The 112,609-nt window shown below is 73.6% G+C and carries 102 protein-coding genes, 1 tRNA gene and 2 pseudogenes (2 of these 105 running past the window's edge); 40 read left to right on the forward strand and 65 right to left on the reverse strand.

Annotated features, from left to right (window positions below; genetic code table 11):
• Positions 1-26: the 5' end (the start) of a TadA family conjugal transfer-associated ATPase gene (locus tag ACF1AL_RS22400; RefSeq protein WP_391827068.1), read on the reverse strand. It extends 1,309 nt beyond the left edge of the window; 26 of the gene's 1,335 nt are visible here — the first part of the coding sequence; it begins with the start codon at positions 24-26; the stop codon falls past the left edge of the window.
• On the reverse strand, positions 23-1,126 hold the full coding sequence (gene ssd / locus ACF1AL_RS22405; RefSeq protein ID WP_391827070.1) for a septum site-determining protein Ssd: 1,104 nt from the start codon (positions 1,124-1,126) through the stop codon (positions 23-25). Before ssd ends, ACF1AL_RS22400 begins: the two co-directional genes overlap by 4 nt.
• A 579-nt stretch (positions 1,127-1,705) precedes the next feature.
• Between ssd and ACF1AL_RS22410 the strand changes: the two genes are divergently transcribed.
• Complete coding sequence (locus tag ACF1AL_RS22410) at positions 1,706-2,539, forward strand: HAD family hydrolase (RefSeq protein ID WP_384202028.1); 834 nt, start codon at positions 1,706-1,708, stop codon at positions 2,537-2,539.
• A gap of 405 nt (positions 2,540-2,944) precedes the next feature.
• Here ACF1AL_RS22410 and ACF1AL_RS22415 read toward each other — a convergent pair whose 3' ends face one another.
• A complete protein-coding gene (locus tag ACF1AL_RS22415; RefSeq protein ID WP_391827073.1) occupies positions 2,945-3,769 on the reverse strand; it encodes an oxidoreductase in 825 nt (274 codons plus the stop codon).
• Between the two features lie 101 nt (positions 3,770-3,870).
• On the opposite strand from ACF1AL_RS22415, the gene ACF1AL_RS22420 reads away from it, so the two are divergent.
• Positions 3,871-4,851 (forward strand): ATP-binding protein, encoded by a 981-nt coding sequence (locus ACF1AL_RS22420; protein ID WP_391827075.1) that lies wholly within the window; start codon positions 3,871-3,873, stop codon positions 4,849-4,851.
• Positions 4,852-5,050: 199 nt separating this feature from the next.
• Here ACF1AL_RS22420 and ACF1AL_RS22425 read toward each other — a convergent pair whose 3' ends face one another.
• Positions 5,051-6,331, reverse strand: a complete 1,281-nt coding sequence (locus ACF1AL_RS22425; protein WP_384202019.1) for a hypothetical protein — start codon at positions 6,329-6,331, stop codon at positions 5,051-5,053.
• Between the two features lie 374 nt (positions 6,332-6,705).
• Here ACF1AL_RS22425 and ACF1AL_RS22430 point away from each other — a divergent pair, with 374 nt between their 5' ends.
• The 6 genes from ACF1AL_RS22430 to ACF1AL_RS22455 all read left to right on the forward strand — a co-directional run bounded on the left by ACF1AL_RS22430 (position 6,706) and on the right by ACF1AL_RS22455 (position 15,357).
• On the forward strand, positions 6,706-9,276 hold the full coding sequence (locus ACF1AL_RS22430) for a SulP family inorganic anion transporter (RefSeq protein ID WP_391827077.1): 2,571 nt from the start codon (positions 6,706-6,708) through the stop codon (positions 9,274-9,276).
• Between the two features lie 175 nt (positions 9,277-9,451).
• The gene (acs, locus tag ACF1AL_RS22435) at positions 9,452-11,407 is read left to right on the forward strand and encodes an acetate--CoA ligase (RefSeq protein WP_391827079.1); all 1,956 of its coding nucleotides are present in this window, start codon (positions 9,452-9,454) and stop codon (positions 11,405-11,407) included.
• Positions 11,408-11,700: 293 nt separating this feature from the next.
• Entirely contained in the window at positions 11,701-13,170 is a 1,470-nt protein-coding gene (nhaA, locus tag ACF1AL_RS22440; RefSeq protein ID WP_391827081.1) for a Na+/H+ antiporter NhaA, read from the forward strand.
• Positions 13,171-13,497: 327 nt separating this feature from the next.
• On the forward strand, positions 13,498-14,013 hold the full coding sequence (locus ACF1AL_RS22445; protein ID WP_366836884.1) for a phage holin family protein: 516 nt from the start codon (positions 13,498-13,500) through the stop codon (positions 14,011-14,013).
• On the forward strand, positions 14,010-14,966 hold the full coding sequence (locus ACF1AL_RS22450; protein ID WP_391820768.1) for an alpha/beta fold hydrolase: 957 nt from the start codon (positions 14,010-14,012) through the stop codon (positions 14,964-14,966). The genes ACF1AL_RS22445 and ACF1AL_RS22450 overlap by 4 nt, the downstream gene beginning before the upstream one ends.
• A 208-nt stretch (positions 14,967-15,174) precedes the next feature.
• Positions 15,175-15,357 carry a hypothetical protein gene (locus ACF1AL_RS22455; RefSeq protein WP_366836886.1) on the forward strand — a complete coding sequence of 61 codons (183 nt, stop codon included), beginning with the start codon at positions 15,175-15,177 and terminating at the stop codon, positions 15,355-15,357.
• A 37-nt stretch (positions 15,358-15,394) separates the two neighbouring features.
• On the opposite strand, the gene ACF1AL_RS22460 is transcribed toward ACF1AL_RS22455, so the two are convergent.
• The 3 genes from ACF1AL_RS22460 to nth all read right to left on the reverse strand — a co-directional run bounded on the left by ACF1AL_RS22460 (position 15,395) and on the right by nth (position 18,524).
• Positions 15,395-16,594, reverse strand: coding sequence for a MarP family serine protease (locus ACF1AL_RS22460; RefSeq protein ID WP_391778024.1), 1,200 nt, complete (start codon positions 16,592-16,594; stop codon positions 15,395-15,397).
• A gap of 13 nt (positions 16,595-16,607) precedes the next feature.
• Positions 16,608-17,303 carry a CoA pyrophosphatase gene (locus ACF1AL_RS22465; RefSeq protein ID WP_366836888.1) on the reverse strand — a complete coding sequence of 232 codons (696 nt, stop codon included), beginning with the start codon at positions 17,301-17,303 and terminating at the stop codon, positions 16,608-16,610.
• A gap of 66 nt (positions 17,304-17,369) precedes the next feature.
• Positions 17,370-18,524, reverse strand: coding sequence for an endonuclease III (gene nth / locus ACF1AL_RS22470; RefSeq protein ID WP_391827084.1), 1,155 nt, complete (start codon positions 18,522-18,524; stop codon positions 17,370-17,372).
• A 363-nt stretch (positions 18,525-18,887) separates the two neighbouring features.
• Between nth and ACF1AL_RS22475 the strand changes: the two genes are divergently transcribed.
• The gene (locus ACF1AL_RS22475; protein ID WP_366836890.1) at positions 18,888-19,562 is read left to right on the forward strand and encodes a Crp/Fnr family transcriptional regulator; all 675 of its coding nucleotides are present in this window, start codon (positions 18,888-18,890) and stop codon (positions 19,560-19,562) included.
• Positions 19,563-19,730: 168 nt separating this feature from the next.
• Here ACF1AL_RS22475 and ACF1AL_RS22480 read toward each other — a convergent pair whose 3' ends face one another.
• The 4 genes from ACF1AL_RS22480 to ACF1AL_RS22495 form a co-directional block, all read right to left on the reverse strand.
• Positions 19,731-20,561 (reverse strand): MBL fold metallo-hydrolase, encoded by an 831-nt coding sequence (locus tag ACF1AL_RS22480; RefSeq protein WP_391827086.1) that lies wholly within the window; start codon positions 20,559-20,561, stop codon positions 19,731-19,733.
• Positions 20,558-21,436: an NUDIX hydrolase gene (locus ACF1AL_RS22485; RefSeq protein ID WP_366836894.1), complete on the reverse strand. Its 879-nt coding sequence runs from the start codon at positions 21,434-21,436 to the stop codon at positions 20,558-20,560. Before ACF1AL_RS22485 ends, ACF1AL_RS22480 begins: the two co-directional genes overlap by 4 nt.
• Positions 21,437-22,175: 739 nt before the next feature.
• A complete protein-coding gene (locus ACF1AL_RS22490) occupies positions 22,176-22,640 on the reverse strand; it encodes a RidA family protein (protein WP_366836895.1) in 465 nt (154 codons plus the stop codon).
• Positions 22,637-22,798 (reverse strand): DUF4177 domain-containing protein, encoded by a 162-nt coding sequence (locus tag ACF1AL_RS22495; RefSeq protein WP_003975360.1) that lies wholly within the window; start codon positions 22,796-22,798, stop codon positions 22,637-22,639. The genes ACF1AL_RS22490 and ACF1AL_RS22495 overlap by 4 nt, the downstream gene beginning before the upstream one ends.
• Before the next feature lie 153 nt (positions 22,799-22,951).
• On the opposite strand from ACF1AL_RS22495, the gene ACF1AL_RS22500 reads away from it, so the two are divergent.
• Together ACF1AL_RS22500 and ACF1AL_RS22505 are read left to right on the forward strand one after the other, a co-directional pair.
• Positions 22,952-23,929, forward strand: coding sequence for an ArsA-related P-loop ATPase (locus ACF1AL_RS22500; protein WP_366836896.1), 978 nt, complete (start codon positions 22,952-22,954; stop codon positions 23,927-23,929).
• Entirely contained in the window at positions 23,926-25,401 is a 1,476-nt protein-coding gene (locus tag ACF1AL_RS22505; protein ID WP_391827088.1) for an ArsA family ATPase, read from the forward strand. The genes ACF1AL_RS22500 and ACF1AL_RS22505 overlap by 4 nt, the downstream gene beginning before the upstream one ends.
• 263 nt (positions 25,402-25,664) lie before the next feature.
• Here the strand turns inward: ACF1AL_RS22505 and wblA are convergent, their stop codons facing one another.
• On the reverse strand, positions 25,665-25,994 hold the full coding sequence (wblA, locus tag ACF1AL_RS22510; RefSeq protein ID WP_391658972.1) for a transcriptional regulator WblA: 330 nt from the start codon (positions 25,992-25,994) through the stop codon (positions 25,665-25,667).
• 540 nt (positions 25,995-26,534) lie between these two features.
• Here wblA and ACF1AL_RS22515 point away from each other — a divergent pair.
• Positions 26,535-28,793, forward strand: a complete 2,259-nt coding sequence (locus tag ACF1AL_RS22515; protein WP_366836898.1) for a transglycosylase domain-containing protein — start codon at positions 26,535-26,537, stop codon at positions 28,791-28,793.
• A gap of 105 nt (positions 28,794-28,898) precedes the next feature.
• Here the strand turns inward: ACF1AL_RS22515 and ACF1AL_RS22520 are convergent, their stop codons facing one another.
• Positions 28,899-29,363: a GatB/YqeY domain-containing protein gene (locus tag ACF1AL_RS22520; RefSeq protein WP_366836899.1), complete on the reverse strand. Its 465-nt coding sequence runs from the start codon at positions 29,361-29,363 to the stop codon at positions 28,899-28,901.
• Positions 29,364-29,535: 172 nt separating this feature from the next.
• On the opposite strand from ACF1AL_RS22520, the gene ACF1AL_RS22525 reads away from it, so the two are divergent.
• The 5 genes from ACF1AL_RS22525 (at position 29,536) to ACF1AL_RS22545 (ending at position 32,857) form a co-directional block, all read left to right on the forward strand.
• Complete coding sequence (locus tag ACF1AL_RS22525; protein ID WP_366836900.1) at positions 29,536-30,462, forward strand: metallophosphoesterase; 927 nt, start codon at positions 29,536-29,538, stop codon at positions 30,460-30,462.
• A gap of 78 nt (positions 30,463-30,540) precedes the next feature.
• Positions 30,541-31,338: a Pr6Pr family membrane protein gene (locus ACF1AL_RS22530; RefSeq protein ID WP_391827090.1), complete on the forward strand. Its 798-nt coding sequence runs from the start codon at positions 30,541-30,543 to the stop codon at positions 31,336-31,338.
• A 33-nt stretch (positions 31,339-31,371) separates the two neighbouring features.
• Positions 31,372-31,445, forward strand: a tRNA-Pro gene (locus tag ACF1AL_RS22535).
• 374 nt (positions 31,446-31,819) lie between these two features.
• The gene (locus tag ACF1AL_RS22540) at positions 31,820-32,032 is read left to right on the forward strand and encodes a hypothetical protein (protein ID WP_391827092.1); all 213 of its coding nucleotides are present in this window, start codon (positions 31,820-31,822) and stop codon (positions 32,030-32,032) included.
• A 15-nt stretch (positions 32,033-32,047) separates the two neighbouring features.
• On the forward strand, positions 32,048-32,857 hold the full coding sequence (locus ACF1AL_RS22545; RefSeq protein ID WP_391827094.1) for a DUF2637 domain-containing protein: 810 nt from the start codon (positions 32,048-32,050) through the stop codon (positions 32,855-32,857).
• Positions 32,858-32,892: 35 nt separating this feature from the next.
• Here ACF1AL_RS22545 and tatA read toward each other — a convergent pair.
• The 4 genes and pseudogenes from tatA to ACF1AL_RS22565 form a co-directional block, all read right to left on the reverse strand.
• Positions 32,893-33,045 (reverse strand): annotated as a pseudogene (gene tatA / locus ACF1AL_RS22550) (Sec-independent protein translocase subunit TatA); the annotation flags it as partial.
• 63 nt (positions 33,046-33,108) lie between these two features.
• A complete protein-coding gene (locus ACF1AL_RS22555; RefSeq protein WP_391778031.1) occupies positions 33,109-34,860 on the reverse strand; it encodes an LCP family protein in 1,752 nt (583 codons plus the stop codon).
• A gap of 144 nt (positions 34,861-35,004) precedes the next feature.
• Positions 35,005-37,725, reverse strand: coding sequence for an HAD-IC family P-type ATPase (locus ACF1AL_RS22560; protein WP_391827096.1), 2,721 nt, complete (start codon positions 37,723-37,725; stop codon positions 35,005-35,007).
• Positions 37,718-38,080 carry a metalloregulator ArsR/SmtB family transcription factor gene (locus tag ACF1AL_RS22565; protein ID WP_366836948.1) on the reverse strand — a complete coding sequence of 121 codons (363 nt, stop codon included), beginning with the start codon at positions 38,078-38,080 and terminating at the stop codon, positions 37,718-37,720. Before ACF1AL_RS22565 ends, ACF1AL_RS22560 begins: the two co-directional genes overlap by 8 nt.
• 507 nt (positions 38,081-38,587) lie before the next feature.
• Between ACF1AL_RS22565 and ACF1AL_RS22570 the strand changes: the two genes are divergently transcribed.
• The 5 genes from ACF1AL_RS22570 to ACF1AL_RS22590 all read left to right on the forward strand — a co-directional run bounded on the left by ACF1AL_RS22570 (position 38,588) and on the right by ACF1AL_RS22590 (position 46,001).
• On the forward strand, positions 38,588-38,926 hold the full coding sequence (locus ACF1AL_RS22570) for a BlaI/MecI/CopY family transcriptional regulator (RefSeq protein ID WP_384201881.1): 339 nt from the start codon (positions 38,588-38,590) through the stop codon (positions 38,924-38,926).
• A gap of 7 nt (positions 38,927-38,933) precedes the next feature.
• Positions 38,934-39,866 (forward strand): M56 family metallopeptidase, encoded by a 933-nt coding sequence (locus tag ACF1AL_RS22575; protein WP_391827098.1) that lies wholly within the window; start codon positions 38,934-38,936, stop codon positions 39,864-39,866.
• Positions 39,867-40,003: 137 nt separating this feature from the next.
• Positions 40,004-40,216 carry a DUF4287 domain-containing protein gene (locus ACF1AL_RS22580; RefSeq protein WP_366836951.1) on the forward strand — a complete coding sequence of 71 codons (213 nt, stop codon included), beginning with the start codon at positions 40,004-40,006 and terminating at the stop codon, positions 40,214-40,216.
• A gap of 257 nt (positions 40,217-40,473) precedes the next feature.
• Positions 40,474-44,730, forward strand: coding sequence for a hypothetical protein (locus ACF1AL_RS22585; RefSeq protein WP_391827100.1), 4,257 nt, complete (start codon positions 40,474-40,476; stop codon positions 44,728-44,730).
• A 524-nt stretch (positions 44,731-45,254) separates the two neighbouring features.
• Positions 45,255-46,001, forward strand: coding sequence for a glycosyltransferase family 2 protein (locus ACF1AL_RS22590; protein WP_391658920.1), 747 nt, complete (start codon positions 45,255-45,257; stop codon positions 45,999-46,001).
• Positions 46,002-46,003: 2 nt separating this feature from the next.
• Here the strand turns inward: ACF1AL_RS22590 and ACF1AL_RS22595 are convergent, their stop codons facing one another.
• Both ACF1AL_RS22595 and ACF1AL_RS22600 read right to left on the reverse strand, forming a co-directional pair.
• Positions 46,004-48,004: an NAD-binding protein gene (locus ACF1AL_RS22595; protein WP_391820760.1), complete on the reverse strand. Its 2,001-nt coding sequence runs from the start codon at positions 48,002-48,004 to the stop codon at positions 46,004-46,006.
• Positions 48,005-48,060: 56 nt separating this feature from the next.
• The gene (locus ACF1AL_RS22600) at positions 48,061-49,887 is read right to left on the reverse strand and encodes a prolyl oligopeptidase family serine peptidase (RefSeq protein WP_391820759.1); all 1,827 of its coding nucleotides are present in this window, start codon (positions 49,885-49,887) and stop codon (positions 48,061-48,063) included.
• Positions 49,888-50,265: 378 nt separating this feature from the next.
• On the opposite strand from ACF1AL_RS22600, the gene ACF1AL_RS22605 reads away from it, so the two are divergent.
• Entirely contained in the window at positions 50,266-51,210 is a 945-nt protein-coding gene (locus ACF1AL_RS22605; protein ID WP_391827103.1) for an SURF1 family cytochrome oxidase biogenesis protein, read from the forward strand.
• On the opposite strand, the gene ACF1AL_RS22610 is transcribed toward ACF1AL_RS22605, so the two are convergent.
• The 12 genes from ACF1AL_RS22610 to ACF1AL_RS22665 form a co-directional block, all read right to left on the reverse strand.
• Entirely contained in the window at positions 51,180-52,235 is a 1,056-nt protein-coding gene (locus ACF1AL_RS22610; protein ID WP_391827105.1) for a hypothetical protein, read from the reverse strand. The two genes, ACF1AL_RS22605 and ACF1AL_RS22610, sit on opposite strands and share 31 nt — an antisense overlap.
• Positions 52,236-52,369: 134 nt before the next feature.
• The gene (locus ACF1AL_RS22615) at positions 52,370-52,969 is read right to left on the reverse strand and encodes a SigE family RNA polymerase sigma factor (RefSeq protein ID WP_366836958.1); all 600 of its coding nucleotides are present in this window, start codon (positions 52,967-52,969) and stop codon (positions 52,370-52,372) included.
• 525 nt (positions 52,970-53,494) lie between these two features.
• Positions 53,495-54,547: an aspartate-semialdehyde dehydrogenase gene (locus ACF1AL_RS22620; RefSeq protein ID WP_391827107.1), complete on the reverse strand. Its 1,053-nt coding sequence runs from the start codon at positions 54,545-54,547 to the stop codon at positions 53,495-53,497.
• 28 nt (positions 54,548-54,575) lie between these two features.
• Positions 54,576-55,847 (reverse strand): aspartate kinase, encoded by a 1,272-nt coding sequence (locus tag ACF1AL_RS22625; protein ID WP_361634095.1) that lies wholly within the window; start codon positions 55,845-55,847, stop codon positions 54,576-54,578.
• A gap of 194 nt (positions 55,848-56,041) precedes the next feature.
• A complete protein-coding gene (locus ACF1AL_RS22630) occupies positions 56,042-58,216 on the reverse strand; it encodes a tetratricopeptide repeat protein (protein ID WP_391827109.1) in 2,175 nt (724 codons plus the stop codon).
• Positions 58,213-58,635, reverse strand: coding sequence for a hypothetical protein (locus ACF1AL_RS22635; RefSeq protein WP_391827111.1), 423 nt, complete (start codon positions 58,633-58,635; stop codon positions 58,213-58,215). Before ACF1AL_RS22635 ends, ACF1AL_RS22630 begins: the two co-directional genes overlap by 4 nt.
• 103 nt (positions 58,636-58,738) lie before the next feature.
• On the reverse strand, positions 58,739-59,041 hold the full coding sequence (locus tag ACF1AL_RS22640; RefSeq protein ID WP_391827113.1) for a DUF397 domain-containing protein: 303 nt from the start codon (positions 59,039-59,041) through the stop codon (positions 58,739-58,741).
• A 270-nt stretch (positions 59,042-59,311) separates the two neighbouring features.
• Positions 59,312-59,644, reverse strand: coding sequence for a helix-turn-helix domain-containing protein (locus tag ACF1AL_RS22645; RefSeq protein WP_391701414.1), 333 nt, complete (start codon positions 59,642-59,644; stop codon positions 59,312-59,314).
• Complete coding sequence (locus ACF1AL_RS22650) at positions 59,641-60,039, reverse strand: type II toxin-antitoxin system RelE/ParE family toxin (protein WP_384201836.1); 399 nt, start codon at positions 60,037-60,039, stop codon at positions 59,641-59,643. The genes ACF1AL_RS22645 and ACF1AL_RS22650 overlap by 4 nt, the downstream gene beginning before the upstream one ends.
• 84 nt (positions 60,040-60,123) lie before the next feature.
• Positions 60,124-60,786, reverse strand: a complete 663-nt coding sequence (locus ACF1AL_RS22655; RefSeq protein ID WP_391827115.1) for a DUF5063 domain-containing protein — start codon at positions 60,784-60,786, stop codon at positions 60,124-60,126.
• On the reverse strand, positions 60,779-61,378 hold the full coding sequence (gene recR / locus ACF1AL_RS22660; protein WP_366836967.1) for a recombination mediator RecR: 600 nt from the start codon (positions 61,376-61,378) through the stop codon (positions 60,779-60,781). The genes ACF1AL_RS22655 and recR overlap by 8 nt, the downstream gene beginning before the upstream one ends.
• Positions 61,379-61,525: 147 nt before the next feature.
• Complete coding sequence (locus ACF1AL_RS22665) at positions 61,526-61,870, reverse strand: YbaB/EbfC family nucleoid-associated protein (protein WP_366837007.1); 345 nt, start codon at positions 61,868-61,870, stop codon at positions 61,526-61,528.
• A 380-nt stretch (positions 61,871-62,250) separates the two neighbouring features.
• Between ACF1AL_RS22665 and ACF1AL_RS22670 the strand changes: the two genes are divergently transcribed.
• Complete coding sequence (locus ACF1AL_RS22670; protein ID WP_366836968.1) at positions 62,251-63,003, forward strand: SLATT domain-containing protein; 753 nt, start codon at positions 62,251-62,253, stop codon at positions 63,001-63,003.
• 451 nt (positions 63,004-63,454) lie between these two features.
• Here the strand turns inward: ACF1AL_RS22670 and ACF1AL_RS22675 are convergent, their stop codons facing one another.
• From ACF1AL_RS22675 to ACF1AL_RS22685, 3 genes are all read right to left on the reverse strand, one after another.
• Complete coding sequence (locus tag ACF1AL_RS22675; protein WP_391827117.1) at positions 63,455-65,713, reverse strand: protein kinase; 2,259 nt, start codon at positions 65,711-65,713, stop codon at positions 63,455-63,457.
• 69 nt (positions 65,714-65,782) lie between these two features.
• Complete coding sequence (locus ACF1AL_RS22680) at positions 65,783-66,241, reverse strand: MarR family winged helix-turn-helix transcriptional regulator (RefSeq protein WP_391658909.1); 459 nt, start codon at positions 66,239-66,241, stop codon at positions 65,783-65,785.
• A complete protein-coding gene (locus tag ACF1AL_RS22685; protein ID WP_366836972.1) occupies positions 66,238-66,867 on the reverse strand; it encodes a DJ-1/PfpI family protein in 630 nt (209 codons plus the stop codon). Before ACF1AL_RS22685 ends, ACF1AL_RS22680 begins: the two co-directional genes overlap by 4 nt.
• A gap of 249 nt (positions 66,868-67,116) precedes the next feature.
• Between ACF1AL_RS22685 and ACF1AL_RS22690 the strand changes: the two genes are divergently transcribed.
• The 3 genes from ACF1AL_RS22690 (at position 67,117) to ACF1AL_RS22700 (ending at position 70,089) form a co-directional block, all read left to right on the forward strand.
• The gene (locus ACF1AL_RS22690; RefSeq protein WP_391827119.1) at positions 67,117-68,475 is read left to right on the forward strand and encodes an aspartate aminotransferase family protein; all 1,359 of its coding nucleotides are present in this window, start codon (positions 67,117-67,119) and stop codon (positions 68,473-68,475) included.
• A 110-nt stretch (positions 68,476-68,585) separates the two neighbouring features.
• The gene (locus ACF1AL_RS22695; protein ID WP_391778044.1) at positions 68,586-69,323 is read left to right on the forward strand and encodes a GntR family transcriptional regulator; all 738 of its coding nucleotides are present in this window, start codon (positions 68,586-68,588) and stop codon (positions 69,321-69,323) included.
• A gap of 115 nt (positions 69,324-69,438) precedes the next feature.
• A complete protein-coding gene (locus ACF1AL_RS22700) occupies positions 69,439-70,089 on the forward strand; it encodes a hypothetical protein (protein WP_366836975.1) in 651 nt (216 codons plus the stop codon).
• A gap of 56 nt (positions 70,090-70,145) precedes the next feature.
• On the opposite strand, the gene ACF1AL_RS22705 is transcribed toward ACF1AL_RS22700, so the two are convergent.
• From ACF1AL_RS22705 to ACF1AL_RS22715, 3 genes are all read right to left on the reverse strand, one after another.
• On the reverse strand, positions 70,146-70,436 hold the full coding sequence (locus ACF1AL_RS22705) for a hypothetical protein (RefSeq protein ID WP_391658906.1): 291 nt from the start codon (positions 70,434-70,436) through the stop codon (positions 70,146-70,148).
• A 180-nt stretch (positions 70,437-70,616) separates the two neighbouring features.
• Positions 70,617-70,811, reverse strand: a complete 195-nt coding sequence (locus ACF1AL_RS22710; protein ID WP_391827121.1) for a hypothetical protein — start codon at positions 70,809-70,811, stop codon at positions 70,617-70,619.
• Positions 70,812-70,880: 69 nt separating this feature from the next.
• The gene (locus tag ACF1AL_RS22715; protein ID WP_366836978.1) at positions 70,881-72,164 is read right to left on the reverse strand and encodes an adenylosuccinate synthase; all 1,284 of its coding nucleotides are present in this window, start codon (positions 72,162-72,164) and stop codon (positions 70,881-70,883) included.
• Between the two features lie 209 nt (positions 72,165-72,373).
• Between ACF1AL_RS22715 and ACF1AL_RS22720 the strand changes: the two genes are divergently transcribed.
• Positions 72,374-73,237, forward strand: coding sequence for a diacylglycerol kinase (locus tag ACF1AL_RS22720; protein WP_391658904.1), 864 nt, complete (start codon positions 72,374-72,376; stop codon positions 73,235-73,237).
• A gap of 169 nt (positions 73,238-73,406) precedes the next feature.
• On the opposite strand, the gene ACF1AL_RS22725 is transcribed toward ACF1AL_RS22720, so the two are convergent.
• On the reverse strand, positions 73,407-73,925 hold the full coding sequence (locus ACF1AL_RS22725; RefSeq protein ID WP_391827123.1) for a GbsR/MarR family transcriptional regulator: 519 nt from the start codon (positions 73,923-73,925) through the stop codon (positions 73,407-73,409).
• Between the two features lie 73 nt (positions 73,926-73,998).
• Between ACF1AL_RS22725 and ACF1AL_RS22730 the strand changes: the two genes are divergently transcribed.
• On the forward strand, positions 73,999-74,922 hold the full coding sequence (locus tag ACF1AL_RS22730; RefSeq protein WP_391827125.1) for an ATP-binding cassette domain-containing protein: 924 nt from the start codon (positions 73,999-74,001) through the stop codon (positions 74,920-74,922).
• Positions 74,919-76,493 (forward strand): ABC transporter permease, encoded by a 1,575-nt coding sequence (locus ACF1AL_RS22735; RefSeq protein ID WP_391827127.1) that lies wholly within the window; start codon positions 74,919-74,921, stop codon positions 76,491-76,493. The genes ACF1AL_RS22730 and ACF1AL_RS22735 overlap by 4 nt, the downstream gene beginning before the upstream one ends.
• A gap of 1 nt (position 76,494) precedes the next feature.
• Here ACF1AL_RS22735 and ACF1AL_RS22740 read toward each other — a convergent pair whose 3' ends face one another.
• Complete coding sequence (locus ACF1AL_RS22740) at positions 76,495-77,088, reverse strand: Uma2 family endonuclease (RefSeq protein WP_391827129.1); 594 nt, start codon at positions 77,086-77,088, stop codon at positions 76,495-76,497.
• 87 nt (positions 77,089-77,175) lie between these two features.
• Entirely contained in the window at positions 77,176-78,396 is a 1,221-nt protein-coding gene (locus ACF1AL_RS22745; RefSeq protein WP_386915677.1) for a cytochrome P450, read from the reverse strand.
• Between the two features lie 329 nt (positions 78,397-78,725).
• On the opposite strand from ACF1AL_RS22745, the gene ACF1AL_RS22750 reads away from it, so the two are divergent.
• Entirely contained in the window at positions 78,726-79,259 is a 534-nt protein-coding gene (locus ACF1AL_RS22750) for a hypothetical protein (RefSeq protein WP_366836986.1), read from the forward strand.
• Between the two features lie 14 nt (positions 79,260-79,273).
• Complete coding sequence (locus tag ACF1AL_RS22755) at positions 79,274-79,795, forward strand: hypothetical protein (protein WP_391827131.1); 522 nt, start codon at positions 79,274-79,276, stop codon at positions 79,793-79,795.
• A gap of 35 nt (positions 79,796-79,830) precedes the next feature.
• Here the strand turns inward: ACF1AL_RS22755 and ACF1AL_RS22760 are convergent, their stop codons facing one another.
• The 7 genes from ACF1AL_RS22760 to ACF1AL_RS22790 all read right to left on the reverse strand — a co-directional run bounded on the left by ACF1AL_RS22760 (position 79,831) and on the right by ACF1AL_RS22790 (position 87,707).
• Positions 79,831-80,505 carry a response regulator transcription factor gene (locus ACF1AL_RS22760; protein ID WP_366836988.1) on the reverse strand — a complete coding sequence of 225 codons (675 nt, stop codon included), beginning with the start codon at positions 80,503-80,505 and terminating at the stop codon, positions 79,831-79,833.
• Complete coding sequence (locus ACF1AL_RS22765) at positions 80,502-81,878, reverse strand: sensor histidine kinase (protein WP_391701381.1); 1,377 nt, start codon at positions 81,876-81,878, stop codon at positions 80,502-80,504. Before ACF1AL_RS22765 ends, ACF1AL_RS22760 begins: the two co-directional genes overlap by 4 nt.
• Before the next feature lie 168 nt (positions 81,879-82,046).
• Entirely contained in the window at positions 82,047-82,721 is a 675-nt protein-coding gene (locus tag ACF1AL_RS22770) for a response regulator (protein WP_384201781.1), read from the reverse strand.
• Positions 82,721-84,118, reverse strand: a complete 1,398-nt coding sequence (locus tag ACF1AL_RS22775) for a sensor histidine kinase (protein ID WP_391701377.1) — start codon at positions 84,116-84,118, stop codon at positions 82,721-82,723. The genes ACF1AL_RS22770 and ACF1AL_RS22775 overlap by 1 nt, the downstream gene beginning before the upstream one ends.
• Positions 84,111-85,370 carry an acyltransferase gene (locus ACF1AL_RS22780; protein ID WP_391827133.1) on the reverse strand — a complete coding sequence of 420 codons (1,260 nt, stop codon included), beginning with the start codon at positions 85,368-85,370 and terminating at the stop codon, positions 84,111-84,113. The genes ACF1AL_RS22775 and ACF1AL_RS22780 overlap by 8 nt, the downstream gene beginning before the upstream one ends.
• A 94-nt stretch (positions 85,371-85,464) precedes the next feature.
• Positions 85,465-86,457 carry an alpha/beta hydrolase gene (locus tag ACF1AL_RS22785; RefSeq protein WP_391658969.1) on the reverse strand — a complete coding sequence of 331 codons (993 nt, stop codon included), beginning with the start codon at positions 86,455-86,457 and terminating at the stop codon, positions 85,465-85,467.
• Positions 86,458-86,834: 377 nt separating this feature from the next.
• A complete protein-coding gene (locus ACF1AL_RS22790) occupies positions 86,835-87,707 on the reverse strand; it encodes an alpha/beta hydrolase family protein (protein ID WP_391658896.1) in 873 nt (290 codons plus the stop codon).
• 199 nt (positions 87,708-87,906) lie between these two features.
• Between ACF1AL_RS22790 and ACF1AL_RS22795 the strand changes: the two genes are divergently transcribed.
• A complete protein-coding gene (locus ACF1AL_RS22795; protein ID WP_366836993.1) occupies positions 87,907-88,509 on the forward strand; it encodes a TetR/AcrR family transcriptional regulator in 603 nt (200 codons plus the stop codon).
• 190 nt (positions 88,510-88,699) lie between these two features.
• On the opposite strand, the gene ACF1AL_RS22800 is transcribed toward ACF1AL_RS22795, so the two are convergent.
• The 7 genes and pseudogenes from ACF1AL_RS22800 to ACF1AL_RS22830 form a co-directional block, all read right to left on the reverse strand.
• Positions 88,700-89,923: a DUF6895 family protein gene (locus tag ACF1AL_RS22800; protein ID WP_391827135.1), complete on the reverse strand. Its 1,224-nt coding sequence runs from the start codon at positions 89,921-89,923 to the stop codon at positions 88,700-88,702.
• A complete protein-coding gene (locus tag ACF1AL_RS22805; protein WP_391827137.1) occupies positions 89,920-90,720 on the reverse strand; it encodes an ABC transporter permease in 801 nt (266 codons plus the stop codon). The genes ACF1AL_RS22800 and ACF1AL_RS22805 overlap by 4 nt, the downstream gene beginning before the upstream one ends.
• Positions 90,717-91,898: an ABC transporter ATP-binding protein gene (locus tag ACF1AL_RS22810; RefSeq protein ID WP_391827273.1), complete on the reverse strand. Its 1,182-nt coding sequence runs from the start codon at positions 91,896-91,898 to the stop codon at positions 90,717-90,719. Before ACF1AL_RS22810 ends, ACF1AL_RS22805 begins: the two co-directional genes overlap by 4 nt.
• The gene (locus tag ACF1AL_RS22815; RefSeq protein ID WP_391827275.1) at positions 91,895-92,641 is read right to left on the reverse strand and encodes a lanthionine synthetase C family protein; all 747 of its coding nucleotides are present in this window, start codon (positions 92,639-92,641) and stop codon (positions 91,895-91,897) included. The genes ACF1AL_RS22810 and ACF1AL_RS22815 overlap by 4 nt, the downstream gene beginning before the upstream one ends.
• Before the next feature lie 172 nt (positions 92,642-92,813).
• Positions 92,814-93,278 (reverse strand): annotated as a pseudogene (locus tag ACF1AL_RS22820) (lanthionine synthetase LanC family protein); the annotation flags it as partial.
• Entirely contained in the window at positions 93,275-96,595 is a 3,321-nt protein-coding gene (locus ACF1AL_RS22825; RefSeq protein WP_391827139.1) for a lantibiotic dehydratase, read from the reverse strand. The pseudogene ACF1AL_RS22820 and the gene ACF1AL_RS22825, both read right to left, overlap by 4 nt.
• A gap of 129 nt (positions 96,596-96,724) precedes the next feature.
• Entirely contained in the window at positions 96,725-96,889 is a 165-nt protein-coding gene (locus ACF1AL_RS22830) for a gallidermin/nisin family lantibiotic (protein WP_366836999.1), read from the reverse strand.
• A 242-nt stretch (positions 96,890-97,131) separates the two neighbouring features.
• Between ACF1AL_RS22830 and ACF1AL_RS22835 the strand changes: the two genes are divergently transcribed.
• From ACF1AL_RS22835 to ACF1AL_RS22865, 7 genes are all read left to right on the forward strand, one after another.
• Complete coding sequence (locus ACF1AL_RS22835; protein WP_366837000.1) at positions 97,132-97,689, forward strand: sigma-70 family RNA polymerase sigma factor; 558 nt, start codon at positions 97,132-97,134, stop codon at positions 97,687-97,689.
• Complete coding sequence (locus tag ACF1AL_RS22840) at positions 97,686-98,618, forward strand: hypothetical protein (protein ID WP_391778060.1); 933 nt, start codon at positions 97,686-97,688, stop codon at positions 98,616-98,618. Before ACF1AL_RS22835 ends, ACF1AL_RS22840 begins: the two co-directional genes overlap by 4 nt.
• A gap of 376 nt (positions 98,619-98,994) precedes the next feature.
• On the forward strand, positions 98,995-99,603 hold the full coding sequence (locus tag ACF1AL_RS22845; protein ID WP_391827141.1) for a hypothetical protein: 609 nt from the start codon (positions 98,995-98,997) through the stop codon (positions 99,601-99,603).
• Between the two features lie 233 nt (positions 99,604-99,836).
• Entirely contained in the window at positions 99,837-100,637 is an 801-nt protein-coding gene (locus ACF1AL_RS22850) for a hypothetical protein (protein ID WP_391658887.1), read from the forward strand.
• Entirely contained in the window at positions 100,634-101,548 is a 915-nt protein-coding gene (locus ACF1AL_RS22855; protein ID WP_366835420.1) for an ATP-binding cassette domain-containing protein, read from the forward strand. The genes ACF1AL_RS22850 and ACF1AL_RS22855 overlap by 4 nt, the downstream gene beginning before the upstream one ends.
• Positions 101,545-101,994, forward strand: a complete 450-nt coding sequence (locus ACF1AL_RS22860) for a DUF2511 domain-containing protein (RefSeq protein WP_384201744.1) — start codon at positions 101,545-101,547, stop codon at positions 101,992-101,994. Before ACF1AL_RS22855 ends, ACF1AL_RS22860 begins: the two co-directional genes overlap by 4 nt.
• 92 nt (positions 101,995-102,086) lie before the next feature.
• Complete coding sequence (locus tag ACF1AL_RS22865; protein ID WP_386415104.1) at positions 102,087-102,842, forward strand: DNA-binding response regulator; 756 nt, start codon at positions 102,087-102,089, stop codon at positions 102,840-102,842.
• Positions 102,843-102,900: 58 nt separating this feature from the next.
• On the opposite strand, the gene ACF1AL_RS22870 is transcribed toward ACF1AL_RS22865, so the two are convergent.
• From ACF1AL_RS22870 to ACF1AL_RS22920, 11 genes are all read right to left on the reverse strand, one after another.
• Positions 102,901-103,614 (reverse strand): ABC transporter ATP-binding protein, encoded by a 714-nt coding sequence (locus ACF1AL_RS22870; RefSeq protein ID WP_384201738.1) that lies wholly within the window; start codon positions 103,612-103,614, stop codon positions 102,901-102,903.
• A gap of 1 nt (position 103,615) precedes the next feature.
• The gene (locus ACF1AL_RS22875; protein ID WP_366835416.1) at positions 103,616-104,425 is read right to left on the reverse strand and encodes an ABC transporter permease; all 810 of its coding nucleotides are present in this window, start codon (positions 104,423-104,425) and stop codon (positions 103,616-103,618) included.
• A 53-nt stretch (positions 104,426-104,478) separates the two neighbouring features.
• Entirely contained in the window at positions 104,479-104,811 is a 333-nt protein-coding gene (locus tag ACF1AL_RS22880) for a DUF4288 domain-containing protein (protein WP_366835415.1), read from the reverse strand.
• A 9-nt stretch (positions 104,812-104,820) separates the two neighbouring features.
• A complete protein-coding gene (locus ACF1AL_RS22885) occupies positions 104,821-105,165 on the reverse strand; it encodes a hypothetical protein (RefSeq protein WP_391827143.1) in 345 nt (114 codons plus the stop codon).
• Positions 105,166-105,312: 147 nt separating this feature from the next.
• Positions 105,313-106,497, reverse strand: coding sequence for a kynureninase (gene kynU / locus ACF1AL_RS22890; RefSeq protein WP_391827145.1), 1,185 nt, complete (start codon positions 106,495-106,497; stop codon positions 105,313-105,315).
• Positions 106,490-107,329, reverse strand: coding sequence for a tryptophan 2,3-dioxygenase family protein (locus tag ACF1AL_RS22895; protein WP_391778064.1), 840 nt, complete (start codon positions 107,327-107,329; stop codon positions 106,490-106,492). The genes kynU and ACF1AL_RS22895 overlap by 8 nt, the downstream gene beginning before the upstream one ends.
• Before the next feature lie 169 nt (positions 107,330-107,498).
• Positions 107,499-107,912 carry a DUF3151 domain-containing protein gene (locus ACF1AL_RS22900; RefSeq protein WP_366835411.1) on the reverse strand — a complete coding sequence of 138 codons (414 nt, stop codon included), beginning with the start codon at positions 107,910-107,912 and terminating at the stop codon, positions 107,499-107,501.
• A 614-nt stretch (positions 107,913-108,526) separates the two neighbouring features.
• Positions 108,527-110,035 (reverse strand): MFS transporter, encoded by a 1,509-nt coding sequence (locus ACF1AL_RS22905; protein WP_391827277.1) that lies wholly within the window; start codon positions 110,033-110,035, stop codon positions 108,527-108,529.
• A 51-nt stretch (positions 110,036-110,086) separates the two neighbouring features.
• Positions 110,087-111,109 (reverse strand): class II fructose-bisphosphate aldolase, encoded by a 1,023-nt coding sequence (fbaA, locus tag ACF1AL_RS22910; RefSeq protein WP_366835409.1) that lies wholly within the window; start codon positions 111,107-111,109, stop codon positions 110,087-110,089.
• A 157-nt stretch (positions 111,110-111,266) separates the two neighbouring features.
• Positions 111,267-111,815: an orotate phosphoribosyltransferase gene (pyrE, locus tag ACF1AL_RS22915; RefSeq protein ID WP_391820734.1), complete on the reverse strand. Its 549-nt coding sequence runs from the start codon at positions 111,813-111,815 to the stop codon at positions 111,267-111,269.
• Positions 111,816-111,835: 20 nt separating this feature from the next.
• Positions 111,836-112,609, reverse strand: the 3' portion of a protein-coding gene (locus tag ACF1AL_RS22920; protein WP_391827147.1) for an aldose 1-epimerase. 24 nt of this gene lie beyond the right edge of the window; only the last 774 of its 798 coding nucleotides appear in the window; its start codon lies off the right edge, out of view; its stop codon occupies positions 111,836-111,838.

A 112,609-nucleotide genomic window follows, 5' to 3' on the forward strand; every position in this document is an offset into this window, starting at 1 on the left:
CCGGTCGCGGTGTCCGGGCCGGTCATGCGGCACCCGCCTCGATCAGGGCGCGCTCCCAGAACTGGGAGCAGAACCGGGCCAACGGTCCGCGTGCCGCCGAGCCCGGCGGTGCCTTGCCCTCACCGGGGCGCTGCAGGGCCGGCTCGACGGGCACCTCTCCGGCGAGCGGGAGGGCGAGCAGCCGCGCCACCTCGCGGTCGTCGAGTCCGGGGGCGTAGGGGCCGCGGACGGCGACCCTGAGGTCCTTCAGGACCATGCCGACGGCGGACGCCACGCGCCCGGCGGCGGCGACGGCGCGCAGTTCGCCGGGGACGACGAGGAGCCCGATGTCGAGCTGGGCGAGCACCTCGGCGACGCCGTCGTCGAGGCGGCGGGGCAGGTCGACGACGACGGTGCCGCCCCGGCGCCGGGCGGCGGCGAGCACCGCGCGGACGGCCTGCGGGGGCACGGCCACGCAGTCGCCGCGGTCCCAGCTGAGCACGCGCAGCGCGTGCAGTTCGGGCAGCGACTCCTCCAGGGCTCCGCCGCCGACCCGGCCGCGGGAGGCGGCGAAGGCGGGCCAGCGCAGCCCTTCGGCGCTTTCCCCGCCGAGGAGGACGTCGAGGCCGCCGCCGAGCGGGTCGGCGTCGACGAGGAGGGTGCGCAGGCCTTCGCGTGCGGAGGTGACGGCGAGGGCGCACGCGAGCGTGGAGGCTCCGGCGCCGCCGCTTCCGCCGATGACGCCGACGGTGAGGGCGGGGCGGCCGACGCCTTCGGCGACGTCGGCGATCCGGTCGACCAGCCACTGTTCGCCGTCGGGCAGCATCAGGACGTGGTCGGCGCCGATCTCGACGGCGCGTTTCCACACCCCGGAGTCGTCCTGGTCGCGGCCGACGAGGACCACGCCGCGGCGGCGGGTGGCGCCGCGTACGCGGTGGGCGGCGTCGTCGCCCACGAGGACGAGTGGTGCCGTGTCCCAGCCGGCGCGTGGTTCGGGCAGGCCGTGGTGGACCTCGGGTGTGGCGCCGGCGGCCGCGCACAGGCGCAGCAGGTCGTCGAGGAGCGCGGTGTCCTCGGTGACGATGAGCGGGCGGCCCTGTCGTCCCGATGCGGCCGGCGGTGGATCGTGTGTGACGGTTCCGGACACGGTTTTCTTCCCCCTTCGCTGCATGGCGCGCGGCCCCAGGGGCCCCGCGATTCCCAAACGTGTGAAGAACCGGCAAGCGGCCTCCGCTTTTGCGGCCGACGGAAACCGGCCATACGCGTCCGCCAAAGGGAACCGGCCACGAACTCGCCGTCGGCCGGACGCGCTGGAATCACGGTGCAGCGATCCCGGAAATCGTGGGGATCTTGGTCGATAACTGTGGACGAGTCAGGGCTTGTGAATATCGCCGTCACCCATACCGGTGACTCTTGTCCGGCTCGTGTACGACTTTCCACAGAGCAGCACAGATGCTACCCACAGTAACGGGGCGTGCTCATGACGAGCCGGTCCGCAGCTGCGGCCTCGCGGCGGGACAGTCGTACAGAAAAGGGAAAAACCCACCCGGACATGCGACGACCCCCGCCGGGGGGGAGAGCGGGGGTCGTCTCCACGGCCGACTCGGGGGGGGAGGAGTCGGACCGGGTTAGCACGGTCGCGAACGATCCGTGACTTCCATGGTGTACCCGAGAGGCCTCTCAGGCAAACCCACGCGCCCCACCTTACGCCGAATGGGCTGCGCCTATGCTCTGGGGCGTGGAAAACCACTCCTTGCACCGCACAGCGGCCTTCTTTGACCTGGACAAGACGGTCATTGCGAAGTCGAGCACGCTCACCTTCAGCAAGTCCTTCTACCAGGGCGGGCTGATCAACCGCCGCGCTGTCTTGCGGACCGCATATGCCCAGTTCGTGTTCCTGGCCGGCGGCGCCGACCACGACCAGATGGAGCGCATGCGCAAGTACCTCTCCGCGCTGTGCCGAGGCTGGAACGTGCGGCTGGTCAAGGAGCTCGTGGCCGAGACCCTGCACGACCTGATCGACCCGATCATCTACGACGAGGCCGCCTCGCTCATCGAGGAGCACCACACCGCAGGACGCGACGTCGTGATCGTCTCCACCTCCGGCGCCGAGGTCGTCGAGCCGATCGGGGAACTGCTCGGTGCGGACCGGGTGGTCGCCACCCGCATGGTCGTGGGCGACGACGGCTGCTTCACCGGCGAGGTGGAGTACTACGCCTACGGCCCGACGAAGGCGGAGGCCATCCGGGAGCTCGCCGCGTCCGAGGGGTACGACCTGTCGCGCTGCTACGCCTACAGCGACTCGGTGACCGACCTGCCGATGCTGGAGGCCGTGGGCCACCCGCACGCGGTCAACCCGGACCGCGCGCTGCGCCGGGAAGCCGTCACGCGCGGGTGGCCGGTTCTCGACTTCCACCGTCCGGTACGGCTCAAGCAGCGCATCCCGCGGTTCTCCGTGCCGCCCCGGCCGGCCCTGGTGGCGGCCGCCGCCATAGGCGCCGCGGCGGCCACGGCCGGACTGGTCTGGTACGCCAGCCGGCGCCGCACCGACGTGGCCTGACCTGCGCTGTCCCGGGATCGGCGGCGAATACGTCCGGTTTCATACTCTTTGAGAGCAAAAGTAAAGAAGTGCAGGCAGGGGTTCCGCTTACTCCCGGTCTGGAGTACAAAGGACTCAACGGCCCGCGAGACCGAAGGACATCCGCGAGGATCACCTTTATGACGCATTTGGCCCCACGGACCGAGCATGGACATCTGGCACCCACGCGACGTCGACCCGTCGATTACGGGCCAGCCACACCAGGTGACGGGCAAAGTCCCCGGCCTGATGGGCACATATCGAGGACGCATGGTAACCGGATGAACATGCCAGCGGCGGTACGAATCATTCGTACCGCCGCAACCCTGTCCAGGCCCTGAAAAACCCTTTTCCCCGGCCGTTTCAGGCCTTCCGTCCGGCGTCCGTTCAGGCCGCGCCGCGCTGCAGCGCCTCACACACCGCCGTCGATTCACGGGCGCCGAGTTCGACCGCCCGGCCGCAGTGCGCGATCCACGCCGCCATGCCCTCGGGCGTGCCGGAGACATACCCGTCCAGGGCGGCCAGATAGGCGGCGCGGCCCAGTTCGGCGTGTCCCACCTCGGCCGGGCAGATCGCCTTGGGGTCGAGACCGCTGCCGATCAGGACGATCCGTTCTGCGGTCCGCGCGACCAGGCCGTTGTGCGAGGTGAAGGGGCGCAACGCGAGCAGCTCGCCGTGCACCACGGCGGCCGTCACCAGGGCGGGCGCCGAGCTGCCCTGGATGATCAGGTCGGCGAGGCCCTCGAGGCGGCCGGAGACCTCGGCGGCACCGGGCAGCGGCAGCTCCACCAGCGGCTCGTCGACGTCCTCGCCGGCCTGCCGCGGCTGTCCGACCCGGTCGTCGTCACTGGCGGCCGCCACCAGGTGCAGCCGGGCCAGCACGCGCAGCGGGGACTGCCGCCAGATGGACAGCAGCTGCCCCGCCTCGGCGGTCAGCCGCAGCGCCGCGCCCATGACGCGGGCCTCGTCGTCGCCGCCGAAGTCGGTCCGCCGGCGCACCTCCTCCAGCGCCCAGTCGGCGCCGGAGAGGGCCGCCGAGCCGCGGGCGCCGCGCAGTGCGGCCTCGGAGGTGATCTCCGGGCTGCGGCGGCGCATGATCCGGTGACCGTAGACCCGGTCCACAGCCTTGCGCACGGACTCCACGGACTCGGCCACACCGGGCAGACCGCCCAGGGCCGCGAGGGGGTCGGCGGTCGCGCCTGTCGTACTCATGGGTACGACCCTACGCACCCGGCGCCCGCACCCCACGAAGGAGTGGTCTTCTTCACGTCGGCTGGCCACTCACCGCTACACACACACTACGCTTCGTGAACATGAAAATTGCTTTCGTCGGGAAGGGCGGCAGCGGCAAGACCACCCTCTCCTCCCTGTTCATCCGCCATCTCGCGGCCACGGGCGCACCGGTCGTCGCCATCGACGCCGACATCAACCAGCACCTGGGGGCCGCCCTCGGCCTCGACGAGTCGGAGGCCGCCGCCCTGCCGGCGATGGGCGAGCACCTGCCGCTCATCAAGGACTGCCTGCGCGGCGGCAACCCGCGGATCACCTCGGCCGAGACGATGATCAAGACCACACCGCCCGGAGCGGGGTCCCGCCTGCTGCGGGTACGGGAGGACAACCCCGTCTACGACGCCTGCGCCCGGCCGGTGGAACTCGACGGGGGCGCCGTCCGTTTGATGGTCACCGGCCCCTTCACGGACGCCGACCTGGGGGTCGCCTGCTACCACTCCAAGACGGGAGCGGTGGAGCTGTGCCTGAACCACTTGGTCGACGGGCCCGGTGAGTACGTCGTGGTGGACATGACGGCGGGCTCGGACTCCTTCGCCTCCGGCATGTTCACCCGCTTCGACATGACGTTCCTCGTCGCCGAGCCCACCAGGAAGGGGGTCTCCGTCTACCGCCAGTACAAGGAGTACGCCCGTGACTTCGGCGTCGCGCTGAAGGTCGTCGGCAACAAGGTGCAGGGCCCGGACGACGTCGACTTCCTCCGTGCCGAGGCCGGAGACGACCTGCTCGTGACGGTGGGGCACTCCGACTGGGTGCGCGCCATGGAGAAGGGCCGCCCGCCCCGGTTCGACCTCCTGGAGGACGCCAACCGGCAGGCCCTGCGCACGCTGCAGACGGCCGCCGACGCGACGTACGAGCAGCGGGACTGGGCGCGCTACACCCGGCAGATGGTGCACTTCCATCTGAAGAACGCCCAGTCCTGGGGCAATGCGCGCACCGGGGCCGACCTGGCGGCGCAGGTCGACCCCGACTTCGTGCTCGGCGAGGAGATCGCCGCCGCCGTCTGACCGGGCACGTCGAGCACCGGTCGGACGGCTGCCGCGGCGCGGACCGCCAGGGACCGAACCGCCGCGATGCGGGCCGCCGTGGCCCGAACCGCCGAGGCCCGGACCGCCGAGGCCCGGACCGCCGTGGCCCGGACCGCCGTGGCCCGAACTGCCGTGGCCCGGACCGCGGCGGCCGCGGCCGCCCTTGCGGCCGGCTCGGTTACGGCTTGGCCGCCGGCGCCCCGGGGACGCCCTTGGGCGCCGGCGCCGGGTGGCCCGACAGGAAGGCCTCCCAGCCCTGCTTCGGGGCCTCACCGACCTCCAGGCTGCGCAGCTTGGCCAGGGTCTGCGGGTCCTGGGCGTCCAGCCAGTCGGCGAGCTGGCGGAACGAGACGCAGCGCACGTCGGGCTTGTTGCAGACCTCCTTGACCACGTCCTCGACGGCGCGCATGTAGGTGCGGCCGTTCCAGGACTCGAAGTGGTTGCCGATGACCAGCGGCGCGCGGTTGCCGTTGTAGGCGCGGTCGAAGCCCTTGAGCAGGCCGTCACGCATCTGGTCGCCCCAGGTCTCGTACATGGCGGGGTCGCCCTGGGTGTTGGTGCCGGACTGGTTGACCATGAAGTTGTAGTCCATGGTCAGCTGCTCGTAGGAGTGGCCGGGGAAGGGCACCAGCTGCATCGACAGGTCCCACAGGCCCTCCTTCTTGCCGGGCCAGACCTGGTTGTTGACGCCGCTGGTGTCGTAGCGGAAGCCCAGTTCGTGAGCGGCCTTCATGAAGTTCTTCTGGCCCTCGAGGCAGGGGGTGCGGGCGCCGATGAGCTCCTTGTCGTAGTCGAAGGGCAGCGGTGCCGCCTTCGTCATCCCGGTGTTGGTCTTCCAGGTCTTGACGAACTGCTTGGCCTGGGCGATCTCGTCCTTCCACTCCTCGACCGACCACTCGCCCACCCCGCCGTTCTTGCCGCAGAAGTGGCCGTTGAAGTGGGTGCCGATCTCGTTGCCCTCCAGCCAGGCCAGGCGGAGTTGCTTGACGGTGTCGGCGATGCCCTGGTTGTCGTTGAAGCCGATGTCGGAGCGGCCGGGCGAGTGCTGCGGGGGCCGGTACAGGTCACGCTTGTCCTCCGGCAGCATGTACACGCCGCTGAGGAAGAACGTCATCGTCGCGTGGTTGGCCTTGGCGACCTCGCGGAAGTGGGAGAAGAGCTTCTGGCTGTCCTCGCCGGCCCCGTCCCAGGAGAACACCACGAACTGGGGCGGCTTCTGACCGGGCTTCAGCCGCTCGGGCCGGGGCAGGTGGGGCTGCGCTCCGGTGTAGGCGGTGGACCCGTCGCCGATCAGCCGGACCGCGCTCTTGGGGGCGGCGGCGGGCTTGTCCTTCTGGGGTCCGGAGGCCCCTTCGCGGGCTCCACTGGAACCATCGGTTCCCATCGAGCAACCGGCCAGTGACGCGGCAACGGCCGCGGCGACCACGGCGCCTGCGGCGATCCTCTGGGTGGCGGCCATCTTCCGCCCACCTTCTTCCTTCTCTCAGGCCAACGCCGATGAGGGCGTCTTGACGGTGCGCTGCCGCGTCCGGACCGTCGCCCGCGGACCGTTCGGGCCGCCCAGCCGGCAGCGCCGTCAAGGTCGCACGGGGCCGAGAAGGAATTAGTACGACAAGCCGATGAAATGCCCGCTTCCCCCCAGAGGGTGATTTCCTGACCCATTTGCGCCGCTCACCCTGGCTTGGCCTTTACTCTGCATTACGATTCATTTACCGAAAGTTGGCAATTCGCCATCCCGCCACTGCACGCCGTGACCCACGGCCGCGACAGACCCCCGCCCCGGCGGGGGCCCCACCAGTTCCGCGACCGCGCCGCCCCGGAGGAGACGGGAACATGTCCGCCTGCACCCCAGCCCGCACGACCGACGCGACGCGCACCGAGCGCGTCCACCCGCCGCACAGCCCACCGCCCGCCCCACGCCGGCGTCTTCGCCTCGCGGGCGCCGACGTGTCCGCCTCGATCGCGGTCTTCCTGATCGCGCTGCCCCTGTCCCTCGGTATCGCCCTCGCCACCGGTGCTCCCCTGCAGGCCGGCCTCGTCGCCGCCGCCGTCGGGGGACTCGTCGCCGGACGGCTCGGCGGCTCCCCGCTCCAGGTCAGCGGCCCCGCCGCCGGACTCACCGTGGTCACCGCCGACCTCATCCACCGCTACGGCTGGCGGACCACCTGCGCCATCACCGTCCTCGCCGGCGCGGCCCAACTCGGCCTCGGCTGCCTGCGCGTGGCGCGCTCCGCGCTCGCCGTCAGCCCCGCCATCGTGCACGGCATGCTCGCCGGCATCGGCGTCACCATCGCCGTCGCCCAGCTCCACATCGTCCTCGGCGGCAACCCGCAGAGCTCCGTGCTCGCCAACCTCGGCTCCCTACCGGCGCAGTTGGCCGACCTGCACCCCGCCGCGGTGACCGTCAGCACACTCACGCTGGCCCTGCTGCTGCTCTGGCCGCGGCTGCCCGGCCGGGCCGGACGCCTGCTGCGCCCGGTGCCCGCACCCCTCGTCGCGGTCGCCGGCGGCACCGCGGCCGCCGCGCTCGGCGGGCTCACACTGCCCCGGGTCGACCTGCCGTCCTGGAGCAGCCACGCGTTGCCGGCGCTGCCCGACGGCCCGGTGCTCGGCCTGATCGCCGCCGTGCTCACGATCACCCTGGTGTGCAGCGTGCAGTCGCTGCTCGGCGCCGTCGCCGTGGACAAGCTGGTCGCCTCCCGCCCTGGCCCAGGACCTCGCGTCCCCCGCTCGGACCTGGACCGGGAACTGCTCGGGCAGGGCGCCGCGAACATCGTCTCCGGCGCGCTCGGCGGGCTGCCCGTGGCGGGTGTGGCCGTCCGCAGCACCGCGAATGTGCGAGCCGGTGCCGTGAGCCGGAACTCCACGATGCTGCACGGCGTTCTCGTAGTGGTCGCCGCGCTGCTGATGGTCCCGCTCCTGGAGCTCATCCCGCTCGCCTCGCTCGCCGCCCTGGTGATGGCTGTCGGCATCCAGATGGTGTCCCTGCACCACATCCGCACGGTGACCCGGCACCGGGAAGCCGTGGTCTACGCCGTCACCACCCTCGGTGTGGTGCTCCTCGGCGTCCTGCAGGGAGTGGCACTGGGAATCGCCGTGGCCGTCGCCGTCGCCCTGAACCGCCTCGCCCACACCCGCATCACGCACCACGAGGAGGAAGGAGTCCATCACGTCCGTGTCAGAGGGCAGTTGACGTTCCTGGCGGTACCGCGGCTCAGCCGGGTCCTGCATCACGTGCCCCAGGGTGCCCGTGTCGTCGTGGAGTTGGACGGATCGTTCATGGACCACGCGGCGTACGAGTCCCTGCAGGACTGGCAGAAGACGCACACCGCGCAGGGCGGCACCGTCGATCTGACCGGCCGCCGCCCCGGCCTCCGCCAGGACGACCCCGCCGACGACCCGACCGGCACGGAAGCCGCCGCGGCCATCGACACGGCGGCACGAAGAACGCCGCCGGGCGCGGAAGCCGCCGGCCCGGAGTCCGCCGGTACGGCGAACACCGGCACGGAATGCCGCTGCCGGCCCTGGACGCCGTGGCGCAACCATCAGTGCGCGACGGCACCGGAGCCCGCACCGCAGACCGCACCGGCAGCCGAGCCCCCGCAGCGGGACCGTCCGACCTACTCAAGGCAGCCCGACCACCCAGGGCAGTCCGACCCCCCAGGGCAGCCCAGCCGCCTCGGACAGCCCGACCGGACCACCCACGGATACCGGCTCGCGCACGGTGTCAGTGCCTTTCAGCGGAACACCGCGCCGCTGGTGCGGAGCGAGCTGGCGCGGCTGGCGCGGGAGGGGCAGCGGCCGTCGCAGCTGTTCCTGACGTGCGCCGACTCGCGGGTGGTCACCTCGATGATCACCTCCAGTGGTCCGGGGGATCTGTTCGTGGTGCGCAATGTCGGCAACCTGGTGCCGTTGCCGGGGGCGGAGAGTGGGGACGACTCGGTGGCGGCCGCGATCGAGTACGCCGTGGACGTCCTGAAGGTGCGGTCGGTGACGGTGTGCGGGCACTCCGGGTGCGGTGCCATGCAGGCGCTGCTCGGCTCCGCGCCCGGCGACGGGGCGCAGACGCCGTCCACGCCGCGCACGCCGCTCGCGCGGTGGCTGCGGCACGGGCGGCCGAGCCTGGAGCGCATGGCCGACACCGGCCGTCCCTGGCCCCGGCTGGCCGGGCGGTCACCGCACGACGCGGTGGAGCAGCTGTGCCTGACCAACGTCGTCCAGCAGTTGGAGCACCTGCGGGCCCACGAGTCGGTGGCCCGGGCCCTGCGCGAGGGGACGCTGGAGCTGCACGGGATGTACTTCCACGTGGGCGAGGCGCAGGCGTACTTGCTGACCGGGGCGGATCCGGGAGAGGAGGAGGACCGTCTGTTCGACCCGGTCGGGGCCGCCGACGCGAGCGGTTGAGACCGCTCGGTGGGCCTGTGCCCGCATGACCTGCGCTCCTCCACCAGGTGGGCCCGCACGGCACCAGCCGCACAACAGGTCTAAACCAATTTCCGGGCGACCCTTGTCACGGCACCCCCCCTTCTGATGAGCTGTGGCCTGGGACACAACGGACACCCTGGGAAAGGCAGATGCCGTGAGCAACGAGAGCCTGTCCAACCTGCTTCGTGAGGAGCGCAGGTTCGCACCCCCCGCCGACCTGGCCGAGCACGCCAACGTCACGGCGGAGGCGTACGAACAGGCCAAGGCAGACAGGCTCGGCTTCTGGGCCGAGCAGGCCCGCCGGCTGAGCTGGGCCGTGGAGCCGACGGAGACGCTGGACTGGTCGAACCCGCCGTTCGCCAAGTGGTTCAAGGACGGGCAGCTCAACGTCGCGTACAACTGCGTCGACCGGCACGTCGAGGCGGGCAACGGCGACCGGGTCGCCATCCACTTCGAGGGCGAGCCCGGCGACAGCCGCGCGATCACCTACGCCCAGCTCAAGGACCAGGTCTCCCAGGCGGCCAACGCCCTGCTGGAGCTCGGCGTGCGCAAGGGCGACCGGGTCGCGATCTACATGCCGATGATCCCGGAGACGGCGATCGCGATGCTCGCCTGCGCCCGCATCGGCGCCGCGCACTCCGTCGTCTTCGGCGGCTTCTCCGCCGACGCCCTCGCGACCCGCATCCAGGACGCCGACGCGCGCGTGGTGATCACCGCCGACGGCGGCTACCGGCGCGGCAAGCCGTCCGCGCTCAAGCCGGCCGTGGACGAGGCGGTCGGCCGGGTGGACAACGTCGAGCACGTGGTCGTCGTACGCCGTACGGGCCAGGACGTGGCGTGGACCGACGGCCGGGACGTGTGGTGGCACGAGCTGGTGGAGCGGCAGAGCGCCGAGCACACGCCGGAGGCCTTCGACGCCGAGCACCCGCTGTTCATCCTGTACACGTCCGGGACGACGGGGAAGCCGAAGGGCATCCTGCACACCTCCGGCGGTTACCTCACCCAGACGGCGTACACGCACTGGGCGGTCTTCGACCTGAAGCCGGAGACGGACGTCTACTGGTGCACCGCCGACGTCGGCTGGGTCACCGGCCACTCGTACATCGTCTACGGCCCGCTGGCCAACGGCGCGACGCAGGTGATGTACGAGGGCACGCCGGACACGCCGCACCAGGGCCGGTTCTGGGAGATCGTGCAGAAGTACAAGGTCTCCATCCTCTACACCGCGCCGACGGCGATCCGTACGTTCATGAAGTGGGGCGACGACATCCCCGCGAAGTTCGACCTGTCCAGCCTGCGCGTGCTGGGCTCGGTGGGCGAGCCGATCAACCCCGAGGCGTGGGTCTGGTACCGCAAGCACATCGGCGCGGACACCACGCCCGTCGTGGACACCTGGTGGCAGACCGAGACCGGCGCGATGATGATCTCGCCGCTGCCCGGCGTCACCGCGGCCAAGCCCGGTTCCGCGCAGACCCCGCTGCCCGGCATCGCCGCGACCGTCGTCGACGACGAGGCGAACGAGGTGCCCAACGGCGGCGGCGGTTACCTCGTGCTCACCGAGCCGTGGCCGTCGATGCTGCGCACCATCTGGGGCGACGACCAGCGCTTCATCGACACCTACTGGTCGCGTTTCGAGGGCAAGTACTTCGCCGGTGACGGCGCGAAGAAGGACGACGACGGCGACATCTGGCTGCTGGGCCGGGTGGACGACGTCATGCTCGTCTCCGGGCACAACATCTCCACCACCGAGGTCGAGTCCGCCCTCGTCTCGCACCCGTCGGTGGCGGAGGCGGCCGTGGTCGGCGCCGCCGACGAGACGACCGGGCAGGCGATCGTCGCCTTCGTGATCCTGCGCGGTACGGCCTCCGAGGACGACGGCCTGGTCGACGAGCTGCGCAACCACGTCGGCGCCACGCTCGGCCCGATCGCCAAGCCGAAGCGCATCCTGCCGGTGGGAGAGCTGCCCAAGACCCGCTCCGGCAAGATCATGCGCCGGCTCCTGCGGGACGTGGCCGAGAACCGGCAGCTCGGTGACGTCACGACGCTGACCGACTCCACGGTCATGGACCTGATCCAGGCCAAGCTGCCGAAGGCGCCGAGCGAGGACTGAGCACCCTCGGCGCCGGGCCGACGCAGGCCCGAGCGCAGGCGAACACCGGCCTGAGCGCAGGACGAACACCGGCCTGAGCGCAGGACTGACCGGTCGGGATCACGGGCACCCGGAACGCACCACGCCGGGTGCCCGTGGCGTGCCCGGGACCGGGTGCGGATGCCTCCGCCCCGCCGCTTAGGTAACCTAAACAAAGCGTCAAGGACGCGGCAGGGCCGCGTCAGGACCGAATGGTGCGCCGGGAAGTCTGGTCGGCATGTGTTCCGCCCTGCCCACCGACCGGAGGTCTCATCGTGACCGCGCCCCGCCCCACCCCCGCCCGCAAGGTCCTCGGCCGGCTGTCGCTGCCGGAGCGGACCTTCGTCGCGGACGCGCTGCGCACCGAGACCGTCGGCGGTGTCCTGCTGCTGCTCGCCGCGATCGCCGCGCTGGTCTGGGCGAACGTCCCGGCGCTGCGCGACAGCTACCAGTCCGTCAGCCACTACCACTTCGGCCCGTCCGCGCTCGGCCTCGATCTGTCCGTGGCCCACTGGGCCGCCGACGGCGTGCTGGCGATCTTCTTCTTCGTCGCCGGGATCGAGCTCAAACGCGAGCTGGTCGCCGGTGACCTGCGCGACCCGAAGGCCGCCGCGCTGCCCGTCGTCGCGGCGCTGTGCGGGATGGCCGTGCCCGCCCTGGTCTACACGCTCACCAACCTCACCGACGGCGGCTCGCTCGGCGGCTGGGCGGTGCCCACGGCCACGGACATCGCCTTCGCCCTCGCCGTCCTCGCGGTCATCGGCACCTCCCTGCCGAGCGCCCTGCGCGCCTTCCTGCTCACCCTCGCCGTCGTCGACGACCTCTTCGCGATCCTGATCATCGCGGTCTTCTTCACCGACCGGCTCGACTTCGCCGCGCTGGGCGGCGCGGTGATCGGCCTCGTCGTCTTCTGGGTGCTGCTGCGCCGGGGCGTGCGCGGGTGGTACGTGTACGTGCCGCTGGCGCTGGTGATCTGGGGGCTGATGTACAACAGCGGCGTCCACGCCACCATCGCCGGTGTCGCGATGGGCCTGATGCTGCGCTGCACCACCCGCGAGGGTGAGGAGCACTCCCCCGGCGAGCACATCGAGCACCTGGTACGGCCGCTGTCGGCGGGCCTGGCGGTGCCGCTGTTCGCGCTGTTCAGCGCGGGTGTCCTGATCACGCCGCAGGCGCTCGGCGACGTCTTCACCAAGCCGGAGACGCTGGGCGTGGTCCTCGGTCTGGTCGTCGGCAAGACGATCGGCATCTTCGGTGGCACCTGGCTCACCGCCCGGTTCACCCGGGCGTCCCTGAGCGAGGACCTGGCCTGGGCCGACGTCTTCGCCGTCGCGACCCTCGCCGGGATCGGCTTCACCGTCTCGCTGCTGATCGGCGAGCTCGCCTTCGAGGGCGACACGGTGCTCACGGACGAGGTGAAGGCCGCGGTGCTCACCGGGTCGGTGATCGCGGCGATCGCGGCGACGGTGCTGCTGAAGATCCGCAACGCCAAGTACCGGCGGATGGTCGAGGCCGAGGAGCGCGACGACGACCTCGACGGCATCCCGGACATCTACGAGGAGGACGACCCGGCGTACCACCTGCGCATGGCCGCGATCCTCGAGGGCAAGGCGGCGGAACACCGGCGGCTGGCGGAACAGAAGGCCGCGGCGCGCGCGGGCGGGTCGGCCGGCGAAGGCACGGGCCCGGCGGCCGGCGAAGGCGGGGGTGGCGGCGAGGGCGCCCGGGACCGCCGTACCGCCTAGGGACCGGCGACCCGGCCGCCGTACCGCCGAGACGGCCTGCGTACCGACCAGACCCCGGTGGGGCGGCCGTCGTACCGACCAGCCGCCGTGGGGCAAGCGGCCGCAATACACCGCGCGTCCCCCCTTTGCCGCAGCCGCCGGAGGCCGGCGTGCCCGCTCGGGAGGCTTTCCTCGCGCGGCGCGCGGTACGCGAAGTGGCGGGCGGGGAAGGCGAGGAGGACGACCGTCCGGCATGATCTGACGGGACGGTACAAAAGACGGGACCCGACGCAGTACGGCGGACACGTCAGGCGGATACGGACCCGAACGCGAGAGAGGGAGACCGCGATGAGCGCACCCGACGGCAGCCCGGTCGGCGCCGAACGCAGCATCGGCCAGTTGTTCGCCTCCGCGACGACCGAGTTGTCGGCGCTGGTGCACGACGAGATCGCGCTGGCGAAGGCCCAGCTCAAGCAGGACGTCAAGAAGGGCGCGGTGAGCGGCGGCGCGTTCAGCGTGGCCGGCGCGGTGCTGGTGTTCTCGCTGCCGATGCTGAACTTCGCCCTGGCCTACGGCATCCACGCCTGGACCGGCGGCCACAACGGTCAGGGCGGCTGGAACCTCGGCTGGTGCTTCCTGCTGTCCTTCGCGGCGAACGTCCTGATCGCGGGCCTGCTCGCGCTGATCGGCGTCGTCTTCGCGAAGAAGGCCAAGAAGAGCAAGGGCCCGCAGAAGGTCGCCGCGTCCATGAAGCAGACGGCGGGCGTGCTGCAGAACGCCAAGCCGCACCCGCGTCCGGAGGTCCCCGCGCTGGAGGACCGCAAGCCCGAGGCCATCGAGGCTGTGGCACGCTCGTCCTCATGACGGACCCCGCCACCTTCCCGGACCAGCCCCCGGCCGCCTCGGACGTACGTATCGACCTCCCCGGCGGGAGACCGGTCAGGCACCGGGACGTCGCCGCCAACGGCGCCCGTTTCCACATCGCGGAGCTCGGCGAGGGGCCGCTGGTGATGCTGGTGCACGGGTTCCCGCAGTTCTGGTGGACCTGGCGGCACCAGCTGGCCGCGCTCGCCGACGCCGGGTACCGGGCCGTCGCAATGGACCTGCGGGGCGTCGGCGGCAGCGACCGCACACCGCGCGGCTACGACCCGGCCAACCTCGCCCTCGACATCACCGGCGTGATCCGCTCGCTGGGCGAGCCGGACGCCGCGCTGGTCGGCCACGACCTGGGCGGCTACCTCGCCTGGACGGCGGCCGTGATGCGGCCCAAGCTGGTGCGCCGGCTCGTGGTCGCCTCGATGCCGCACCCGCGGCGCTGGCGTTCGGCGATGCTCGGCGACCTCCGCCAGTCCCGGGCCGGCTCCCACATCTGGGGCTTCCAGCGGCCCTGGATCCCCGAGCGGCAGCTCACCGCCGACGACGGGGCGCTGGTCGGCCGGCTGATCCGGGACTGGTCCGGGCCGCGGCTGCCCGAGGACGACGTGGTGCGGACGTATCAGCGCGCCATGTGCATCCCCTCGACCGCGCACTGCTCGGTGGAGCCGTACCGCTGGCTGGTGCGCTCGCTCGGCCGGCCGGACGGCGTCCAGTTCTACCGGCGGATGAAGCGGCCCGTGCGGGTGCCGACGCTGCATCTGCACGGCTCGCTCGACCCGGTGATGCGCACCCGCAGCGCGGCCGGTTCCGGCGAGTACGTCGAAGCGCCCTACCGTTGGCGGCTGTTCGACGGTCTCGGGCACTTCCCGCACGAGGAGGACCCGGTCGCCTTCTCCACGGAGTTGGTGAACTGGCTGAAGGATCCGGAGCCGGATCGCTGAAACCCGGCGATCCGGTCGTTTTCCTCGCTCAAGCGGTCAACTCGCCCACGCATCCGAAGCCGTTCGGTGATCGAGTGAACGCGACCGGTATCCGGAACGTGTCCGGAACGGAACAGCTGTCCGTCGAACGGCCAATTGCCGCCCGCATAGGCCAATTGGCGGGCCGCCAAGCGGTTATCGACCTTCGGGCGGGGGCAGACGTCGGGGTATGGGCTGGACGCACGACTACAGTGACGTAGCACGCAACCGCCGCTCGGGCAGCGCCCTGAGCTCCCACCAGCGGGGCGGCACCCCGCAGCTGACGGGGAACGACCCCCGGGTGGGCATTCCGCGCATCCTGCGCCGCCGGGCCCGCTGGGTCTCCGTACGCCTGCGCAACCCGCGCGGCTGACCGGCCCGGCCGGACCGCCCGGCGCCGCACCGGCCACTCACAGCGCGCAAGTATCGCTGTCCACCTGCTGGTTCGCCGTACGGCCCTTGGCGATGTCGTCCTTGATCTCGTCCAGGGTGAGCGCGTAACCGGTCTCGGCGTCGTCCAGCGACTTCGCGAAGACCACGCCGTAGACCTTGCCCTGGGGCGTGAGCAGCGGGCCGCCGGAGTTGCCCTGGCGGACGGTCGCGTACAGCGAGTACACGTCACGGCTGACGGTGCCGCGGTGGTAGATGTCGGGGCCGTTGGCCGTGATCCGCCCGCGCACCCGGGCCGCGCGCACGTCGTAGGCGCCGTTCTCCGGGAAGCCGGCGACGATCGCGCCGTCCCCGCTGGAGGCGTCCGCCGAGGAGAACCGCAGCGCCGGCGCGTCCAGGTCCGGCACGTCCAGTACGGCGATGTCGCGCCGCCAGTCGTAGAGGACGACCGTCGCGTCGTACTTGCGGCCCCGGCCGCCTATCTGCACGGTCGGCTCGTCCACGCCGCCCACGACGTGCGCGTTGGTCAGCACCCTGCGGTCGCCGAAGACGAACCCGGTGCCCTCCAGGACCTTGCCGCAGCCCTGCGCGGTGCCCATGACCTTCACGATGGACTTCTGGGCGCGCGCCGCGACGGGGCTGCTCGCGAGCGCGGGGTCGGGCGGCTGGACCTCCTTGATCGGCTCGTTGGAGAACGGGCTGAAGACCTGCGGGAAGCCGTTCTGCGCGAGGACGGAGGTGAAGTCCTTGAACCAGGTGTCGGCCTGCGCGGGCATCGCCTCCGACACGCCCAGCAGCACCTTGGAGCCGCGCACCTCGCGGCCCAGCGTGGGCAGCGTGGTCTGCGCGAGGGCGGAGCCGATCAGCCAGGCCACCAGCAGCATCGCCACGACGTTGACCAGCGCGCCGCCGGTGGCGTCCAGGGCGCGCGCCGGGGACCAGGTGATGTACCGGCGCAGCTTGTTGCCGAGGTGCGTGGTCAGGGCCTGCCCGACGGAGGCGCACACGATCACGACGACGATCGCGGCGACCGCCGCGGTCGTGCCGACCTCGGCGTTGTCGGTCAGCGCGTCCCAGATGACCGGCAGCGTGTACACGGCGACGAGACCGCCCCCGAGGAAGCCGATCACCGACAGGATGCCGACGACGAAGCCCTGGCGGTAGCCGACGACCGCGAACCAGACGGCCGCGACCAGCAACAGGATGTCCAGCACGTTCACGTGAGACACCCTGTCATGCGCGCCAGTCGAGCGGGACCTGCCGGTCGCGGTCCCAGGGGACCTCCCAGCCGGAGTAGTGCAGCAGCCGGTCGATCACACCGGCCGTGAACCCCCACACCAGCGCCGATTCCACCAGGAATGCCGGGCCGCGGTGACCGCTGGGGTGGACGGTCGTGGCGCGGTTGGCGGGGTCCGTGAGATCCGCCACGGGCACCGTGAAGACGCGGGCGGTCTCGGCCGGGTCGACCACGCCGACCGGGCTCGGCTCGCGCCACCAGCCCAGCACCGGCGTCACCACGAAGCCGCTGACCGGGATGTACAGCTTGGGCAGGACGCCGAAGAGCTGCACCCCGCGCGGATCCAGCCCGGTCTCCTCCTCCGCCTCGCGCAGCGCGGCCCGCAGCGGGCCGTCCCCGGCCGGATCGCCGTCCTCGGGGTCGAGGGCGCCACCGGGGAAGGAGGGCTGGCCGGCATGGGATCTCAGCGACCCGGCGCGCTCCATCAGCAGCAGCTCGGGGCCCCGCTCGCCCTCGCCGAACAGGATCAGCACGGCCGACTGGCGTCCCGCGCCGTCCGCGGGCGGCAGGAACCGGCTCAGCTGGAGCGGCTCTACCGTCTCGGCGGCCCGCACCACCGGGTCGAGCCACCGCGGCAGCCCGTCCTTGCTCAGTGCCACCGGGCCGCCCTGTGTGTTGCTCGTACGCGTCATCGCCACCCCCGTCGTCCTGCCCAGTCCAACGCCCGGCGACACCGAGATCGTTCCGTCATGCGAAGGTCAGCTCCCGGCCCCCAGCGGCGGTGCCGGGATGCCGCCCGCGTCCAGGTACGCCTGCGGCGGGTTGAGCCGCTGGCCGGGGAAGCCGCCCTTTTCGTACTTCAGCAGCTTCTTCGCCTTCTCCGGGTCGGTCTCGCCCTCGCCGTACGCCGGGCACAGCGGGGCGATGGGGCAGGCGCCGCAGGCGGGCTTGCGGGCGTGGCAGATGCGGCGGCCGTGCCAGATCACGTGGTGCGACAGGTCCGTCCAGTCGCTCTTCGGGAACAGCGCGCCGACCGCGGCCTCGATCTTGTCCGGGTCGGTCTCCTCGGTCCACTTCCAGCGCCGCACGAGCCGCTGGAAGTGGGTGTCCACGGTGATGCCGGGGCGGCCGAACGCGTTCCCCAGCACGACGAACGCGGTCTTGCGGCCGACGCCGGGCAGCTTGACGAGGTCCTCCAGCCGGCCGGGTACCTCGCCGCCGAAGTCCTCGGCCAGCGCCCGCGACAGCCCTATGACCGACTTGGTCTTGGCCCGGAAGAAGCCGCAGGGGCGCAGGATCTCCTCGACCTCCTCCGGGTTGGCCGCGGCGAGGTCCTCGGGGGTGGGGTACTTCGCGAACAGCGCGGGGGTCGTCTGATTGACCCTCAGGTCGGTGGTCTGGGCGGACAGAACGGTCGCGACCAGCAGCTGGAAGGGGTTGGTGAAGTCCAGTTCGGGGTGGGCGTACGGGTAGACCTCGGCGAGCTCGCGGTTGATCCGGCGGGCGCGGCGGACGAGCGCCGTACGGGACTCGCCGGTCGGGGTCTTCTCGACGATGGTCTGCGCGGGCGGGACGCCCTTCACGGCGGCGGTGGCCTTCTGGGGAGCGACGGTGGCCTTCTTCAGGGCGGGGGGCTTCTTCGCGGGGGCCTTCGCGGTGGTCTTCTTCGCAGGGGCCTTCGCGGCGGTCTTCTTCGCGGTGGTCTTCTTCGCGGCGGTCTTCTTGGTGGTCGTCTTCTTCTCCGGGGTCGCCTGCTTCGCGGTGGCCGTCTTCTTCGCCGTCGCCTTCTTGGCCGTCGCCTTCTCGGCGGGCGCCTTCTTCGCGGATGGCGCCTTCTTGGCAGCCGCCGTCGTCTTCTTCGCGGCCGTGGTCGCCTTCTTGGCGGCCGTCTTCCTCGCCGGCGTCTTCTTCACACCCTTCGCGGCGGCCGGCTTCTCCCCGGCCGCCCCCTGTGTGGCGTTTGTCGCATTTTCACCGCCGTTCGAGCCCTGTTCGCCCACAGCGGAATCCCGACGTACAACCACCCGCGCAGCCCCCTTGGCCTGTGCTCTCACCGGCGATTTGGACACTCGGCCAGCCTAAAGCCCGGCACCGACATCCGCCTCGGACCGGCAAGATCGGCCCCCAATTGGCCCCCTGCCGCGTACCTCGGGACATGTGTGCGGCATCCTTGTGACAGATCACACTGTTTGGACCGCCCGGCAAAATGGGCACCACGGTCCCCTGGTACATGGGGGAAGCAAGATCCCCTGAGCAGGTCGACAAGGAGAGAACTCGTGGACGACGTTCTGCGGCGCAACCCGCTCTTCGCGGCGCTCGACGACGAGCAGGCCGCGGAGCTCCGCGCCTCCATGACGGAGGTGACCCTCGCGCGGGGCGACTCCCTGTTCCACGAGGGGGACCCCGGCGACCGGCTGTACGTCGTCACCGAGGGCAAGGTGAAGCTGCACCGCACGTCCCCCGACGGCCGCGAGAACATGCTCGCGGTGGTCGGCCCCGGCGAGCTGATCGGCGAGCTGTCCCTGTTCGACCCGGGCCCGCGCACCGCCACGGCGACCGCGCTGACCGAGGTCAAGCTGCTGGGCCTGGGCCACGGTGACCTCCAGCCCTGGCTGAACGCCCGCCCCGAGGTGGCCGCAGCCCTGCTGCGCGCCGTCGCCCGCCGTCTGCGCAAGACCAACGACGCCATGTCCGACCTGGTCTTCTCCGACGTGCCCGGCCGTGTCGCGCGCGCCCTGCTGGACCTCTCCCGCCGCTTCGGCGTGCAGTCGGAGGAGGGCATCCACGTCGTGCACGACCTCACGCAGGAGGAGCTGGCCCAGCTGGTCGGCGCGTCCCGCGAGACGGTGAACAAGGCCCTCGCCGACTTCGCCCAGCGCGGCTGGCTGCGCCTGGAGGCGCGCGCCGTGATCCTTCTGGACGTGGAGCGCCTCGCCAAGCGCTCGCGCTGACCCTCCGGCACGGCGAGCCGGACGCCCGGGGCTTCCTCGTACGCGAGGGAGCCCTCACGCGTGTCCGGGCGCCGTTCCGCCCCGGCGCCGCCCGGGACGCGGCGGCAGCCCGGACCGGCCCGCCGCCCGCCGACCGCCGACCGCCGACCGCCGACCGCCGACCGCCTGCTAGATCAGCCCGTGGTCGCTCAGGTAGTCGAGCTGGGCCCGTACCGACAGCTCGGCCGCCGGCCACAGAGAGCGGTCGACGTCGGCGTACACGTGCGCGACGACCTCGGAGGGCGTGCGGTAGCCGTTCTCGACGGCCGTCTCGACCTGGGCGAGGCGGTGGGCGCGGTGCGCGAGGTAGTACTCCACGGCGCCCTGGGCGTCCTCCAGGACGGGCCCGTGGCCCGGCAGCACCGTGTGCACGCCGTCGTCGACGGTCAGGGAGCGCAGCCGGCGCAGGGAGTCCAGGTAGTCGCCCAGCCGGCCGTCGGGGTGCGCGACGACCGTCGTACCGCGTCCGAGGATCGTGTCGCCGGTGAGGACGGCCCGGTCGGCCGGGAGGTGGAAGCACAGGGAGTCCGCGGTGTGCCCGGGCGTGGGGACCACCCGCAGTTCGAGACCGCCGACGGTGATCACGTTCCCGGCGGCCAGACCCTCGTCGCCGAGCCGCAGCGCCGGGTCGAGGGCACGCACGCGTGTACCGGTGATCTCGGCGAAGCGGGCGGCACCCTCGGCGTGGTCCGGGTGGCCGTGGGTGAGCAGGGTGAGCGCGACGCGCTTGCCGGCCCGCTCGGCGGTGTCGACGACGGTCCGCAGGTGGCCCTCGTGCAGTGGGCCCGGGTCGATCACGACGGCCAGGTCGGAGTCGGGCTCGGAGACGATCCAGGTGTTGGTGCCGTCCAGGGTCATCGCGGAGGCGTTGGGCGCGAGGACGTTGACCGCCCGCTCGGTCGCCGGGCCGGTACGGACCGCGCCGCGCGGCTGGCCGGGAAGGGTGCTGGCGTCGGTCATGCTCGGGCTCCACCGCTCGGAGTCGTCGGGACGTGCTTGGTGAACTCGTCGTGCCCCGGCCAGGTCAGCACGACCTCGCCGTTCTCCACGCGGGCCTCGGCCAGCACGGGCGTCATGTCGCGTGCGGGCGCGGCGGCCAGCGCCTCGGCGGCGGTGGCGTACGGGACGAGCTGGCGCAGCGTGGCGATGGTGGGCGGCATCATCAGCAGCTCGCCCTTGTCGTAGCCGTCCGCCGCGTCGGCCGGGCGGATCCACACCGTCCGGTCGGCCTCCGTGGAGGCGTTGCGGGTGCGCTGGCCGGCGGGCAGGGCGGCGACGAAGAACCAGGTGTCGTAGCGGCGCGGTTCGAACGCGGGAGTGATCCAGCGGGTCCACGCGCCCAGCAGGTCCGAGCGCAGCACCAAACCGCGGCGGTCCAGGAACTCGGCGAAGGACAGGTCGCGGGCGACCAGGGCGGCGCGGTCGGCCTCCCAGTCGTCGCCCGTGGTGTCGCCGACGACCGACTCGGGCGTCGGGCCGGCGAGCAGCACGCCGGCCTCCTCGTACGTCTCGCGGACGGCCGCGCAGACGATCGCCTGGGCCTGCGCCTCCGCCACGCCGAGGCGCTCGGCCCACCACGCGCGCGTGGGGCCCGCCCAGCGGACCAGGGTGTCGTCGTCGCGGGGGTCGACGCCGCCGCCCGGGTAGGCGTACGCGCCCCCGGCGAAGGCCATGGAGGCACGTCTGCGCAGCATGTGGACGGCAGGGCCGCCGTCGGTGTCCCTCAGCAGCATGACGGTCGCCGCCCGCCTCGGGGCGACCGGGGTGAGGGTGCCGTCCGCGAGTGCGCGGATGCGGTCCGGCCAGTCCTCGGGAAACCACTGCCCATTCGCCATGGGCGGAGGCTATCCCGTGGTGAGCGAATGTTCGAGAGGTGATCGAGATCGACGGCTCGGCTGCCGCAGGGGGCGCGGTGGCGGGCCGGCGGCGGCTGGTGAGCACGGCGGCGGTCGGGCAGTCGCCGGTGGGCGAGGCGGCAGCCCGACGGTCGCGGGTGAGCCGCCGGTGGGCGGGCTCGCAGCCGCCGGCGCGGTGGCCGCTCGACAGGCGCCGACGCGGTGGCAGGCTCCCAGCCGCCGGTGGGCACGGTGGCAGCTCGACAGACGCCGGCGCCACGGCCCGCTCCCAGCCGCCGGGGAGTGTGGCGACGGGCTGGCAGCCGCCGGGGTCGCGGCAGTGGACCGACAGCCGCCGGGGAGTCGCCGGTGAGCGCGGCAGCGGCCCGGCAGCCGCCGTGGGCGCGGCAGCGGCCGGACAGTCGCCCGTGGGCGCGGCAACGGCCGATCGTCGCCAACGAAGGCGGGCGGCGGTCCGACCTCGGCCATCGGAGGCGGCGGTACCGGCCTCGCCCATGCCGGTCGGCGGCCCGACAGCCAAAGGCGAGCAGCCGCGGGCCATCGCGGCAGCCACCCGGCGGCCGCTGCCATCGCGGCAGCAGCGAGACAGCGCGGACTGTCGCGACAGCGGCGACACGGCGCGGCCCGTCACCGCAGCCGCGCGGCGGCCGCAGGTCATCGCCGCGGCGGCCCGGCATCCGCCGCTGATCGCGGGCAGCCCCCGGGCCGCCCGCGCGTCCTACGGCAGCAGCTCGACCTGGATCTCGACCTCGACCGGCGCGTCCAGCGGCAGGACGGCCACGCCGACCGCGCTGCGCGCGTGCACGCCCTTGTCGCCGAGGACCTCGCCGAGCAGCTCGCTGGCGCCGTTGACCACGCCGGGCTGGCCGGTGAAGTCGGACGCCGAGGCGACGAAGCCGACGACCTTGACCACGCGCGCGATCCGGTCCAGGTCGCCCGCGACGGACTTCACGGCGGCCAGGGCGTTGAGGGCACACGTGCGGGCCAGGCCCTTGGCCTCCTCCGCAGTGACCTCGGCGCCGACCTTGCCGGTGACGGGCAGCTTGCCCTCGACCATCGGCAGCTGGCCGGCGGTGTACACGTACGGGCCGGACTGCACGGCCGGCTGGTAGGCGGCGAGCGGCGGCACGACCTCCGGCAGCGTCAGGCCCAGCTCGGCCAGCTTCTGCTCGACGGCGCTCATGCCTGCTTCTCCCGCTTCAGGTAGGCCACCAGCTGCTCGGGGTTGTTCGGGCCGGGCACGACCTGGACGAGCTCCCAGCCGTCCTCGCCCCAGGTGTCCAGAATCTGCTTCGTGGCATGGACGAGCAGCGGCACGGTTGCGTATTCCCACTTGGTCATGGGGGGACTGTAGCCGCTGTGCCGCGCGCCCCCTCTGACCTGCCCCCAGCACGCCCCGCGGCCCGGGTTTTCCACAGCCCTCGGCGCTCTCCGCCACCCCGTTGTCCACAGCCTGCGGGTTGACCCGGACGCGGACTGGTTACGCTCGAAGACGTGAGCAGGCTCCAGGTGGTCAGCGGCAAGGGTGGGACCGGGAAGACGACGGTCGCCGCCGCTCTCGCGCTGGCCCTCGCGACGGAGGGGAAGCGGACGCTTCTCGTCGAGGTCGAGGGACGGCAGGGCATCGCACAGCTCTTCGAGACGGAGGCGTTGCCGTACGAGGAGCGCAAGATCGCGGTGGCGCCCGGGGGCGGGGAGGTGTTCGCCCTGGCCATCGACCCCGAACTGGCGCTGCTGGACTACCTCCAGATGTTCTACAAGCTCGGCGGTGCCGGCCGCGCGCTGAAGAAACTCGGCGCGATCGACTTCGCCACCACCATCGCACCCGGCCTCAGGGACGTGCTCCTGACCGGCAAGGCGTGCGAAGCGGTGCGCAGAAAGGACAAGTCGGGGCGTTTCATCTACGACTACGTGGTGATGGACGCGCCGCCCACCGGCCGCATCACCCGGTTCCTGAACGTCAACGACGAGGTCGCCGGGCTTGCGAAGATCGGCCCGATACACAATCAGGCGCAGGCCGTGATGCGGGTGCTGAAGTCGCCGGAGACGGCCGTGCACCTGGTGACGCTGCTGGAGGAGATGCCGGTCCAGGAGACCGCGGACGGTATCGCCGAGCTGCACGCGGCCCGGCTGCCGGTGGGCCGGATCATCGTGAACATGGTGCGGCCCTCGCTGCTGGACGCCGCCGAGCTGGACCTCGTACGGACCACGCCGCGGGCGGCTCTCGCGCAGTCGCTGTCGGCGGCCGGGCTCGGCGGGGCGCGCCGCGGCGGGCACGCCGAGCGTCTGGTGGACCCGCTGCTGGAGCAGGCCGAGGAGTACGCCGAGCGGCACGCGCTGGAGCAGGAGCAGCGGGCCACGCTGGGCGAGCTGGGCCTGCCGCTGCACGAACTGCCCCTGCTCGCGGAAGGCATGGACCTGGCGGGCCTGTACGAACTCGCCACCAAGCTGCGGAAGCAGGGGATCGCATGAGTCCGGAACCGGCTCTCGCCGCCGAGGGCACCCGCCCTCTCGCGCCCGCGCGTGTGCTCGACGTCGATCCGATCCTGGACGACCCGCAGACCCGGATCGTGGTGTGCTGCGGCTCGGGCGGTGTCGGCAAGACGACCACCGCCGCGGCGCTCGGCCTGCGGGCCGCGGAGCGCGGGCGCAAGGTGGTCGTGCTCACCATCGACCCTGCCAAGCGGCTCGCGCAGTCCATGGGCATCGACTCGCTGGACAACGTGCCGCGCCGGGTCAAGGGCATCGAGGACTCCGCCGGCGGCGAGCTGCACGCGATGATGCTGGACATGAAGCGCACCTTCGACGAGATCGTCGAGGCGCACGCGGATCCCGACCGGGCGGCCGCGATCCTGGGCAACCCCTTCTACCAGTCGCTCTCGGCGGGCTTCGCGGGCACGCAGGAGTACATGGCGATGGAGAAGCTGGGCCAGCTGCGGGCCCGGGACGAGTGGGACCTGATCGTGGTCGACACGCCGCCGTCCCGTTCCGCGCTGGACTTCCTGGACGCGCCCAAGCGGCTCGGCTCGTTTCTGGACGGCCGGCTGATCCGGCTGCTCACGGCGCCCGCGAAGCTCGGCGGCCGGGCCGGGATGGCGTTCCTCAACGTCGGCATGTCGATGATGACCGGGACGCTGGGCAAGCTGCTCGGCGGTCAGCTGCTGAAGGACGTGCAGACGTTCGTGGCGGCGATGGACACGACCTTCGGCGGGTTCCGCACGCGCGCGGACGCCACGTACAAGCTGCTGCAGGCGCCGGGGACGGCGTTCCTGGTGGTGGCGGCGCCGGAGCGGGACGCGCTGCGGGAGGCGGCGTACTTCGTGCAGCGGCTGGCGGCGGAGAAGATGCCGCTGGCCGGCCTGGTGCTCAACCGGGTCCACGGCAGCGGCGCCGCCCAGCTGTCCGCGGAGCGGGCGCTCGCGGCCGCGGAAAATCTTGAGGACGTCCGCATTGTGGATCAGACGGGCGGGAAAGCTGGACTTCGTAACTCTCCCGACACGTACGGAAGTTCAGCACCCGAGAGCCCGGAGAGCCCTGAGAGCACCGAACGCCCTGAGAGCACCGAGAACGCCGCGGACCCGGAGCGCCCCGCGCACGCCGCGGACCCCGACAGCACCGAGGACTTCGACCGCACCGAGGACTTCCGGACCGACGCGGATTCCCCGAACCACCGGGGATCTGCCGCCGCCCGCACCGACGAGGCTCCCCCGCCCGCCGAGGACGGCACCCGGAACGCCGACCGGCTGGCCGCCGGTCTGCTGAGGCTGCACGCCGAACGCATGCAGCTGCTCTCCCGCGAGCAGCGCACGCGGGATCGCTTCACCGCACTGCATCCCGAGGTCGCGGTGGCCGAGGTGGCCGCGCTGCCCGGCGATGTGCACGACCTCGCGGGGCTGCGGAACATCGGCGACCGCCTCGCGGCGAACCGGCCGGAGCTGCCGTAGGCGTGCCGCTTGGGGGGTGGCTGCCTGGGTACTGGTGGCTTTCTCCACGGCGTCCGGCCTGCCCGGCTCGTCCGGGCGACGGTGTGCTTCAACGCGTGCGGTGCACGTGAGCGTGTGCGGTGCAGGTGAACGCATCCGGCGCGCGTGAACGCGTGCGGCACACGTCGGTGCATCCGCCGTACGTCAGCGCACCCGGCGCACGTCGACGCGCCCGGCGTGACGCTGCACGCCGTGCACTCCCGGACGCCGTACCCCTGCGTCCGTCAGCTCACCGCTGCGTACACCTGGTCGTCCTCGAGGGGCACGATGCCCGCCCCACGCTCGTACTCCGTGCGCGCGGTCTCCAGGAGCCGGCGCCAGGAGGTGACCGTCGGACGCCGGCGCAGCAGAGCGCGGCGCTCCCGTTCCGTCATGCCTCCCCACACGCCGAACTCGACGCGGTTGTCGAGCGCGTCGGCCAGGCATTCGGTGCGTACCGGGCATCCGGTGCACACCGCCTTGGCCCTGTTCTGCGCTGCTCCCTGAACGAACAGTTCATCCGGATCGGTAGTGCGGCAGGCCGCCTGCGCACTCCAGTCGGTTACCCAGCCCATACCGGCGCCGTCCTCTCCCGAATCGAGGCTCCCCCACGGCGGCAGCGGCATATTCACCGCCGCCAGTTGAGGACGTTACGGAAGGTGGGCACAGCGCAACACCCCCAGCGGGCCCAATCTTGAATGGCCCGAACGGACTATGGGGAAGCGTGAGATCACCCGGGCGAGTGAGCGGGCGACATACGCGACTCTCCCGGCAAACCGGGACAGCACCGGCTCGCCACAAGGGACGCCGTATGACACACAAGGCGGATTCGGACACGCCGCCCCCGCGGGCAACCCGCGCGCATGACACCCGCGGCACCACCCGCGCATGACCCTCGCGAACACCCCGGGCGCCCCCGCGGACCACCGCCGGCACCCCGCGAACTCGCGCGGATCCCGGCAGGCTTCGGCGGATTTCCCGCCGAAAGGGGGACGGCCGGAACGATTCGGGGTCGCCGGACGTATTGATACGTGGCCGCACCGCTGTGACAGTTGAGAGCAGCTTAGGCCAAGGCATATACGCGTGTCCGGCGAATGAGAACGTAGGCTGCCCTCATGCCAAAGAAGCGCTCGGGCGGTGGTCTGTCGCCAACGCAGCAGGCCGCCAAGTTCCTCGGTGTCAGTGTGCTCGCGGGAGCGGTGCTGGCCGGTATCGCGCTGCCCGCGGTCGGCGCGCTGGGCCTGGCCGCCAAGGGCTCGGTGGAGAGCTTCGACGAGCTCCCGGTCAGCCTGAAGACCCCGCCGCTGAGTCAGCGCACCACCATCCTCGACGCGGACGGCGGCCAGATCGCCTCGGTCTACTCCCGTGACCGCACGGTGGTGGCCCTGAAGGACATCTCGCCGTACATGCAGAAGGCGATCGTCGCGATCGAGGACTCGCGCTTCTACCAGCACGGCGCGATCGACCTGAAGGGCGTGCTGCGCGCGCTGAACAAGAACGCGCAGAGCGGCGGCGTCGCCCAGGGCGCGTCCACGCTGACACAGCAGTACGTGAAAAACGTCTTCGTGGAGGAGGCCGGCGACGACCCGACGAAGGTCGCCGAGGCCACCCAGCAGACACTCGGCCGCAAGATCAAGGAACTGAAGTTCGCGATCCAGGTCGAGGAGGAGCTGGGCAAGAAGAAGATCCTCGAGAACTACCTGAACATCACGTTCTTCGGCGAGCAGGCCTACGGCATCGAGGCCGCCTCCGAGCGCTACTTCTCCAAGCCCGCCAAGGACCTCAACCTGCAGGAGTCGGCCCTGCTGGCCGGCATCGTGCAGTCGCCGAGCCGCTACGACCCGGTGAACGACGAGGCGGAGGCCACCAAGCGGCGCAACATCGTGCTGCAGCGCATGGCCGAGGTCGGCGACGTCTCCCAGGCCGAGGCCGACCGCGCCAAGGCGGCCCCGCTGGGCCTGAAGGTCAGCCGCCCCAAGAACGGCTGCATCACGGCCGTGCAGGGCGCCGGCTTCTTCTGTGACTACGTCCGCGAGGTCTTCCTGACCGACCCGGTCTTCGGCAAGACGCGCGCGGAGCGGGCGAAGGTGTGGAACCAGGGCGGCCTGACCATCCACACCACACTCGCCCCGCAGGCCCAGGAGTCGCTGCAGGCCTCCGTCAAGGAGCACGTGAACAAGAGCGACGACGTGGCGACCGCCGCCACCATCGTCGAGCCCGGCACCGGCAAGATCCTCGCGATGGGCCAGTCCCGGCCGTACGGCTTCGGGAAGAACGAGACGCAGATCAACCTCTCGGTCAACCAGAAGATGGGCGGCGGCGCCGGCTACCAGCCCGGTTCGACGTTCAAGCCGATCGTGGCGGCGGCGGCGCTGGAGGGCGGCATGCCCGCCACGAAGTCCTACCCCTCGCCGTACGAGATGGAGTACCCGCACCCCGTCTCGGCCTGTGACGGCAAGCGGTGGAACGAGAGCGGCGTGAAGCTGACCAACGAGAACGAGTCCGAGGTCGGGCCGTTCTCGATGAAGGAGGCGACGGCCAAGTCCGTCAACACCTACTTCGTGCAGATGATCAGCGAGATCGGCATCTGCCCGGTCACCGAGATGGCGCAGAAGATGGGCGTCCAGCGGGCCGACGGCAAGAAGATGCAGCAGGCCCCCTCGATCGCGCTCGGCACGCAGGAAATGTCCCCGCTGACCATGGCGAACGCGTACGCGACCTTCGCCTCGCGGGGGATGTACTGCACGCCGGTCGCCATCGAGTCGATCACGCAGCGGGTCGGGGACCAGACGAAGTCGCTGAGGGTGCCGAAGTCGACCTGCTCGCGCGCGATGTCCGAGAAGACCGCCGACACGGTCAACACGCTGCTGCGCGGCGTCGTCGAGGACGGCACCGGCAAGCAGGCGGGCCTCGACAGCCGCCCCAGCGCGGGCAAGACGGGTACCACGGACGAGCGCTACGCGGCCTGGTTCGTGGGCTACACGCCGAACATGGCCGGCGCGGTGTGGGTCGGCGACCCGGCGCACAAGCGGAAGATGCAGCAGATCTCCATCGGCGGCGTCTGGCACGACAAGGTCTACGGCGGCGAGGTCCCGGGCCCGATCTGGAAGGACATGATGTCCGGCGCCCTGCAGGGCAAGCCCGCGCCGGACTTCTCCCTGGTCGACATCCCGGACGGTGACAAGGGAAAAGACAAGGGGAACGGCAACGGCCGCGACGACGGCAACAACGGCGGTGACGGCGGCTTCATCGGCGGCCTGATCGGCGGCGACAACGGCGGCGGCCCGTTCCCGACTCCGTCCTTCTCCCTCCCCGAGGGCTGGATCCAGGGCCAGGGCAACGGCGGCGGCCACGGACGCGGCCACGGCGGCTGAAAGGCTCCTACTGGATTCCGGCAGGGTTACGGCGACGGGGGCGCCCCTCGGTGAGGGGGCGCCCCCGTCGTCGTCACCGCCGAGCGGTCGGCGTGGCCGTCCGGATCAGCCGGCGAGCTGCTTCTTCACCGCGGCGGCGACGCGGCCGCCCTCGGCCTGGCCGGCCACCTTGGGGTTGACGATCTTCATGACGGCACCCATGGCCCGCGGACCCTCGGCGCCGGCCGCCTTGGCCTCCGCCACGGCCTGGGCGACGATCGCCTCCAACTCGTCGTCGGACAGCTGCTTGGGCAGGTAGGCGGCGAGGACCTCGCCCTCCGCCTTTTCCCGCTCGGCCTGCTCGGCGCGACCGCCCTGGGCGAACGCGTCGGCGGCCTCGCGGCGCTTCTTCGCCTCGCGGGTGATCACCTTCTGCACCTCGTCGTCGGAGAGCTCGCGCTTCTCCTTGCCCGCGACCTCCTCCTTGGTGATCGCGGCGAGCGTCAGCCGGAGCGTCGAGGAGCGGAGCTCGTCGCGCTCCTTGATCGCGGCGTTGAGGTCTTCCTGCAGCTTCGACTTGAGCGTGGTCATGCGAGTGATTGTCGCAGGTGCGGGAGGGCGGACGCCCGTCGATTAAACGGCGGGCCGCGCGGACGGCCGTCGGGCGGCTGGGATGGGGTCGTCCACAGGCCGGGCCGCCGGGACGGCCGGGGTTGTCCACAGGCCGGCGCGGCCGGTCGTCCGTATCTGACACGATGTCCGTATGCGCGCGCGATACAAGATCCCCCTGGGAATCGCGGCGGCTGGCGCCGCCGGAGTGGTGTACGCGGCGGGCTTCGAGGCCCGCTCCTTCCGCCTGCGACGGGTGACCGTCCCGGTCCTGCCGTCCGGAATGCGCCCACTGCGCGTGCTGCAGGTCTCCGACATCCACATGGTCGGCGGGCAGCGCAAGAAGCAGCGCTGGCTGCGCTCGCTGGCCGGACTGCGCCCCGACTTCGTGATCAACACGGGCGACAACCTCTCCGACCCGGAGGGCGTGCCGGAGGTGCTGGACGCGCTGGGCCCGCTGATGGAGTTCCCGGGGGCGTACGTCTTCGGCTCCAACGACTACTACGGCCCGCGGCTGCGCAACCCCGCCCGCTACCTGTTCGAGAAGGTCCAGGGCCGGCACGGCCTGAACGGCAACCCGCCCGCCGTCGGCGTGGTCCACAACCCGTGGGAAGACCTGCGGGACGGCTTCGACGCGGCCGGCTGGCTGAACCTCACCAACACGCGCGGGACGCTGAAGATCGACGGGGTGTCGGTCGAGCTGACCGGTCTGGACGACCCGCACATCAAGCGCGACCGCTACGCCCGGGTGGCCGGCGGCCCGTCCGGCTCGGCGGACTTCTCGATGGGCGTGGTCCACGCGCCCTACCTGCGGGTACTGGACTCCTTCACGGCGGACGACTACCCGCTGATCCTGGCGGGCCACACGCACGGCGGCCAGCTGTGCATCCCCTTCTACGGCGCCCTGGTCACCAACTGCGACCTGGACACGGACCGCGTGAAGGGCCTGTCCACGCACACGGCCGAGGGCCGCACGGCGTTCCTGCACGTCTCGGCGGGCTGCGGCACGAACCGCTACACGCCGGTACGGTTCGCCTGCCCGCCGGAGGCGACGCTGCTGACGCTGGTGGCGAAGGACTGAGCGGACCAGCACGGCCACTCACCCACACGGCCCAGCCCGAAAAGCCCCCCTTGCCCGTTTACGCCTAGCTTGGGGGGCATGACAGCCCCGATACCCAGGGACATCCCGGACCTGCCCGCGATACCGGGAACCCACCCCGCCGTCCTGCCCTCCCCGGTCCCCGCCGCAGCGGTGGTCCCCCCGGTGCGCCGCCCGCTCACCGCGGTCTTCCGCGTCCTGACGGCCCTCCTGGCCGCCGCCGGCGTGACCCTCTACCTCCTCCTGGGCAGCCCGGCGCGGGTCCTGTCCTACTTCACGATCCAGAGCAGCGTCCTGCTGGCCGTGGTCTCGCTCCTGTCGGCCCGCCGCGCCTGGACGGCCCGCCGCCCCCTCTCCTCGGCCCTGACCGGCGCGACGCTCCTCTACGTCGTGATCACGGCCCTCGTGTACCACCTGCTCCTGGCGAACACGGCGAGCCCGTTCTCCATGACCGGCGCCGGCGCGCCCACGGGCTGGGCGGCGGTGGCCAACCAGCTCCTGCACACGGTGGCCCCCGCGGCCGCGGTCCTGGACTGGTTGCTGCTCACCACGCCGGGCCACCTGCACCTGCGCCAGGCGGCGACCTGGCTCCTGTACCCGCTGGCCTACCTGGCCTTCTCCCTGGCCCGCGCGGAGTTCCTGCTGCCCGGCACTCCGGCCCGCTACCTGTACCCCTTCCTCGACGTCGAGCAGCACGGCTACAAGAGCGTGCTCGCCAACGCCCTCCTGCTGGGCCTCTCCTTCTACGCCCTGGCAGTCGTCCTCGTGGCCCTCGACCACGTCCGCCCCAACCCCCTGCGGCGTCACCGGCGCCCCCGCTCCACAACCGGATTTCGTCTCCAGCCGCCAGTGGGCTAAAGTAAACGACGTCGCCGCGACGAGCAGCGACACCGGGGTGTAGCGCAGCTTGGCAGCGCGCTTCGTTCGGGACGAAGAGGTCGTGGGTTCAAATCCCGCCACCCCGACGCCAGTCAGAGGCCCATCCACGTGATCGTGGATGGGCCTCTGACGTGTTTGAGGGGCAAGGGCTTGCGTCGGAGTCCGCTCAGGCGCGAGCCGGAGAGCGGTCGTGGGGTGTGTCACGTCCTCGGCGCCGGCAAGGACAGGTCTCCTGCCTGGCGAAAAAAACTCGAAGGACAATCCGCTCGGCCCATTACATTGAACTCGGCGCGGCTTAATTTACGACAAGCACTTCCCATGAAGTTTCACCAAATCGCCTCACTCGATTGCCGCGCATCCGGAGGAGCGCTGCATGCATTAGCGGACTATGACGAAAGCAAGTTGCTTTTCCTCGGCATCCTCCAGGCCGACTGCGGAAAAGCTCCCCACGGCCCGTGGCGTGGCGGTAGGGCGGTACATCTTCACGCCCGCCTCGGCCTACTCGTCGCCCGACGCCCACGGCACCCTGCACGGTGACGGCGCGAAGGTCGAACTGCGGGTGACGGAGGCCCTGCTCAGGGAATTCCTGGCGCTGCTGGACACGGCCCAGGAAGAGATCAGCCGCCGGTGGGGCGATCAAGGGCATTCCGATTGTCTTGCCGCGCATGGTTGACGGAGGCGAACTTCCGTGAATCACGATTATCCGGATCACTGGTTTAGCCGCCACGATGATTATCTCGGCGGCTACCAGGACGGGCAGTCCGCACCCTGGCACATGGGTGCCACCGAGACGCTGCATTCGATGACCTCGCCGGTGGGGGGCTGGGATCCCGTCGAGGAACTCACCTACCTGCTGCAGGATGCCGCGACGGCGGAGCAGGTGGCTTCCGTGCCACCCCCTCGCAGCGAGCCGCCGCCCGGCATCGACCGCACCGACGACCCGATGGACAACCTGGTCAAGATCACCACTGAGTTACCGCCCATCCGGCGCTTCTCCGCCGGGCATCGGAAGGTGCGTGTCCGCGAGCCCCGCTTCACGAGGCTGCAGACCCTCAGTTATCTCATCGCCGCGATCGCCTGTGTGATCGTTTCGATGGTCAGTGTCTTCGGCGGCATGGTGGCCTACGCGCCTCTTCTGCATCTCGCGCCCAGTACACGGGGCGCCATGGCACACGCGTGGCCGCTCCTGATCTATGGCCCCTGGATGGTGGCCTCGCTCTCCGTCCTGCGGGCCGCCCTGCACCAAAAGCGTGCGATGCACTCGTGGTTCGTCGTTCTGCTGTTTTCCTCTCTGGCGATGATCCTCTGCATGGCCGAGGCCGAGAGGACCTTCACGAGCGTCGCCGCGGCCGCTTTGCCGGCCCTCGCGTCGCTGGCCTGCTTCCAGCAGTTGGTCCGTCAGATCACGCTCACCAGACCCCCGCGGCAGAGGACTTCGCGTCGCCGACAGCGCCTCGTTCCCCACTCTCCGGAGACCACGAAAACGAAAAGGGCCTAGCCTCAGGGCCGGTGGTCTTGGGCTCCCGGCTGGGGGTCCGATTTCAGGGCCGCTGCTTCGCTTTTGAGGATGCGGAGGGACTTGCCCAGGCTGCGGGCCGCTTCAGGGAGTTTCTTGGAGCCGAAGAGCAGGATGATGACGATCGCCACGATCAGCAGGTGCCAGGGTTCGAGGCCGTTGCGGAGCATCGTGCCCATACCTCCGGGGTGTCGGTTGCCTTCTTGCGCAACTGTATAACTGTGGGTCGGAGGTCAGGCGTCCGAGTCCGGTTTTCCGCTTGCTGCCGCGTAGGCCTGGGACGGGGTCATGGGGACACCGTTCAGCTCGACCGTCTTGTACGGGCTGACCTTGGCGCAGGTCTTGGCCTCGTCGGCGGTCTGGGCGTGGGCGTTGGACGTGGCTTCCTTGGTGTCGGCGGCCGGTGGTGCGGCGTTGCCGTGGGGGTAGGTCGCGCCCGAGGGCCAGTCCGCGCCGATCACCAGGGTCAGGCCGGTGCCCGGGCCCTCCTTCAGGTGTGTGGCCGGCAGGCCCAGCGCCTTGGCCGCCGTTTCGGCCTCCGCCTTGTGGCCGGTGCCGTAGGTGAGGGTCGTCGTGCCGGTGCGGCTCGGGGCGTTCTCGGTGGTCGTGTCGCGGCTGAAGCCGGCGTCGGTGAGCGCCCTCGCCACGGCCGAGGCGCGGCCGGTGATCGCCGTGCCGTTCTCCACCGTCACCGCGATCCGCGACGCCGGGACCGGCGGGGTGGAGGGTGAGGCCGCCGGCTTCTTGTCGCCGGCCTTCGCCGTCAGGGACTGGTCGCCGGCGATGGTGGCGAACAGGCTCTTGGCGCCCGGGCCCACGACCACGCGGTCGCGGTTCGCGGGGTCGGGGGCCGTCTGCATCGTCGTGAACGTCATGCTCTTCGTCGGGACCTTGTCCAGGTCCGCCGCGAGGGAGACCAGCTTGCGGACGCTGTCGAGACCGTCGTCCACGGTCAGCGCCTTGGTCGCGGCGTCGGCGAGGTCGTAGACCGCGGTCGGGTCGGTGAGCGTGCCCGCGCTCTTGAACTTGCGGATCATCGCGCTGAGGAAGATGTGCTGCGAGACGGTACGGCCCAGGTCGCTGCCGTCGCCGAAGCCGTGCCGGGAGCGGACGAACTGCAGGGCCGCGACGCCCTTGAGGGTGTGCGTGCCGCGGGACAGCTTCAGGTGCGAGTAGGTGTCGTAGACGTTGTCGTCGACGCAGACGGAGACGCCGCCGACCGCGTCGGACATCTTCACCACTCCGGAGAAGTCGAGCTTGACGAAGTGGTCGATGGGGATGCCGGTGAGCTGGTGGACCGTGGCCACCTGGCAGGCGGGGCCGTACTCCAGCGCGCTGTTGATCTGGCCGTAGTAGCCGGGCGTGGACCGGCCGTCCGCCGGGTCCTTGCAGGCCGGGACCTGGGTCATGGTGTCGCGCGGGATGCTCATCACGGTCGCGTTGGAACGGTCGGCCGCTATGTGCACCACCATCTGCACGTCCGCGTTGCTGCCGGTCTGCACGCCGGTCTTCGAGCAGCCGCCGCCGAGCTTGCAGTCCTCGGCGCTGGTACGGCCGTCGGAGCCCATGACCAGGATGTTGATCGGGGTGCGGCCGAAGGCGTCCGCCGTCTCCGTGCCGCCCTTGCCGTCCAGCGAGACGCTGTTGATGTTGCCGTTCAGGTGCTCGTAGAACCACCAGCCGGCACCGGCGGTGATCAGGACGAGCAGGGAGAGGCAGATTCCGGCGAACCGCAGGAGGCGCCGGGCGCGGCTCACCGGCTGCCGGGGCCGGCGGCGCGCGCGGGAGCCGGAGCCGCGGGACCCGGGGCCTTGGGAGCGCTCGCCGGCTTTCTCCGGGCGCGAGCCCGCCTTGTGGGAGCTGTGGCGGCGCGGGCCGGGGACGTCCGAGCGGGGTGTCGGCTCGTCACGCCGGGTGCGCCTGCCGCCGTCGCCGCCTCTGGCACGCGTGGCCTGGCCGCCCGGACCGTTCCGCGGCTCGCTCATCTCCCACTCCCCTGAACGATCGGACGATCGGGCGTCTTGCTTGCGTGATTGCGCAATCTAACAAATGACGAGCGGTCGGCCGTGCGGTCCCACCATCCCTTTACAGGGGAGGCACGAGGGCGGTGCGTGGTTCCACGTGAAACATCACGGCTTCCCCTCCCCTGTCCGTCCACGCCGTTCGTGACGGGATCCCACGGCCGCGAGACAGGCGGCGTACACGGCGAGAACGGCGGTGAGCAGCGCGTAGTACAGCCCGGGGAGGGAGGTCAGTCCGAGAGGCGGCCCGAGCGGGGACGGCGGGAGCGCCAGTCCTACGGCGACCAGGGCCGCGGCGGCCCAGGTGACCGGGCTCGGTGCTCGCCGTTCGGCGGCATGCCGTCCGGTGCGCAGCAGGAGCATGACCAGGGCCTGGGTGAGGAGGTTCTCCGTGAACCAGCCCGAGTGGAACTCCGCCTGGTCGTCCCCCGTGCCCGGTCCGTGCAGGGCGAGCGCGAGCGCGCCGAAGGTGGCGAGGTCGGCGACCGCGTTCAACGCGCCGAAACCGGTGAGGAAACGCAGCAGGTCACGGGGGTGCAGCAGGGTCGGCCGGGTGAGCAGGCGGGGGTGCGGGCGGTCGTAGGCGAAGGCGAGCTGGGCGGCGTCGAAGCACAGGTTCTGCACGAGGACCTGGGCCGGGAGCATGGGCAGGAAGGGCAGCAGCAGGCCGGTGGAGAGCATCGCGATCACGTTGCCGAGGTTGGAGGAGAGCGTGACGCGCAGATACGTGGCGATGTTGGCGCCCGCCTCCCGGCCGGCGGCGATGCCGTGGGCGATCGCGGTGAGGTCCTTCCCGGCGAGCACGACGTCGGCGCCCTCGCGGACCACGTCCGCCGCGTCGCGCGGGGCGATGCCGACGTCGGCGGCGCGCAGCGCGGGCAGGTCGTTGACGCCGTCGCCGAGGAAGCCGACGGTGTGTGCGGTGCGCAGAACGCGGGTGATGCGGGCCTTGTGCTCCGGGGTGCAGCGGGCGAAGACGGTCGTACGGCCGGCCAGCTCGGCGAGTTCGGCGTCGGTGAGGGTGTCGACGTGGCCGGCGGAGACGACGGCGTCGGCGGTGACGGGGAGGCCGAGGTCGCGGCAGGCGCGGGCGGCGGTGGCCGGGTGGTCGCCGGTGAGGACCTTGACGGTGACACCGCGGTCGGTGAGGTCCCTCAGCGCGGCGGCGGCGGTCGGGGCGAGCGCGTCGCGCAGGGTGACCAGGCCGCGGAAGGTGAGGCCGCGCTCGTCGGCGGGCGTGTGGGCGCGAATGCGGGCGGGGCGTTCGGCGGTGGCGACCGCGAGGACGCGCAGGCCGTCGCCGGCCCGGTGGGCGGCCAGGTCGTGGAGGCGGGCGCGGTCGGCGTCGGGCAGCGCACAGCGTTCCAGGACGGCCTCGACGTCTCCCTTCACGACCAGGGTGTGCGTGCCGAGGCGGCCGGGCGTGCGGACGACGGCGGTGGCGAGGCGGCGCAGCGGATCGAACGGGAGGGCGGCCACCCCGTCGTAGGCCATCAGCTCGTCCGGGGCGTTGTAGGTCATCCGCTCGCCCGGCCCGTCGTGAGCCATCCGCTCGCCCGGCACGCTGTGGGCCATCAGTGCGTCCGGCTCGTCCGTCTCGCGGAACGCTGCTTCCAGCAGGGCCTCGTCCAGGGCGTCCGGTGCAGGCAGGTCGGCGAGGTGCAGGGTCCACCACGCGTTGACGGCCGCCCAGTGCAGTACGGCGGGGTCGTCGCGGCCGTCCGGGCCGAGGGCGCGGTGGACGACCGGGCGGTCCTGGGTGAGGGTGCCGGTCTTGTCCAGGCACAGCACGTCGACCGCGCCGAGGTCGTGCAGCGCGGGCAGCCGCCGCACGATCACTCCGTGGGCGCGGGCGAGCCGGGCGGCGCCGCGGGCCAGGCAGGTGGTGACCAGGACCGGCAGCATCTCCGGGGTCAGCCCGACGGCCACGGCGACGGCGAACGGCAGGGTCTCCAGACCTCGGTCACGCAACGCCGCGTTCGCCATGAGCACCAGCGGCGGGGTCAGCAGCATGAACCGGATGAGGATCCAGGAGACGCCGTGCACCGAGCGGTCGAAGGCGCCGGGCTGCCGCCGGTCGGGGCCGTGGGCGTGCGCGGCGGCGAACCGGGTCCGCGCGCCCGTCGCCGTGACGACCGCGGTGGCGCTGCCGGACGCCACGCTGCTGCCCTGGAAGCAGTACTGCGGCTGCTCCAGTACGCCGGCGCTGCGGTACGAGGGCGGCGGGTCGTCGGCGTGCTTGGGCACCGGGGCGGATTCGCCGGTCAGCGCGGACTGGTGCACGGTCAGGCCGCGGGCGCGCAGCAGGCGTACGTCCGCCGGTATCAGGTCGCCCGGGCCGAGCCGGACGATGTCCCCGGGGACCAGTTCGCCGACCGGGATCTCGCGGCTGACGGGCGGTGCGTCCTCGTCGGCGCGGCGCTGGACGGTGACCGTCGTCGCGACCAGCTCGCGCAGGGCGGCGGTGGAACGGTCGGCGCGGTGCTCGCCGGTCGCGCGGAGCACGCAGCTCAGGGCCACCAGCAGGAGGATCACGGCGGCGGTGCCCCAGGCGAGGACGGCCGCGGAGACGAGGCCGAGGCAGAGCAGGACGGCGGTGAAGGGGTCGCGCAGGCCGCGGGCGACACGGCGGGGCCAGGTGGTGTCCGGGCCGGGCGGGAGGGTGTTCTCGCCGTGGCGGGCCAGACGGGCCTGGGCTTCGGCCTCGGTGAGGCCGCGTGGGGTGGTGGCCGTCTCTCGGAGTACTTGGAGGAGGGTGGGGGGTGCGGCGGGGGGCCTTGGGTCGTCCTGCTGTGCGTCCGGGGTCGGGGACGCCGTCGTCTCAGCCACCGATCCGGCGCAGGCGGTGGGCGGGGGCGGTGGCCTGCTGGGTGCGGGCCGTCATCTGGTCCACCATGACGCGGACCAGCGTGGCGATGTCCGGGTCGTCGATGTAGTACACCTGCCGCCGGCCCTCGCGGCGGGAGCGGACCAGCCCGGCGAGCTTCAGCTTCGCCAGGTGCTGGCTCACGGCGGGCAGGGCGCCGCCCACGCGGTGCGCGAGGTGCGTGACGTCGCTCTCGCCCTGGGAGAGGGCCCACATCAGGTGCAGCCGGGCGGAGGAGGCGAGCAGGCCGAACGCGGCGGCCGCCTCTGCGAGTACCTCGGCGGGCGGGTCCTCGACGCCGTCGGCTCTGTCCTTCACGAACCTCTCCTGTTCCCGCCTCGGCTCGGCCGATGCCTGCGGGTCACCATGGTAGGGGGGTGGGGTGGGGCGGGGGTTCGCGGTGCGGTCGGCCTCGGCTTCGCCTTCGGCCGTACTCGTTCCCACCCGCACCACCCGTGCGGGCATCGATGTCGGGTGCGGGTGGCCCTCGCGGGGCGGGCCCGCCGTCGGCGGCTGTCGGGTGGAGGGCCGGTGGCCCCGTCCTCGGCTTCGCCTTCGGGGCGTGTTCGTTCCGACCCGCACCACCCGTGCGGGCATCGATGTCGGGTGCGGGTGGCCCTCGTGGGGCGGGCTCGCCGTCGGCGGCTGTCGGGTGGAGGCCGGTGGCTCTTCCTCGGCTTCGCCTTCGGGGGGGGTCTGCCGTTGGTCGCCGGCGGGGCGGTGGTCGTCCGCTTTGTACGATGTGACGCCTCGGCCGGAGGTGTTCGTGGGGAAGGGAGGCGGGGCGTGGTGGAGTCGGGGCGGCGGCGTCGGGCCAATGGGTCCTTGGAGACTCGGGTGCTGGCCGTGCTGCACGAGGCCGGCGGGCCCGTGACGGCGGGCTGGGTGCAGGAGCGGCTCGCGGCCGATCTGGCGTACACCACCGTCGTGACCGTGCTGGCCCGTCTGCTCGCCAAGAACGCCGTGACCCGCCGGCGTGAGGGGCGCTCCTTCGTGTGGATGCCGGCCGCGGACCCCGCCGGGCTCGCCGCGCTGCGGATGCGCAAGGTCCTGGACGGCGAGCAGGACCGCCGTGCGGTGCTCGCCAGCTTCGTCACCGGACTGCCGGAGGGCGACGAGCAGCTGCTGCGCGAACTCCTGGACCGGGCCACCGGCGAGGACTGACCGCCGGATGGGGATCTTCGTCTTCCTCCCGCTGGTGCTGCCGCTGACCGCGTGGCCGGTCGCACGGCTCGCCGCCCAGCGTCTGCATCCGCGCACGGCCACGCTGCTGCTGACCGGTGTCTCCACGGTGATGGCGCTGTGCAGCACCGTGTGTCTGGCGCTGCTGATGGTGGTCGGCACCGCCCAGCTGCCCGGCAACCCGCTGCCCGACGCCTGGTCGGACCCCGAGGTGCGCGAGAGCGTGCCGCATCACGAGGTCGCCGGCAAGGCCGCGATCCCCGCGCTGCTCGTGGTCGTCGGCGCCTGCGCCCGGGTGCTGCTGCACCATCACCGGGTGCGTCGGCGGGCACATCGCGCGCTCGCGGGACTGCCGCCGCGGGAGGTGGCGGTCCTGCCGGACCACGAGCCGTACGCCTACGCCCTGCCCGGAGGCCCGCGCGACCGGATCGTGGTGTCCACGGCGCTGCTCGGGCATCTCGCCTCGCGCGAGCGGCGCGCGCTGTTCGCCCACGAGCGGGCCCACCTGGCCGCCCGGCACCACCGTCATCTGCTGCTCGTGCGGCTCGCGGCCTGCGCCAACCCGTTCCTGCTGCCGCTGCGGACCGCGGTGACGTACACCGCGGAACGCTGGGCGGACGAGGAGGCCGCGCAGGCCGTCGGCAGCCGTACGGCCGTGGCGCGCGCGATCGGCAAGGCGGCCCTGGTCTCGCGCTCCACCCCCGCGCCGACGCTGGCCGCGCTGGCCGCGCCCGGCCCGCTGCCCCGCCGGGTCGCCGCGCTGCTGGGTCCCGCGCCCGCCATACGGACCTGGCCGTCGCTGTTCACCACGGTCGGTCTGGCGCTGTGGACGGCGGCCACCGGAGCCGTACTGTCCGCCCTGTTCTCCGCGAACTCGGCGGTCACCCTGCTGTTCCTGCTGCGCGCGGCCACCCCGCTGTGATCGCCGTCCGGCGGGGTGTGTGAGGCACGCCACTCACGGGTGCCGATGAGCGTCGGCGCGGGCAGGGGTCATAAAGAGCGACACCAGTGAGCGCAGGCGTCCGGGCACCGGGCGCGACGAGCAGGGAGCCGCACACGATGACCGACGCCGTCAAGGGGCCCGCGAGCTACTTCCCGTCCATCGAGAAGACGTACGGCCACCCCGTCGCCCACTGGCAGGACATCGTCCGCGCGGCGCTGCCGGCGAAGCACATGGAGCTGGTGGCCCTGCTGAAGACCGAGCACGGAATGGGGCACGGTCATGCCAACGCCGTCGTCGCCCACACCCTCGCCGGGATCCGGAAGGGGTGACCCGCCGTCCGCCGCCGCACCGTCCGGCACCGGTCCGTCCCCTCGTGCGGACCGGTGCCGAGCGGTGCGTGCGGATCGATCCGGGCCGGTGTCGGCGGCCGGCGCGGATCGAGGAGCGGCGGATCTGGGATCCTGCCAGAGCGGGCCCGCACCGAGGAGGCCGCGAACTCCGTCCGGCGGCGTCCGCGCAGGTCAGCCGTATAGGGTGAGTTTTCCGGTCCGGAAGCAGACGCGGGGGAAGTAAGGGGTGGGACACCTTGAGTTCCGACTCAGGGGCACGCACGGCCTTCGCGGAACGCCTCGCGTTGCTGTACGGCGAGGCCGGCAACCCACCGCTCAAACGCGTGGCCGAGGCGGTGGTCCGGCTCCAGCGCGTCGACGAGCGGGGGCGGCCCGTCCTGGTGTCCGCGCAGCGCATCAGCGACTGGCGCCGGGCCCGCAACGTGCCGGCTCAGTTCGCCGCCCTCGCGGCCGTCCTGCACGTGCTGATTCCGCAGGCGCGCCGTTTGCAGCCCACCCCTGCCTGCCCGGGTCTGTACGACCTGGGTGAGTGGCAGCGGCTGTGGGAGAGCGCCGTCGCGGGTCCGGCCGCCGAGCGCCCGGCCCACTCGGGGCAGGATCCGCCGTCGGCGCAGGACAACGCGTCCGTGTCGGGCGGGGTGTGCCCCTACCGGGGGCTCGCCTCCTACCGGCAGCAGGACGCCCGCTGGTTCTTCGGCCGGCAGCGCAGCACGGACAGCCTGGTGGAACTGCTGCGGTCCGCCGAGCGCACCGGCGGGCTCGCGATGCTGGTCGGCGCGTCCGGGGCGGGGAAGTCCTCCCTGCTGCACGCCGGGCTGGTGCCGGCCCTGCGGGCGGCCACGAGTGAGGGCGACGACGGCGAGCCGGCCGGCGGGGCCGAGCGGACCGGCGGGGCATTGCCCACCGGTGCCGAACGGACCGGCGGCACAGAGCGGGCCGGCGGTGCCGTGTGGGCCGGCGGGGCGTTGCCTACCGGTGCGGTGCGGGTCGGCGGGGTCGAGCGGATCGTCGTGCAGATGGTGCCGGGGGCCGATCCGGTCGGTGAGCTGCGCCGTCGTATCCCCACGCTGCCCGAGGTACCGGGCGCGGCGCCCGGTGAGGCGGGTGCCGTAGCCGACGGAGAGCCGGGGGCGGCGTCCGGGGGCACGGGTGCCGTGGCCGGGAGTGCAGGCGCCGCGTCCGGGAGCACGGGTGCCGTGCCCCCGAGTGCACGCGCCGCCTACGAGAGCGCGGGTGCCGTGGCCACGACGGGGCCCGGGGCCGTGAGCCCGGGGGCCGTTCGGGAGGCCGTCGTCGCGTGGGCCGGGGACGGGCCTCGGCCCGTGGTCATCGTCGACCAGTTCGAAGAGACGTTCACCCTCTGCGCCGACGAGGCCGAGCGGCGTGCCTTCATCGGGCTGCTGCACGCCCTGTGCGCCGGTCCGCGGCCGGCCGCCCTGGTCGTCCTCGGCATCCGCGCCGACTTCTACGACCGCTGTCTCGCCCATCCGGAACTCGCCGACGCGCTGCAGCACCGGCACATGGTGCTCGGCCCGCTGACCGGCACCGAGCTGCGGGAGGCGGTGACCGCACCGGCCAAGGCCGTGGGGCTGGAGCTGGAGACGGGGCTCGCGGAGCTGATCGTGCGGGAGGTCGGCGCGGACGGCCCGCGCGGCGCGCACGACGCCGGGGTGCTGCCGCTGCTGTCGCACGCCCTGCTGGCCACCTGGCAGCGGCGCAAGGGCGGCCGGCTGACGCTGGCCGGCTACCGGGCGGCCGGCGGCATCCAGGGCGCGGTGGCGGCGACGGCCGAGCGGGCCTGGGCCGGGCTGGACCCGGCGGCGCGGACGGCCGCGCGGCTGCTCCTGCTGCGGCTGGTGCGGCTCGGCGAGGACACGCAGGCCACCCGGCGACGCGGCACGCGGCGGGAGCTGACCGCGGAGTCCGCCGATCCGGACAAGACGCAGGAGTCGCTGGAGGCGCTGGTCCAGGCCCGGCTCCTGACGCTGGACGCGGACACCGTGGAGATCACCCACGAGGCGCTGCTGCACGCCTGGCCGCGGCTGCGGAACTGGATCGAGGAGGACCGCTCCGGACATCTGCTGCGGCAGCGGCTGGAGGAGGACGGCCGGGCCTGGGAGGCCTCGCACCGCGACTCCTCGCTGCTGTACCGGGGGTCGCGGCTCGAACAGGCGCGCACCTGGGCGAACACGGCCGGCGACAGCCTGCTCACGCGGGGCGCGGTGGAGTTCCTCGCGGCCTCGGTACGGCTGCGCCGGCGCACGGTGATGATCAGCCGGGCGGCGGTGGCGGCGCTCGTCGCGCTCGCGATCGTGGCGGCCGGGGCGGCCGTGGTGGCGTGGCAGCAGCGGGACGACGCCGTGTTCGAGCAGGTCGTCGCGGAGGCGGACCGGGTGCAGGACACCGATCCGTCGCTGTCGGCGCAGATCGACCTGGTGGCGCACCGGCTGCGGCCGGGCGACGAGGGCACCCGCAACCGGCTGCTGTCGATCGTGAACGCCCCGCTGGCGACCCCGCTGAGCGGGCACACCGGCGCGGTGTATCTGACGTCGTTCAGCCCGGACGGGCGGCTGCTGGCGAGCGCCGGCTACGACCGCACCGTACGGCTGTGGGACGTGGCCGATCCGGGGCGGCCGCACCCCCTGGGCCGGCCGCTCACCGGGCACGGCAGCTGGGTGAGCAGCGCGGTGTTCAGTCCCGACGGGCACACCCTGGCCAGCGCCTCCGACGACGGAACGATCCGCCTGTGGGACGTCGGCGACCCGCGGCAGCCGCGGCCCCTCGGCGCGCCGCTGTCCGGGCACGCGGGCACGATCTACCTGCTGGCGTTCAGCCCCGACGGGCGGACGCTCGCGTCCGCCGACGAGGACCGCTCCGTACGGCTGTGGGACATGGCCGACCCGGCGCACGCCAAGCCGCTCGGGGAGCCGCTGACCGGGCACGGCGCGGCCGTGCGTTCCGTGGCGTTCAGCCCGGACGGGCGGACCCTGGCCGCCGGGGGCGACGACAAGGCGATCCGGCTGTGGGACCTGTCCGACCGGCGCCACCCGGGGCAGCTGCCGGCGGAGCTGACCGGGCACCGGGCCACCGTGCACTCCGTGGCGTTCAGCCCCGACGGGCGCACCCTGGCCAGCGGCAGCGCGGACGACACGGTCCAGCTGTGGGACGTGGCCGATCCGCGGCGGCCGCAGCGCCTCGGCGCGCCGCTGACCGGCCACGCCGGGCCGATCTGGTCGGTGGCCTTCAACCCGCAGGGCACGCTGCTCGCGGCGGGCAGCGCGGACTCCACGGCGAGCCTGTGGAACGTGGCGAACCCGGCGTACCCCTCCCAGGTCGGCGGGCCGCTCGCGGGCGGCAGCGGCGAGATGTACACGGTGGGGTTCAGCCGTGACGGGCGGACGCTGGCGACGGGCAGCGGGGACGGGCGGGTGCGGCTGTGGTCCGTGCCCACGTCCGACATGGCCGGGCACGTGGGGGCCTTCCGGCCCGACGGGCAGGTGCTGGCGACGGCGGCCGACGACGGGCTGGTCCGGTTGTGGGACGTCACCGCGCCCGGCCGTCCCGCCCGGCTGGGAGAACCGTTTTCCCCCGCGGCGGGCCACGTCCGCCGGATGGCGTTCTCCCCCAACGGGCACGTCCTCGCCGCGCTCATGGCCAGCGGTGAGATCCGGCTGTGGAACGTCACCGATCCCGTACGGCCGCGGCCCTACGCCCAGCCGATCACGCTGCGCATCCGGTACGCCGGCGGGGACGCGCTGACGTTCAGCCCGGACGGGCGGGTGCTGGCCTCGGCGTACGAGGACCGCACGATCCAGCTGTGGGACGTCGCGGATCCGGCGCGGCCGCGCCCGCTGGGGGCGCCGCTGACCGGGCATCAGGGGTACGTCTACTCGCTCGCGTTCAGTCCCGACGGGGGGACGCTGGCGAGCGGGAGCGCGGACGCGACGGTGCGGTTGTGGGACGTGAGCGATCCCGCGCATGCCGTGCCGCGTGGGCGGCCGCTCACCGGACACCGGGGGCCGGTCAACGTGCTCGCCTACGGGCCCGACGGGCGGACGCTGGCCAGTGGGAGCGACGACGACACGGTGCGGCTGTGGGACGTCACCGATCCGGGGCGGGCCACCGGGGTCGGGCGGCGGCTCACCGGGCACACCGAGGCGGTCGTTTCGCTGACGTTCAGTGCGGACGGGCGCACGCTGGCCAGTGGGGGGAACGACACGACGGTGCGGCTGTGGGACGTCGGCGATCCCGGTGACCCGGCGGCGATCGGGTCGTCGATGAGTGCTCGGGCGCGGACGGGGAGCTTCTTGTCGTTCAGTCCCCGGGGGCGGATGCTCGGGGTTTCCAGCGGGGCGGACACGGTGCGGTTGTGGAGTCTGGATGTGGCTTCGGCGGTCGACCGTATTTGTGCGTCTACGCGGGGGGTGCTGACGGAGGAGAAGTGGCGGGAGTATTTGCCGCGGTTGTCTTATTCGCCGCCGTGTGGGGGGTGACGGGGGTGGTGAACGCCGTGGGGCACGGGGCCCTTGGGGTGCGCGTGCCGGCGTTGCGGTTGACGCCGTGGGGTGCGTGGCGCCCGGCGCCGGGGTGAGCGCCGTGGGGGTGCGCTGCCCGGCGTTGCGGGGTGCCGCCCGCGCCCACCCGTGCCGCCCTGGGGGTCCCCCCTGCTCGAAGAGCTTGGGGGAGGCACGCATGCCCGCGGACTGAGCCGACCAGGCGCCCACCCGTGCCGCCCTGGGGGTCCCCCCTGCTCGAAGAGCTTGGGGGAGGCACGCATGCCCGCGGAGGGGGCGGGCCAAGCGCCCGGCCGAGCTTGGGGGAGGCACGCATGCCCGCGGACTACGCAGACCAGCGCCCGGCTGGGTGGACGCCCGTGGAGTTGGTGGGCCGGGTTGTTAGGGTTGGGGGTGGCCCGGTCGCTGGTGGTTCCCCCGTCATCAGCGGCCGGGTTCCTTGCTGGCACCAGTGTGGTGCCCGTGTTGTCCGGACCGGCCTGGGAAGGGTGGTGAGGGCCGCCGTGCATCGGCGTGTCGTCGTCGTCACCGCGGTTCACGCTCCGTCGGCCCGCTTTCTGGCCGACGCCTACGCCTCCCTCCGCGCGCAGCGGCTCCCCGACGGGTGGGAGTGGCACTGGGTGATCCAGGAGGACGGCGCGAGCGACGCGATACGCCCGCACGTCCCCGACGATCCCCGCGTCACCTTCCGGCAGGGGCGCCCCGGCGGTCCCGGGGTCGCCCGGACCATCGCGCTCGCGCATGTCGAGGGGCCGTATGTGAAGGTCCTCGACGCCGACGACCGGCTTCCGCCGGGAGCCCTCGCCCGGGACCTGGCCGCCCTGGAGGCCGACCCCGGCCTCGGCTGGGCCACCTCCCGCGCCCTGGACCTGCTGCCCGACGGCACGACCCGCGGCTTCCCCGGCGACCCGGAGGAGGGCCCGATCGAACGGGGTGCCGTGCTCGACCACTGGGCGGCGAACGACTACCGCGCCCAGGTGCACCCGGCGACCCTCTGCGTCCGCCGTGACCTGCTGCTCGCCCTCGGCGGCTGGATGGCCCTGCCCGCCTCCGAGGACACCGGGCTGCTGCTCGCGCTCAACGCGGTCAGCCGGGGCTGGTTCAGCCGGGAGCCCGGCCTGCTCTACCGCAAGTGGGACGGCCAGGTCACCGGCCAGTCCCCGCACGTGGACCCGGTGGAGCGCCGGGCCCGCATGGCGGTGGTGGAGGCCCGGGCGCGGGCCCTGGCCGGGCTGGACTGGGCGGCTTAGCGTCACGTCCGGTGCGGCTCCGGGGGCCGGGGGTGCCGTCCCAGGAGTTCCGCGAGGCCGCGGCGGGTCGCGGCCAGGATCACGCGGTCCTGGGGGCGCAGGACGTGGGTGTCGGGCAGGTCCCACAGGAGGCCCGACGGTCTCGCCTCCTCCTCGCCCGGCTCCGGCGGCGGCTCGGCGGAGGCGGAGGCGGCCGTGTCCAGGGCCAGCACCCGCCACGCGCCGGCGCGGAACGCCTCGCCGACCGTGCGGCCCTCCAGCTGGGGGTGCCCGGCGACGTCCACGGCCGCGAACAGCAGCACCCGCCGCTCCACCGGGATCGCCCCGAGGATCTGGCGGCCCAGCATGGCCGCGGCGAACGCGGGGGCGGCCAGGTGGGAGACGCTGCGGCTGCGGGTCTGGGCGTGCGGGTGCGCGGCGCGCAGGGTGCGGTAGACGGCGGTCGCGAAGTCGTCGTCGTACAGCCGCAGGACGGTGCGCAGGTCGGGGCGGATGCCGCGGGCGTACAGCACGGCCTCGAGGTTGGTGGTGTCGGAGCTGGTCACCGCCAGCAGTGCCGCCGCCCGGTGGATCTTGGCGGACTCCAGGACGCCCTCCTGGGTGACGTCGCCGAGGACCACCGGCACCCGCAGCCGCCGTGCCGTCGCCAGGCCCCGCGCCTCGGGGCCGGCCTCCACGCACACCACCGGGACGTCCAGTTCGCGCAGCCGGGTCAGCACCCGGGTGCCGATCTTGCCGAGGCCGAGCAGCACGACGTGCCCGCTCAGCCCGCGCGGCGGCTTGCGCAGGGTGGACGCGCTGCGGAACGTGCCGAGCGCCTCCAGCACCGCGGCCAGCAGCACCGGCAGCAGCAGCAACCCGACCAGCCCGGAGAGCAGTTGGAGCAGCTGCCGGGAGGTGGAGGCGCCGACGGCCGGGTCGTTGATGGCGAACAGGTCCAGCAGCGTCAGATACAGCGCCCCCAGCGGGTGCACCCCCGTCGCCAGCCACAGCGCGACCGCGAGCGCCAGGACGCAGGCCGCCATCCCGGCCAGCGACCAGCGCAGCCGCCGCGAGAACAGCGAACCGAGCGGCGGTACGACCGCCCCGATGCCGCGTCGCGCGCCGGACGCCGGTGCGGGTGTGCCGTCGGGGGCGTAGCCCACCTGTTCCAGTACGACCCGGCCGCGCCGCCCGTCCGCCGACCGCACCGCCGCCGTGTCGGGCAGCAGTTGCGGGCCCTGGTCGTCCTGGGCGGCGAGGTCCGACGTGCCGTTGCCGGTCGACGACAGCAGCGCCAGGGTCGCCAGGCCGGGCGCGCCGCGCTGCCCGGGTCCCGGTGGCTGCTCGACCGCGCGCAGCATCAGGCCCTCGGTCTGTACGACCTTGGTGGTGCCGGCGACGGCGGCCGCGGCCAGCGCCGGTGCCGCCGTGTCGGCGTCGGACAGCACGGTCGTGGACGCGTCGCCGGCGTCCTCGCCGGTCGCCAGCGCGGCGGCCTGGTCGAGGAGTGCCTCGATGTGCTGGCCGAGGCGCCGGTTGTACAGCCGCAGCACCAGGCGCAGCCGCGGGTTGAGGCGGCGGGCGGTGAGGGCGGCGCGGATGTTGGTCTCGTCGTCGTCGTAGACCAGCGCCAGGGCGGTGGCCCGCTCCACGCCCGCGTCGGCGAGGACCGCCTCGGTGGGTTCGGCGGCCTCGACGATCCGCTCCTGCCGGGCGGCGGCGTCACCGCCGGCGCGGTGGCCGCCGCCCGGTCCGGTCCCGCCGCCGGGGCCCGCGCCGCCACCGCCACCGGCGCCGATACCGATGGCGGTGCCACCGCCGTTGCCGCCGGTGCCGAGGCTGACGGCGGCGCCGACCACGCGGTCGAGCAGCGCCGCCGACACCGCGCGGGCCCGGCCGACGACCGGCGGGCGCACGGTGCGGTGCGCGGACGGCACGACCAGCGTCACCTGCTCGCCGTACACCCCGCGCAGCTCGGCGGCCAGCCGGTGCGCGAGCGCGTCGTCCCCGCACACCACCATGGGCGCGGCCGGCCCGCCGGCCGGTAACCCCTGACTCGGAACCGTGGCCATCGCGGCTAGCCCCGGGGCAGGTGCCGGGCCGCGAAGTCGAGTTCGAGGCGGACCTGCTTGATCCGCTCGTCCACGACCAGGGAGCCGTGCCCGGCGTCGTAGCGGTACACCTCGTGCACCGCGCCACGGGCCTGGAGCCGCTTGACGTAGTTCTCGATCTGGCGGATCGGGCAGCGCGGGTCGTTCACACCCGCGGAGATGTAGACCGGGGCCTTCACCTGGTCGACGTAGGTGATCGGGGAGGACGCCTCGAAGCGCTCCGGGACCTCCTCGGGGGTACCGCCGAGCAGGGTGCGGTCCATCGCCTTCAGCGCCTCCATCTCGTCGTGGTAGGCGGTGACGTAGTCGGCGACCGGGACCGCGGCGATGCCCAGCGTCCACAGGTCCGGCTGGGTGCCGAGGCCGAGCAGGGTGAGGTAGCCGCCCCAGGAGCCACCCGTCAGGACCAGCCGCTCGGGGTCCGCGAGGCCGGAGTCGACCGCCCAGGCGCGGACCGCGGCGATGTCCTCCAGCTCGATCAGGCCGACGCGGTGCTTGAGCGCGTCGGTCCAGGCCCGGCCGTAACCGGTGGAGCCGCGGTAGTTGACCCGGACGACCGCGTAGCCGTGGTCCACCCAGGCGGCCGGGCCCGCGGCGAAGGAGTCGCTGTCGTGCCAGGTGGGGCCGCCGTGGATGTCGAAGACCGTGGGCAGCGGACCGCTCGCGCCGGCCGGCTTCTGCACCAGGGCGTGGATGCGGCCGCCGGGGCCCTCCACCCACACGTCCTCCACCGGCACCGAGCCGGGGGACTTCAGGCCGGGCGGGTCCAGCACCACACCGCCCGCGGTGGAGCGGACGGCGGACGGCTCGGCCGACGACGACCACAGGTACTCCACCGTGCCGTCCGGGCGGGCGGAGGCGCCCGAGACCGTGCCCGGCGGGGTGTCGAGGCGGGTCAGCTCACGGGTGGCGAGGTCGAAGCGGAACAGCTCGCTGCGTGCCTCGAAGCTGTGCGCGACGAGCAGGGCGCTGCCGTCCGGATACCACTCGGCGCTCATGTCGCCCGGCAGGTCCAGGGCGAGGTCGCTCTCCTCGCCGCTCGCCACGTCCCACACCAGGGGCTCCCAGCGGCCGCGGCGCTGGTGGCCGATGAGCAGGCGGGTGTCGCCCTCGACCGGGGCGAAGCCGAGGACCTCCAGGCCCAGCTCGACCGTGCCGCCCTTGGTGTCGTCCAGCTCGGCGACCGGGGTGCCGTCGGGGCGCACCACGCGCAGCGCGGAGTGCATGGCGTCGCCGTGCTCGGTGTGCTCCAGGGCGATCAGGGTGCCGTCGTGGGAGAGGTCGCCGACGCCGGCGGACTCGCGGTGGCGGTAGATCTCCACGGGCGGCTCGCCGTCGCGGACCAGGTGGATCGTGGTGCCGTCCTCGTCGGTGGAACGGCCCACGACCGCGGTGCGGCCGTCGCGGCCGAGGGCGAGGCCGGCGGGGTAGGACGGCTCCAGGCCGGGAGCGGCGGGCTCGTCCTCGCCGCCGGTGAAGGGCTGGCGGCGCCAGACGCCGAACTCGTCGCCGTCCTTGTCGTCGAACCACCAGATCCACTCGCCGTCCGGTGAGAGCACGCCGTCCGTGGTGCCGTTGGGGCGGTCGGTGACCTGGCGCTGCTCACCGGTCGCGCGGTCCCAGGCGTACAGCTCGTACGTGCCGGTCGCGTTCGAGACGAACAAGGAGCGGTCGGGGGCGTCCTCGGCCCACTCCGGCAGGGAGACTCGGGGGGCGCGGAAGCGCTTTTCCCAGTCGGGGGTTTGCTGGTGGTCCTGCGGTCCCTGCGGGACGGGCCCGTTGCTCTCAGTCATGGGCCCATAGTGCCTGGTCCTCCGGACAATTGGCTGTCGTGCTCCCCAGGCTGTGGATAACTTCCGGGCGCGGGTGCGGTAGACGCCGTGGGGTGCGGTGCCCTGGGGTACGTGGCGCCCGGCGCCGGAGTGGACGCCGTGGGGTGCGCTGCCCGGCGCTTGCGGGGTGCCGCTGCGCCCACCCGTGCCGCCCCAGCGGCACGACTGCCCGCAGCTACGCCGGCCTCAGGGGCGCGGGGAACTGCGCGACCGGCCCACCACCACCCGCAGGCGACGAGCGACCGGGTCGCCCCGGACCATCCACCCCGCGCGGGAAGCGACCCCTGCCGCGCGTACCCGGGCCGATAACCGCCGGAGGTACCCCGTACCGTTGGTGGGGTGTACCGGTTTCTGCTGACGCCCCGATGGTGGGGGATCAACGTCTTCGTGCTGTTGGCCATCCCCTTCTGCATCTTCATGGGGTCGTGGCAGCTGGGCCGCTTCGAGGCGCGCGTGGACGAGCACCGGGAGGCCAAGGCCACCGCCACCGCCGACAAGAAGGAGACCCCGCGTCCGCTGGCGGAGCTGCTGCCGGTGGACAAGGCGACCTCCGGCCGGCAGGCCACCGCGACCGGCCACTACGACCGTCAGCTGCTGGTCCCCGACCGCCGGCTGGACGACCGGCGCGGCTTCTACGTGCTCACCCTCCTGCGGGTCGACGGCGGCAAGGCGCTGCCCGTCGTCCGGGGCTGGCTGCCCGGTGACGCCGACCCGTCGAAGGCGCCCGCGCCGCCGGCCGGCGACGTCACCGTGACCGGTGCGCTCCAGGCGAACGAGACGCCCGGGGACAACGGCGTCAGCGCCCAGGGCGGCCTCCCGGCGGGGCAGACCGCCGCGATCAGTTCGGCGTCGCTGGTGAACCTGGTGCCGTACGACGTCTACCCGGCGTGGATCACCCTCGACAAGGGCGACGCCGGGATGAAGGCCGTGCCCGCGAGCGCGCCCGCGGACTCCGGCCTGGACCTGAAGGCGTTCCAGAACCTCGGGTACACCGGCGAGTGGTTCGTCTTCGCCGGGTTCGTGGTGTTCATGTGGTTCCGGCTGCTGCGCCGCGAGGTGGAGTTCCAGAAGGACGCCCGCCTCGGCCTGACACCCGAACCGGAACCCGACACCGCACCGGAACCCGGGACGGCGCCCAGGACGGAACCGGCACCCGGCACCGAAGCGACGCCCGCCCAGACCGCCGCCACCGGAACCGGCGAGGCACCCGGCACCGCCACGCCCCCCGCCCCCGGCGCCTCCGGTGACGCGGGCTACGACTCGGCCAGCAGTCCCGTCCGGTAGATCGTCCCCGCGCACGCGCCGGAGACCGTCGCGGATGTCGACGGCGAGCCGGTGTGTGCCGTGTGCGTGACGACCACGCTGCCGTCGGCCGTGCCGTCCTCGGTGACCAGCTGGGTGGTCGTGCCGGTCGAGCCGCCGGTGGACGTGCCCTGGTCGCTTGCGGCGTCCTGGCTGGGCGAGGGGCTCGTGGTGGGCTTCCCGGTGTCGCCGCCGCCCCCGGAGGTGCCGCCGGTCGTGCCTCCGCCCGTCGTCGGGCAGGTCTGCGAGGGCACCCACGCGAACTTCACGTCGTAGGCGGACCCGGGCGCGAGGACCAGCCGCGACACGTACAGCGACGGGTCGGGCAGCGCGGCCGCCGCGTCGCCCGCGGCGTGCTCCACGACCGAGATCTTCGTGGCGTCGGCCGCGCCCTGCGCCGTGAAGCCGACGGTGCCGGCGCCGGCCACGGCGCAGCTCTCGGCGGAGACGTTCTCCACGCGGAAGGTGCCGTAGACGATCCCGGCGGAGTCGGGCGCCTCTGCGGTGGCCGTGGCGTCGCCGAGCTGCGCGGACGTGCAGTCGGGGACGCTCGCCGGGCTGGACGCGGACGGGCCGGCGGACGCGGAGGCCGAGCCCCCACCGGCCTTGCCCTTGTGCGGGTCCTTCTTCTCCGTGCCGCCCTTGCCGGGGGCCGGGCCGGTGACACCGGTGCCGGAGCTTTGGCCACCGCTCGGGTCCTTGCCCTGTCCGGTGCCGCCCTGGGCCTGGGAGCTGTTGGCGGCGATGGAGGGGTCGGCGTCGGAGCCGGTGGACTGCGAGACGTGCACCAGGGCGGGGATGGCGGTGCCCACGAACAGCGCCGCCGCCGCCATGCCCACGGCGGCCTGCCGCTTGCGTGCCCGGCGGGCCGGGACGGCGCGGCGCAGGTGGTCCAGCGTGCCCTCGCGCGGTTCGATCTCCTCGACCGCGTGGTGCAGCATCCGGCGCAGGGCCAGCTCGTCCGAGTCGAGCCCCTCGGGGCTCTGGTCGTCGGGGCTGTGGTTCACAGTGGCGTTCCCAGCGTGCGATTGCTTCGGCTCTTGGTCACGTGGCCCGCCCGGCCCGGGGCCTTCCCCGGCCGGCTCCCGCCGGGCCGCCGGCTCCTCGGGTACGGCGGAATCGCCGCCCTCCGCGCGCTTCGTCATGCCCGTGCCTCCATGGCGCCCCGCAGGGCCGCGATGCCGCGCGAGCCGTACGCCTTGACGGAGCCGAGCGAGATGCCGAGGGTCTCGGCGACCTGGGCCTCGGTCATGTCGGCGAAGTAGCGCAGCACCAGCACCTCGCGCTGGCGGCGCTGCAGGCCCTTCATCGCCTGGATGAGCGAGTCCCGCTCCAGCTGGTCGTAGGCCCCCTCCTCGGCGCTGGCCATGTCCGGCATCGGCTTGGACAGCAGCTTCAGGCCGAGGATGCGGCGGCGCAGCGCGGACCGGGAGAGGTTGACGACGGTCTGGCGCAGGTAGGCGAGGGTCTTCTCCGGGTCGCGGACGCGCTTGCGTGCGGAGTGGACGCGGATGAACGCCTCCTGGACGACGTCCTCGCAGGAGGCGGTGTCGTCGAGGAGGAGGGCGGCGAGGCCGAGGAGGGAGCGGTAGTGCGCCCGGTAGGTCTCGGTGAGGTGGTCGACGGTCGTACCGGCCGCCACCGCCTCGGTCTGGTCGGCGTCACGCTGACCGGGGAGGCGGGCGGGCCGCGCGGCGGGCATGGGCGCGATCACCGGCATGCCACCGGACGGACCGGCCATGCGCGGTCGGAGGGCCAGCGGGCGGGGGCGAAGAGCCGTGCCGCGCGCGGCCGCAGAAAAGTCGAGTACCTCTGCCACGCCAGTTGGACCCGTTTCCCCCCGCGAGGGTTGTACGTGCCCGGCGTCACTTTTGCGCCGCCGCCCGACGGTGAGTCATGTGCCGCCATGAGCCCCGTTCTTCCCCTATGTCCATTGGTGGCCGGGCGTCCCCACACCCGGGCCAGGCCGTCCCCCAGGCCCTGACCGTCACGTCCCGCGCGGCCCGGAAAAGGGCGACGGCAAAGACGCTCCCCGCCGGCCGCGCGGTTGCGGAGGCGGGGAAAAAATCTTCGGATGCCTGGTGGCACGTTTCAAGTGGTTCGGACCATCGCCCTGATCACACGTTTTCCACAGATCCTACAAAGGGGCACTGACAGCGCCCCGGGTTCGTAGGTCTCCGAGGGGTGCCGTCGGGCGTCTCCGAGGGGTGCCGTCGGGCGTCTTCGAGGGGTGCCGTCGGGCGCGTCCGAGGGGTGCCGTCCTCCCTCAGACCCGCTCGGCGGCCACCAGCTCGGCGATCTGCGCGCTGTTGAGGGCGGATCCCTTGCGCAGGTTGTCGCCGCACACGAAGAGTTCGAGCGCGGTGGGGTCGTCCAGCGCGCGCCGTACCCGTCCGACCCAGGTGGGGTCGGTGCCGACGGCGTCGGCCGGGGTCGGGAACTCCCCGGCGGCCGGGTTGTCGACGAGGACGACGCCGGGCGCGGTGGCGAGGATCTCGCGGGCGTGCTCGACGGTGACCTCGTCCTGGAACCGGGCGTGGACGGTGAGGGAGTGCGTGGTGACGACGGGCACGCGCACGCAGGTCACGGCGATCGGCAGGCCGGGCAGCCCGAGGATCTTGCGGGACTCGTCGCGCACCTTCATCTCGTCCGAGGACCAGCCGTCCTCGCGCAGCGACCCCGCCCAGGGGACGACGTTCAGCGCGACCGGCTCCGGGAACGGCCCGGTGTCGTCGCCGACGGCCCGCCGTACGTCGCCGGGGTGGGTGCCCAGTTCGGTGCCGGCGACCAGGGACAGCTGCCGCCGCAGGGTCTCCACCCCGGCCCGCCCCGCACCACTCACGGCCTGGTACGAGGAGACGACCAGCTCGCGCACCCCGAACTCGGCGTGCAGCGCGCCCAGCGCGACGATCATCGACAGGGTGGTGCAGTGGGGGTTGGCGACGATGCCGCGCGGCCGCAGCCGGACGGCGTGCGGGTTGACCTCGGGCACGACGAGGGGGACGTCGTCGTGGAGCCGGAAGACGCCGGAGTTGTCGACGACGACGGCGCCCTGGGCGGCGGCGATCGGCACCCACCGGGCGGCGATCTCGTCGGGCACGTCGAACAGCGCGATGTCGACCCCGCGCAGGGCCTCCTCGCTCAGGGCGAGCACCTCGGTCTCCTCGCCGCGCACGGCCAGCTTGCGGCCGGCCGAGCGCGGGGAGGCGATCAGGCGGATCTCGCCCCAGATGTCCGCCCGCTGGGACAGGATCCCGAGCAGGACCGTGCCGACGGCTCCGGTCGCCCCCACGACCGCGAGCGTCGGACGGTCCTTCATCGGCGTACGCCCTCGCGGGCGCGGGCGGTCATCGCCCGGTGCCTCCGTAGACGACGGCCTCGTCGCTGTCGGAGTCGAGCCCGAAGGCGGTGTGCACGGCGCGCACGGCCTCGGGGACGTCGTCGGCGCGGGTGACGACCGAGATGCGGATCTCGGAGGTGGAGATCAGCTCGATGTTCACGCCCGCGTCGGACAGGGCGGTGAAGAAGTCCGCGGTGACGCCCGGGTTGGTCTTCATGCCGGCGCCGACGAGGGAGATCTTGCCGATCTGGTCGTCGTAGCGCAGGGAGTCGAAGCCGATGCCGGAGCGGTTCTTCTCCAGGGCGTCGATGGCCTTGCGGCCCTCGGTCTTCGGCAGCGTGAAGGAGATGTCCGTCAGGCCGGTGGCCGCGGCGGACACGTTCTGCACGACCATGTCGATGTTGATCTCGGCGTCGGCGATCGTGCGGAAGATGGCGGCCGCCTCGCCCGGCTTGTCGGGCACGCCGACGACCGTGACCTTGGCCTCGGAGGTGTCGTGTGCGACACCGGAGATGATGGCCTGCTCCACCTGCTTGTCCCCAATCGGCTCACTGCTGACCCACGTGCCCTGCAGTCCGCTGAAGCTGGACCGGACGTGGATCGGGATGTTGTAGCGGCGGGCGTACTCCACGCAGCGGTGGAGCAGCACCTTGGACCCGGACGCGGCCAGTTCGAGCATGTCCTCGAACGAGATCCAGTCGATCTTCCGGGCCTTCTTCACCACGCGCGGGTCGGCGGTGAACACGCCGTCGACGTCCGTGTAGATCTCACAGACCTCGGCGTCGAGGGCCGCGGCCAGTGCGACGGCGGTGGTGTCGGAGCCGCCGCGGCCGAGGGTGGTGATGTCCTTGGTGTCCTGGCTGACGCCCTGGAAACCGGCGACGATGGCGATGTTGCCCTCGTCCAGGGAGTCCCGGATACGGCCCGGCGTGACGTCGATGATCCGCGCTTTGTTGTGGACCGAGTCGGTGATGACACCTGCCTGGCTTCCGGTGAACGACTGGGCGCTGTGGCCCAGGTTTTTGATCGCCATGGCCAGCAGGGCCATGGAGATCCGCTCTCCGGCGGTCAGCAGCATGTCGAGCTCGCGCCCGGCAGGGATCGGGGATACCTGCTCGGCGAGATCGATCAGCTCGTCCGTCGTGTCGCCCATCGCGGAAACCACGGCGACCACCTGGTGGCCGTTCTTCTTGGCTTCCACGATCCGCTTGGCGACGCGCTTGATGCCTTCGGCATCGGCTACGGAGGAGCCTCCGTACTTCTGCACGACAAGGCCCACGTGCGCTCCTCGCTCCGTTTGTGTTCTTTCCGCATATACGCCGGTGTACTGCGGTCGGTTCAGTCTATCGAGCGTCCGAAATCCACCCCTGCGATACCGCATGGTGAGATGTCCCGTCCGCCTGCGTCCAGCTGGGCTCATGCCCAGGCCGGTGCCGGACACGCGGAAATGTGGGTCGGGTCACACCGTGGCGGTCACCGTGCGCCGAGATCGAGGACCGGCTGGAGCCGTTGCCGCATCATCTCGGTGAACTCGGAGTCGCCGTGGGCGTCCTCGATCTCCCGCAGCAGGGTGCGGATCACTTCCTTGGCCCGGTCCAGCCCCTCGGCCTTGAACACGTAGTACACATGCTCGCCGCGCAGGAGGACCGTCGGAACGGCCGTGTCGCCGTAGAGGCGGCGGTAGAGGTCGATGACCTCCTCGCTCAGGGCGAGCGCCCGCTCGAAGTCGCCCTCGTCTGCCGCCGCGCGAGCGCGCTCCGGCAGATCCCAGGCCTCGTCCACGATGCTCCGCTCGCCCGAGGCGTCACCGGGCGGGCCGTCCGGTTCCGGTTCCGGTTGCGGGTCCGGGACCGGTTGCGGTTGTGGCCCGGCGGAGCCGTCCCGCCCGGACCGGGCGGCCTCGCGGCGCACCTCCGTGAGCGTCTGCCGGGCCTGCGCGGTCCCGGGATGCCGTGACCCCAGGGCCTCGGCGGCCAGCAGTGCGTTCTCCCCGGCCAGCGCCACGGCGTCGGCGTACTCGCCCACGGAGGCGAGGACCTGCGCGAGGTCCCCGCGGGCGACGAACGTCTCCGGGTCGTGGGGCCCGAAGAGCCGCTGCGCCTCGGCCAGCTGCTCACGGGCGAGCGCCAGGGCCCGTTCCCTGTCGTCGACGACCGCATAGGCGTTTGGCAGCAGACCGCGCGCCGTGAACGTCACCTCGCCGTCCGGGCCCGCCGTCCGCAGCGCGGCGGCGAGCGCGCGCTCGCCCATCGCCACGGCGCGCCGGGAGAGCCCGTTCGTCGCCAGCCACAGACAGGCGTCCACGAAGAGGTACGCCGCCTCCACCGTGTCGTCATCCGGGGCGGAACGCGCCGCGAAGGCCTCGACGTGGCTCGCGAACACCCGGGCGTCGGCGCTGCCCATCGCCCGCGCGAGCTCCTCCTCGCTTCCCTCCCCCGGCAGACGATGGGCCTCCATCTCCAGCAGCGTGACGGCGAGCCCGCGGTACTTCGCCACGAGGTCCGCGGCCCGGTCCGGGTCCGGATCCTCGGGATACGGGGTGCGCGCCACCGCCTGGACCAGCCGGTGCACCGACAGCGTCCCGTCGCGCACGGTGACGAGGCTGTGGGCGGCCAGCCGGCGGATCGCCTCGGTCACCTCCAGCGCGTCGCCGAGCGGGGCGAGATACGACCGGGGGATCCCGTCCGGCGCCCACCAGGCGATGACGTGCAGGATCATCGAGGCCAGCCGTCCGAGCCGGGCCGTCGTCACCCGCAGCACCCGGGCCACCGTCCGCTCCGCCTCACCGCCTTCGGTGCCGGCCGCGAACAGGGCGGCCGGGTGCCGGGCCAGGAGCGCGCCGTACTCCCGAGGGGTGATCCCCGCCTCGCGGCAGTACGCCGCCGCCTGGTCGACGGCGAGCGGCAGGCAGCCGAGTTCGCGGCACAGCTCTTCCACGCCGTCGGTGGGTCCGTGCCACACCCGGGTGAACAGCTCGACGGCCTCGCTCAGCGGGAGCACGTTCAGATCCATCGGGCGCGCGAGCCCGCGCCAGCTGGTCGCGCCGAGGCGGGTGGTGATCAGGAAGCGGCCCTTAGGCGCGCGCTCCAGCAGCGGCCGGATGTGGGCCGGGTCCGTGACGTTGTCCAGCACGATCAGCCAGTCGTCGTGGCCCGCGAGCCACTGGAGCGCGCGCTCGCGCAGGGCGTCCTCCGGCAGGACGCCCACGAGGGAGGGCTGGAGGGCGCGGCTCAGCGCGGCCAGTCCGGCTCCGACGTCGGCGGCGGTCTCGGCGGTGATCCACCAGACGGGGTTGAGGTCCGCGATCCGCCGCGCGGCCCAGCAGGCGGCCAGCGTGGACTTGCCGACACCGCCCAGCCCGTGGACGGCGTGCACGGCGACGCCGCCGGGCTCGCGCATCGCCTCGTCCAGCGCGGCGAGTTCGTCCGCCCGGCCGACGAACAGCGCGGTCGGGCGCGGCAGATACCGCACGGGCTCGGTGAGCGGTCCGAGTGCGAGGGCCTGAGGGGGAAGGACCGTGGCGTTGCGGATCTGCGTCACGTGGTCGCCGGTCGCGACCTGCTCGATGTCGCCGCCGGCCGCGACCGCGCGCTCGCCGGACGCCTCGACGCTCTGCCGCGGCGGCTCCTCGCCGTCCGTCGTGCTCACGCGTCCCCCGTCGACGCCGAGCCGATGTCACCACCCGCGGCGATGGAGCGCTCACCGGAGGCGGTGACGTTCCGGGGCGCCGGAGGTGTGGCCGGCGGGGACGCGGGCGACGGGGACGCGGGCGGGGTGGCGGGGGCGTTGCCCGTCGACACGCTGCCGATGTTCCCGCCGGCGGCGACCGACCGGGCCCCGCTCGCGGTCACGGTCGTACCGCCGGGCGCCGCGGTCGTCCCGGACGTCCCCGTGAACAGCGCGTACACGGTGAGCGCCAGCCCCACCAGCCCCGCCGCTCCCCCGGCCACACTCGCCCAGGGATCGGCGGCCTGCACATCCAGCACCCCGCCGACGAGCAGCCCCACCGCACCGGCGGCACACAGCCCGATCCCGCCCCACATCAACGCCTTCGCACGCCCCGTCATACGGCCATGATGGCGCCGGGGACGGAGCGGGCGCAGGGGTTTCAGTCGGCGAGGTCCTTGAGGGGCTCGGTGTCCAGGATGATCCCCACAGGATCGGGAAGCTTCACGGTGGCGCCGAAGGGCAGCTTCTCCTGGTGTCGGTAACGGCCGCCTTCCGGCTGGTTGGCGAACGGACGGCTTGCTGGCCGTAGCGGGGGTGGTGCGGGGCGATCGCCTTGTAGCCCATCGCCTGACCGTCGTTCAGGTGGTCGATGTAGCGCGCGAGGTCGCGCTCACGCTCGCGGAGGTGTGCGAAGTCGGCGTCCGCGTGCGGGTGGATGGTGGTGGGGGTTCCGGCGACTTCGACGCAGTTGCCGCTCTCGTCGTCGCTGTAACTCGACTTGTACCAATGCAGCTGGTCACTCACGGCTGGTCCACCATCCGTTCGATGAAACGGGCCGATCCGTCAGGCCGCAGTAACCGTGCACCGCTACGACTGGCCACGGGGCAGCATCCAGCGGTTCGTCGGGCGCGCGGACCGGACGATCACGTAGGGCGGCGTACAGACACCGGGGGCGACACGTGGCCCCGCGTTGGTACGGCGAGCCGACTCCGACCGCGCAGTTCGTGGACGCGGCGGGCCTGATCGGCGCGCTGGGCGTCGACTGAGAGTGGCCCCTTGGCGGCGTCGGGGAGTTCAGGCGGCGCCCGCGGTCCGGCCGCCGTATTCGATGCTCACCGTAATTCTGGCCCCGAGCGCCGCCGCGTAGGTGCTCATCGTCTCCAGGTTGTGGATCTCGCCTCGTTCGATCTGAGAAACCCGCACCTGCGAGATTCCCGCCAATTCGGCCACCTCGGCCTGCGTCAGGCCCCGTTCCTGGCGGATCTCCCGCAGGTGGTGTCCGACCGCGTAGGCCTCTGTCGCCGTACGCGCAGACTGCTTGCGGGACGCCCACTCCCTGTCGGTCACCTCGGGCTGCGAACGCCGGAGCCGATTCTTGACCGTTGTCCAGCTGCTGTACTGGCTCATCGTCGCTTCCCGTCCTCTCCGGCCTCGCCCGCGGCGGCGGCCAGGTACTCGTCGTAACGCTCCTCGGCAAGTGGGATCGACTCGCGGTACCAGTCCCGCCAGCGGCCGGCCTTGTCGCCCGCCACCAGAAGGATGGCTTGTCTCCTGGGGTCGAACACGAAGAGGATCCGGACCTCGGTACTGCCGGCGCTCGCCGGCCGCAGTTCCTTGAGATTGTGAGTGCGGCAGGCGGTGAGCTTGTCCACCAACGGGCGGCCGAGTGCGGGACCGTGCTCCGCCAGCATGTCGATCGCCGCTTCGACGAGGTCCGCCGACACCGGGTCCTCCTCTGCCAGCTTGAGCAGCCACGACTCCACCTCTGAGTGGAGGTTGATTTCCCAGACCATGCTGCGCATCCCAGCGTAGGACGCGACCGCCTAAAAGGAAATCCTTATACGTTCAGCTCAACGAGTGATCGCAGCGCCCTGCACGCTCTCTTGTCACTTGGCCGGGTGGATTCCCAGGGCGTCGCCGATTTCCTGGGCCATGACGCGGCCCGCTTCCAGCTCCAGGGTGTCGTCGCCGAGGTCGGACTGGTCGGTGTCGAGGCCGTCCAGTTCCTCCAGGGGCTGGTTGAGGCGGACGTGGATGAGGACCGACTGCAGGGCGCGCAGGACCGCGGAGGCGGTGGGGCCCCAGTTGGAGAAGTAGGAGAACTGCCACCACCACAGGGCCTCCGTGGTGCGGCCGGCGCGGTAGTGGGCCATGCCGTGGCGCAGGTCCGTGATGACGTCGGCGAGGTCGTCGGAGAGCCGGGCCGGGACGGGGGCCTTGCGGGGCTCGTAGGGGTCGAACACCTCGGAGTAGACGTCGACCGGGTCGAGCAGACGGGCCAGGTTCTCGCGGAGGGCGTCCACGTCGAGGTCGGGGCCCGTGTCGGGTTCGTAGCGCTCGTCGGGGACGATGTCCTCGTGGGCGCCCAGGCGGCCGCCGGCCAGCAGGAGCTGGGAGACCTCCAGGAGGAGGAAGGGGACGGACGAGTCCGGCTCGTCGCCCTTGGCCACCTCGGTGACGGCCACCAGGAAGCTTTCGATCTGGTCGGCGATCTGGACCGCGAAGTCGTCCGGGTTCTGCTCGGTCGCGTGCAGCGTGGCGTCAGACATCTAGGAGTCGTCTCCCCTCGAAGGCGCGGCCGAGGGTGACCTCGTCCGCGTATTCCAGGTCGCCACCCACCGGGAGGCCGCTGGCCAGGCGGGTGACCTTCAGGCCCATGGGCTTGATCATCCGGGCGAGGTACGTGGCCGTGGCCTCGCCTTCCAGATTCGGGTCCGTGGCGAGGATCAGCTCGGTGACCGTGCCGTCGGCCAGACGAGCGAGGAGTTCCCTTATGCGCAGGTCGTCGGGGCCCACGCCCTCGATGGGGCTGATGGCGCCGCCGAGCACGTGGTAGCGGCCGCGGAACTCGCGCGTCCGCTCGATCGCCACCACGTCCTTGGGCTCCTCGACCACGCAGATGACCGCCGGGTCGCGGCGCGGGTCACGGCAGATCGCGCACAGCTCCTCCTGCGCGACGTTGCCGCAGGTGGCGCAGAAGCGGACCTTCGCCTTCACTTCGAGCAGGGCGTTCGCCAGGCGTCGTACGTCCGTGGGTTCCGCCTGGAGGATGTGGAAGGCGATCCGCTGCGCGCTCTTGGGACCGACGCCGGGCAGCCGCCCCAGCTCGTCGATGAGGTCCTGGACCACGCCTTCGTACAACGGACTGCCGTCCTTCCTGGGGTTCCTTCACTACGTACGGTAGAGGGCCATGGGCCCGCCGAGAAAGGCGGGTGACGCCATCCGAACGCCGTCACCACACCATCACAGGCGGCGTGTGGACGGCGTCAGGACCGCGCCGGACCCCCCTCAGAACGGCAGACCGGGGATGCCGCTGCCGCCGCCCAGGCCCTGGGCCAGCGGGCCGAGCTTCTGCTGCTGGAGGTTCTGCGCGTTCTCGTTGGCCGCCTGGACGGCCGCCACGACCAGGTCGGCCAGGGTCTCGGTGTCCTCCGGGTCCACGGCCTTCGGGTCGATCTTCAGGGCGCGCAGCTCGCCGGCGCCGGTCACGGTGGCCTTCACCAGGCCGCCGCCGGCCTGGCCCTCGACCTCCGTGTTCGCCAGCTCCTCCTGCGCCCTGGCAAGGTCCTGCTGCATCTTCTGCGCCTGCTGCAGCAACTGCTGCATGTTCGGCTGGCCACCACCGGGGATCACGTTCAGCTCCTTGGCGTCGGTCCGGATTCGCCGGGTCACCGGACCGTCGCCCGGTCCGGAAATCACCGCTCTGCACGAGCCTACGTGGTCCGGGAGGGCATCGCGCCGCCACTCTTTCGAGTGAGGCGATCTCGTCTCCTATACCTGATCAAGGCCCTCTTCCGGGCGGAAAAGAGGCGAAAGGTCGCCCATCGCCACCCATTGGGCGGTAGGAAGGGTCCGGCGCATCAGCATCACGCGTCACTGGGGCACTGGGTCACCAGGCCTCCGGGTCAACTGGATCACCAGGTCACTGGATCACCGGGTCACCGGGGCCGTGGATCATCTGGTGACGCGGTGTGATCGGTCGCGTTCGGTCGGGATCAGTAGGGAGTGCCGGGGTGGGTCAGCCGGAGATGCAGCCCGAGGGTCCGCCTCAGGACGGCTGGGGCGAGGGTGCGGCCGGGCTGCGGCCGGGCGATCTGACCGGGCGGGCGTTCCCGCTCGGGGACTGGGGGGAGCCGGCGCAGCGGCTCGACGAGCTGTACCGGTGGGTGGAGCGCGGCGCGCTGGAGACGGCGGCCTGGTATCTCGCCGACCGGGTGTGGAAGCGGCGCGGGGCGCGGCTGCTGCGGACCGGGGCGGCGGTGGGGGCCGTCGCCGGGGCGTCGCTGCCGCTGCTGGATCTGACCGGGGTGATCGGCGGGGTCGCGCCCTGGGGCTATCTGGCGCTGCTGATGGCGGTCGCGTGCGTGGGGGTGGACCGGTTCTTCGGGGTGACGTCCGGGTGGATAAGGGACGTGGCGACCGCGCAGGCCGTGCAGCGGCGGCTGCAGGTGCTGCAGTTCGACTGGGCGTCGGAGAGCGTGCGGGAGGTGCTGGGTCCCGCGGAGGGGACGGCCAGCGAGGCCGCGGAGCGGTGCCTGGGGGTGCTGCGGCGGTTCTCCGAGGACGTCACGGAGCTGGTGCGGACGGAGACGGCGGACTGGATGGTGGAGTTCCGGACGGGGTCGGCGCCGCTGGGGATCCAGTCGGCGGTGGCGTCGCCGGTGGGGCGGGGGGACGGGACTGTGGTGCAGGGGCGGTTTCCGTTGCCGCCGGGGGGTGGGGCTCGGCCGAACATGCCGCGGCAGCGGCCGCCTGAGCCTCGGTGACGCGGATGCGGGGCCCTGCGGTGCGCTGTGACCGGGGGTGCGGTGGACGCCGTGGGGTGCGGTGCCCGGCGTTGCGAGGCGCCCGGCGCAGGGGTGACCGCCGTGGGGTGCGCGGCCCGGCGTTGCGAGGCGCCCGGCGCCGGGGTGACCGCCGTGGGGTGCGCGGCCCGGCGTTGCGGGGTGCCGCTGCGCCCACCCGTGCCGCCCCAGCGGCACGACTGCCCGCAGCTACGCAGGACTGGGTGGGCGCCGCCCCAGCGGCACGACTGCCCGCAGCTGCGCCGGACTGGGTGGGCGCCGGCCCAGCGGCATGACTGCCCACAGCTGCGCGGGGTGGGGCGCCGGCCCAGCGGCACGACTGCCCGCAGCTGCGTACGGCTGGGTGGGCGCCGGCCCGGGCGGCACGCTTGCCCGCGGACCGAGCGGAGGCACGCTTGCCCGGGGGGCCGGCTTAGTTCTGGCGGGTGTAGGTCAGTTTTTCGTTGGTGGTTGTGTTGAGGCGTTCCAGGTGGCCGTCGGGGAGGAGGGTCACCTCGGTGGGGGCGCCCGGGGTGCAGGCGGAGGCCGGTTCGCCTGTGGTGACCGTGGAGGGGCCGATCTGGAGGGGGCCGTTCGGGGCGGGGGTCCGGGTGAGGGTGGCCGTGAACTCGCAGTGGTAGCTGCCGGTGCCGGCCGGGCCCTCGGCGACGAGCGTGAGCACCGTGTCGCCCACCTCGCCCTGGCGGATGGTCAGCACGCGCGTGTTGACACCCGTGGCGTTCTCGATCGTCGCCGTCCACGTGCCGAGGTAGGACTCCGGGACCGTGCCGTTCCCCGGTGACGGGGACGCGGAGTCGCCGGTGGGTCCCGGTGAGGGTGCGGTGCTCGTCGTGCTGGTCGTCGGCGTCGTGGTCGGCCCGGGGTCCGGGTCCCGGGCGTCGCCGCTCATGAACGCGTACACCGAGCCGCCCGCCGCGAGCGCCACGACCAGCGCGATCAGGACGAGCAGCAGCGTCGAACGGCCGTTGCGGCGCGGCGGTTCCTCCTGGCCGAACGGCGGCGGTCCGTAGGGCGGCGTGCCTCCGAGCCCGTTCCACGCTCCCGCCTGCTGCGGGTAGCCGTAGGCGCCGGGCGACTGTGGGTGCTGATAGCCGTAGGCACCGGGCCCGCCGTACGCTCCCGGCGCCCCGGACGCCTGGCCGTGCTGCACGCCGTGCTGCACGCCGGGCTGCGCACCGGGCTGGTGGGGCACGCCGTACGGCGCCGCCTGGGGGTGGCCGTGCGGGGGCGTCTGCGCGGGGGCGGCCGGTGCCGGGCCCACGCCCCGCGCCACGGCACCGCTCTCCCCGGCGACCATCGTCGGCAGATACCCCGGCTGCCCCGGTGGGGGCGGTCCCGTCAGGCCCTCGCGCGGCCCGGGCCCACCGGTCCCGCCGGCCGCCTCCCCGGGCGACCCGTGCTCCGGTACGGCCCCGGGTGCGCGGCCGGGCTGTTCGGGCACGGCCCCCAGCGCGCGCCCGGCCTGGTCCGCCACGGCCCCCGGGGCATGGCCCGATCGGTCCGCCACGGCCCCGGGAACGCCGCCCCGCTGATCCACTACGGCTCCGGGCGCTCCGCCGGACGCGGGCGCCGCGTGGGCCGGGGCACCGCCGGGAACGCCCTCCGGACGCGGCGGCACGGCGCCCGGCGTGGCGCCCGAGCCCGCCCCCGGCGTGACGCCCGGCGTGGCGCCCGAGGCGGCGTCCGGCGTCGGTTCGCTCGCCGGGCCGGTCGGCGTCCCCGTCGGCAGCGGTGCCGTACCGGCCGTGCCCTCCGGGGCCTCCGTGTCCAGGAGGCGGACCGCGTGGCGGCCGAGCTGGGCGACCAGGGCGCTGGGGAGCCAGGGGTCGCGGGAGCGGCCGTCGGTGACCGTGTCCTCCGCACCCGTGATGTCGAGGATGTGCTCCAGGGTGGGGCGGGCGGCCGGGTCCTTGCGCAGGCACTGGCGGACCAGGTCGGCGATGCCCTCCGGCACGCCCTCCAGGTCGGGTTCCTCCTGCGCGATGCGGTACATCAGGGCGTGCGCCCCGCTGGTCGCGGAGCCGAAGGGAAGGGTGCCGGTGGCGGCGTAGGCGAGCACCGAGCCGAGGCAGAAGACGTCGCAGGCCGGGGTGATGCGCTCGCCGCGCACCTGCTCGGGCGCCATGAAGCCGGGCGAGCCGACCAGGGAGCCGGTGCGGGTGAGTCCTTCGCGGGCCGGTGTCTCCAGCGCCCGTGCGATGCCGAAGTCGATGACCCGGGGGCCGTCGATGGTGACGAGGACGTTGGAGGGCTTCAGGTCGCGGTGGACGATGCCCGCCGCGTGGATGTCCCGCAGGGCGTGGCCCAGTCCCGCCGCCAGGATGCGCACCGAGCGCTCCGGCAGGGCGCCGTGGTCGTGGCCGACGACCCGTTCCAGGCTGGGCCCGGCGACGTACCCGGTGGCCACCCACGGCACCGGCGCCTCGGTGTCGGCGTCCAGGACGGGTGCCGTCCAGTACCCGCCGACCTGCCGCGCGGCCTGCACCTCCTGCCGGAACCGCGCCCGGAACTCCTCCTGCGCGGCCAGTTCCTCGCGGACCAGTTTCACGGCGACCGTGCGCCCCCGGTCCGAGCGGGCCAGGTACACCTGCCCCATGCCGCCGGCTCCGAGCCGCGCGAGCAGCCGATACGCGCCGATGCGGTGCGGATCCCCCGGCCCCAGCTTCTCCATGCCGCGCCCCTCCCCCTGTGCAACAGATCCACGATAGTGCGGGGTCGGCGCAGGGGGGCGGGCCACTGTCTACGGTTGCGTAACAGCCGTGTCCAGCTCGTCCAGCGTCCGGGACAGGCGTTCCAGCAGGGCCACGGCCGTCGCCAGTTCCGTCTCCCCGAAGGCCTCGGCGAGGCGGTCGGCGAAGGCCGCGTGGCGCGGGCCGATGCGGGCGACGGCGGCGCGCCCCTCCTCCGTGGGCGCGAGGAGCTTGGCGCGGCGGTGGGCGGGGTTGGGCCGGTACTCGGCCAGGCCGCGCTCCACCAGCAGGTCGGCGATGCGCTGCACGCTCTGCCGGGTGATGCCCATGGCGCGGGCGATCCCGGCGACCGGCAGCGGCTCGGTGAGCACGGCCCCGAGCACCTGCCACCACGCGGCGGTCAGCCCGGCCGGGCGGGCCAGTTCCTCGGCGAGGGCGAGGAACTGGCCGTTCAGCCGGAACACGCCGAGCGCGCTGCGGCTGAGCAGGTCCTGACGGGCGCGGCTCATGAGGCCAGGGCCTGCTGCAATTCGGCGTACGCCTTCGCGTCGGAGTCGTGGAAGAGGCGGTACCAGGCGTCGGTCACGTGCTCGTCGTAGGCGCCGAGCAGCCGGAAGATCTCCCGGGCGAAGGCGACGGGCTCGGTGGGGCCGGCGCTGACCAGCAGGCCGTCGGTGACGGCGTCCGTCTCGACGTACTTCTCGCCGCCCGCGTACCCGGTGGCCGCCAGGTAGGGCGCCGCCCCGCTGGTGTGGGCGCGGTCGTCGAAGAGGCCCTCGCGGGCGAGGCCGGCGGTCGCGCCGCAGATCGCGGCGACCGGCACGCCGGCGTCGAGGAAGGCGCGGGCGGTGCGGGCGAAGGGGGCGAGCGGGTCGCCGTCGGCGTTCCAGTCGTTGGCGCCCGGCAGGATCAGCAGGGAGCTGTCCTCGGGACGCACCTCGTCGAGCGCGAGGTCGGGCTGGATGCGCAGGCCGCCGATGCTGGTCACGGGCTCGCGAGTGAGGCCGACCGTGCGGATCGGGAAGCCGGCGAGCGCGAGGTGCGCGGTGGCGTGGCCGGTCTCCCAGTCGGCGAGGGTGTCGTAGACGGCGAGGTGTACGGGCTTGCGGTCGGGCGTGCGGTCGGTGCCGGTCATGTCTGCCTCCCACGTCTGCCCCGAAGGGATATGACAACAGGCTGTCAGTTCGACAGGATGCTGTCAATAGCCGTGGTGGGATCGCGGAGTCCGGTGTAATCGCGGAGTCCGGTGGCGATGGCGGAGTCCGGTGAGAGCGCGTCTCCCCCGCCCGTCCCCTCACACCTCGACAAACTGTCGTGGAAAGGCCCTGTCCACAGACAGGACGCCGATACCGTTTCCGCATCGCGGACATTTACCCTCGCCGACATGACCCCTCATCTGCCCGACCCCCAGACCGGCGCCGCCGTGAAGGCCGCGGACCGCGCGCACGTGTTCCACTCCTGGTCCGCGCAGGACCTGATCGACCCGCTCGCCGTCGCCGGCGCGGAGGGGTCGTACTTCTGGGACTACGACGGCAAGCGCTACCTCGACTTCACCAGCGGGCTCGTCTACACCAACATCGGCTACCAGCACCCGAAGGTCGTCGCGGCGATCCAGGAGCAGGCCGCGACGATGACGACGTTCGCGCCCGCCTTCGCGATCGAGGCGCGCTCGGAGGCGGCCCGGCTGATCGCCGAGCGCACCCCCGGCGACCTGGACAAGATCTTCTTCACCAACGGCGGCGCCGACGCCGTCGAGCACGCGATCCGCATGGCCCGGCTGCACACGGGCCGCCCGAAGGTCCTCTCCGCCTACCGCTCGTACCACGGCGGCACCCAGCAAGCGATCAACGTCACCGGCGACCCGCGCCGCTGGGCCAGCGACACCGGCACGAACGGCGTCGTCCACTTCTGGGCGCCCTTCCTCTACCGCTCCCGCTTCTACGCCGAGACCGAGGAGCAGGAGTGCGCGCGGGCGCTGGAGCACCTGGAGACGACCATCGCCTTCGAGGGCTCGGCGACGATCGCCGCGATCATCCTGGAGACCGTGCCCGGCACGGCCGGGATCATGATGCCCCCGCCCGGCTACCTCGCCGGGGTCCGCGAGATCTGCGACAAGTACGGCATCGTGTTCATCCTGGACGAGGTGATGGCCGGCTTCGGCCGCACCGGTGAGTGGTTCGCCGCCGACCTCTTCGGCGTCGTCCCCGACCTGATGACCTTCGCCAAGGGCGTCAACAGCGGATACGTGCCGCTCGGCGGCGTCGCGATCTCCGGTGCGATCGCCGAGACCTTCGGCGAGCGGCCCTACCCGGGCGGGCTCACCTACTCCGGGCACCCGCTGGCCTGCGCCGCGGCCGTCGCCACGATCAACGTGATGGCCGAGGAGGGCGTCGTGGAGAACGCGCGGCGGCTCGGCGAGACGGTGCTCGCCCCCGCGCTCGCCGACCTGGCCGCGCGCCACCCGAGCGTCGGCGAGGTGCGGGGCACCGGCATGTTCTGGGCGCTGGAGCTGGTGAAGAACCGCGCGACGCGCGAGCCGCTGGTGCCGTACAACGCGACCGGCCAGGCGAACGCGCCGATGGCGGCCTTCACCGCGGCGGCCAAGGCGCACGGCATCTGGCCGTTCGTGAACATGAACCGCACCCATGTGGTGCCGCCGTGCAACGTCACCGAGGCCGAGCTGAAGGAGGGCCTCGCGGCGCTGGACGCGGCCCTGTCGGTGGCCGACGGATACACGGAGTAGCTCCCCGGCCGGCAGACCGCCCGGTCGGCCGAACGCGTAAGGTGGCGTGCTCGTAGACACCCCTGCGAGCCCGCCACCTCCCGCGCGTTCCGGAAGGAGCCCTCACGACCATGCCCGGCAGTACCGGCTCCGGTGCCGTGACCCGCAGCACCCTGCGCCAGCAGATCGCCGACGCGCTGCGCGACGAGGTGCTGGCCGGCCGGCTCAAGCCCGGGCAGGAGTTCACCGTGAAGGAGATCGCCGAGCAGTACGGCGTCTCCGCGACACCGGTGCGCGAGGCGCTGGTGGACCTCGCCGCGCAGGGCCTGCTGGAGGCCGACCAGCACCGCGGGTTCCGCGTGCACGAGTACTCCGTCGCCGACTACCGCGGCATCATCGAGGCCCGCAGCCTGGTCGTGGAGGGCATGTTCACCGCCCTCGACCTCGGCCACAAGGGCTACCGGGACCTGCACGAGCCGCAGGTCGCGGCCGCCGCGGCCGGGGTGCGGCGGCGCGCCGAGGAGGCCCAGCGGGCCGCCCGGGCCGGCGACCTGACCGTGCTGATCGGCTACGACCTGCGGTTCTGGCGCGAGCTGAGCACCCTGTTCGGCAACCCCTACCTCGCCGACTTCCTGCACCGGCTGCGCGTGCAGTCCTGGGTGTGCGCGGTGCAGCACCTGCGGCTGCTCACCGATCTGCGCGGCCACCTGTGGGCCCGGCACACCGAACTCGTCGACGCCCTCTCCCGGCGCGACACCGGGGCCGCGCGGTCGATCGTCACGTCGTACAACGCGCACTCGCTCGCGCTGATCGAGCGGCTCGCGGACCGGGCGGCCGGTGAGCGGGGCGCGGGGGAAGGCGACGGCTGAGGGCGTGCCCGCAGGCGCGGGCCGACCCGGACGTACCCACGCCTTACGGGCGCGGGTGGCAGCGAATACGCTTCCCTGACCATCGCGTGCGCTGTTGCTGTGTGAGGAGCCTCTTTTGGCCTGTGACCTGTGGCTGGTACCGCTCGTCGACGTGTTGGTCCACGCACCCGACAACCCGTTCGCCGAGGAACTCGCCCAGTACAACGCGGCGCTCGGCGAGGCCGGTCTGCCGCCGGTGCCGGTGTACCAGTACATGCCGGGGCTGTCCGGCGACGTCGGCCCGGTCGCCGGATTCGACTACGACGCGCTGCACTTCCTGCGCCGCGCCTATCTGCTGCAGGTGTGCGGGCTGCCGGTGACGCCGGTGGACGAACTGGGCGGCGACTACGAGCAGTTGCTGGAGATGTTCGAGACGACGGCCCAGCAGTCCCACCTGGTGTGGCACTACGACCACGCCGGGGCGTACGTCCCGCTGGACTTCCCGCAGCCGCTGTCCAACGACGACCTCCTCGCCGGGGGCGGCCCGTTGGGATCCTCGCAGGGGCTGCTGCGGGAGCTGGAGCAGGTCGCCCCGGCGCTCGGCATCGACCCGGCCAACCCGCCGGCGCCGCCGCAACCCCCGCTGGAACCCACGGAGTTGGAGCAGCCCGCCGCGCCGGCGCCGTACGACCCCAGCCCCTTCGCCCGCGAGCGTCACGTCTGGCTGGGACTGCACGCGGCGGCAACGCGGAGCCTGGCGCAGGGGTCGATGATCGTCTTCAGCTGACGGCCGGCCCGGTCACTCCATCATCCGGGCCGTCCCCGGCGGGCGGGCCGCGCGTGTCACTGGAGCTGGGACAGGCCCTTCTTGAGGTCGTCCAGGTTCATGATCGGGGTGACCTCGAGCGTGGCGCCCAGGTCGCTGAAGAGCGGGTCGAGAGTGGGCACGATCTGCGAGCTGTCGGGGATGTCGACGACCAGCAGCATGGAGCGGCAGCCGTCGAGCGGTCCGAAGTAGGCCGCCTCCGGCTTGATCCGCTCCAGGGCGCCCTGGACTATCTCGGGCATCTTGCCGGTACGGATGGCCTCGTTGCCCCGCTCGATGTCCACGTTGGCCTTGATGAGTACGCGCATCGCAGTCACCTTCTTCGCGCCGACGCACGTCTACACCTTCACGGTATGCCCGGCGGGCGGGGTTCGCCCGCCGGGCATGAGGCGGGGCCGGGCGCCCACCGGCGCCCCTCCGTTCCGTGCCTGACGCCGGCTCAGTCCCCGCCCGCGGCACGGGCCCACCGAGGCGGGCCGCACGGCCGGCTAGGCGATGAGGTGGATCTCCGGGGGCCACAGGATCGCGTCCGCGAGGAGGAGGGCCGGGCCCAGATGGACGGGGCACAGCTGCAGCGGGGGGCGGCGGTGGCGGATCACCTCGAAGCGGGCTCGTTCTCCGCACCCCGTGCCCTGGACCTCTCCGCCGTACGGGCCCTGGCACGGCGCCTCACGGAGGGGCATGCCCCGATTGGACCACGAAACGGGCGCCCCCGCTTGCCGAGGGCGCCCGTTTCCTGCTGTGCGCGGGATCTAGAGGAAGGAGTTGATCTCGATCGTCTCGTCGCGGCCCGGGCCCACGCCGATCGCGGAGATCGGGGCGCCGGACATCTCCTCCAGGGCCTTCACGTACGCCTGCGCGTTCTTCGGCAGGTCGGAGAAGGACTTCGCCTTGCTGATGTCCTCGCTCCAGCCCGGCAGCATCTCGTAGACCGGCTTCGCGTGGTGGAAGTCGGTCTGCGAGTACGGCAGCTCCTCGACGCGCTTGCCGTCGATCTCGTACGCCACGCAGACCGGGATCTGCTCCCAGCCGGTGAGGACGTCGAGCTTGGTGAGGAAGAAGTCGGTCAGGCCGTTCACCCGGGTCGCGTAGCGGGCGATCACCGCGTCGAACCAGCCGCAGCGGCGGTCACGGCCGGTGGTGACGCCCCGCTCGCCGCCGATGCGGCGCAGCGCCTCGCCGTCCTCGTCGAACAGCTCCGTCGGGAACGGGCCGGCGCCGACACGGGTGGTGTACGCCTTGAGGATGCCGATCACGCGGCTGATCTTCGTCGGGCCGACGCCCGCACCGGTGCAGGCACCGCCGGCGGTCGGGTTCGACGAGGTGACGAAGGGGTACGTGCCGTGGTCGATGTCCAGCAGCGTGCCCTGGCCGCCCTCGAAGAGCACGACCTTGTCGTCCTCCAGGGCCTGGTTCAGGATCAGCACCGTGTCGGCGACGTACGGCTTGATCTTCTCGGCGTAGCCCAGCAGCTCCTCGACCACCTGCTCGGCGGCGATGGCGCGCCGGTTGTAGAGCTTGGTGAGGATCTGGTTCTTGACGTCGAGGGCCGCCTCGACCTTCTGCTGCAGGATCGACTCGTCGTACAGGTCCTGCACCCGGATGCCGACGCGGTTGATCTTGTCCGCGTAGGTCGGGCCGATGCCGCGCCCGGTGGTGCCGATCTTGCGCTTGCCGAGGAAGCGCTCGGTCACCTTGTCGACGGTGACGTTGTACGGCGTGATGACGTGCGCGTTGCCGCTGATGAGCAGCTTGGACGTGTCGACGCCGCGCTCGTTCAGACCGCTCAGCTCGGAGAGCAGGACCGACGGGTCGACGACGACACCGTTGCCGATGACCGGCGTACAACCGGGGGACAGGATTCCGGAGGGGAGGAGGTGGAGTGCGTACTTCTGGTCGCCCACGACGACCGTGTGGCCGGCGTTGTTGCCGCCCTGATAGCGCACTACATAATCCACCGATCCACCGAGCAGGTCGGTGGCCTTTCCCTTGCCCTCGTCACCCCACTGAGCACCGAGCAGCACAAGTGCGGGCACGCGCGTACACCCCTTCCGGGCGGGGCATGTCCAGGGTCAGGGGCGTACGCGGAGGATTCCGCCGCGTGCACCTCGGCCGTCGTTGGCCGCTCAACCGTCGGACCGGATGCCCCGGAATAGACGAAGCCCCTGGCGCAATAGCGCAAGGGGCTCTTGCACAAAGATGCTACCCGAGGAAGCGAGGCAGGACCGAGGTGGCGACCTTCGCGATGTCCGACCAGCTGTTGGTGATCATCGATCCGGTCGCCCGGCGGACGGACGGGGAGTCCGTCAGAATCGCGAAAGACGTGCTCAGCGCGGGTGCCGCGACGAAGGTGTGTCTGCCGGAGAGCCCGGAGGAGTTCGCCCGGATGCTGCTGCGGCGAGGGTCGCGGCGGCCGGTCGTGGTCGGCGACGACCGGGCTCTGGTGCACGCGGTGTCCCTGTTGCACCGCCATCGGGAACTGGCCGGATGTGTGCTGTCGGTGGTGCCGGTCGGCCCGGCGCTGTCGGTGGCGCGCACGCTCGGCGTGCCGACCGGGGCGGTGGCGGCGGCGCGGGCCGTGCTGGACGGGGCGGAGCGGCGGCTGGACCTGCTGGTCGACGACAGCGACGGGGTGGTGCTGGGCGGGCTGCGCATCCCGCCGGTACGGGAGGCCGCGCAGGTCGCGCGGGGCGGGCCCGTGCCGGGGGAGGGCGGGGCGGAACCGGAGACGGCGGCGTGGCCCTGGCTGCGCAGCTGCCGGTCCTTCGTGCACGCGCTGGTGCCGGCCCGGCCGTCCCGGCCCGCGCCCGGTGGCGACGGCCCTGCGCGGCTGCGGGTGGAGGTCGACGGGGAGCTGCTGGTCGGCACGGAGCAGCCGGTGTCGGCGGTGTCCGTCACGCCCGGGGCGACCGGTGTCGCGGAGGTCGAGGTGCGGCCGGTGTCGGTGGGCGCGGCGGCCACGCCGCTGCGGGCGGCGGGCCGGCGGGTGACGGTCACCGGCGCGGACTTCCGCTACCGGGCGGACGCGGCGGTCTCCGGCCCGGTACGGCGCCGGGAGTGGACGGTCGTGGAGGACGCCTGGGGGCTGACGGTGCCGGCGACGGGGTGACGGTGCCGGCGACGGGGTGAGCGTCGGGGCGGCGGGCTCCCGCGTTCACGTCCCCGAGGGGCGCCGGGGGGACGGCGGGCTCCCGCGTTGACGTTCCCGAGGGGCGCCGGGGACAGGGCGGCAGGCCCCCGCCGTTACGTCCCCGAAGGCTCGCCAGGCCGCGCGGCGGCTATCTGCCGAAGCGTTCCTCCCGGTAGGTGCGCCAGCGTTCCATCATCCCGGCGACGTCCTTCTCGATGAACTCGAAGAACGCCAGGGTCTCGCTGAGGCGGGCGCCGGCCGGGGTGTGCGCACCGAGGCTGCTCACGCCCTCGCGCAGAGCGTCCTCCCAGCGCTTGATGATCGCCTCACGGTTGGTGAGCGCCTCGTACCACTGGTCGCTGTGCACCCGGTACCGCTCGCGCCGCGACCCGGGCTCCCGCTCCCGCGACACCATGTGCACCTGGGAGAGGTAGCGCACCGCGCCGGACACGGCGGCGGGGCTGATCCGCAGCTGCTCGCCGAGGTCGGCGGAGGTCAGCGCGCCCGTGTCGGAGGCCAGCAGCGCGGCGAAGACCCGGGACGGCATGCGCGGCATGCCCGCCTCCACCAGCTGCGCCGCGAAGTGCTCGACGAAGCGCGACACCGCCTCGGGGTCCCGTCCGTCCGTCCGCTCCACCGTGCCCTCGCCCACCGTGTCCTCGCCCATGCCCTCAGCCTAACGTCCGTTTTCGCACTTCCTTAACTTCACAAATTTCTGAAAGAAGCGTACGTTCGGAGCCATGACGAAGGCCATCTCGGTGTCCGGACTGCACAAGTCCTTCGGCCGCACCCACGCCCTCGACGGGCTCGACCTGGAGGTCGAGGCCGGCGAGGTGCACGGCTTCCTCGGCCCCAACGGCGCCGGCAAGTCCACCACCATCCGCGTCCTGCTCGGACTGCTGCGCGCCGACTCCGGCGCCGCGCAGGTCCTCGGCCGCGACCCCTGGACGGACGCCGTCGAGGTGCACCGCCGGATCGCGTACGTCCCCGGCGACGTGACCCTGTGGCGCAACCTCTCCGGCGGCGAGGTCATCGACCTCTACGGCCGGCTGCGCGGCGGACTCGACCCCCGGCGCCGCGCCGAACTGATCGACCGCTTCGAACTGGACCCGACCAAGAAGGGCCGCACCTACTCCAAGGGCAACCGGCAGAAGGTCGCGCTGGTCGCCGCGTTCGCCTCGGACGTGGACCTGCTGATCCTCGACGAGCCGACCTCCGGGCTCGACCCGCTGATGGAGGAGGTCTTCCAGCGCTGCGTCGCCGAGGAACGCGACCGCGGGCGGACCGTCCTGCTCTCCTCCCACATCCTCAGCGAGGTCGAGGAGTTGTGCGACCGGGTCAGCATCGTCCGCAAGGGGCGCACCGTGGAGAGCGGCTCCCTCGCCGAGCTGCGCCATCTGACCCGCACCAGCGTCACCGCCGAACTCGCGGGCCCGCCCGACGGACTGGCCGGCCTGCCCGGCGTGCACGACCTCGACGTCCAGGGCCGCCGGGTGCGGCTCCAGGTCGACACCGACCGGCTGGACGCCGTCCTGCGCTCGCTCGCCGGGACGGGCGTCCGTTCGCTGACCTCCACGCCGCCGACGCTGGAGGAGCTGTTCCTGCGCCACTACCAGGACGAGACCACCGGGCACGCGGGACACCGGGAAGAGGTGGCCCGATGACCGCCGGCGCGCTGACCGGGACCGGCACCCTCACCCGCTTCGCCCTGCGCCGGGACCGGCTGATGCTCCCGGTGTGGATCGCGGTGACCGCGCTGATGGTCCTGTCGATGCCGAACACCCTGAAAAGCCTGTACGCCACCGACGCCGACCGCGCCGGCCTGCTGCGCCAGATGTCCGCGAACTCCTCCCTGCGCGCCATGGTCGGCCCCGTCTTCGACGACTCCCTCGGCGCGCTGACCGCCTGGCGCGTCGGCGTGTACGCCGGGGCGCTCGCGGCCGTGACGAGCCTGCTGGTCGTCGTACGGCACACCCGGGACGAGGAGGAGAGCGGGCGGCAGGAGCTCATCGCGTCCGGCATGGTCGGGCGGCGCGCCTCGCTCACGGCGGCCCTGCTGGCGGCGGCCGCCGGCAACGCGGTGCTGGCGCTGCTGCTGGCGGCGGGCCTGGCCACCCAGGGGACGGCGGGGGCCGTGGCCTTCGCGCTGGGCGTCGCGGGCACGGGCCTGGTGTTCGCCACGCTCGCGGCCATCGTCGCGCAGCTGACGGAGAGCGCCCGGCTGGCACGCGGGCTGACCGCGGCGGCCCTCGGCGGCGCCTTCGTGCTGCGCGCGGCGGGCGACGCGGCACGGGACGACGGCTCCTCGGCGCTGACGTGGCTGTCGCCGCTCGGCTGGCTGGAGAACGTGCGCGCCTTCGCCGGGGAGCGGTGGTGGGTGCTGCTGCTCCTGGCGGCGGCCGTCCTCGGACAGGGCGCGGTGGCCTATGTGCTGGCCGGGCGCCGGGACGTCGGCATGAGCTTCCTGCCCACCCGGCCGGGCCCGGCGGCGGGACGGCTGGGCACGGCGGGCGCCCTGGCCTGGCGGCTGCAGCGCGGCAGCGTGCTCGGCTGGTCGGCCGGCTTCTTCCTCGCCGGCGTGGTCTACGGCGGGATGACCGAGGGCGCGGCCGACCTGGTCGGCGACAACGCGCGGGCCCGGGAGATCTTCGAGCGGATGGGCGGGCAGTCCGGGGTGACGGACGCGTTCCTGGCCGCGATGATCGGGGTGATGGGCATGGTCGCGGCGCTGTACGTCGTCGCGTCGGTGCTGCGGCTGCACGGCGAGGAGACCTCGGGCCGCGCCGAACCGGTGCTGGCGGGCCCGGTCGGCCGGCTGCGCTGGGCCGCCGGCCACCTGCTGATCGCTTTCGGCGGCTCCCTGCTGCTCATGCTGCTCACCGGCCTCGGCTTCGCCGCCGGTTACGGCCGGCGGCCCGGCCCGATCCTCGCCGCCTGCCTGGTGCAGGTGCCCGCGGTGTGGGTGATCGGCGCGGCGGCGGTCCTGCTGTACGGGCTCGCCCCGCGGATCGCGCCGGCCGCGTGGGGCGTCGCGGGCGCCGCACTCCTGCTCGGCTGGGTGGGCCCGGCCCTGAACGTCCCCCGAACGGTTCTGGACCTCTCCCCCTTCGGCCACCTGCCGAAGCTGCCGGGCGGGGAGATGACCTGGGGGCCGGTGGCCACGCTGTCGGCGCTGGCGGCCGTGCTGGTCGCCACGGGGCTGACGGGCCTGCGCAGGCGGGACCTGATCACGTGACTCAGTCGGCGTACTGCCGGAGTTCCTCCGTGTCGAGGACGACGGCGACCGGATCGGGAAGGGCGAGGCGCTCCCCCAGCTTGGCCGTGTGGACGTCCCGGTAGCCGACCGCCGGGTCCGGGTTGCTGTGCACCACCAGCGACCGGTGGTCACGGTCGATCAGGAGGTGGACCGGGATGCCCGCCTCGGCGTACGCCTTGGGTTTCTCCACGCGGTCCCGGCTGTGCGTGTCGGAGTCGTACGACGTGACCTCGACCACCATCAGCACCCCGTCAGGTTCCGCCCAGTCTCCCTGACCCACGAAGTGATCGACAGGCGCGAGCACACCGTCCGGCCGAGCCCGCCCCCTGCGATACGCCTCCACCTTGAGCCCTTGGAGCGGATTGAGGTCGAGCTCCGGCCGGGCCCTCATGCACTGGCGAATCAGCCACATGATGATGGCGCCGTGGTTGCCGTTCGTCACTTTCTTGAGTCCGATCCGTCCGTCGATGAACTCGAACCTGACGGTCTCGTCCTCGCGTTCGGCGAACTCGGCGATCCGCTCGAACATGTCCACCGACAACTGGGACGAAGCGCGCTCTGCCATAACCGTCATGGTGCCTCCCTTCGCAGGCAGGCACCAGCGTGGCGGAACGGGCGGCGCTCGACGCAGGGCTTGATCGGCGACCATCCGAACGAGTGATCAGGCCACACCGACCCGCAGCCCCTCCAGCCCCCGGATCACGAAGTTCGGCTTGCGCTGTGGTTCCGCGGCGAGCGTGAGGGTGGGGGCCTTGGTGAGCAGGGCCGTCATCGACGCGGCCAGTTCGATGCGGGCCAGGGGGGCGCCGATGCAGTAGTGGATGCCGGCGCTGAAGGAGATGTGCGGGTTGTCGCGGCGGGCCAGGTCCAGGCGGTCGGGGTCGGGGAAGACGGCGGGGTCGTGGTTGGCCGAGCCGAAGAGCATCGCGATCTCCGCGCCCCGCGGGATCGTCGTGCCGTCGATCTCGATCTCGTCCAGCACCCAGCGTTCGAAGAGCTGGAGCGGGGTGTCGTAGCGCATCAGCTCCTCGATCGCCGACGGGATCAGGGAGTGGTCGGCGCGCAGCGCGGCGAGCTGGCCGGGGTGGCGGAAGAGGGCGTACCAGCCGTTGACGGTGGCGTTGACCGTCGCCTCGTGCCCGGCGTTGAGGAGCAGGACGGCCGTGGAGATCATCTCCTGCTCGGTGAGCCGGTCCCCCTCGTCGTGGGCGGCGATCAGGCCGGAGATCAGGTCCTCGCCGGGCTCCTTGCGGCGGGCGGCGATCAGCTCGCGCAGATAGTCGGAGAACTCCACCGACGCCCGCACCGCCTTCTGCGCCGTCTCCGGCGACGGGTTCAGCTCGTACATCCCGCAGATGTCCGCCGACCAGGGCCGCAGCAGATGCCGGTCGCCCTGCGGGATGCCCAGCATCTCGGCGATGACGGCCACCGGCAGCGGCTCGGCGACATCGGTGAGCAGGTCTCCGCCGCCCGCGTCGACCAGCCGCTGGACGAGCTCGTCCGCGAGGGCGTGCACATACGGCCTCAAGCCCTCCACCGTCCGCGGGGTGAACGCCTTCGACACCAGGCGCCGGATCCGGGTGTGGTCCGGCGGCTCCAGGTCGAGCATGCCGTGGTCGTTGAGGACGTGGAACGGCTCGTGCTCCGGCGGGGGCGGGGTGCGCCCGAACTCCTCGTGCGTGTACCGGTGCAGATACGTCCGGCCCAGCCGCCGGTCCCGCAGCAGCGCGGAGACGTCCGCGTGGTGCGGGACGAGCCACTGGTTCGTCGGCTCGAAGAAGTGCACCCGGCCGCGCTCCCGCAGCTCGGCGTAGGCGGGGTAGGGGTTCTCGACGAACGCCGGGTCCCACGGGTCGAAGGACCGGCCGGTACGCGCTGACATGCGGTGACGCTAACGCGGACGACCGGCATCCGGCCAGGGGTCGGCGGCGGGGGTGGCCGGCGCCGTCGGAGTTGCTCAGTTCTTGCTCAACTTCGTTGTGTTCGGGCGGCCTGTTGAACAAGATCACCTCTGTCGCGGTTGCCCCGGTCTTCGAGCGTCCGACCAACGGTCGAGGGCGGGGAACTCGCGCCGCGGCGTGCCTGCCCGACCAGCAGGCACTTCACGCACCAGCAGGCACTTCGTGCACCACCGCACAGCTGCGACGCACCGCCGCGCAGCTGCTCGCGCGCGTGCACCCCTGCACAACTGCACACGAGGGGAACACCGACGTGACATCGTCGACCGCCATCCGCGCCGCCGCGATCGTGGCCGCCGCCGCGATGGCTCTGGGGGTTGCGGCTCCGCTGGCCGAGGCCACGGAGGCGCAGAACGTGGCGCGCACCACCGTCGTCAGCGCGGACGAACCGGCGTTCACCGCGGCCGAGGTACGCGACCTCGTCCAGCGCATGAAGGCCGACAAGGGCTCCGACACCGCCGAGATCGCCCAGTTCGAGGCCTACGCCGACCGGCTGGAGGGCAAGGGCCCCACCAAGCCGATGCCCGGCTTCGGCTGGAGCACCATCGTCCGCAAGCTGGTCGTGGCCGGCTTCCGGCACGGCGGCGTGTGGCTGGGCAAGGTCCTCAAGCGGGTCTCGCCCAAGGCCGCCAAGTACGTCTCCAAGCACGGCAACACGATCGCCGACGCCATCGACTCCGTGGAGAGCTGGGGCGAACACGCGCTGACCCTGGCGCTGATGAAGTCGGGCGTCCCGCACGACATCGCCGGCGATCTCGCCAAGGCGATCATCCTCATCGCCGCGTAGGCGGGGGCAGCCGGATGGACGACGAACCGTCGACGCCGGGCGAGAGGCGGCTCGCCCGCCTGGTCGTGGGGGCCCTCGTCCTGTTCGTGGCGGGGCTGGTCGGGCTGGTGTTCCTGCTCGTCCTGCTCGTCACGGCGGTGCTCTTCCCCGAGGCGGTCGAGTTCGACGGGGTGGCGCCGGTCTTCTGGGCGCTGCTGCTGATGGGCCCGTGCGCGGCCGTCGCGATGGCCGTCACGGTGCCGGCGCGTGCGCTCGTGCGGGCCTCGCTGAAGCCGTCGCCCGCCCTGGCCCGCGTCTGCGACGCCGTCTTCGGCTGGCTGTCGGCGTTCCTCGTCGGTGTGATGCTGCTGGAGTGGACGCCGGGGGTTCGCGCCCACTCCCTCCTCCCGGCCGTCGCCGTCGCCACGGTGGGCCTCGTACTGGAACCGCTCGCGGGGCGGCTGGGCGGGGGCGGGGGCTCTGAGGGTGGAGGCTCTGAGGGTGGGGGCCGCGGGCCTGGGGGCGGGAGCCCGGGAGGCGGCGGGGACACCGGCTGAGTCCCCTTCCCCCCGGCCACGGTGGCCGGGGGGCGTCAGCCCGGGGTCACCAGGCGGGTTTCGTAGGCGAAGACCGCCGCCTGGGTGCGGTCGCGCAGGCCCAGTTTGACCAGGATGCGGCTGACGTGGGTCTTGATCGTCGACTCGGCCACCACGAGCCGTTCGGCGATCTCCGCGTTCGACAGGCCCTGCGCGATCAGCACCAGCACCTCCGTCTCCCGTTCCGTCAGCTCGCCGTAGGCCGCCTGGGCCGTCGCCGGCAGCCGCGGGGTGTCCGCGAGCCGGGAGAACTCGGTGATCAGCCGCCGCGTCACCGACGGGGCGAGCAGCGCCTCGCCGGACGCCACCACCCGCACCCCCTCGGCGAGTTGCCGCGCCGAGGCGTCCTTCAGCAGGAAGCCCGAGGCGCCCGCGCGCAGCGCCTGGTACACGTACTCGTCCAGGTCGAACGTCGTCAGCACCAGGACCTTGGCCGCGGCGTCCGCCGCGACGATCTCCCGGGTCGCCTCGATGCCGTTCAGCTCGGGCATGCGGATGTCCATCAGGACGACGTCCGGGGCGAGTTCGCGGACCCGGTCCACCGCCTCGCGGCCGTTGACCGCCTCGCCGACGACCTCGATGTCCGGCATCGCGTTCAGCAGGACCGAGAAGCCCTCGCGGACCATCATCTGGTCGTCCGCGATCAGTACCCGGATCGTGCCGCTCGTCATGCGCCGCCCTCCGACCCCATGGCCCCCGTGGCTCCCGTCGCGACGGGCAGGAACACCGTCACCTCGTATCCGCCGTCGGGCAGCGGGCCCGCCGTCATCTCCCCGTTCAGCATGGTCACCCGCTCCCGCATACCGGTGATGCCGTGCCCGGCGCCCGGCGACGGCTCGACCGGCACCGGACTCGGCGGCGGGCCGTTGACGACGCGCAGGCCCAGGCCGCCGATGACGTACCCGATCTCCACGCGGGCGTCCGCGCCGGGCGCGTGCCGCAGGGTGTTGCTCAGCGCCTCCTGCACGATCCGGTACGCCGACAGCTCCACCCCCTGCGGCAGCTCCCGCACCGCGCCCGTGACCGCCTTGTCCACGCTCAGCCCGGCCTCCCGCACGTTCGCCAGCAGCCCGTCCAGGTCGGCCAGGGTGGGCTGGGGCGCCTCGGGCGCCTCGTAGTCCTCCGCGCGGACGACGCCCAGCACGCGGCGCAGTTCGGTCAGGGCCGCCACCGCGTTCTCGCGGATCGTGGCGAACGCCTTCTCCAGCTCCTCCGGCGGGTTCTGCACCCGGTAGGGCGCGGCCTCGGCCTGGATCGCGACGACCGACATGTGGTGCGCGACCACGTCGTGCAGCTCCCGCGCGATGGTGGTGCGCTCCTCCAGCAGCGTGCGCCGGGACCGCTCGTGCGCGGTGACCGTCTGCTGCGCGGTGACCTCCTGCTCGGCGTCCCGGCGGATGTGCCAGACGGTGACGACGAGCAGGACGACGGCCGACAGGAACAGCATGGGCATGGTGTCCGTGCCCTCGAAGGGGTGCCTGAGCAGCTCGGCCATGGCCCCGTACACCAGCGTCAGCAGCCACATCCAGGCGGCGGTGCGCGGGCGGGTGCGGATCGCCACGACCGTCATGACGCACAGGTGCGCCAGGAAGCTGCCCGGCTGGAACGGCCACAGGTCCCACAGCGGGTCGATCACACACAGGACGGGCGCCGACGCGAGCGACAGCCAGAACGCGGCGACCGGCCTGAGCAGCGTCAGCAGCACGGCCGCCGCCGGCAGGAAACTCAGCAGCAGATACGGCGGCCAGCCCGGATCGGGCGACGCACCGATCATCCAGACGCACAGCGCCATCGCGGCCACGACCGCGTGCGGCATCCAGCGCCCGTACCGCCGCGCTCTCGGCGGCAGGCGGCGCAGCACCGGGCCGGTCGCCGGCCGGCGGGGCAGCGGGCGGTAGGCGAGGACGTCGTGCAGCAGGTCCTGCCGCAGTCCGCGCAGCGCCTCCACGGCCGCCCGGATCTCGGGACTGCGCGGCGTGTACGCACTGTAGGCGCCCTCCGCGTCCCGCGGTGGCGTGCTGTGCGTGGGGGTCGTCTCGGTCACGGAAAGAACGGTAGGCGGGACCCGCACCCGCGGTCGTCCCCAGCGAGAGGGGTTCCGACGGGTCCTCCTCAAGTACTACGGGCGGGGGTGGGCGGGGGGTTCCGCTCCGGGGGGTGGGGTTCCCAGTCCCGTGAGGGCGGCGGCTTCCGTTCCCCGCAAGGGGTCGGGTCAGTAGCCGGACGGACGGACCAGCCCTGACTCGTAGGCGAACACCGCCGCCTGGGTGCGGTCGCGCAGGCCCAGCTTCACCAGGATGCGGCCCACGTGCGTCTTCACGGTCTGCTCGGCGACGACGAGACGTTCGGCGATCTCCGCGTTGGACAGGCCCTGCGCGATGAGCGCCAGCACCTCCGTCTCGCGCTCGGTCAGATCGCCGACCCGCTCCTTCAGCGGGGCGCGGGGCGTGCCGTCGAGGCGGGTGAACTCGGCGATCAGCCGCCGGGTGATCCCGGGCGCGAGCAGCGCGTCCCCCGCGGCCACCACCCGCACCGCCTCCGCCAGCTGGTCGGCGGAGGCGTCCTTGAGCAGGAACCCGGACGCACCGGCGCGCAGCGCGTCGTACACGTGCTCGTCGATGTCGAAGGTGGTCAGCACGAGCACCTTGACCGCGGGGGTGGCGGCCTTGATGCGGCGGGTCGCCTCGATGCCGTCGAGCTCGGGCATGCGGATGTCCATCAGGACGACCTCCGGGGCCAGTTCCCCGACCTTGGCCACGGCGTCCAGGCCGTCGACCGCCTGCCCGATCACCTCGATGTCCGGCTGGGTGTTGAGCAGCACGGTGAAGCCCTGGCGGACCATCTGCTGGTCGTCGGCGATCAGTACGCGAGTGGGGCCGCTCGTCATCAGAGGGCGTCTCCTGTCGGGAAGATGAGGTCCATGCCGGGGAACGGGGGCCGCTCCGGCTGCTCGCCGTACGCGCGGCCGTCGCGGGGCAGGAACGCGGAGACGGAGAAGCCGCCGTGCAGGGTCGGGGTGGCGACGACGTGACCGCCGAGCATCGAGGCCCGCTCGCGCATGCCGAGCAGCCCGTGCCCCGTTCCGGGGGAGGCGGGGGCGGGGCGCGTGGGGCGGGAGTTGGTCACCGACAGGTAGAGGCCGTCGGGGAAGTGAGTGACCTCGATCCGGACGGCGGCGCCCGGCGCGTGCCGCAGCACGTTGCTGAGCGCCTCCTGCACGATGCGGTACGCCGACAGCTCCACACCGGGCGGATACGGGGGCGCGTCGCCCAGGACGTCGGTGCGGATCTCCAGCCCGGCGGCGCGGGTGTTGTCGATGAGGCTGCTCAGCCGGGCCAGCGTGGGCTGCGGGGCGTCGGGCGTGCCGCCCGGCCCCGCCGCCTCGCGCGCCTGCGGGCCGGTCCCGAAGTCGTCGGGGACCTCCGACCGCAGCACGCCGAGCACCCGGCGCAGTTCCGTCAGCGCCTCCAGCGCGTTCTGCCGGATGCCGTCGAGGTTCTCCTTCAGCTCCTCGGGCGGATCCTTCACCAGATGGGGTGCCACCTGGGCCTGGATCGAGATCACCGACATGTGATGGGCCACGACGTCGTGCAGCTCCCGCGCGATCCGGTTGCGTTCCTCCAGCAGGGCGCGCCGGGCCCGCTCCTCGGCGGTCAGCACGGTCTGCTGCCGCAGTTCGGCACGGGCCTCGCGCCGGCCGCGCAGCGCGCTGCCGAGCACCACGACGACCGTGCACAGGATGACCGCGAGCAGCCCGGTGGGCGTGTAGTCGGAGCCGCCCCACAGCCCTTGCAGGACGTACGTCAGCAGCGCGGTCACCGCAAGCGCCTCGACGGACACCCGGGTGCGCACCCGCAGGGCGAGCAGCAGCAGCACCGCCAGGTGCCCGATGAGGCCGGCCGACGACCACGGCCAGGTGAAGCCCTGCGCGCCGCCCGCCAGCAACTGGCGGTGCACCTCCACGGCGCCCACCAGGGTGCCCGCCGTCGACAGCCACCACGCCGGGACGGGCCGCCACAGCGCGAACGCCACCGCGCCGCCCTGCGCGAGCCCGATGAGGAAGGCCAGTTGGGGACCCACGCCACCGTCGTTGGCCAGCTGCGCCACCGCGCCGAAGGTCACCCCGAACGCGACCAGGAACAGCACACCGTGCGGGAACCAGCGCAGCCACACGAACGGGGGGAGCGGGTCCGCCCGCATCGTGCACAGATCCTCGCGCAGCGTCCGCAGCCAGCGGCGCACGCGCTCCACCCCCGTCGTCGTCACGCGGTCCAGCCTAGACATGGCGTGCCTCCTGTGAGGTCCGGTGATCCACCGGGTCGTGGACCCGCACGACGAGGGAACCGCTCCGGACACCGGCCTGACCGTGCGGGCGGGCACCGGCCTCGTCGTACCGCCGGACGCCGGCCTGACCGTGCGCGTGCACGCCGGCTCCCTCGCACCGCCGTGCAGCCACCCGCACGCACCGCCGCGCCCCAACCCGTTCGCACCCGCGGAACGCCGTCCAGCACACCGCGAGGGCCGTCGCGAACACCGGCAGCCACAGCAGCCGTACCGCCACCCAGCCGAGGTCGTCGGGCGCGGTGTGCAGGCCGGGCAGCCGGCCGGCCGGGAGCGCACCGGCGGTCGTGGCCATCAGGGCCGTCTGGTGCCACAGGAAGATCGTCATCGCGGACAGGTTGACCAGCGCCACCGCCGCCCAGGCCATCGGCCGCCGCAGCGCTCTGCGCAGCCGGTCGCGCAGCAGCAGGGCCAGGCCGCACTGCGCCAGCCCGAAGGTGACGGCGGCCAGCGTCGGCGGGTCCAGGTTGGACACGTCCGCGCCCGGCACCCCGACCATCGACGCCGGGTAGCCCGCCCACGCCACCAGCCCCGCGGTCGCCGCCGCACCACCGGTCAGCAGCACCCACCCGGACCGCCGCCGCTCCAGCTCGCCCCGGGTCCAGGCCGCGCCCAGGGTGTAGGGCACGAGCCAGCCGGCCGCCACGTTCACCCAGCCGAGCCAGGCCGGGCCGCCGAGTCCGAAGCGCACCAGGTCCACATGGAGGACGACGGCGAGCGGCCACAGCGGGTTGAGCCGGGTCAGCAGCGGGGTGGCCGCCGTCAGCCCGGCGAACACCAGCAGGAACCACAAGGGGGACAGCGCCAGTTTGACCAGCGTGCGCACCGTCGTGAGCTCCGCCCCGGTCAGCACCAGCAGCGCCGCCGCCACCGCCCACAGCGTGAGGAGCGCCGCCACCGGGCGGAACAGCCGGCCGAGCCGCGCCGCCAGCCAGTGCCGGTACGGGATGCCGCGCTCGTGCGCCGTGGCCAGGGAACGGGTGGCGGAGTGGCCGCCGACCAGGAAGAACACGGCCAGCGTCTGGAACAGCCAGGAGACCGGCGCCAGCCACGGCATCGACCGCAGCGGGCTCGCGGTGTGCAGGCTGCCGCCGTCCGCGACCAGCGCGGTCACCAGCCAGTGCCCCAGCACCACGCCCGAGATCGCCACGGCCCGCAGCGCGTCCACGGCCCGGTCCCGGCCGGCCGGGGTCATGGCGTCCACCCGCGCGGCGGCCTCCCGGACGCGGGTCCTCCAGGGTGCGTCCGTCCGCGCCGCGGCCCGCCGGACACGGGCCTTCCGGGAACACTCACGCACGGGACACCTCCTGCTGCGCGCCGAGCACGATCCGGGCGAGGTTCGCCAGGGACACCGAGCCCGGGCGGAAGTAGTCGCTGTGGCCGCCGTCGCCGGCGGCGAAGACGCGTGCCCCGAACGCCGGGGACACCGGGTCCGTACCGAAGCCGACCGTCGTGACCAGCAGGTCCGCCCGCACGTGCGGCACCTCGGCCACCCAGTCGTCCCCGCCCCGCGCCGCCCACACCCGGGCGCGGGTGTGCAGCGCGGCCACGTCGTCGGCGCCCGTGCCGGGGCTGCCGATCAGGGCGATGTCGTCCACGTCCAGCCCGTGCGCCGCGCGTCCGCACACCACCGAGCCGTAGGAGTGGCACACCAGGGTGATGTGCGCGGCCCGGCCCGCCACACCGTGCAGCCGCCGCACGAACTCCCGCAGCCGCGGCGCCGCTTCGTCGGCGCGTGACGCGGTGAGGACCGTCGTGCTGATCGTGCCCGGGGTGGTGTAGCCGAGCCAGGCGACCACCGCGGTTCTCGTGCCCGGCGGGGCCTGGGCGGCAAGGCGGGCGGCGAGCGCGGTCGCCGTCGCGCGGAACCGTGCGTACGTGTCGAGGGAGGTGTCCGAGCCCGGCACCAGCACGGCTATCCGCTGCGCCCGCGCCAGGTCGCCGAAGACCTCCACCGCGCGGCCCGCGCCCCGGCCGTCGAAGGCCAGCAGCCGGCGTGAGGGGTCCGCGAGCGCGCGCTCCGTGCGCGCCCGTCCCACGTCGCCGTGCGCCGCCGCCATGCGGGACGCCGTCGCCGCGTCCGCCCGGTTCGCCGCGTAGATCTGCGGCAGCGTGGCCGCGGTCGGCGCGGCGAGACGGGCGGGTGGCGGCGCCGGGATCTGCGGGCGGGCCGCACCGGACAGCGGCACGACGACCGCGGTGGTGATGAGCGCGGCCAGCAGCGCGCGCAGGACGCGCCCTCGCCGCCGCGGGGCGGGCTCGCGCTGGGCACCTTCCCGCAGCGCGGGTTCGAGCGGGGCACCTTCCCCCAGCGCGGGTTCGCGCAGGCCGCCTTCCCCCAGGGCGCGTTCCGGCGCGCCGTACTCCCCCGTGTCCACGTGGCCTCCCCTGCCGTGCGGCCCGCCCACCGGGCCCGTCGCACAAGGAAGTTACGCAGCGTCACCTCTGGTCCGCGTCACACCGGAGAGCTCACCTGCGACGTAGCTCTCAGGTATTACGGGTACGACCGGGATGCCGGGGGGACGCGCACACGCGCACCGTGCCGGGACGCGCACCGTGCCGGGACGCGCACCGCGCCGGGACGTGCACCTGCGCCGGGACACGCACCGCTCCGGGAAGCGAGACAGCCGAACCCACCGCCCCCCCCGGCCCCGTCCCCTCACCACGCCAGCTGGGCGATCTCCTCCGCGACCACCGCGCACGCGTCCGCCGCCGGGTCGATCAGCGGGAAGTGGCCGACGTCCTCCAGCAGCGTCAGCCCCACCATCTCCCCCGCCTTCGCCGCCGCGTCCGCGTACGACTCGGCGACGGCCTGCGGGACGTCGAGGTCGGCGCGGCCCTGCACGAGCGTGGTGGCGATGCCGGTAGGCAGCAGCAGGGCCGGGTCGGCGTACGGCTGCCGTTCGGCGAACGCCTCGTGTCCGCCGAGGAGTTGGCGGGCCGCTCCCCCGCACACGTCCAGCTTCTCCGCGACCGCGAAGTCCGCGATCGGGGCCAGCGCGACCACGCCCCGCAGTGCGGGGGGCCCGCCGGTGCGCCAGGGCGCGTCGGCGGGCAGGACGTGGCGGGCGGCCGCCCACAGAGCCAGGTGGCCGCCCGCGGAGTGCCCGGTGAGGACGAGGCGTCGCGGATCGGCCTGCGGCAGCGCCTCCCGCACCAGCCCCGGCAGGGCGTCCAGCGCGGCGGCGACGTCGTCGAAGGTCTCCGGCCAGCGGCCGGCGACGGCGGCGTCGCCCTCCGCGTCGCCGCGCCGGTACTCCACGCTGGCCACGGCGAACCCGCGCCGGGCCAGGAAGTCCGCGAAGGGGCTGACGTGCCGGCGGTCGTACGGCGCCCGCCAGGCACCGCCGTGCAGGACGGCGACCAGGGGGGCGGGGCCGCCGGGGCCGGCCTGTACGCGCGGGGCGTAGAAGTCGATCACCTGGTCGGGGTGGTCGCCGTAGGCGGCGGTGGCGTCGGGGTCGACGGGCGGGTGCGAGAAGGCCGACTCCTCCTCGGCGGCGGCCCGGGCTGCTGCGACGTCGTCCGGCATGCTCAACCTCTCAGCGACGAAACATGTTTGGCGGACCAGATGGGGACGGACCAGGGGGAAAATGCGGCCGTTGGCCGGGACGGTATCAGGCCGGTGACGTGCGCGGACACGCGGATATCACGCTCGGTGAAGTGGTTAAACGGTTCTGCTGTTTCGTTATGCTGGCGACGTCGTCCGACCGTGCACCAAGGAGGCCGTTATGTCCGCCGAACCCGGCACCGTCCGTCCCGGCGGCCGTACCGCCCGTGTCCGCGCGGCCGTGCTGCGGGCGGCCGGCGACATCCTCGCCGAGCAGGGCTTCGACCGGCTCGACCTCGCGGACGTGGCGCGGCGCGCGGAGGTCGGCAAGACCACCGTGTACCGGCGCTGGGGCTCGGTGACGGGCCTGGTCGCCGACCTGCTCGCGGACATGGCGGAGCAGTCGCTGCCGCGCGAGGAGACGGGTTCCGTCCTGGGGGACCTGCGGGCGAACGCGTCCCTGGTCCAGCGCACGCTCGCCGATCCCCGGCAGGGGGCGCTGTTCCGGGCGGTGATCGCGGCCGCGGCGTGCGACCCGCGCACGGCTGGGGCGCTGCGGCGCTTCTACGAGGTGCGGGTGGCGGAGTGGGCACCGTGCGTGGAACAGGGCGTGGCCCGCGGCGAGTTGCCGCACCACACCTCGGCGGAGGCGGTCGTACGGGCCGTGTCGGCGCCCCTCTACTACGAGCTGCTGACCACGGGCACCGTCCCCGACCCCGCCGCGGCGGACCGAGCGGCCCGTGCGGCGTACGAGGCGGCGAAGGCGGGGGTGTACGCCGGCTGACCGGGGAGGTTGCCGTCAGGAGCGGGCCGGTGCCGAGGGGCAGCAGTCCGCTACGAGCACCAGCCCGCCGAGAGGCAGCCGCCCGCTACGAGCACCAGCCTGCCGAAGGGCCGCCGTCCGCTACGAGCACCAGCCCGCCGAGGGGCAGCCGTCCGCTACGTGCACCAGCCCGCCGAAGGGCCGCCGCCCGCTACGAGCACCAGCCCGCCGCCAGGCGGGCCGCCGCCGCGCGGGCCAGGGGGGTGTTTCGGGCGCCCAGAGGCCCGGACGCTGTCAGCAGGGCGGCCAGGGTCACAGGGTCGCGGTGGCGGGCGGCCAGGGTCAGGGCCCCTGTGACCGCCTGCGCCCACACCTGCCGGTGCGGCTGCGGCGCGTGGGGGGCCGCCCTCGCGATCGACTCCGCCCACGCGCGAACCTCCTCGGCGGGTGCGCCCGTCGGGGGGTACGGGGGCGGGGTCGCCGGGGGCCACGCCTCCTCCGGCGGGTCCGGCTCCGGCGTCCCTCCCCGGCCCAGCCGTACCACCGCCGCCAGTCCCGTCGCCAGGGTCGTGTGGTAGCACGTGCCGAAGAGGTACGCCTCGGCCTTCTCCCCCGTCAGGCCCGACAGGACCGCCGGGCGGTGGACCGGGCCCGGGACCGCGCCGTCGGGGCGTCGGGCCGACGCCAGGGCCGCCCAGGACCGCCGCGCGAGGTCCGTCTCCCCGAGGCCCGTCAGGTCCGCGCACAGCAGGAGTTCCGCCAGCAGGTCCAGGTGGCCGCCGATCAGGTGGGACGCCAGCAGGACGCGGACGGTGTCCCGCAGCGGGCCGCCCGGCGGTACGTCGTCCGCGCCGAAGTCCGTCGCGTAGAACACCGCGTGCGTGAACGCGTACACCTCGTCGTCGTCCAGCGACAACGGGTCCGGTTCCAGCGCCGGGACGCTCCCGGCGTAGAGCGACGCCCGGTCCGGGATTCCCGCCGGCAGTGTCAGGGCCGCCCGGTCGGCGAAGTAGCGCAGCTCCAGACGGGACAGCAGCGGGCGGTGCGGCTGGAAGTGGCCGCCCGCGCCCGACGCGAGCAGGGCCTCGCAGGTCTTGAGGAGGTCCGGGCGGGGACGGCCCAGCAGGCCGAGCAGGGCGACCACGTTGAGGTGGTACGAGAAGAGGGCGTCGGCGCGGCGCAGACCCGTGGCGAACTCCGGTGTCCCGGTGATCCGTTCGGCCAGGTCCAGGGCGCCCTCGCGCAGGCCCTGCGGGACCGCCGCCGGGCCCTGCTCCCTCGTCAGCAGGCGCAGGAAGCCGAGGAGTTCCAGCAGCGGGCCCGGCGGGAACGGGCGGCGGGGCAGATGACGTTCCCAGACCTCCGGGTCGAACCAGCGCAGGTTCTCCTCCAGCCAGCCCAGCACCCCGGGCAGGACGCCGGCCGGCCGCCTCACCTGCCGCTCCTCAGCCGCAGCAGGCCCAGAGCCAGGGTGAGCACCCCGCCCAGGGCCGCCAGGTCCGCCCACCACGGCAGCAGGCCGGGGGTGCCCAGCAGGGACTGGCGGGCCAGGTCGACGGCGTACGTCATCGGGTTGGCGTGCATCGCGGCGGACAGCCAGCCGGGGGCGTCCTCGGGGCTGAAGACGGAGCCGGACAGGAACAGCATCGGGAACATCGCGAGCTGGACCGTCGCCTGCAGCGTCTGCACCCGCTTGATCAGCGTCGCCAGGCACAGCCCGAGCACGCTGAACACCGCCGCCGAGAGGGCGTAGCACCCCGCGGCCAGGACGAAGCGGCGCGGCGTCAGAGGGACACCGGCCAGCGGCGCGAACGCCAGCATCAGCACGCTCTGCACCGTCACCGTGCCGGCGCCCGCCACCACCTTGCCCAGGGGCAGGCAGATCCGCGGCACGGGTGCCACCAGCAGCTCGCGCAGTACGCCGTACTCGCGGTCCCAGGCGTACGTCTGCCCGGAGGCGACCCCGATGGACACCACCTGGATCGCGATGATCCCGGGGAAGACGTACGCGCTGAACGGCAACCCGGGCCGGACCGCGCCGATCATCCCGTCGAAGCCGACGGCGTAGACGAGGACGAAGAACACGATCTGCACGGCCTGGCTGAACAGCACGCCCGGCCGCTTCAGCTGGCGCAGCAGATCCCGGTGCGCGATGACGGCGACGGCCCGCGCGCCCTCGGCGAGCCGGGCGCCGGCGCTCTCCCCCACGCCGGGCATCGTGGCCGTGGTCACGGCGCGCCCACCTCCGCCTCTGCCCTTTCGTCTGCGTCCGTCTTCTCGTCCGCCGCCGCCAGGTACACGTCGTTCATCGACGGGTGGCGTACGGACACCGACAGGCCCGGCACGTCCAGGGCGCGGACCACCTCCGCGATCCGGGCCTCCGGGTCGGCGCAGTGCACCGCGACCCCGTCCGCCTCCGTCAGCGGGTCGAACCCGGCGGCCCGCAACTGCCGCGCGGCGAGCCGGTCGTCGGCGCTCGCCACCACGATCCGTGAGGAGTCCAGGCTCGACTTCAGCCGGGCGGCGCTGCCCTGCCGGACCACGCGGCCCCGGCGCAGGATCACGATCTCGTCGGCGTACTCGGCCTCGTCCATGTAGTGCGTGGAGTACAGCACCGTCACGCCCAGCTCGTCGCGCAGCCGTGTCAGGTCCCGCCACACGGCGCCGCGCGCGCTCGGGTCGAGGCCGTTCGTCGGCTCGTCGAGGAGGAGCAGGCCGGGGCGGTGCAGCAGGGCGCGGGCGATCTCCACGCGCCGGGCGAGCCCGCCGGACAGTTCCTCGACCGGCTGGCGGCGGCGGTCGGCGAGGCCGAACAGGTCCAGCATCAGGGCGATGCGCTCGCGGGCGTCGGCGCGGCGCATCCCGAACAGGCGGGCGTGGAACCACAGGTTGCGCTCGACGGACAGTTCCTTGTCGAGGGTGCGTTCCTGGAAGACCAGGCCCAGCGCGCGGCGTGCCGCCGTGGGGGCCCGCCGCACGTCGTGGCCGAAGATCCGCACGGTGCCGGCGTCCGGGCGGGACGCGGTGGACAGCACGCCCATCAGGCTGGACTTGCCCGCGCCGTTGGGGCCGAGCAGCGCCGTGATCCGGCCGGGCGGGGAGGAGATGTCGACGCCGTGGACGGCGGTGACGCGCCCGTAGCGGACGACCAGCCCGCGCACGTCGAAGGCCGGGACGGGGGACGGCTGCGGGCCGTCCGCGGCGCGAGCGGGGGCGCCCGCGCGGTCACCGTCCGCGGCGCGGGCGGGGGCGCCCGCGCGGTCACCGTCCTCGGCGCGGGCGGGGGCGCCCGCGCGGTCACCGTCCTCGGCGCGGGCGGGGGCTCCTGCGCGGTCACCGTCCTCGGGTACCGCGGGCTGCCCGTCACGACCGCCGGTCATCGGTGCGGCCGCGGGCGTCCGGGGCTTCATGCCAGCCCCAGGCAGCGGTCCCAGGGGCGGGGGCCGGAGGTGGCCGGCAGCAGGGCGAGGGCGACGCCGGCGGCGCCCTCCAGCATGCCCGCGACGTCCACTGCGCGATGCGGGACGGGTGAGCGGGCCGCGGCCGGGAAGCGCATCAGGTGCCGGAAGGCGAACGGGGCCTCCTCGTCCAGGCAGTCCAGGACCTTGGCGGTCAGGCGCTCGCGCCCGGCCCGCAGTTCGGGGTCCCCTGACGCCTCGGCGACCCGGGAGACGACGGCGAGCAGGCCGGCGTACCCGTGGCAGACGGTCGGGCCCTCGATCGCCCACTGCCGCTCGTCGCGGCGCAGCGCCGCCCGCAGCCCCTCGACGGCCGCCGTACGCCAGCGCGGCTGCCCGAAGACCTCGCCCGCGCGGTGGAGGGCGGCGGCGACGCCGGGGGTGCCGTAGCACCAGGCGGTGCGGGTGAACAGGGAGCGGGGCCGGTCGCCGGCCGTCTCGTCGGCCCAGCCGGCGCGGGCCGGCCAGTAGGGCCCGGCCTCGTCGTGCAGGGTCCAGCCGAGCAGCCACTCGGCGACGCGGTGGGCGGCCTCGGGCAGGCCGGGCTCGCGGTGGCCGCGTTCGGCGGCGGTGGCGAGGACGGTCAGCGGGCCGGCGATGCCGTGCGCCATGCCGAGGTTGAAGTCCCCGTGCGGGTAGGCGGCCCGGTCCCGTTCGCTGACCTGGAGGGCGGCCGGCACCCACCAGCCGGGCACGGTCCGCGGGCCGTCCTGGGCCGGCCACGGTCACCGGCTCGGTCAGGGCGACCAGGTGCCGCAGCGAGTCCCGCAGCGCGCCGGCGGCCGCGGGTGAGCGCTCGGCGGGGTCGTCGACGGCGTCCAGCAGCAGCCGGGTGGTCCCGGACAGGCCGTTGACCAGGTCGTACGCGGCCCAGTCGACGCCCTGTCCGCCGTCCTCGGCGCGGGCGGCGAAGACGGCGAGACGTTCGGACTGGTCCGCGGCGACCCAGTCGGCGAGGCGGCGGCGCAGCGAGGCGTAGTGGCCCTGCGGGCCGGCGCAGGTCTGGGCGGCGGCGAGCAGGGCGGCCGGGCCGGAGAACAGGCCGCGGCTGGGCGCGGTGGGCAGCGCGCGCCCGGCCGCGGCGAGGTGACGGTGGGCGACGGTGCGCCAGGAAGGGTCCTCGCGGGCCAGTTCGCCGTGCAGCAGGGCGGTGCCGGGCAGGCCGTTGGCCAGGGTCAGCGGCCCCCACATCACGGCGTCGTAGACGGGGTCGCGGTTGTCGTCGCGGGAGGCGACGGCGGCGACCGCGTCCGGGTCGGCGAGGCGCCGGGCGACGAGGGCGACGGCGTCGGACGAGGCGCGCACCGCGGGCGGGGGTGCGAGGGAGCTCATGACTGGTGCCTCCGGCGGTTGAGATGGTCCTGTACGGCGCCGCGGGCGATGCCGAGGACGGTCAGCTCGCGGGCGGTGGCGCCGCCGAACAGCCGGTTGCACACCATGTGCATCAGGCTGCCCACGACCCGGCCCTCGGGTGTCGCGCCGGCCGCGCGGACCGCCGCGGCGAGCCGCCGCACGGCCGCGTCGCGCTCCCGCAGGGCGGCCAGGGCGCGGGCGCCGAGCGGGTCGGCGGCCAGCGCGGGCCAGCCGCCGTAGGGGTCGACCAGACGGCGCCAGTGGGCGGGCCGGGCGCGGTAGGCGTCGGGCAGGTCGCGGCGCGAGCCGGTCATGGACAGCCAGGCGGCGGCCGCGTCGTCGCCGCAGTCCTCGGTGAGCAGCGGGTGGCCGGGCGCGGGCGGCCCGAACGCGTGCGCGAGCGCGGCGCAGGAGACGACGGCGAGGGCATCGAGGTCCAGGGGGCCGAGTTCGGACGGGCCGGGGGCGGGGGTACCTGTCCGCCGGGTGCCCGTCTCGTGCGCGAGGCGCAGGAGGTCCACGGCGGCCTCGCTGTCGTACTGGAAGACCTCCTCGGCCGTGGCGAGGGCCTGTTCGCCGCCGTAGCGCTCGACCTCGGGGTCGTACTGGGCCACCGTGTGGCCGCGCACCAGGCCCCGCCGCTGCCAGTCGCCGAGGAGGTCGCCGACGGCCGGGGCGACCGTGCACCACAGGACGCGGCGGTCGGCGTGCAGCCGCAGGCGCAGGTGGTGGCCGGCGTCGTCGGTGTAGCGGATGAAGAACCAGCGGTCGGCGCCGTGCTCACGGGCCCGGTCGACGAGGGTGCGCAGATGGGTGCGCAGCAGGTCGTCCTGGGTGCGGGCGGAGCCGTGCAGCTTGAGGTGGAGCCAGTCGCCGCCCAGGCCGTGCACGGTGCGGCGCGGGACGTGGTGGCCGGCGTAGGGGCGGTGGGCGGGGGCGGCCGCGCGGCGGGTGAGCGGGACGACGAGTTCCGCGGTGTGCCCGGCGAGCGGGCTGTCCAGCAGGCCCTCGTGTTCGCCGGGCACCTCCTGGGCGATCAGGTCCGGGTGCCGGAGCATCTGGTCGCGCAGCAGCTCGCGGTGCCAGGCGTGGCCGAGGTCGAGCAGGAGACGCTGGTCGGCGGTGACGGCGAGGATGTGCCGGGGCACGTCCCAGCGCTCCCGCCAGCGGGCGACGGCACGGTCCCAGGCGGCGCCGTGCGGCCCGCCCGTGCCCCGGGCGCCCTTCCCCGTGTCGTGGGCGCCCTCCGCCGTGTCGTGGGCGCCCTCCGCCGGTTCGCCCTCCGCGCCACCGGCCCCCCGCGCCGGTCCGCGCAGTTCGTCCAGGCGCCAGACCGCCGGGGCGAGGACGAAGCGGCCGTAGCGGATGCGGGGGACGCTCGGGGCGTCGGCGAGGGGCCCCCAGTTCCACGGCTCCCACAGCCGCTGGCCCTCCAGCCCGATCTCCCACAGCAGCCGGGCCGCGTTGGGGGCCTGGGCCGGGGCGCTGACCATGTTGCCGAGGACGGGCACGATCTCCCGCCCGGTCGGCACGTGCACGGCGGTCAGCCGGTCCAGGGTGGCGCCGACCGCGATGTCCGCGAGGCGCAGTTCCTCCACGCCGGGCGCGTCGGGGACGCCGACGGAGATGCGGCGTCCGGTCGCGGGCAGCGTGTGGGCGAGGTTGGCGGCGCGGCCGGAGCGCGGCCGGAAGGCCAGGTCGGCGGCGAGCGCCCCCTCGACGTGCACGGGGGTGTCCCGGTGCAGGGCGGCGAAGGGCTCGCGCCACGCCGGGTCCTGGTCGGCGAACCGGGCGAAGGTGGAGCCGGCCCGGTGGGAACCGGGCGACGGCGACAGGAAGACGAGGAAGTCGCCGTCGGTGAGGGCGTCCGCCGACGCGGCGACCACCTGCACCGTGACCTCGCAGGAGTTCTGCGCGTCGGCCGGCTCGCCGTCGTCGTGGCGCAACTCGGCCAGGTCGGCGTCGGTGAGCACCACCTCCCGCCGCCGCCGGCGCAGCGCCGCCGCGGCCAGCCGGGCCATGGCCCGCTCGCGCCGGGCGGTGCGCGGGTCGTCCGGCGGTACGGGGGCGGCCTCGCTGTTGGGCCAGCCGTACCCGGCGGGCGCGCCGAGCCCGGTGGACGGATCGAGCAGCTCCAGCACCGGTACGAGCCGGTCGGCGCCGTAGACGTCGAGGAAGCGCCGGTGGTAGTCGCGCAGCGCGAACAGGCCGCGCTTGGGCCGTGACAGCCGCACCATGACGTCGGTGGCCCGCTCGATCTCGGCGCGCACGGCGTGCGGCAGGTGCAGGGTGGCGTCCAGCCGGGTGTCGATGTGCAGCGGGGTGTCGTCGGCGGCGACCGAGCGCGCGGTGGCGGCCAGGTCGCGCAGCCGGTCCCGGCCGGCGCCGAGCGGCAGGGCGTCGTAGGCGGCGCGTTCCTCGTCGAGGCGGCGCAGGGTGGCGAGCGTGCGCCGGGTCTCCTCGGTGCCGGTGCCGCCGGGGAGGGCCGCGAGGACGGTGAGCACGTGGCGCAGCGGGTCGCCGCCGTCGAGCGGCGGGCGCAGCCCCGTGATCAGGATCTCCTGGCGGACCAGCTCCCGCAGCAGGTGCCGCAGGCGGTCGGCGGGCGCCTGCGGGAAGGCCGCGGCGAGCCGTTCCACGAGCAGGGGGTACGGCACCGGCGTGCGCGCCTCGTGCACGGCGCGCGCGACGAGCGGGGTGTGGCGTACGGAGACGGTCGCGCGCCCCTCGCCGTCCGGGTCGGGACCGGCGTCCGGCGCGGAGGGGGCGGTGAGCAGCAGCCGGTCGCCGCGGACGGTGAGCGCCTGGTGGGCCTGCACGGTCAGGACGTCCAGCACGGCCGGGTCGCCTTCCAGACGGTGCGTCACCTTGGCCAGCCAGCGCTGGTCGACATGGGTGCGGGTGCGGTGCCCGGGGCCGCGGACCGCCTTGGCGGTGACGTCGAACTCGCCGGCGGTGACGCCCGCGAACAGACCGAACGGGGTGGGCCGGGTCCGCATCCGGATGTCGTAGCGCAGTACGGCGAGCGCGGCCCGGCGCAGCCGGCTCGCCTTCAGGCCGTCCCGGCCGCGCCGGGCCACCCGGTGGACCAGGGCGCTCAGCGCCGGGGACGCCACCGCGAGGGCTTCGTCGAGCACCGGGTCGCCGGCGGCGGCCGCGAGCAGCACGACGCAGGCGGCGGGGTCGTCGGGCGGGGTGCCGTCCGCCGGGAGGGGCAGGCCGTCGGCGCCCTGCGCGACGGGCGCGCGGAGCAGGAAGACGTCTCCGGCGCGGAACAAGGTCTCGGTCTCCCCCATGGACTTCCCCCTCGTGCGGTGTACGGCGGGCAGTGGCACCGGGGCGGGAGGCGGACGGGCCGCCGGGCCCCGGGCGGTGAGGCCCGGGGCCCGCCGGGCGAACCGGCAGGCCCCGGACACGGTGAAGGGTCAGCAGCAGTGGCTGCAGCCCGAACCGCCGCCGTCGCTGGTGCAGCCCGGCGTGCAGTAGGAGACGGAGGTGATGGCCGGACCGGCGACCGACTTCTCCACGCCGATCTCCAGGTCGAGGTCGAACAGGTCCGCCTCGTCGTACTGAGCTCCGTGGGTGCCCATGAAAGGCTCCTTCGTCAGAACCGGATGAATGTTCGTCGGATCGATCCGCGATCACGGAACCATGCCGTTTCGGACGTACTCAACAGCTCCCGCCCGGCCTGGCAGGAATGGCAGTCCGCTGGCAGACGCTGGAATCCGCGGTTCCGCGGGCCCTTCCGGAGCTCCCGCGACGGCCCGTGACCGCGGCCGAATCCCGACGGGCCCACGTGAACCGTCACCGCCCCGGGCGCTACCTACGAGATGTGTGTTCGGACGAAGCCCTGCTGACCGCGGCCGCCCGTGGTGACCAGACCGCCCTGCGGACCCTCTACGAGCGGCATGCGGCCGCCATGCTGCGCCTCATCCGCAGACTCACCTCCGACCCGGGGGTGGCGGAGGAGATCCTGCAGGAGTCGTGGCTCGCCGTGTGGCGGTCCGCCGCCGGGTTCCGGGGCGAGTCCTCGGTGCGCGGCTGGCTGCTGGGCGTGGCCCGGCGCCAGGCCCACAACCAGCTGCGGCGCGCCCGCCCCCGGTTCACCGACCTCGCCGAGGCCCAGCACGTGCCGCACCCGGAGCCCGGGGTGGAGGAGCAGGTCCTCGTGGAGACCGAACGCACCGAACTGCGCGAGGCCGTGCGCGCCCTGCCCGAACACCTGCGGGAGGTGCTGGGCCTGGTCCTCGTGGAGGAACTCGCCTATCCGGAGGTGGCCGCCGTCCTCGGCATCCCGGTGGGCACAGTGAAGAGCCGGATGTCCCATGCGCGCAGGCGACTGGGCAGCATGCTCGCCGCCTCGCGGCTGGAAGGAACGGGACGACGATGAGGGACCATCTCGCGGACGAGGAGCTGATCGGGCTCGTCCGCCGCGCACCCGGCGAGGAGGAACGACGGCACCTCGACGGCTGCGCCGGCTGCCGGGCGCGGCTCGCGGACTGGCGTGCGCTGGCGCCCGCGGTACGGGAGGCCGAGGGCGAACGGGACGTGAGCGTGCCGTCGTTCGACGCGCTGCTCGCGCCGGTGCTGACGGCGGGGGCGGGGCTCCCGGATCCGGCGCCGGGCGTGGGGGCGGCGGACGCGGGTGTGCCGGTCGCGGGTGCGCCGGTGCCGGTGCCGGCCGTGTCGCGGGGGCGGGCGCGGGCGCCGTGGCGGCTGGCGTGGCAGCTCGCCCGTACGGAGGCGGCGTTGCTGCCGCGGCTGTGGGCGCCGTTCAGCGCCGTGGGGCTGGTGGTGGCCGCGGTGGTCGCGCCGCTCCTCGACGAAGGGCGGCTCGGGGCGCGTCTGTTCGGCGCGGTGTGCGTCGCGCTGATCGTGCTCGCCGGGCTCGTCGTCGCCTCGCCGCGGCGGGATCCGCGCGGGGAGCTGATGTTCACGCTGCAGGTGCCGCCGGGGACGGTGTTCCTCGCGCGGATGGCGGTGGTGATCGGGGCGGACCTCGTCCTCGCCGTGGCATGCTCCGCGCTGATCGGGGGGCCTGGGTGGTGGCCCGTGGTCGCCGGGTGGCTGGGCGAGGCGCTGCTGGCGTCGTCGCTGGCGCTGGCGCTGGCGGTGCGGGTGGCGCCCGCGGTGGGGTTGGCGGCGGGGGGATCGCTGTGGCTGCTGGGCGTGGTGACGGGGCCCCAGGGGCTGGTGTCCACGCCGTTGCGGGCGGTGCTGGGTCCTCTGCTGGTCACGTCGCCGTGGACGGTGGGGGGGTCGGTGCTGCTGATGGTGTGGGCGGCGGGGGCGATGCGGAGGTACCCGGGGGCGCGGTGACCTGCGGTGCGGGGCGCCCGGGGGGTGCGCGGCCCGGCGGTGCGGGGTGCCCGGGGGTGCGGTGAACGCCGTGGGGTGCGCTGCCCGGCGGTGCGGGGTGCCTCCCCCAAGCACTCCGTGCAGGGGGTACCCCCAGCGCCCACCCGTGCCGCCCCAGCGGCACGACTGCCCGCAGCTACGCGGGGAAGGGGCGCGGGAAACTGCGCGACCGGCCACCCACCCGCCCGCAGACGAAGAACCGTCGGAAGAGACGTGAACCGGCGGACGCCACCCCGCTACGTACTGGCCGTGTCCGTCGCCCCGCGCCAGTCATCCCCCGCCTGGCGCGGCGGCGGCGGACCGCTCACGGATCTCACCGGAACGGGAGGAGCAGGTCATGGTCTGGGTGTACGAGGCCCGGCGTTGCGGTCTCGCCGCCCTCGCCCTGCCCTGCGCCGCCGCCCTGGTGGCCTGGGCGGCGATGGTCACCGGCGGCGCCGACGGCACCCTCGTGGGCCGTGCGCTGCTCACCACCGCCCTCCCCGCGGCCACCGCCCTGGGCTGTGCCTCCGTCGTCGCCCGCGAGCCGATGACGGAACTGCACCTCACCCTCCCCACCCGCTATCCCCGCACCGTCGCCCGCCGCCTGTGCGGCCCCACCGGGCTCGCCGCCCTGGCCGCCGCGGCGCTCGTCGGTGTCCTCACCGCCGCCGGCCGTGACATCCACCCCGGCGCGGTGCTCACCGAACTCGTGGGCCTGACCGCCCTGCTGACCGGCTGCGCCGTCTGGGGCACCGCCCGCAGCGGCTCGGCCGGCACCGGTACCGCCCTGGTCGTCGCCGTCTGCCTGGCCAAGCTGCTGCTGGTCGACCGTGTCGCGCCGGAGGGGCCGCCGCAGGGCGTGCCGGCGCTGCTCGCCGGCGCCGCCCTGACCGCGCTCGCGCTGCGCACACTCGCCGACGCCGAGCGCTCCGGCGCCCTGACCCACCACGAGAAGGAGAACTGAGTGCGCGCACCGGCCACGGCCAGCACCCGACCCCCCACCGCACTCCCGGCCACCCCCACCCGGGCCACCGCGCCGCACCCCACCACCTCCCGGTGCACGGGATCCCAGGCCGCCGCGCCGCACCCCACGACACCCCCGCAACCCGAACCCACCCCCACCCCCGGCGCCACCGCCCGGACAACCCCCGCCCGCACCCCCACCTCCGAACCCACCCCCACCCCCCGGACCACCCCATGACCGCCCTGCTGTGGAGCATCCGTTACGAGGCGCTGATGGCGGCGCGGCGGCGGGCCGTGTGGGCCGCCGTGCTGCCGCTCGCCGCGCTGAGTCTGCTGCTGGCGCTGACCTCGCCCGTGGTCACCGCAGCCGCCGGCCCGGCCACCCGCGTGGGCGCGGCCGCCGTGCTCGTCAACACGTTCTGCACCCTCGGCCTGGCGCTGGCCACCACGGACCTGCTCCGCCGCGGCCTGCACACGCGCGGGATGCCGGAGCTGCTGACCGCCACCCCCACCGGCCGGGTGCCGCGCGGCGCGGCCGCCCTCCTGGGCCCCCTGCTGACCGCGCTCGCGCCGATCGCCGCCCTGCTGCTGGCGTACGGCGCGGCGCTCGCGGCCGTGCACGCCGACGCCGCTCCCCTGACCGCGGCGGTGGTCGCGCTGGCGACGGCCGTGGTGCCCGCCGCGCTCGCGGCGACCGCGCTGGCCGGGCTGCTGGGGCTGCTGATGCCGGTCGCCGCGGCGCGGGCCGTGCTGGTGGTGGTGTGGCTGTGGGCCACGCAGTTCCCGCCGCGTTTCTCCCCGCTGCCCACGCCCACCGGCACCGTCCTGTCCCCGCTCGGCGGTTACCCGCTCGTCGCCTGGGCGGACGCGCCCACGATCTGGGCGGCCCGGGGCGCCGGCGGCCCGCTGCGCCCGGACGTCACCGGCACGTCCGCCGCCCTCAACCTCGCCCTGGTGCTGCTGACCGCCGTGGCGTGCCTCGCCCTCGGTCACCTCGCCGCACGCCTACGACGACACGGAGACCGACCCCGATGAACATCACCACCGAGGCCCTGACCAAGGTCCACCCGGGCGGCCGGCGCGCCCTCGACGACGTCGATCTGCACATCGAGGGCGGCACGGTCGGGCTGCTCGGGGCGAACGGAGCGGGCAAGACCACGCTGCTGCGCATCCTGACCGGCGTGCTGAGGCCCACCTCGGGCCGGGTCGTCGTCGCCGGGCACGACCTGGCCACCACGGCGGGCCTGAACGCGATGAAACGCACCCTCGGCTATCTGCCGCAGGAGCTGTCGCCGTACCCCGACCTGACGGCGCGGGAGTTCCTGGACTACATCGCCGTCCTCAAGGGCATCCACGACAAGCGCGAGCGGCGCCGCGAGGTCGGCGAGCGACTCGCCGAGGTCGGTCTGGAGGACCGCGCCGGGGAACGCCTGGGCGGCTTCTCCGGCGGCATGCGGCGCCGGGTCGGCATCGCCCAGGCCCTGCTCGGCGATCCGACGGTGCTCGTCGTGGACGAGCCGACGGCCGGGCTCGACCCGCACGAGCGGATGCGGTTCCGCGCGCTGCTCGCCGGGCTCGGCGGCCGGCGCACGGTGCTGCTGTCCACGCACATCCTCGACGACGTCGCCCAGACCTGCCCCGAGGTCGCGGTGCTCACCACGGGCCGGCTCGTCTTCCACGACACCACGTCCGCGCTGGTCAGCCAGGCCGCCGGCTGCACCTATCTGCTGCCGGCCGGGACCACGGCCCCGCCGCCGGACGCCGACGTGGTCAGCGCGCTCACGACCGCCGACGGGCCCCGGTACCGGGTGGTGGCCTCCGCGCCGCCACCGGGTGCCCGGCCGGTGCAGCCCACGCTGGAGGACGGCTACGCCGCCCTGCTCCGGGCCACCGGGCACCCCGTCACCCCGTCCGCCTCGAACGAGAGTGAGGTATCCCGTACATGACCCCCTCCCCCCACACCGAACCGACCAAGGAACCCGCCTGTCGCCGGGGCTCCGGCCCCCGCCCGCGACGCACCGCCCTGCTCACCACGCTCACCGCCGCGGCGGCCCTGCTGCTCGCCGCGTGCGGCGGCAGCGGCACCAGCAACCCGGCGAGCAGCCACCCGGAGCCGTTGCCGAGCCCCACCTCCACGGCCCAGCGCATGAGCGCCAAGAACCTGGGATACACCTGGCCGCTGACCGTCGACCACGGTACGGCCGAGTGCCGCAAGGGAACCCAGGCCGTCTTCACCGCCCCCGACGGCACCGTCTACGCCCTCAACGACCGTGCGCGCGACGCGGGTTACCGCGACATCGGACCGCTGCGCGCCAAGGGCGACGGCGGGGACCCGATCAGCCTGGGCTCGCTGCTCGGCAAGACCCTGAAACTGTGCAAGGCCGCCGGCTGACCACCGGGGCCCGCGACCGCGCCGCCCCCACCGGGGCGGCGCGGTTCCTGCCCGTACGGAACCGACCGTTCGAACCACGGGGGAACACCGTCTTGACGCAGCTCCTCGTCACCACGTCGCTCCATGTCCTCGCCCACACCGGCCTCCAGGGGCCGTTCTCCACGCCGGGCACCCCGCTCAGCTCCCTGCGCGCCGGGCTCGACCGCGTCGACTTCGTCGACGACGCCCAGCTCGCCGCGCCCGGCGATCCCCGGCTGCCCATCCTCCTGCCGGTCTCCAGCGAACTGCAGGCGGACCGGCTGCGCGCCCTGCGCACCCGGCACGCCATGGCGCTGCTGATCGCCGTCACCGACGACGTCTCCGGCCATCTCACCTACCAGGCCATACGGTCGGGCGCCAACGTCGTCTTCAACCTCGCCATCCCCGAGGAGCGGCAGATCGACCTGCTGCTCGCCCGCTGCCGGGCGCACGGCTCACCCGACGCGGACTCGACCGGCGCCGGCCGTCCCGCGTTCCGGCTGTGCGTCCTGCCGGACGGCTCCCCGGTCCGCCCGCCGGCACCCGCGGACGGCGCCCCGCTCCGGTCCCCGGCACCCGCGGACGGCGCCCGCTCCGCCCTGGCCCCGCGCCCGGACGGCTACGACGCCGCGCTGCTGCGCATGCTGTGCACCTCGGCGACGGTGTCGGAGATCGCGCGCCGCAACTACTGCTCGGAGCGGTCGATGTACCGCCGTATCCGCAAGCTGTACGACGCGTTCGGGGTGTCCGGCCGCAGCGAACTGCACGCCCGCGCGGCCGAGCTGGGGCTGATCGACGCCCCCGGCGGCCCGGTCCGCCGGGCGGGCTGAGCCCCGCCGTCCCCGTACGGCCCGGCCGCCCGCGCACCAGGGGCGGCCGGGCCGCGTCTCAGCGGATCCCCGCACCGGTGGTCTCCACCAGCCGGAAGAACCCGGCCTCCACGTCGCCGTCGACGGCGAGCCCGTCCAGCGGGCCCTCGTAGCGGGTACGGCCGTCCACCAGCACCTGGACCCGGTCGCAGACCTGGGCCACCTCGGCGAGCTGGTGGCTGGCGATGAGCACGGCGACGCCCTGCCCGGCCAGCGAGCGGATGATGCCGCGCATCTCCCGGATGCCCACCGGGTCCAGGCCGTTGGTGGGTTCGTCCAGCACGATCAGCCGCGGCCGGGCCAGCAGCGCCACCGCGATGCCGAGCCGCCAGCGCATGCCGAGCGAGTACGCGCCGACCTTACGCTGCCGGGCGCCGGTCATCCCCACCCGCTCCAGCGCGGGTTCGATCCACTCCAGCGGTACGCCGCGCAGCCTGGCGTGGATGCGCAGGGTCTCGTCGGCGGTCAGCTGGGGCCACAGGCCGGGCACCTCGATGAGCGCGCCGACCTCGGCGAGGCTGTCCCGGCCGACGGGCCGGCCGTGGATCTCGATGGATCCCGAGGTGGGCCGTTGCAGCCCGAGCAGGGCCTTCATCAGGGTGGTCTTGCCGGCGCCGTTCGGGCCGAGCAGCCCGTACACCTCGCCGGACTGGACCGTCAGGTCGACGCCATCCAGGGCGCGGTGGGTGCCGTAGTGCTTGTGCAGGTCGCGGATGCGCAGGGCGGGCACCATCTCAGATCTCCTTGCGGATCATGTGGAGCCGGCCCACGGCGAGCAGCGCGGCGGCCAGCACGGCGGCGAGGACGACGGCGACGGGGATCGCGCCGGGATCGGTGACGGGGCTGTCCTTCGGCAGCGGCACCCCGTTCGGGCCGATGCCGGCCAGCGGCAGCACCACCCGCATCGGCCAGGCGAACGGCACCGCGTACCAGAACACCTTGTCCGAGACGAGCGCCCCGCACAGCAGGCCGGCCACGCCCACGCCGATGCTGGGTCCCATCCCCCAGATCACGGCGACGAGCGTGGCCAGCGCGGTCATGGACAGCCCGACCAGCCAGGGCAGGTAGACGGCGGCGGCCACCGTGCCCAGCGCGCCGGGGAAGCGGCCGCTGAGCGCGGCGCCGAGCGAGAGCATCACCAGCAGCACGGTCGCCGAGACGAAGCCGAGCACGCCGAGGGCGGCGACCTTGCCGACGAAGTAGCGGCCGCGCGGCACGCCGTAGGAGAGCAGCAGCCGCCAGGCGTCCTGGTCGGCGCGCACCGACAGCGCGGCGGCGAGCCCCGCCGTCATCGGCACCAGCACACCCCAGAACTCCAGGGTGACGTTCCGGAACACCTCGAAGGTCTGGCCGGCCTTGGCCTCCGAGGAGCCGAGGGCCCCGAGGAAGAGCGGGACCGTGATGGCCACCGGGGCCAGCAGGTGGTACCAGGCGAGGAAGCCCCGCTTGAGGCGGGCCAGCTCCGTCGCCGTGACGGTGATCAGCGAGGGGTCGTCGCGCTCACCCGCCCCGGGCGGGGCGGCGGCTGTCGTGTCGTATCGCATGCCCGGTACGTAGCCGGGTGCGGCCCCGGCGGTTCACGACAGCCGCCGGACGGCTACTCCTCGCCGCTCACCAGCGGCTCCACCCGTTCGTACGCCGCCCAGTCGCGGAAGTGACGGGTGTACAGGTCGGCGTCGCGGCCGAGGTCGGTGTCCTCGGCCTCCTTGACGTCGACGATCGCCCGCAGGCGCCAGCTGACCGTCTGCCCCTGGTCGTTGAGGTAGTCGGTCTCGGCGTCACGGGCGCGCCGCTCCACCCGCTCCCGGGCGGACTTCTCGTCCCGTGCGTGCACGAGGACGACGTTCTCCTGGAACAAGGGCTCCCCGGCGCCGGTGGCCTCCATGACCACCAGCGCGACGAAGGGCAGCACGTCGGATCGTTCGGTCACGTGCCCACGCTACTTGTCGAAGCGGCGGTCGTTCAGCAGCTTCCACGCCTTGACGTCGTCGCGGTCGCCGCGCTGCTTGCCGTCGTAGATCTCCTGCAGGCTGCGCGAGAGGCGGTCGCTCGGGAACTCGCGGCGGATGGAGCCCTTCTTGCAGCGGGAGATGAACTTCGCGGCGATCTCGTCCAGGTTGTCCCCGGCCCGGCAGTCCCGGCCGGCGGCGGCGGTGTCGTCGGCCTGCGGGGCGACCATGGCGGTGGGCGCGGCGACGGGGGCGGCGGTGGCCGCGGGAACCGCCAGCGCGCCGAGGGAGAGGGCGAGGGCGGCGGGCACCAGAACACGGCGGAGTGTCTGCATGTGAGGTCCTCCTGTCGAACGGTTCGGACGGGACCGACGTTTCCATCGACAGGAGGCACGTGGGGTGGATGGCAGGGGGGTTGGCAGCCGGGTGTCAGGCCGGCTGCCCGCAGCCACGGAGGCGAGGCCCCTGCAACCCGTGGGGGATCAGTCCAGCACCGCCCCCAGGATCCGCGCCGCCCGCTCCACGTCGGCGAAGCCCACGTACAGCGGGGTGAAGCCGAAGCGGAGGACGTCCGGGGCCCGGTAGTCCCCCACCACCCCCCGTTCGATCAGCTGCTTCATCACGTCACCGGCGTCCTCGCAGCGCAGCGCCACCTGGCTGCCGCGCTCCTCGTGGGGCACCGGTGTCAGGGACTCGACCCGCCCGTCCGGGACGTACCGCGCGACGCACTGGAGGAAGAAGTCCGTCAGCGCCAGCGACTTCGCCCGTACGGCCTCGACCGTCACCCCGTCCCACACGTCCAGCGCCGCCTCCAGGGCCAGCATGGACAGGATGTCCGGCGTGCCCACGCGCCCGCGCAGCGCACCCGGCGCGGGCGCGTACTCCGGGCGCATCCCGAAGGGCTCCGCGTGGGAGTTCCACCCGGGCAGCGGCGAGTCGAACCGGTCCTGCAGCTCGCGGCGCACGTACAGGTACGCCGGGGCGCCGGGCCCGCCGTTGAGGTACTTGTACGTGCAGCCGACCGCCAGGTCCACCCCGTGCTCGTCCAGACCCACGGGCAGCGCGCCCGCGCTGTGGCACAGGTCCCACACGGCCACGGCGCCCGCCGCGCGGATCGCGGCCGTCAGCGACGGCAGGTCGTGCAGCCGGCCCGTGCGGTAGTCGACGTGGTTGAGCAGCACCGCCGCGGTCCGCGCGGACAGCGCGGCCGGCACCTCGTCCGGCTGCACGGGCCGCAGCGCGCACCCCGTCAGCCGGGCCGCCGACGCGGCGATGTAGCCGTCCGTGGGGAAGGTGGAGGCGTCGACGAGGATCTCGTCGCGGCCCTCCCCGGCCAGCCGTACCGCGCCGACCAGCGCCTTGAACACGTTGACGCTGGTGGAGTCGCCCACCACGATCTGCCCCGGCGCCGCCCCGACGAGCGGGGCGATCCGGTCGCCGATCCGCTCGGGCGCGGTCCACCAGCCGCTCTCCTCCCAGGAGCGGATGCGCAGTTCGCCCCACTGCCGGCGCACGACGTCCTCGACCCGCCCGGGGACGTGCGCGGGCAGCGCGCCCAGCGAGTTGCCGTCCAGGTAGGTGACGTCGTCGAGGACGAACCGGGCGCGGACGTGGGCCAGTTCGTCGGCCGCGTCCAGCTTTTCGGCCCTCTCCGCCAGTTCAGACATGGGACCTCGCCGTCCACAGCTCCGGGAACACGTTCTTCTGCGCGCGCTTCTCCAGCCACGCCACGCCGGCCGAGCCGCCGGTGCCCTGCTTGGCGCCCATGGCCCGGCGGGTGGCGGTCAGGTGGTCGTTGCGCCAGCGCCACACCAGCTCCGCGACGTCGGTCAACGCCTCGCCGAGACGGGCGAGTTCGCCGTTCTGGTCGCCGGCGTAGATCTCCGCCCAGACCGCCTCGACGGCGTCGGACGGCTCGTAGCGCCGGGACATGTCCCGGCCGAGCACCGACGCGGGGACGGCGTACCCGCGGCGCGCGAGCAGCCGCAGCACCTCGTCGTAGAGCGACGGCTCGTGCAGGGCCTTCTCCAGCTCCGCGTGGACGCGGGGCGCGCCGCGGTGCGGCACCAGCATGGACGCGGACTTCTCGCCGAGCAGGAACTCCAGGCGCCGGTACATCGCCGACTGGAAGCCGGAGCCCTCGCCGAGGGCGGACCGGTAGGAGTTGAACTGCTGCGGGGTGAGCTGGCCGAGCGGCTTCCAGGAGGCGTTCAGCGCCTCCAGTTCGCGCACGGAACGTTTCAGCGCATCGATCGCGACCCGCACCCGGTCCTCGCGCAGGGCGCGGGCGGCCGTCTCCCACTCATGGACGATGACCGTGAACCACAGCTCCATCACCTGGGTCGTGACCAGGAAGACCATCTCTCCGGGGTCGTCGGAGAGGGTGTGCTGGAGGTGGGTGAGCACATCCGCCTTGACGTAGTCCTCGTACGGCGTGGTGCCCTCGAAGTCGAGATGCGGGGTCTGAAGCTCGTCGCTCTCGTGAGCCTCGTGGGACATCGCTGTCTCCTGTTGTGCACTCCGGGTAGCGGTCCGCCCCTGCCGTTACCGGCACGGGGGCCCCGGTCCCCACCCGCATCCTCCGCAATCACTCCCGATACGGCAAGGCCCGCCCGGTCGGGGCGGGCCACCCGGGGGTGTCGCGGGGTGCCGCGGGGTGCCGCGCGGGTCAGCCCAGGGTCTGGGCCGCCGTCGGCGAGGAGTCCTTCAGGAACTGCGAGCAGCGCTCGTACTCCTCGTCCTCCCCGATCGCCTGCGCGGCCCGCGCGAGACCGTGCAGCGCGCGCAGGAAGCCGCGGTTCGGCTCGTGCTCCCAGGGCACCGGGCCGTGGCCCTTCCACCCGTTGCGCCGCAGCGCGTCCAGGCCGCGGTGGTAGCCGGTCCGGGCGTACGCGTACGACTCCACGGCCGCGCCCCGCTCGAACGCGTCGTCGGCCAGCTGGGCCCAGGCGAGCGAGGACGCCGGGAAGCGGGCGGCGACCTCGGCGGGCGGGGTGCCCTTCGCGAGCAGCTCGCGCGGCTCCGGGTCATCGGGCAGGTGGGTCGGGGGCGGCCCCCCGAGCAGATTCTCATGAATGGCCATACCCCCAGTCTCCTGCATCCCCACCCACCCCTCCCGCCCGGTGCCGCCGCCCGCCACCCCTCCGTCAGAGCGCGACGCTCGCCACCCCGCCTGATGCCCAGCGCTCGCCATCCCTGGCCGAAGCCCGGCGCTCGCCACCCCCGCCTGGTGCCCAGCGCTCGCCGCCCCCGTCGGAGCCCGGCGCTGGTCAAGCCTCCCGGCCTGGGCCCGGCGTCCGTCGGTGCTCGCCGTCGCGGCCCGGCGCTCACCGCCCGGCCGGGGCCCGGCGTTGGTCAAGCCTCCCGCCCGGGGTCCGGCGCTCGTCGGTGCTCGCCGTAGGGGCCTGGCGCCCGTGGGCGCTGGCCGCCCCGCCGGAGCGTGGCGCTGGTCAAGCCTCCCGGCCGGGACCCGGCGCCTGCCGGTGCTCACCGTCGGGGCCCTGCCCCCGTCAGCGCTGACCGCCCCCGCCGGAGCCCGACGCTGGTCAGCCCCCGGCCAGAACCCGGCGCTCGTCAAGCCTCCCGGCCGGGACCCGGCGCTCGCCGGTGCTCCCCATCGGGGCCCTGCGCCCGTGGGCGCTGGCCGCCCCGCGGGAGCCCGGCGCTGGTCAGCCCCCGGCCAGGGTCCGGCGCTCGTCAAGCCCCCCGGCCAGGGTCCGGTGCTCGTCGGGGCTTGCCGTCGGGGTTCGGGGGCGGGGGCGGTGTGCCGGGTCTGGACTCCAGGGGAGGTGCCGTGACCCAGCCGTGGCTGCGGCATTCGGGGCGGCGGCAGTCGGGGGGCGGGCGGCGGACCGTCGTCCAGGCGAGGACCGAGCCGACGGCGAGGACGCCCGCGCAGATCAGCATGGCCCGCCCGAACGCGGCGTCGAAGGCGGCGGGCGAGCGGTACGCCTCCGGCCCCATCCCGGCGAGCAGCGGCAGCGCCGCGACGGCGACCAGGCCGGCCGCACGCGCCGCCGCGTTGTTCACGCCGCTGGCCAGGCCCGCCCGCGCGCTGTCCACGGAGGCGAGGACCGTGGCGGTGAGCGGGGCGACCAGGGTGACCATGCCCGCGCCCATGACCAGCACGGCGGGCAGGACGTCCGTGAGGTAGTCCGCGCCCTCGCCGACGCGCAGCATCAGCAGCATGCCCGCCGCGCACAGCAGCGGCCCCACGGTCAGCGGGAGGCGCGGGCCGATCCGGTCGGCGAGCGCCCCGGAGCGGGCCGAGAACAGCAGCATCAGGACCGTCGTCGGCAGCAGCGCCGTACCGGCCCGCAGCGCCGAGTACCCGGCGACGACCTGGAGCTGGAGCGCGACGAGGAAGAAGAAGCCGCCGAAGGCCGCGTACACGCACAGGGTGACCAGGTTGACCGCGGTGAACTGGCGGGAGGCGAAGATGGCCGGCGGCATCATCGGATCGGGGCTGTGCTTCTCGACGTACACGAACGCCACCGCGGCGAGCAGCCCCGCGACCGCGCTCACGGCGACGGCGAGCGAGCCGCCGCGGGCCTCGATCAGCGCGTACGTCAGCAGGGCGAGCGCGACGGCCCCGAGGGCGGCGCCGAGGACGTCGAAGCGGCCGTGGGCCCGCGCGTCGGAGGACTCGGGGACGTGCCGCAGCGCCACCGGCACGCACAGCAGGGCCAGCGGCACGTTGAGCAGGAACACCCAGCGCCAGCCGGGCCCGTCCACCAGCCAGCCGCCGAGGAACGGCCCGACGGCCGCGCCGATGCCGCCGAACCCTGACCACAGGCCGACGGCCCGCCCCCGGTCGTCGGGGTGGAAGGAGGCCTGGATGAGGGCGAGCGAGCCGGGCGTGAGCAGCGCGCCGCCGACGCCCTGCAGGGCGCGCGCGGCGATCAGGACGCCGGGGCCGGGCGCGAGGCCGCACAGCAGCGAGGCCGCCGCGAACCACACGACGCCGAGGACGAAGATGCGGCGCCGGCCGTACCGGTCGCCGAGCGCCCCGCCGAGCAGGATGAGCCCGGCGAGCGTGACCAGGTAGGCGTTGGCCGTCCACTGCAGGGCGGCCAGGTCGGTGTCGAAGTCGCGGCCGATGCGGGGCAGGGCCACGTTGACGACGGTGGAGTCCAGCAGGGTCATGCTGGAGCCGAGGACCGTCGTGAACAGGATCCAGCGGCCGGTGGCGCCGGAGATCCGCACGGAGGCCGGGGCGGGGTACTGGTCCGTGCCCCCGTCCCGGCCCGCGCTCACTTACTTGATCCGGGTCCCGGTGGACCGCAGGTTCTTGCAGGCCTCGACGACGCGCTCGGCCATGGACGCCTCGGCGAGCTTGCCCCAGGTGCGCGGGTCGTAGGTCTTCTTGTTGCCGACCTCGCCGTCGACCTTCAGGACGCCGTCGTAGTTGCGGAACATGTGGTCGGCGACCGGACGCGTGAAGGCGTACTGGGTGTCCGTGTCGAGGTTCATCTTGATCACGCCGTTCTCCAGCGCGGTCAGGATCTCCTCCTCGGTGGAGCCGGAGCCGCCGTGGAAGACGAAGTCGAACGGGGAGGTCTTGCCGAACTTGGCGGCGACGCCCTCGTTCAGCTCCTTCAGCAGCTCGGGACGGAGCACGACGTTGCCCGGCTTGTACACGCCGTGGACGTTGCCGAAGGAGGCGGCGAGCAGGTAGCGGCCCTTCTCGCCCAGGCCCAGGGCCTCCGCGGTGCGGATCGCGTCGTCGACCGTGGTGTAGAGGGAGTCGTTGATCTCGTGCGAGACGCCGTCCTCCTCGCCACCGGTCGGGGTGATCTCGACCTCGAGGATGATCTTGGCGGCGCGGGCCTGCTCCAGCAGCTCCTGGGCGATGGCCAGGTTGTCGGCCAGGGTCTCCGCGGAGCCGTCCCACATGTGGGACTGGAACAGCGGGTTCAGACCGGCGTCGACGCGCTTCTTCGACAGCGCCAGCAGCGGACGCACGTACCCGTCGAGCTTGTCCTTCGGGCAGTGGTCGGTGTGCAGGGCGATGTTGACGTCGTACTTCTCGGCGACGATGTGGGCGAACTCGGCCAGGGCCACGGCGCCGGTGACCATGTCCTTCTTGTGCTGGCCGCCCAGGAACTCGGCGCCACCCGTGGAGATCTGGACGATGCCGTCGCTCTCCGCCTCCGCGAAGCCGCGCAGGGCGGCGTGCAGGGTCTGCGAAGAGGTGACGTTGATGGCCGGGTAGGCGAACTTGCCTGCCTTCGCCCGGTCGAGCATCTCGTTGTAGACCTCGGGGGTTGCGATGGGCATCTGTCCGCTCCTTGTATGTGCGGGTGGGCGTGTGGTGCGTTACGGCCCTGACCTAGACCTTGGGGGCGACGTCATCGTCGGGCCCATCCTTCCAGACTTGGCCGGAAGGTCCAGGCGTGGTCCAGAGGGCGGTCAGCCGGGCGGCCGGACCGGACGGTCAGTCCAGGCCCAGCTCGTCCTTGGAGTAGGCGTACAGGTACGGCACCCCGGCGCCGTCCTGGATCTTCTCCGCGGCGCCGGTCGCCCGGTCCACGATGGTGGCGACGGCGACGACCTCGGCGCCGGCCTCGCGCACGGCCTCCACGGCGGTCAGCGGCGAGCCGCCCGTGGTGGAGGTGTCCTCGACGACGAGCACGCGGCGGCCCGCGATGTCCGGGCCCTCGACGCGGCGCTGCAGGCCGTGCGCCTTGGCGGCCTTGCGGACGACGAACGCGTCCAGCTTCCGCCCGCGCGCGGCGGCGGCGTGCAGCATCGCGGCGGCGACCGGGTCGGCGCCCATGGTCAGGCCGCCGACCGCGTCGAACTCCAGCTCGGCGGTCAGGTCCAGCAGCACCTGGCCGACCAGGGGGGCGGCCTCGCCGTCCAGGGTGACGCGGCGCAGGTCGACGTAGTAGTCGGCCTCCAGACCCGAGGAGAGGGTCACCTTGCCGTGCACCACGGCCTTGTCCTTGATCTGCTGCAGCAGCGCCGCGCGAACGTCCGTCATGCCGACCAGCTTAGATGCGCTCACAGGCGCCGCCAGCTCCAGGTCGTCGCGGCCTCCAGCGGCTCCAGCGGGGTGACCAGGCGCGGCGCGGTGTTCAGCCCGTCCGGCGGGCCGGTCTGCGGCTCCACGCACACCGCCTCGGCCTGCTCGTCGTAGACGACCACCCACTCCTCCCGGCTGGTCACCCTCAGCTCCAGCTGCCCGGGCCAGGTGAGGGTGACGTCGACACCGCCGGGCATGCCGAAGCAGTCGTCCCAGGGGCCGGCCTTCGGCTCGATGCGGTGGCCGGTGGGCAGGTGGTCGTCGCCGCGCTCCTCCTGCCAGGCGGGCGCGAAGTCGAGCGTGACGTCCTGCGCGCCCTCGCCGCCGAGGTTGCGGTGGAACCAGGGGTGCCAGCCGATCTGCGCCGGGAAGGAGTCGTCGTACGTCTCGATCGCCATGCTCAGCGTCAGGGAGTCCGGGGTGAGGGAGACGACCTGCGTGACGCGGCCCGGGTAGGGCCAGGGCTCGGCCAGGTCGTACGTCAGGACGGCCTCGTCGGCGGTGGCGCGGGCGACGGTCCAGGCGGCGTCGCGGGCGGTGCCGTGGATGGCGTGCGGCGGGGAGTTCAGCGGCATCTGGTGCACGGTGGCGCCGTCCCGGAACCGCCCGTCCCGGATCCGCCCGCACCAGGGCACCATCGGGAAGCACCCATACCGCTCCCCCTGCCGCAGCAGCTCCGTCCCGTCGACCCGCAACGACCCGATCCGCCCCCCGCCACCGGCCCGCACGACGACCTGCGCGCCCCCGGCGCT

Origin of the sequence: Streptomyces sp. NPDC014801 (assembly GCF_043082085.1) — a bacterium.
Taxonomy (GTDB): Bacteria; Actinomycetota; Actinomycetes; order Streptomycetales; family Streptomycetaceae; genus Streptomyces.

Bases quoted from the DNA above. Each gene is read 5' to 3' on its own strand.
- ACF1AL_RS22410 (WP_384202028.1), top strand. From the start codon at position 1,706: ATGCTCTGGGGCGTGGAAAACCACTCCTTGCACCGCACAGCGGCCTTC.
- ACF1AL_RS22415 (WP_391827073.1), bottom strand. From the start codon at position 3,769: ATGAGTACGACAGGCGCGACCGCCGACCCCCTCGCGGCCCTGGGCGGT.
- ACF1AL_RS22420 (WP_391827075.1), top strand. From the start codon at position 3,871: ATGAAAATTGCTTTCGTCGGGAAGGGCGGCAGCGGCAAGACCACCCTC.
- ACF1AL_RS22425 (WP_384202019.1), bottom strand. From the start codon at position 6,331: ATGGCCGCCACCCAGAGGATCGCCGCAGGCGCCGTGGTCGCCGCGGCC.
- ACF1AL_RS22430 (WP_391827077.1), top strand. From the start codon at position 6,706: ATGTCCGCCTGCACCCCAGCCCGCACGACCGACGCGACGCGCACCGAG.
- ACF1AL_RS22445 (WP_366836884.1), top strand. From the start codon at position 13,498: ATGAGCGCACCCGACGGCAGCCCGGTCGGCGCCGAACGCAGCATCGGC.
- ACF1AL_RS22450 (WP_391820768.1), top strand. From the start codon at position 14,010: ATGACGGACCCCGCCACCTTCCCGGACCAGCCCCCGGCCGCCTCGGAC.
- ACF1AL_RS22455 (WP_366836886.1), top strand. From the start codon at position 15,175: ATGGGCTGGACGCACGACTACAGTGACGTAGCACGCAACCGCCGCTCG.
- ACF1AL_RS22465 (WP_366836888.1), bottom strand. From the start codon at position 17,303: ATGACGCGTACGAGCAACACACAGGGCGGCCCGGTGGCACTGAGCAAG.
- ACF1AL_RS22480 (WP_391827086.1), bottom strand. From the start codon at position 20,561: ATGACCGACGCCAGCACCCTTCCCGGCCAGCCGCGCGGCGCGGTCCGT.
- ACF1AL_RS22485 (WP_366836894.1), bottom strand. From the start codon at position 21,436: ATGGCGAATGGGCAGTGGTTTCCCGAGGACTGGCCGGACCGCATCCGC.
- ACF1AL_RS22490 (WP_366836895.1), bottom strand. From the start codon at position 22,640: ATGAGCGCCGTCGAGCAGAAGCTGGCCGAGCTGGGCCTGACGCTGCCG.
- ACF1AL_RS22495 (WP_003975360.1), bottom strand. From the start codon at position 22,798: ATGACCAAGTGGGAATACGCAACCGTGCCGCTGCTCGTCCATGCCACG.
- ACF1AL_RS22505 (WP_391827088.1), top strand. From the start codon at position 23,926: ATGAGTCCGGAACCGGCTCTCGCCGCCGAGGGCACCCGCCCTCTCGCG.
- wblA (WP_391658972.1), bottom strand. From the start codon at position 25,994: ATGGGCTGGGTAACCGACTGGAGTGCGCAGGCGGCCTGCCGCACTACC.
- ACF1AL_RS22515 (WP_366836898.1), top strand. From the start codon at position 26,535: ATGCCAAAGAAGCGCTCGGGCGGTGGTCTGTCGCCAACGCAGCAGGCC.
- ACF1AL_RS22520 (WP_366836899.1), bottom strand. From the start codon at position 29,363: ATGACCACGCTCAAGTCGAAGCTGCAGGAAGACCTCAACGCCGCGATC.
- ACF1AL_RS22525 (WP_366836900.1), top strand. From the start codon at position 29,536: ATGCGCGCGCGATACAAGATCCCCCTGGGAATCGCGGCGGCTGGCGCC.
- ACF1AL_RS22530 (WP_391827090.1), top strand. From the start codon at position 30,541: ATGACAGCCCCGATACCCAGGGACATCCCGGACCTGCCCGCGATACCG.
- ACF1AL_RS22555 (WP_391778031.1), bottom strand. From the start codon at position 34,860: ATGAGCGAGCCGCGGAACGGTCCGGGCGGCCAGGCCACGCGTGCCAGA.
- ACF1AL_RS22575 (WP_391827098.1), top strand. From the start codon at position 38,934: ATGGGGATCTTCGTCTTCCTCCCGCTGGTGCTGCCGCTGACCGCGTGG.
- ACF1AL_RS22580 (WP_366836951.1), top strand. From the start codon at position 40,004: ATGACCGACGCCGTCAAGGGGCCCGCGAGCTACTTCCCGTCCATCGAG.
- ACF1AL_RS22595 (WP_391820760.1), bottom strand. From the start codon at position 48,004: ATGGTGGTGTGCGGGGACGACGCGCTCGCGCACCGGCTGGCCGCCGAG.
- ACF1AL_RS22600 (WP_391820759.1), bottom strand. From the start codon at position 49,887: ATGACTGAGAGCAACGGGCCCGTCCCGCAGGGACCGCAGGACCACCAG.
- ACF1AL_RS22615 (WP_366836958.1), bottom strand. From the start codon at position 52,969: ATGGCCGGTCCGTCCGGTGGCATGCCGGTGATCGCGCCCATGCCCGCC.
- ACF1AL_RS22620 (WP_391827107.1), bottom strand. From the start codon at position 54,547: ATGAAGGACCGTCCGACGCTCGCGGTCGTGGGGGCGACCGGAGCCGTC.
- ACF1AL_RS22635 (WP_391827111.1), bottom strand. From the start codon at position 58,635: ATGACGGGGCGTGCGAAGGCGTTGATGTGGGGCGGGATCGGGCTGTGT.
- ACF1AL_RS22645 (WP_391701414.1), bottom strand. From the start codon at position 59,644: ATGAGCCAGTACAGCAGCTGGACAACGGTCAAGAATCGGCTCCGGCGT.
- ACF1AL_RS22650 (WP_384201836.1), bottom strand. From the start codon at position 60,039: ATGCGCAGCATGGTCTGGGAAATCAACCTCCACTCAGAGGTGGAGTCG.
- ACF1AL_RS22655 (WP_391827115.1), bottom strand. From the start codon at position 60,786: ATGTCTGACGCCACGCTGCACGCGACCGAGCAGAACCCGGACGACTTC.
- ACF1AL_RS22675 (WP_391827117.1), bottom strand. From the start codon at position 65,713: ATGGAGAAGCTGGGGCCGGGGGATCCGCACCGCATCGGCGCGTATCGG.
- ACF1AL_RS22680 (WP_391658909.1), bottom strand. From the start codon at position 66,241: ATGAGCCGCGCCCGTCAGGACCTGCTCAGCCGCAGCGCGCTCGGCGTG.
- ACF1AL_RS22685 (WP_366836972.1), bottom strand. From the start codon at position 66,867: ATGACCGGCACCGACCGCACGCCCGACCGCAAGCCCGTACACCTCGCC.
- ACF1AL_RS22690 (WP_391827119.1), top strand. From the start codon at position 67,117: ATGACCCCTCATCTGCCCGACCCCCAGACCGGCGCCGCCGTGAAGGCC.
- ACF1AL_RS22695 (WP_391778044.1), top strand. From the start codon at position 68,586: ATGCCCGGCAGTACCGGCTCCGGTGCCGTGACCCGCAGCACCCTGCGC.
- ACF1AL_RS22705 (WP_391658906.1), bottom strand. From the start codon at position 70,436: ATGCGCGTACTCATCAAGGCCAACGTGGACATCGAGCGGGGCAACGAG.
- ACF1AL_RS22710 (WP_391827121.1), bottom strand. From the start codon at position 70,811: ATGCCCCTCCGTGAGGCGCCGTGCCAGGGCCCGTACGGCGGAGAGGTC.
- ACF1AL_RS22720 (WP_391658904.1), top strand. From the start codon at position 72,374: ATGTCCGACCAGCTGTTGGTGATCATCGATCCGGTCGCCCGGCGGACG.
- ACF1AL_RS22725 (WP_391827123.1), bottom strand. From the start codon at position 73,925: ATGGGCGAGGACACGGTGGGCGAGGGCACGGTGGAGCGGACGGACGGA.
- ACF1AL_RS22730 (WP_391827125.1), top strand. From the start codon at position 73,999: ATGACGAAGGCCATCTCGGTGTCCGGACTGCACAAGTCCTTCGGCCGC.
- ACF1AL_RS22735 (WP_391827127.1), top strand. From the start codon at position 74,919: ATGACCGCCGGCGCGCTGACCGGGACCGGCACCCTCACCCGCTTCGCC.
- ACF1AL_RS22740 (WP_391827129.1), bottom strand. From the start codon at position 77,088: ATGACGGTTATGGCAGAGCGCGCTTCGTCCCAGTTGTCGGTGGACATG.
- ACF1AL_RS22745 (WP_386915677.1), bottom strand. From the start codon at position 78,396: ATGTCAGCGCGTACCGGCCGGTCCTTCGACCCGTGGGACCCGGCGTTC.
- ACF1AL_RS22755 (WP_391827131.1), top strand. From the start codon at position 79,274: ATGGACGACGAACCGTCGACGCCGGGCGAGAGGCGGCTCGCCCGCCTG.
- ACF1AL_RS22760 (WP_366836988.1), bottom strand. From the start codon at position 80,505: ATGACGAGCGGCACGATCCGGGTACTGATCGCGGACGACCAGATGATG.
- ACF1AL_RS22770 (WP_384201781.1), bottom strand. From the start codon at position 82,721: ATGACGAGCGGCCCCACTCGCGTACTGATCGCCGACGACCAGCAGATG.
- ACF1AL_RS22775 (WP_391701377.1), bottom strand. From the start codon at position 84,118: ATGTCTAGGCTGGACCGCGTGACGACGACGGGGGTGGAGCGCGTGCGC.
- ACF1AL_RS22780 (WP_391827133.1), bottom strand. From the start codon at position 85,370: ATGACCCCGGCCGGCCGGGACCGGGCCGTGGACGCGCTGCGGGCCGTG.
- ACF1AL_RS22790 (WP_391658896.1), bottom strand. From the start codon at position 87,707: ATGCCGGACGACGTCGCAGCAGCCCGGGCCGCCGCCGAGGAGGAGTCG.
- ACF1AL_RS22795 (WP_366836993.1), top strand. From the start codon at position 87,907: ATGTCCGCCGAACCCGGCACCGTCCGTCCCGGCGGCCGTACCGCCCGT.
- ACF1AL_RS22810 (WP_391827273.1), bottom strand. From the start codon at position 91,898: ATGAAGCCCCGGACGCCCGCGGCCGCACCGATGACCGGCGGTCGTGAC.
- ACF1AL_RS22825 (WP_391827139.1), bottom strand. From the start codon at position 96,595: ATGGGGGAGACCGAGACCTTGTTCCGCGCCGGAGACGTCTTCCTGCTC.
- ACF1AL_RS22830 (WP_366836999.1), bottom strand. From the start codon at position 96,889: ATGGGCACCCACGGAGCTCAGTACGACGAGGCGGACCTGTTCGACCTC.
- ACF1AL_RS22840 (WP_391778060.1), top strand. From the start codon at position 97,686: ATGAGGGACCATCTCGCGGACGAGGAGCTGATCGGGCTCGTCCGCCGC.
- ACF1AL_RS22845 (WP_391827141.1), top strand. From the start codon at position 98,995: ATGGTCTGGGTGTACGAGGCCCGGCGTTGCGGTCTCGCCGCCCTCGCC.
- ACF1AL_RS22850 (WP_391658887.1), top strand. From the start codon at position 99,837: ATGACCGCCCTGCTGTGGAGCATCCGTTACGAGGCGCTGATGGCGGCG.
- ACF1AL_RS22855 (WP_366835420.1), top strand. From the start codon at position 100,634: ATGAACATCACCACCGAGGCCCTGACCAAGGTCCACCCGGGCGGCCGG.
- ACF1AL_RS22860 (WP_384201744.1), top strand. From the start codon at position 101,545: ATGACCCCCTCCCCCCACACCGAACCGACCAAGGAACCCGCCTGTCGC.
- ACF1AL_RS22870 (WP_384201738.1), bottom strand. From the start codon at position 103,614: ATGGTGCCCGCCCTGCGCATCCGCGACCTGCACAAGCACTACGGCACC.
- ACF1AL_RS22875 (WP_366835416.1), bottom strand. From the start codon at position 104,425: ATGCGATACGACACGACAGCCGCCGCCCCGCCCGGGGCGGGTGAGCGC.
- ACF1AL_RS22885 (WP_391827143.1), bottom strand. From the start codon at position 105,165: ATGCAGACACTCCGCCGTGTTCTGGTGCCCGCCGCCCTCGCCCTCTCC.
- kynU (WP_391827145.1), bottom strand. From the start codon at position 106,497: ATGTCTGAACTGGCGGAGAGGGCCGAAAAGCTGGACGCGGCCGACGAA.
- ACF1AL_RS22895 (WP_391778064.1), bottom strand. From the start codon at position 107,329: ATGTCCCACGAGGCTCACGAGAGCGACGAGCTTCAGACCCCGCATCTC.
- ACF1AL_RS22900 (WP_366835411.1), bottom strand. From the start codon at position 107,912: ATGGCCATTCATGAGAATCTGCTCGGGGGGCCGCCCCCGACCCACCTG.
- fbaA (WP_366835409.1), bottom strand. From the start codon at position 111,109: ATGCCCATCGCAACCCCCGAGGTCTACAACGAGATGCTCGACCGGGCG.
- pyrE (WP_391820734.1), bottom strand. From the start codon at position 111,815: ATGACGGACGTTCGCGCGGCGCTGCTGCAGCAGATCAAGGACAAGGCC.